Source organism: Arthrobacter sp. 05T444, assembly GCF_056395905.1.
This window is the reverse complement of the sequence record NZ_JBFTKK010000012.1, coordinates 1-113,012: the sequence shown is the minus strand read 5'-3', so window position 1 is coordinate 113,012 and position 113,012 is coordinate 1. Positions and strand designations below refer to the sequence as shown.

At 64.7% G+C, this 113,012-nt stretch carries 107 protein-coding genes, 1 tRNA gene and 1 pseudogene; 65 read left to right on the top strand and 44 right to left on the bottom strand.

The window, feature by feature from the left end; genetic code table 11:
* Positions 1-179 precede the first annotated feature (179 nt).
* Both AC1DD3_RS13280 and AC1DD3_RS13275 read left to right on the top strand, forming a co-directional pair.
* Complete coding sequence (locus AC1DD3_RS13280; protein ID WP_230119538.1) at positions 180-932, top strand: SDR family oxidoreductase; 753 nt, start codon at positions 180-182, stop codon at positions 930-932.
* A gap of 159 nt (positions 933-1,091) precedes the next feature.
* A complete protein-coding gene (locus AC1DD3_RS13275) occupies positions 1,092-1,937 on the top strand; it encodes a VOC family protein (protein ID WP_476877237.1) in 846 nt (281 codons plus the stop codon).
* A 30-nt stretch (positions 1,938-1,967) separates the two neighbouring features.
* Here AC1DD3_RS13275 and serB read toward each other — a convergent pair whose 3' ends face one another.
* The gene (gene serB / locus AC1DD3_RS13270) at positions 1,968-2,873 is read right to left on the bottom strand and encodes a phosphoserine phosphatase SerB (RefSeq protein ID WP_230119536.1); all 906 of its coding nucleotides are present in this window, start codon (positions 2,871-2,873) and stop codon (positions 1,968-1,970) included.
* A 121-nt stretch (positions 2,874-2,994) separates the two neighbouring features.
* On the opposite strand from serB, the gene AC1DD3_RS13265 reads away from it, so the two are divergent.
* From AC1DD3_RS13265 to AC1DD3_RS13255, 3 genes are read left to right on the top strand one after another with little or no spacing between them, the layout of a single operon-like run.
* On the top strand, positions 2,995-3,780 hold the full coding sequence (locus AC1DD3_RS13265) for an ABC transporter ATP-binding protein (protein WP_230119535.1): 786 nt from the start codon (positions 2,995-2,997) through the stop codon (positions 3,778-3,780).
* A gap of 18 nt (positions 3,781-3,798) precedes the next feature.
* Complete coding sequence (locus AC1DD3_RS13260; protein WP_230119534.1) at positions 3,799-4,584, top strand: sulfite exporter TauE/SafE family protein; 786 nt, start codon at positions 3,799-3,801, stop codon at positions 4,582-4,584.
* Between the two features lie 7 nt (positions 4,585-4,591).
* Positions 4,592-5,401: a TrmH family RNA methyltransferase gene (locus AC1DD3_RS13255; RefSeq protein WP_230119533.1), complete on the top strand. Its 810-nt coding sequence runs from the start codon at positions 4,592-4,594 to the stop codon at positions 5,399-5,401.
* A gap of 140 nt (positions 5,402-5,541) precedes the next feature.
* Here AC1DD3_RS13255 and AC1DD3_RS13250 read toward each other — a convergent pair whose 3' ends face one another.
* Positions 5,542-6,303 (bottom strand): VOC family protein, encoded by a 762-nt coding sequence (locus tag AC1DD3_RS13250; protein WP_476881848.1) that lies wholly within the window; start codon positions 6,301-6,303, stop codon positions 5,542-5,544.
* A 293-nt stretch (positions 6,304-6,596) separates the two neighbouring features.
* On the opposite strand from AC1DD3_RS13250, the gene AC1DD3_RS13245 reads away from it, so the two are divergent.
* Both AC1DD3_RS13245 and AC1DD3_RS13240 read left to right on the top strand, forming a co-directional pair.
* Positions 6,597-6,854 (top strand): type B 50S ribosomal protein L31, encoded by a 258-nt coding sequence (locus AC1DD3_RS13245; protein ID WP_028267311.1) that lies wholly within the window; start codon positions 6,597-6,599, stop codon positions 6,852-6,854.
* Between the two features lie 83 nt (positions 6,855-6,937).
* Complete coding sequence (locus tag AC1DD3_RS13240; protein ID WP_230119531.1) at positions 6,938-8,032, top strand: lipoate--protein ligase family protein; 1,095 nt, start codon at positions 6,938-6,940, stop codon at positions 8,030-8,032.
* Positions 8,033-8,082: 50 nt separating this feature from the next.
* Here the strand turns inward: AC1DD3_RS13240 and pepN are convergent, their stop codons facing one another.
* Both pepN and AC1DD3_RS13230 read right to left on the bottom strand, forming a co-directional pair.
* Positions 8,083-10,725 (bottom strand): aminopeptidase N, encoded by a 2,643-nt coding sequence (gene pepN / locus AC1DD3_RS13235; RefSeq protein ID WP_476881847.1) that lies wholly within the window; start codon positions 10,723-10,725, stop codon positions 8,083-8,085.
* A gap of 4 nt (positions 10,726-10,729) precedes the next feature.
* Positions 10,730-11,788, bottom strand: a complete 1,059-nt coding sequence (locus tag AC1DD3_RS13230) for a YeiH family protein (protein ID WP_476877250.1) — start codon at positions 11,786-11,788, stop codon at positions 10,730-10,732.
* A 160-nt stretch (positions 11,789-11,948) separates the two neighbouring features.
* Here AC1DD3_RS13230 and AC1DD3_RS13225 point away from each other — a divergent pair, with 160 nt between their 5' ends.
* The 3 genes from AC1DD3_RS13225 to AC1DD3_RS13215 all read left to right on the top strand — a co-directional run bounded on the left by AC1DD3_RS13225 (position 11,949) and on the right by AC1DD3_RS13215 (position 15,367).
* Positions 11,949-13,505 carry a circularly permuted type 2 ATP-grasp protein gene (locus AC1DD3_RS13225; RefSeq protein ID WP_230119529.1) on the top strand — a complete coding sequence of 519 codons (1,557 nt, stop codon included), beginning with the start codon at positions 11,949-11,951 and terminating at the stop codon, positions 13,503-13,505.
* Between the two features lie 87 nt (positions 13,506-13,592).
* A complete protein-coding gene (locus tag AC1DD3_RS13220) occupies positions 13,593-14,519 on the top strand; it encodes an alpha-E domain-containing protein (RefSeq protein ID WP_230119528.1) in 927 nt (308 codons plus the stop codon).
* A complete protein-coding gene (locus AC1DD3_RS13215) occupies positions 14,516-15,367 on the top strand; it encodes a transglutaminase family protein (RefSeq protein ID WP_230119527.1) in 852 nt (283 codons plus the stop codon). The genes AC1DD3_RS13220 and AC1DD3_RS13215 overlap by 4 nt, the downstream gene beginning before the upstream one ends.
* Positions 15,368-15,392: 25 nt before the next feature.
* Here AC1DD3_RS13215 and AC1DD3_RS13210 read toward each other — a convergent pair whose 3' ends face one another.
* The 4 genes from AC1DD3_RS13210 to glgC form a co-directional block, all read right to left on the bottom strand.
* A complete protein-coding gene (locus AC1DD3_RS13210; protein ID WP_230119526.1) occupies positions 15,393-15,875 on the bottom strand; it encodes a pyridoxamine 5'-phosphate oxidase family protein in 483 nt (160 codons plus the stop codon).
* Between the two features lie 116 nt (positions 15,876-15,991).
* Positions 15,992-16,453: a pyridoxamine 5'-phosphate oxidase family protein gene (locus AC1DD3_RS13205; protein WP_230119525.1), complete on the bottom strand. Its 462-nt coding sequence runs from the start codon at positions 16,451-16,453 to the stop codon at positions 15,992-15,994.
* 59 nt (positions 16,454-16,512) lie between these two features.
* Positions 16,513-17,964 carry an SDR family NAD(P)-dependent oxidoreductase gene (locus AC1DD3_RS13200; protein WP_230119524.1) on the bottom strand — a complete coding sequence of 484 codons (1,452 nt, stop codon included), beginning with the start codon at positions 17,962-17,964 and terminating at the stop codon, positions 16,513-16,515.
* Positions 17,965-18,046: 82 nt separating this feature from the next.
* Entirely contained in the window at positions 18,047-19,447 is a 1,401-nt protein-coding gene (gene glgC / locus AC1DD3_RS13195; protein WP_230119523.1) for a glucose-1-phosphate adenylyltransferase, read from the bottom strand.
* 100 nt (positions 19,448-19,547) lie between these two features.
* On the opposite strand from glgC, the gene glgA reads away from it, so the two are divergent.
* On the top strand, positions 19,548-20,744 hold the full coding sequence (gene glgA, locus AC1DD3_RS13190; protein ID WP_230119522.1) for a glycogen synthase: 1,197 nt from the start codon (positions 19,548-19,550) through the stop codon (positions 20,742-20,744).
* Between the two features lie 106 nt (positions 20,745-20,850).
* On the opposite strand, the gene AC1DD3_RS13185 is transcribed toward glgA, so the two are convergent.
* Positions 20,851-22,965, bottom strand: a complete 2,115-nt coding sequence (locus AC1DD3_RS13185; RefSeq protein WP_230119521.1) for an acyl-CoA dehydrogenase family protein — start codon at positions 22,963-22,965, stop codon at positions 20,851-20,853.
* Positions 22,966-23,013: 48 nt separating this feature from the next.
* Positions 23,014-23,694, bottom strand: coding sequence for a TetR/AcrR family transcriptional regulator (locus tag AC1DD3_RS13180; RefSeq protein WP_230119550.1), 681 nt, complete (start codon positions 23,692-23,694; stop codon positions 23,014-23,016).
* A gap of 68 nt (positions 23,695-23,762) precedes the next feature.
* Between AC1DD3_RS13180 and AC1DD3_RS13175 the strand changes: the two genes are divergently transcribed.
* The 3 genes from AC1DD3_RS13175 to AC1DD3_RS13165 are packed head-to-tail and all read left to right on the top strand — an operon-like array spanning position 23,763 to position 27,421.
* Positions 23,763-25,166, top strand: coding sequence for an acetyl-CoA C-acetyltransferase (locus AC1DD3_RS13175; RefSeq protein ID WP_230119520.1), 1,404 nt, complete (start codon positions 23,763-23,765; stop codon positions 25,164-25,166).
* 9 nt (positions 25,167-25,175) lie between these two features.
* Positions 25,176-26,513, top strand: a complete 1,338-nt coding sequence (locus AC1DD3_RS13170; protein ID WP_230119519.1) for a 3-oxoacyl-ACP reductase — start codon at positions 25,176-25,178, stop codon at positions 26,511-26,513.
* The gene (locus AC1DD3_RS13165) at positions 26,510-27,421 is read left to right on the top strand and encodes a MaoC family dehydratase (protein ID WP_230119518.1); all 912 of its coding nucleotides are present in this window, start codon (positions 26,510-26,512) and stop codon (positions 27,419-27,421) included. The genes AC1DD3_RS13170 and AC1DD3_RS13165 overlap by 4 nt, the downstream gene beginning before the upstream one ends.
* A 10-nt stretch (positions 27,422-27,431) precedes the next feature.
* On the opposite strand, the gene AC1DD3_RS13160 is transcribed toward AC1DD3_RS13165, so the two are convergent.
* From AC1DD3_RS13160 to AC1DD3_RS13145, 4 genes are all read right to left on the bottom strand, one after another.
* Positions 27,432-28,550 carry an FUSC family protein gene (locus AC1DD3_RS13160; RefSeq protein ID WP_230119517.1) on the bottom strand — a complete coding sequence of 373 codons (1,119 nt, stop codon included), beginning with the start codon at positions 28,548-28,550 and terminating at the stop codon, positions 27,432-27,434.
* Between the two features lie 89 nt (positions 28,551-28,639).
* A complete protein-coding gene (locus AC1DD3_RS13155; protein WP_230119516.1) occupies positions 28,640-29,701 on the bottom strand; it encodes a glutathione S-transferase family protein in 1,062 nt (353 codons plus the stop codon).
* Positions 29,702-29,710: 9 nt separating this feature from the next.
* Positions 29,711-30,475, bottom strand: a complete 765-nt coding sequence (locus AC1DD3_RS13150; RefSeq protein WP_230119515.1) for a M50 family metallopeptidase — start codon at positions 30,473-30,475, stop codon at positions 29,711-29,713.
* A 49-nt stretch (positions 30,476-30,524) separates the two neighbouring features.
* The gene (locus tag AC1DD3_RS13145) at positions 30,525-31,250 is read right to left on the bottom strand and encodes a polysaccharide deacetylase family protein (protein WP_230119514.1); all 726 of its coding nucleotides are present in this window, start codon (positions 31,248-31,250) and stop codon (positions 30,525-30,527) included.
* A 336-nt stretch (positions 31,251-31,586) separates the two neighbouring features.
* On the opposite strand from AC1DD3_RS13145, the gene AC1DD3_RS13140 reads away from it, so the two are divergent.
* Positions 31,587-32,051 (top strand): GatB/YqeY domain-containing protein, encoded by a 465-nt coding sequence (locus tag AC1DD3_RS13140; RefSeq protein WP_230119513.1) that lies wholly within the window; start codon positions 31,587-31,589, stop codon positions 32,049-32,051.
* Positions 32,052-32,151: 100 nt separating this feature from the next.
* Entirely contained in the window at positions 32,152-32,349 is a 198-nt protein-coding gene (locus tag AC1DD3_RS13135) for a hypothetical protein (protein ID WP_230119512.1), read from the top strand.
* A gap of 149 nt (positions 32,350-32,498) precedes the next feature.
* Here the strand turns inward: AC1DD3_RS13135 and AC1DD3_RS13130 are convergent, their stop codons facing one another.
* From AC1DD3_RS13130 to AC1DD3_RS13115, 4 genes are all read right to left on the bottom strand, one after another.
* Positions 32,499-33,338, bottom strand: coding sequence for a phosphatase PAP2 family protein (locus tag AC1DD3_RS13130; protein WP_230119511.1), 840 nt, complete (start codon positions 33,336-33,338; stop codon positions 32,499-32,501).
* A 161-nt stretch (positions 33,339-33,499) separates the two neighbouring features.
* Positions 33,500-35,848 carry a multicopper oxidase domain-containing protein gene (locus AC1DD3_RS13125; RefSeq protein WP_230119510.1) on the bottom strand — a complete coding sequence of 783 codons (2,349 nt, stop codon included), beginning with the start codon at positions 35,846-35,848 and terminating at the stop codon, positions 33,500-33,502.
* Positions 35,845-36,519 carry a hypothetical protein gene (locus tag AC1DD3_RS13120; RefSeq protein WP_230119509.1) on the bottom strand — a complete coding sequence of 225 codons (675 nt, stop codon included), beginning with the start codon at positions 36,517-36,519 and terminating at the stop codon, positions 35,845-35,847. The genes AC1DD3_RS13125 and AC1DD3_RS13120 overlap by 4 nt, the downstream gene beginning before the upstream one ends.
* Before the next feature lie 156 nt (positions 36,520-36,675).
* Positions 36,676-36,927 carry a hypothetical protein gene (locus tag AC1DD3_RS13115; protein ID WP_230119508.1) on the bottom strand — a complete coding sequence of 84 codons (252 nt, stop codon included), beginning with the start codon at positions 36,925-36,927 and terminating at the stop codon, positions 36,676-36,678.
* A gap of 495 nt (positions 36,928-37,422) precedes the next feature.
* On the opposite strand from AC1DD3_RS13115, the gene AC1DD3_RS13110 reads away from it, so the two are divergent.
* The gene (locus AC1DD3_RS13110; protein WP_230119507.1) at positions 37,423-37,884 is read left to right on the top strand and encodes an Hsp20/alpha crystallin family protein; all 462 of its coding nucleotides are present in this window, start codon (positions 37,423-37,425) and stop codon (positions 37,882-37,884) included.
* Between the two features lie 179 nt (positions 37,885-38,063).
* Here AC1DD3_RS13110 and AC1DD3_RS13105 read toward each other — a convergent pair whose 3' ends face one another.
* Entirely contained in the window at positions 38,064-40,226 is a 2,163-nt protein-coding gene (locus AC1DD3_RS13105) for a transglycosylase domain-containing protein (RefSeq protein WP_476881846.1), read from the bottom strand.
* A gap of 269 nt (positions 40,227-40,495) precedes the next feature.
* On the opposite strand from AC1DD3_RS13105, the gene AC1DD3_RS13100 reads away from it, so the two are divergent.
* Positions 40,496-42,673, top strand: coding sequence for a leucine-rich repeat domain-containing protein (locus AC1DD3_RS13100; protein ID WP_230119505.1), 2,178 nt, complete (start codon positions 40,496-40,498; stop codon positions 42,671-42,673).
* 87 nt (positions 42,674-42,760) lie between these two features.
* Here AC1DD3_RS13100 and AC1DD3_RS13095 read toward each other — a convergent pair whose 3' ends face one another.
* The 3 genes from AC1DD3_RS13095 to AC1DD3_RS13085 form a co-directional block, all read right to left on the bottom strand.
* The gene (locus AC1DD3_RS13095) at positions 42,761-44,023 is read right to left on the bottom strand and encodes an amidohydrolase (protein ID WP_230119504.1); all 1,263 of its coding nucleotides are present in this window, start codon (positions 44,021-44,023) and stop codon (positions 42,761-42,763) included.
* 113 nt (positions 44,024-44,136) lie between these two features.
* Positions 44,137-44,589: a DUF5956 family protein gene (locus AC1DD3_RS13090; protein ID WP_230119503.1), complete on the bottom strand. Its 453-nt coding sequence runs from the start codon at positions 44,587-44,589 to the stop codon at positions 44,137-44,139.
* Between the two features lie 323 nt (positions 44,590-44,912).
* Positions 44,913-44,995 (bottom strand) — tRNA-Leu (locus tag AC1DD3_RS13085).
* Positions 44,996-45,188: 193 nt separating this feature from the next.
* Here AC1DD3_RS13085 and AC1DD3_RS13080 point away from each other — a divergent pair.
* Positions 45,189-46,493, top strand: coding sequence for a M20/M25/M40 family metallo-hydrolase (locus tag AC1DD3_RS13080; protein ID WP_476881845.1), 1,305 nt, complete (start codon positions 45,189-45,191; stop codon positions 46,491-46,493).
* Positions 46,494-46,501: 8 nt separating this feature from the next.
* The gene (locus tag AC1DD3_RS13075) at positions 46,502-47,662 is read left to right on the top strand and encodes an acyl-CoA dehydrogenase family protein (protein ID WP_230121071.1); all 1,161 of its coding nucleotides are present in this window, start codon (positions 46,502-46,504) and stop codon (positions 47,660-47,662) included.
* Positions 47,663-47,711: 49 nt separating this feature from the next.
* On the opposite strand, the gene AC1DD3_RS13070 is transcribed toward AC1DD3_RS13075, so the two are convergent.
* The gene (locus AC1DD3_RS13070) at positions 47,712-47,945 is read right to left on the bottom strand and encodes a DUF5703 family protein (RefSeq protein WP_230121073.1); all 234 of its coding nucleotides are present in this window, start codon (positions 47,943-47,945) and stop codon (positions 47,712-47,714) included.
* A 39-nt stretch (positions 47,946-47,984) separates the two neighbouring features.
* Here AC1DD3_RS13070 and AC1DD3_RS13065 point away from each other — a divergent pair, with 39 nt between their 5' ends.
* Entirely contained in the window at positions 47,985-48,251 is a 267-nt protein-coding gene (locus AC1DD3_RS13065) for a hypothetical protein (protein WP_230121075.1), read from the top strand.
* Positions 48,252-48,311: 60 nt separating this feature from the next.
* Here AC1DD3_RS13065 and AC1DD3_RS13060 read toward each other — a convergent pair whose 3' ends face one another.
* Positions 48,312-49,250, bottom strand: coding sequence for an aldo/keto reductase (locus AC1DD3_RS13060; protein WP_230121077.1), 939 nt, complete (start codon positions 49,248-49,250; stop codon positions 48,312-48,314).
* 50 nt (positions 49,251-49,300) lie between these two features.
* Between AC1DD3_RS13060 and AC1DD3_RS13055 the strand changes: the two genes are divergently transcribed.
* The gene (locus AC1DD3_RS13055) at positions 49,301-50,134 is read left to right on the top strand and encodes an undecaprenyl-diphosphate phosphatase (protein WP_230121079.1); all 834 of its coding nucleotides are present in this window, start codon (positions 49,301-49,303) and stop codon (positions 50,132-50,134) included.
* Positions 50,135-50,149: 15 nt separating this feature from the next.
* Positions 50,150-51,427: a cysteine--1-D-myo-inosityl 2-amino-2-deoxy-alpha-D-glucopyranoside ligase gene (gene mshC, locus AC1DD3_RS13050; protein ID WP_230121081.1), complete on the top strand. Its 1,278-nt coding sequence runs from the start codon at positions 50,150-50,152 to the stop codon at positions 51,425-51,427.
* A gap of 23 nt (positions 51,428-51,450) precedes the next feature.
* On the opposite strand, the gene AC1DD3_RS13045 is transcribed toward mshC, so the two are convergent.
* Entirely contained in the window at positions 51,451-52,356 is a 906-nt protein-coding gene (locus AC1DD3_RS13045; RefSeq protein ID WP_230121082.1) for a PAC2 family protein, read from the bottom strand.
* A gap of 172 nt (positions 52,357-52,528) precedes the next feature.
* Here AC1DD3_RS13045 and AC1DD3_RS13040 point away from each other — a divergent pair, with 172 nt between their 5' ends.
* The 18 genes from AC1DD3_RS13040 (at position 52,529) to AC1DD3_RS12955 (ending at position 73,496) form a co-directional block, all read left to right on the top strand.
* Positions 52,529-53,257 carry an HAD family hydrolase gene (locus tag AC1DD3_RS13040; RefSeq protein ID WP_230121084.1) on the top strand — a complete coding sequence of 243 codons (729 nt, stop codon included), beginning with the start codon at positions 52,529-52,531 and terminating at the stop codon, positions 53,255-53,257.
* A gap of 13 nt (positions 53,258-53,270) precedes the next feature.
* The gene (locus AC1DD3_RS13035) at positions 53,271-54,461 is read left to right on the top strand and encodes a site-2 protease family protein (protein WP_230121086.1); all 1,191 of its coding nucleotides are present in this window, start codon (positions 53,271-53,273) and stop codon (positions 54,459-54,461) included.
* 101 nt (positions 54,462-54,562) lie between these two features.
* Complete coding sequence (locus tag AC1DD3_RS13030; protein WP_230121088.1) at positions 54,563-55,651, top strand: tRNA (adenine-N1)-methyltransferase; 1,089 nt, start codon at positions 54,563-54,565, stop codon at positions 55,649-55,651.
* 82 nt (positions 55,652-55,733) lie between these two features.
* Positions 55,734-57,485 (top strand): proteasome ATPase, encoded by a 1,752-nt coding sequence (gene arc / locus AC1DD3_RS13025; RefSeq protein ID WP_230121090.1) that lies wholly within the window; start codon positions 55,734-55,736, stop codon positions 57,483-57,485.
* A 50-nt stretch (positions 57,486-57,535) separates the two neighbouring features.
* A complete protein-coding gene (gene dop / locus AC1DD3_RS13020; RefSeq protein ID WP_230121130.1) occupies positions 57,536-59,155 on the top strand; it encodes a depupylase/deamidase Dop in 1,620 nt (539 codons plus the stop codon).
* Between the two features lie 85 nt (positions 59,156-59,240).
* A complete protein-coding gene (locus AC1DD3_RS13015) occupies positions 59,241-59,441 on the top strand; it encodes a ubiquitin-like protein Pup (RefSeq protein WP_215052505.1) in 201 nt (66 codons plus the stop codon).
* Between the two features lie 75 nt (positions 59,442-59,516).
* Positions 59,517-60,338, top strand: coding sequence for a proteasome subunit beta (gene prcB / locus AC1DD3_RS13010; protein ID WP_230121096.1), 822 nt, complete (start codon positions 59,517-59,519; stop codon positions 60,336-60,338).
* Between the two features lies 1 nt (position 60,339).
* Positions 60,340-61,047 carry a proteasome subunit alpha gene (gene prcA, locus AC1DD3_RS13005; RefSeq protein ID WP_230121105.1) on the top strand — a complete coding sequence of 236 codons (708 nt, stop codon included), beginning with the start codon at positions 60,340-60,342 and terminating at the stop codon, positions 61,045-61,047.
* A gap of 1 nt (position 61,048) precedes the next feature.
* Positions 61,049-62,413, top strand: coding sequence for a Pup--protein ligase (pafA, locus tag AC1DD3_RS13000; protein WP_230121112.1), 1,365 nt, complete (start codon positions 61,049-61,051; stop codon positions 62,411-62,413).
* Between the two features lie 113 nt (positions 62,414-62,526).
* Positions 62,527-63,456: an FKBP-type peptidyl-prolyl cis-trans isomerase gene (locus AC1DD3_RS12995; protein WP_230121113.1), complete on the top strand. Its 930-nt coding sequence runs from the start codon at positions 62,527-62,529 to the stop codon at positions 63,454-63,456.
* Positions 63,457-63,497: 41 nt separating this feature from the next.
* Complete coding sequence (locus AC1DD3_RS12990; protein WP_230121115.1) at positions 63,498-63,893, top strand: FKBP-type peptidyl-prolyl cis-trans isomerase; 396 nt, start codon at positions 63,498-63,500, stop codon at positions 63,891-63,893.
* 148 nt (positions 63,894-64,041) lie between these two features.
* Positions 64,042-66,024: a helix-turn-helix transcriptional regulator gene (locus tag AC1DD3_RS12985; protein ID WP_476881844.1), complete on the top strand. Its 1,983-nt coding sequence runs from the start codon at positions 64,042-64,044 to the stop codon at positions 66,022-66,024.
* A gap of 10 nt (positions 66,025-66,034) precedes the next feature.
* Positions 66,035-66,406, top strand: coding sequence for a hypothetical protein (locus AC1DD3_RS12980; protein ID WP_230121487.1), 372 nt, complete (start codon positions 66,035-66,037; stop codon positions 66,404-66,406).
* A gap of 32 nt (positions 66,407-66,438) precedes the next feature.
* The gene (tatA, locus tag AC1DD3_RS12975; RefSeq protein ID WP_230121488.1) at positions 66,439-66,717 is read left to right on the top strand and encodes a Sec-independent protein translocase subunit TatA; all 279 of its coding nucleotides are present in this window, start codon (positions 66,439-66,441) and stop codon (positions 66,715-66,717) included.
* A gap of 48 nt (positions 66,718-66,765) precedes the next feature.
* Entirely contained in the window at positions 66,766-67,560 is a 795-nt protein-coding gene (tatC, locus tag AC1DD3_RS12970) for a twin-arginine translocase subunit TatC (RefSeq protein WP_230121489.1), read from the top strand.
* Positions 67,561-67,584: 24 nt separating this feature from the next.
* The gene (locus tag AC1DD3_RS12965) at positions 67,585-70,488 is read left to right on the top strand and encodes a DEAD/DEAH box helicase (protein ID WP_230121490.1); all 2,904 of its coding nucleotides are present in this window, start codon (positions 67,585-67,587) and stop codon (positions 70,486-70,488) included.
* 52 nt (positions 70,489-70,540) lie between these two features.
* Entirely contained in the window at positions 70,541-72,205 is a 1,665-nt protein-coding gene (locus AC1DD3_RS12960; RefSeq protein ID WP_476881843.1) for an amidohydrolase, read from the top strand.
* Positions 72,206-72,749: 544 nt separating this feature from the next.
* Positions 72,750-73,496, top strand: a complete 747-nt coding sequence (locus tag AC1DD3_RS12955; RefSeq protein ID WP_230119394.1) for a polyprenol monophosphomannose synthase — start codon at positions 72,750-72,752, stop codon at positions 73,494-73,496.
* A gap of 103 nt (positions 73,497-73,599) precedes the next feature.
* On the opposite strand, the gene AC1DD3_RS12950 is transcribed toward AC1DD3_RS12955, so the two are convergent.
* The 4 genes from AC1DD3_RS12950 to AC1DD3_RS12935 form a co-directional block, all read right to left on the bottom strand.
* The gene (locus AC1DD3_RS12950; protein ID WP_003802221.1) at positions 73,600-73,947 is read right to left on the bottom strand and encodes an RNA polymerase-binding protein RbpA; all 348 of its coding nucleotides are present in this window, start codon (positions 73,945-73,947) and stop codon (positions 73,600-73,602) included.
* A 275-nt stretch (positions 73,948-74,222) separates the two neighbouring features.
* The gene (locus AC1DD3_RS12945) at positions 74,223-75,173 is read right to left on the bottom strand and encodes an SPFH domain-containing protein (RefSeq protein WP_230119395.1); all 951 of its coding nucleotides are present in this window, start codon (positions 75,171-75,173) and stop codon (positions 74,223-74,225) included.
* Positions 75,174-75,282: 109 nt separating this feature from the next.
* A complete protein-coding gene (locus AC1DD3_RS12940) occupies positions 75,283-75,744 on the bottom strand; it encodes an NfeD family protein (RefSeq protein ID WP_230119396.1) in 462 nt (153 codons plus the stop codon).
* Between the two features lie 122 nt (positions 75,745-75,866).
* Positions 75,867-76,760, bottom strand: coding sequence for a methyltransferase domain-containing protein (locus tag AC1DD3_RS12935; protein ID WP_230119397.1), 894 nt, complete (start codon positions 76,758-76,760; stop codon positions 75,867-75,869).
* A 108-nt stretch (positions 76,761-76,868) separates the two neighbouring features.
* Here AC1DD3_RS12935 and AC1DD3_RS12930 point away from each other — a divergent pair, with 108 nt between their 5' ends.
* Positions 76,869-78,962, top strand: a complete 2,094-nt coding sequence (locus AC1DD3_RS12930; RefSeq protein ID WP_476881842.1) for a S9 family peptidase — start codon at positions 76,869-76,871, stop codon at positions 78,960-78,962.
* An 11-nt stretch (positions 78,963-78,973) separates the two neighbouring features.
* On the opposite strand, the gene AC1DD3_RS12925 is transcribed toward AC1DD3_RS12930, so the two are convergent.
* Genes AC1DD3_RS12925 through AC1DD3_RS12905 form a run of 5 tightly spaced genes read right to left on the bottom strand, consistent with a single transcriptional unit; the run spans position 78,974 to position 83,773 of the window.
* Positions 78,974-79,678, bottom strand: coding sequence for a peptide deformylase (locus tag AC1DD3_RS12925; RefSeq protein WP_476881841.1), 705 nt, complete (start codon positions 79,676-79,678; stop codon positions 78,974-78,976).
* A 9-nt stretch (positions 79,679-79,687) separates the two neighbouring features.
* Entirely contained in the window at positions 79,688-80,752 is a 1,065-nt protein-coding gene (locus tag AC1DD3_RS12920; protein ID WP_476881840.1) for a hypothetical protein, read from the bottom strand.
* A gap of 7 nt (positions 80,753-80,759) precedes the next feature.
* Entirely contained in the window at positions 80,760-81,893 is a 1,134-nt protein-coding gene (locus AC1DD3_RS12915) for an FAD-dependent oxidoreductase (RefSeq protein ID WP_476881839.1), read from the bottom strand.
* On the bottom strand, positions 81,886-82,587 hold the full coding sequence (locus AC1DD3_RS12910) for a class I SAM-dependent methyltransferase (protein WP_230119402.1): 702 nt from the start codon (positions 82,585-82,587) through the stop codon (positions 81,886-81,888). Before AC1DD3_RS12910 ends, AC1DD3_RS12915 begins: the two co-directional genes overlap by 8 nt.
* Before the next feature lie 7 nt (positions 82,588-82,594).
* Entirely contained in the window at positions 82,595-83,773 is a 1,179-nt protein-coding gene (locus AC1DD3_RS12905; RefSeq protein WP_230119403.1) for a type III polyketide synthase, read from the bottom strand.
* Between the two features lie 164 nt (positions 83,774-83,937).
* On the opposite strand from AC1DD3_RS12905, the gene AC1DD3_RS12900 reads away from it, so the two are divergent.
* From AC1DD3_RS12900 to AC1DD3_RS12850, 11 genes are all read left to right on the top strand, one after another.
* Positions 83,938-84,096 (top strand): hypothetical protein, encoded by a 159-nt coding sequence (locus tag AC1DD3_RS12900; protein ID WP_230119404.1) that lies wholly within the window; start codon positions 83,938-83,940, stop codon positions 84,094-84,096.
* 127 nt (positions 84,097-84,223) lie between these two features.
* Complete coding sequence (locus tag AC1DD3_RS12895; RefSeq protein ID WP_230119446.1) at positions 84,224-86,617, top strand: ATP-binding cassette domain-containing protein; 2,394 nt, start codon at positions 84,224-84,226, stop codon at positions 86,615-86,617.
* A gap of 691 nt (positions 86,618-87,308) precedes the next feature.
* Positions 87,309-87,758 carry a hypothetical protein gene (locus AC1DD3_RS12890; RefSeq protein WP_230119405.1) on the top strand — a complete coding sequence of 150 codons (450 nt, stop codon included), beginning with the start codon at positions 87,309-87,311 and terminating at the stop codon, positions 87,756-87,758.
* A gap of 382 nt (positions 87,759-88,140) precedes the next feature.
* The gene (locus tag AC1DD3_RS12885; RefSeq protein ID WP_230119406.1) at positions 88,141-89,181 is read left to right on the top strand and encodes a LacI family DNA-binding transcriptional regulator; all 1,041 of its coding nucleotides are present in this window, start codon (positions 88,141-88,143) and stop codon (positions 89,179-89,181) included.
* A 53-nt stretch (positions 89,182-89,234) separates the two neighbouring features.
* Complete coding sequence (locus AC1DD3_RS12880; protein ID WP_230119407.1) at positions 89,235-90,911, top strand: ABC transporter substrate-binding protein; 1,677 nt, start codon at positions 89,235-89,237, stop codon at positions 90,909-90,911.
* A 137-nt stretch (positions 90,912-91,048) separates the two neighbouring features.
* Complete coding sequence (locus AC1DD3_RS12875; protein WP_230119408.1) at positions 91,049-92,026, top strand: ABC transporter permease; 978 nt, start codon at positions 91,049-91,051, stop codon at positions 92,024-92,026.
* Positions 92,027-92,039: 13 nt separating this feature from the next.
* A complete protein-coding gene (locus tag AC1DD3_RS12870; protein WP_230119409.1) occupies positions 92,040-92,978 on the top strand; it encodes an ABC transporter permease in 939 nt (312 codons plus the stop codon).
* A gap of 3 nt (positions 92,979-92,981) precedes the next feature.
* Positions 92,982-94,019 (top strand): ABC transporter ATP-binding protein, encoded by a 1,038-nt coding sequence (locus tag AC1DD3_RS12865; RefSeq protein WP_230119410.1) that lies wholly within the window; start codon positions 92,982-92,984, stop codon positions 94,017-94,019.
* Positions 94,016-94,966, top strand: a complete 951-nt coding sequence (locus tag AC1DD3_RS12860; protein WP_230119411.1) for an ABC transporter ATP-binding protein — start codon at positions 94,016-94,018, stop codon at positions 94,964-94,966. Before AC1DD3_RS12865 ends, AC1DD3_RS12860 begins: the two co-directional genes overlap by 4 nt.
* Positions 94,967-95,064: 98 nt before the next feature.
* A complete protein-coding gene (locus AC1DD3_RS12855; RefSeq protein ID WP_476881838.1) occupies positions 95,065-95,430 on the top strand; it encodes a hypothetical protein in 366 nt (121 codons plus the stop codon).
* Positions 95,402-96,907 carry a glycoside hydrolase family 32 protein gene (locus AC1DD3_RS12850; protein WP_230119412.1) on the top strand — a complete coding sequence of 502 codons (1,506 nt, stop codon included), beginning with the start codon at positions 95,402-95,404 and terminating at the stop codon, positions 96,905-96,907. Before AC1DD3_RS12855 ends, AC1DD3_RS12850 begins: the two co-directional genes overlap by 29 nt.
* A gap of 284 nt (positions 96,908-97,191) precedes the next feature.
* Here AC1DD3_RS12850 and AC1DD3_RS12845 read toward each other — a convergent pair.
* A pseudogene (locus tag AC1DD3_RS12845) lies at positions 97,192-97,323 on the bottom strand (histidine phosphatase family protein); the annotation flags it as partial.
* A gap of 307 nt (positions 97,324-97,630) precedes the next feature.
* On the bottom strand, positions 97,631-98,245 hold the full coding sequence (locus AC1DD3_RS12840) for a dihydrofolate reductase family protein (protein ID WP_230119413.1): 615 nt from the start codon (positions 98,243-98,245) through the stop codon (positions 97,631-97,633).
* 262 nt (positions 98,246-98,507) lie between these two features.
* Here AC1DD3_RS12840 and AC1DD3_RS12835 point away from each other — a divergent pair, with 262 nt between their 5' ends.
* Positions 98,508-98,723 (top strand): hypothetical protein, encoded by a 216-nt coding sequence (locus AC1DD3_RS12835; protein ID WP_230119414.1) that lies wholly within the window; start codon positions 98,508-98,510, stop codon positions 98,721-98,723.
* A gap of 377 nt (positions 98,724-99,100) precedes the next feature.
* On the opposite strand, the gene AC1DD3_RS12830 is transcribed toward AC1DD3_RS12835, so the two are convergent.
* Entirely contained in the window at positions 99,101-99,403 is a 303-nt protein-coding gene (locus tag AC1DD3_RS12830; protein ID WP_230119415.1) for a DUF4193 domain-containing protein, read from the bottom strand.
* A 361-nt stretch (positions 99,404-99,764) separates the two neighbouring features.
* On the opposite strand from AC1DD3_RS12830, the gene AC1DD3_RS12825 reads away from it, so the two are divergent.
* On the top strand, positions 99,765-99,905 hold the full coding sequence (locus AC1DD3_RS12825; protein ID WP_230119416.1) for an RNA polymerase sigma factor: 141 nt from the start codon (positions 99,765-99,767) through the stop codon (positions 99,903-99,905).
* A 106-nt stretch (positions 99,906-100,011) separates the two neighbouring features.
* Here AC1DD3_RS12825 and AC1DD3_RS12820 read toward each other — a convergent pair whose 3' ends face one another.
* Positions 100,012-100,470, bottom strand: coding sequence for a Clp protease N-terminal domain-containing protein (locus AC1DD3_RS12820; RefSeq protein WP_230119417.1), 459 nt, complete (start codon positions 100,468-100,470; stop codon positions 100,012-100,014).
* Between the two features lie 636 nt (positions 100,471-101,106).
* Here AC1DD3_RS12820 and AC1DD3_RS12815 point away from each other — a divergent pair.
* Entirely contained in the window at positions 101,107-101,316 is a 210-nt protein-coding gene (locus tag AC1DD3_RS12815) for a hypothetical protein (RefSeq protein ID WP_230119419.1), read from the top strand.
* 27 nt (positions 101,317-101,343) lie between these two features.
* Here AC1DD3_RS12815 and AC1DD3_RS12810 read toward each other — a convergent pair whose 3' ends face one another.
* Entirely contained in the window at positions 101,344-101,898 is a 555-nt protein-coding gene (locus AC1DD3_RS12810; protein ID WP_230119420.1) for an isochorismatase family protein, read from the bottom strand.
* 363 nt (positions 101,899-102,261) lie between these two features.
* Between AC1DD3_RS12810 and AC1DD3_RS12805 the strand changes: the two genes are divergently transcribed.
* Together AC1DD3_RS12805 and AC1DD3_RS12800 are read left to right on the top strand one after the other, a co-directional pair.
* Positions 102,262-102,771, top strand: coding sequence for a universal stress protein (locus tag AC1DD3_RS12805; RefSeq protein WP_476881837.1), 510 nt, complete (start codon positions 102,262-102,264; stop codon positions 102,769-102,771).
* A complete protein-coding gene (locus AC1DD3_RS12800) occupies positions 102,764-103,651 on the top strand; it encodes a universal stress protein (RefSeq protein WP_230119422.1) in 888 nt (295 codons plus the stop codon). The genes AC1DD3_RS12805 and AC1DD3_RS12800 overlap by 8 nt, the downstream gene beginning before the upstream one ends.
* A gap of 4 nt (positions 103,652-103,655) precedes the next feature.
* Here the strand turns inward: AC1DD3_RS12800 and AC1DD3_RS12795 are convergent, their stop codons facing one another.
* Positions 103,656-104,054: a VOC family protein gene (locus AC1DD3_RS12795; RefSeq protein ID WP_230119423.1), complete on the bottom strand. Its 399-nt coding sequence runs from the start codon at positions 104,052-104,054 to the stop codon at positions 103,656-103,658.
* A gap of 100 nt (positions 104,055-104,154) precedes the next feature.
* Here AC1DD3_RS12795 and AC1DD3_RS12790 point away from each other — a divergent pair, with 100 nt between their 5' ends.
* Positions 104,155-104,571 carry a DUF3054 domain-containing protein gene (locus AC1DD3_RS12790; RefSeq protein WP_230119424.1) on the top strand — a complete coding sequence of 139 codons (417 nt, stop codon included), beginning with the start codon at positions 104,155-104,157 and terminating at the stop codon, positions 104,569-104,571.
* Positions 104,572-104,642: 71 nt separating this feature from the next.
* Entirely contained in the window at positions 104,643-104,924 is a 282-nt protein-coding gene (locus AC1DD3_RS12785; protein ID WP_230119425.1) for an Lrp/AsnC family transcriptional regulator, read from the top strand.
* Between the two features lie 80 nt (positions 104,925-105,004).
* Here AC1DD3_RS12785 and trpD read toward each other — a convergent pair whose 3' ends face one another.
* Positions 105,005-106,063, bottom strand: a complete 1,059-nt coding sequence (trpD, locus tag AC1DD3_RS12780; RefSeq protein ID WP_230119426.1) for an anthranilate phosphoribosyltransferase — start codon at positions 106,061-106,063, stop codon at positions 105,005-105,007.
* A 148-nt stretch (positions 106,064-106,211) separates the two neighbouring features.
* On the opposite strand from trpD, the gene ctaE reads away from it, so the two are divergent.
* The 4 genes from ctaE to qcrB all read left to right on the top strand — a co-directional run bounded on the left by ctaE (position 106,212) and on the right by qcrB (position 110,546).
* Positions 106,212-106,850, top strand: a complete 639-nt coding sequence (gene ctaE / locus AC1DD3_RS12775; RefSeq protein WP_230119427.1) for an aa3-type cytochrome oxidase subunit III — start codon at positions 106,212-106,214, stop codon at positions 106,848-106,850.
* Positions 106,851-106,937: 87 nt separating this feature from the next.
* The gene (gene qcrC / locus AC1DD3_RS12770) at positions 106,938-107,726 is read left to right on the top strand and encodes a cytochrome bc1 complex diheme cytochrome c subunit (RefSeq protein ID WP_230119428.1); all 789 of its coding nucleotides are present in this window, start codon (positions 106,938-106,940) and stop codon (positions 107,724-107,726) included.
* 101 nt (positions 107,727-107,827) lie between these two features.
* On the top strand, positions 107,828-108,898 hold the full coding sequence (gene qcrA, locus AC1DD3_RS12765) for a cytochrome bc1 complex Rieske iron-sulfur subunit (protein WP_476881836.1): 1,071 nt from the start codon (positions 107,828-107,830) through the stop codon (positions 108,896-108,898).
* Positions 108,876-110,546, top strand: a complete 1,671-nt coding sequence (gene qcrB / locus AC1DD3_RS12760) for a cytochrome bc1 complex cytochrome b subunit (protein WP_230119430.1) — start codon at positions 108,876-108,878, stop codon at positions 110,544-110,546. Before qcrA ends, qcrB begins: the two co-directional genes overlap by 23 nt.
* A 146-nt stretch (positions 110,547-110,692) precedes the next feature.
* Here qcrB and AC1DD3_RS12755 read toward each other — a convergent pair whose 3' ends face one another.
* A complete protein-coding gene (locus AC1DD3_RS12755) occupies positions 110,693-111,484 on the bottom strand; it encodes a GntR family transcriptional regulator (protein WP_230119431.1) in 792 nt (263 codons plus the stop codon).
* Positions 111,485-111,647: 163 nt separating this feature from the next.
* Here AC1DD3_RS12755 and AC1DD3_RS12750 point away from each other — a divergent pair, with 163 nt between their 5' ends.
* Positions 111,648-111,950 (top strand): HPr family phosphocarrier protein, encoded by a 303-nt coding sequence (locus tag AC1DD3_RS12750; RefSeq protein ID WP_230119432.1) that lies wholly within the window; start codon positions 111,648-111,650, stop codon positions 111,948-111,950.
* A gap of 88 nt (positions 111,951-112,038) precedes the next feature.
* On the opposite strand, the gene AC1DD3_RS12745 is transcribed toward AC1DD3_RS12750, so the two are convergent.
* Together AC1DD3_RS12745 and AC1DD3_RS12740 are read right to left on the bottom strand one after the other, a co-directional pair.
* Complete coding sequence (locus AC1DD3_RS12745; protein ID WP_230119433.1) at positions 112,039-112,440, bottom strand: cytochrome c oxidase subunit 4; 402 nt, start codon at positions 112,438-112,440, stop codon at positions 112,039-112,041.
* Positions 112,437-113,012 (bottom strand): cbb3-type cytochrome c oxidase subunit I (locus AC1DD3_RS12740; protein ID WP_476881835.1); only part of this gene is annotated, 576 nt, incomplete at its 5' end. The genes AC1DD3_RS12745 and AC1DD3_RS12740, both read right to left, overlap by 4 nt.

Sequence of the window (113,012 nt, the reverse complement as noted above, 5' to 3'; positions counted from 1 at the left end):
TCACGCTGCGCCCCCACCCCGGGGACCAACGCCCTGCCGGCGGTGTCCAACAGAGCGTCGGCCGGACTACCTGCCCCGGGCTTCTTTGTGGAGGTCAAACAAAGGAATTGGGAGTGTGCGCTGGCATGATTGACTGCAGACCTACAGCAATTTAGACGTTTCGAACAAAGGGAGCTCGTATGGGCCTGCTGGACAACAAGACCGCCATCGTGACCGGATCCTCGCGGGGAATCGGTGCCGAAGTGGCCAAGAACCTCGCCGGCGAGGGTGCCGCCGTCGTCGTCAACTACCGGCAGAAGGCGCCGCGCGCCAACAAAGTCGTGGCCGGAATCGAAGCCGCGGGCGGCCGTGCGGTGGCAGTCGGTGCGGACCTGACCACCCAGGAAGGCGTGCAGGCACTCGCCAGTGCTGCCATGGAAAACTTCGGCTCGCTGGACGTTCTGGTGCTCAACGCATCGGGCGGCATGGAGTCGGGCATGGAAGAGGGTTACGCCCTCAAGCTGAACCGCGACGCTCAGGTCAACATGCTCAACGCCGCCGTTCCGCTCATGAAGGAGGGTTCGCGCGTGGTGTTCGTCACCAGCCACCAGGCCCACTTCATCAACTCAGTGGCCACCATGCCGGAGTACGAGCCGGTTGCCCGCAGCAAGCGCGCCGGCGAGGACGCGCTCCGTGAACTGCTGCCCAACCTGGCAGACAAGGGCATCTCACTGGTGGTCGTTTCCGGGGACATGATCGAAGGTACCGTGACGGCGACCCTGCTGGACCGCTCCAACCCGGGCGCCATCGAGGCCCGTCGCGCGGAAGCCGGCAAGCTGTACTCCGTCGAAGAGTTTGCTGAAGTGGTAGCGGGCATGGCAACTGCCGACGTCGAGTCCGGCCACACGGAATATGCCGGCGGCGCCGACTACTTCGGCAAGAGCGCCGAGTAGCGATTCCCGGTCTCCCTGGAGAGCCGGTTCTCCAGGCGACGGCACTAATCACGAAGAGCTCCGGGCAGTACGCCTGCCCGGAGCTCTCTTCTGTGACTGAGGCTCTTTCGGGGCGTCGAGGCGTTGTCCGAGGAGCCCGCGCGGCTTAGGGTCTTATGCATGGAACAGCAAGGAGAGGCGGCCCGCCGGAGCTACCCGTCGGGTGTCCCGTGCTGGGTGGACACCCAACAGCCTGATGTGGAGGCCGCCATGGTGTTCTACGGCGGACTCTTCGGGTGGGAGTTCGAGGACACGGCCCCGCCCCGTGCACCTGATAGGTACGTAATAGCCAGGCTCGACGGCCAGGAGGCTGCCGCGATCGGCGGACCCGGAACCGGCGCCCCCGCCTGGAACACGTACGTCTCCGTCGAGGACGCGGACGCCGCCGCGCGCCACCTGTTGTCTGTTGGCGCAACACTGAAATCGGCTCCTGCCGATGCGGGCTCAGGAAGCGTGCAGGCGGTGCTGGCCGACCCCGACGGCGCCGAGTTCCGTATCTGGCAGGCCCGGGAGCGGCCCGGTGCCCAGGCGGTCAACCGGCCTGGCGGGTGGAACTTCAGCGACCTCCACACAACAAACATCGAGGCAGCGGTCGCCTTCTACACCAAGGCTTTCGACTGGCAGTTCGACTCCCTCGATTTCGGAACGATGATCCGCTGCCCCGGGTACGGTGACCACCTCGAGGCCACTGTCGATCCCGACATCAGGGCTCGCCAGTCGGGGGACGCCGTCCCCCGCGGTTTCGAGGACGCCGTCGGCTGGCTTGTCTCCGCGGGCCCCGGCGAGCGGCCGCGGTGGCACGTGACGTTCACTGTCGCAGACCGGGACCGGACGGCCCACGATGCAGAGCGGCTGGGCGCCGACGTCCTGCGGCAGGAGGACACCGCATGGACGCGTACGGTCCTGATCCGGGATCCCGGAGGAGCGGTGTTCACGGCGAGCCAGTACGCGCCGCCGTCCGGCTGAATCGAGCCAGCCAACGAGCGTTTCTGCGGCTCAGACGCCGGCGATGTGCCGGACGGCGTCGAGATACGGCATGTTCACCGCGGCATCCGCCACGGCCCGGACAGCAGGCTTGGCGTTAAAAGCAACGCCGATTCCGGCTGCCCCGAGCATGTCCAGGTCGTTGGCGCCGTCGCCCACGGCGACAGTGTGCTCCATCGCGACGCCTTCCGCGGCGGCCCATTCGCGCAGGTACTTCTCCTTCGCGGCACGGTCAATCACGGCACCAAGCACTTTGCCGGTGAGGGCGCCGTCGACAATTTCCAGCTCGTTGGCGATCCAATAGTCCAAGCCAAGATCCTCGGCGATGGGGCGAAGTATCTGGTTGAAGCCGCCGGACACCACTGCCACCACATGGCCCGCGGCCTTGAACGCCGCCACCAGCTCCGCGGCGCCCTCGCTGAGTTTCACTTCAGCGCGCACGGAATCGACGACGGCGGCCGGCAGCCCGGCGAGCACGGCCACCCGGGCGTGGAGGCTTTGGGCGAAGTCCAGTTCCCCCCGCATGGCGGCTTCGGTGACCGCAGCTACTTCGTCACGTTTGCCGGCGTAGGCGGCCAGCAGTTCGATGACCTCCTGCTGGATGAGCGTGGAGTCCACGTCCATGATGAGGAACTTCCGCTCTGCCGTCCTCAGTTCCGCGGGCACGATGGCCGTATCCACGCCGTCACGGCCCGCCTGCTCCTTCGCCGCGGCCACGCGGTGCCGGAGGCCAGCGATGTCCGCCGCGGAGCCGGACGGCACCGCAAAGTTAACCGTGCAGACGTCATAGCGGCCGTTTTCGCTGCGGGAAGCCGCCTCAAAATCCGTGCCGGAGCCGGCCAGTAGGGACCTGAGATTTTCCGGTTCCGAGGGGGACAATTTCACGCCGTAGCTGACCGCAGTCACGTTCGAAGTCATGGCTGCAATCTTAGCGAGCGCATCCGTGGCCCCCGAATTCGTTTCGGCGGCTGCGGGTGCGGGTCAGGGAACAGCGTTCCAGTTATCAGTCGCACCCTGTTTTGTCCTAGTGTCTACTCCTATGAGTGATGTTCTTGAAATGGCCGCCGTCAGCGTTGTCCGCGGAGCCAAAACGCTCCTGAGCAAGGTGGACTGGCAGGTCCAGGAAGGCGAGCGCTGGGTGATCCTCGGACCCAACGGCGCCGGCAAGACCACTCTGCTGCAGATCGCAGCCGCCCGGCTTCACCCGACAAGCGGCATGGCCGGCATTCTCGAGGAGATCCTCGGCGCCGTTGACGTCTTCGAACTGCGGCCCCGCATCGGTCTGTCCTCAGCCGCGCTGGCCAACCAGATCCCGGAGCACGAGACGGTGCTCAACGTTGTGGTCACGGCCGCCTATGGCGTCACCGGACGCTGGCGCGAGGGATACGAGAAGGACGACGAACGCCGCGCCTTTGCCCTCCTGAATGAGTGGGGGATGGGGCCCTTGCTGAACCGTTCCTTCGCCTCGCTTTCCGAGGGCGAGCGCAAACGTGTCCAGATCGCACGCGCGCTCATGACCGACCCCGAACTGTTGCTGCTGGACGAGCCGGCCGCCGGACTGGACCTTGGCGGCCGCGAGGACCTGGTCCACCGCCTGAGCGAACTGGCCCGCGACGAGGACGCTCCCGTCATCGTGCTCGTTACGCACCACCTGGAGGAAGTCCCCCCGGGCTTCACCCACGCCATGCTCATGCGCGACGGCGGCGTCGTGGCTTCCGGTGCCGTCGAGGAGGTCCTCACCTCCGGCAACCTGAGCGAGACCTTCGGCCTGCCTCTGGATGTCGCGGTCAACGCCGGGCGTTACACCGCAACTGCCCGCCGCTGACGGGTCGGCCGGGGCAGCGTGGAGTTTTTCAGCGGCATCCTTGTGTTCTTTGCCGGCCTGTGGGCCGGCACCATCAACAGCGTGGTGGGCTCCGGCACCCTGGTCACCTTCCCGGTTCTGATTGCTTTGGGACTGGCGCCGGTGACGGCCTCCATGAGCAACGCCATGGGCCTCGTGGCCGGAGGCGCGGCCGGCGCGTGGGGCTACCGCCGTGAGCTCGAAGGACGCGGCCGGCAGCTGCTGAAGATGCTTCCGGCTTCTCTGCTCGGCGGCATAACCGGCGCGTGGCTCCTGCTCCATCTCCCCGAGAAAGTCTTCCACTATGCGGCGCCGGCCCTGATTGTGCTGGCCCTGCTGATGGTCGTGTTCCAGCCCCGGCTGCAGCGCTGGGTACGCAACAGGGAAGAGAATCCTGAGCATGCCCTCCGGGACAAGCACCACGGTGTCCTCCTTGTGGTGCTCGTCTATCTCGCCGGCGTCTACGGAGGTTACTTCGTTGCCGCACAGGGAATTCTGCTGGTCGGCATCCTTGGTGTCTTCATGACGGGGACGATCCAGAACGCCAACGCGATGAAGAACATCCTGGTGCTCGGGGTCAATCTGATCGCGGCCACGTCCTACATGCTCTTCGCCTTCGACCGGATCAACTGGACCGTGGTGGCAATCATCGCCGTGAGCTCGCTCATCGGCGGCCTGGTCGGCGCCAAGGTGGGCCGCAGGCTCTCGCCGCCTGTCCTGCGCGGCATCATCTTCGCCCTTGGGCTCGTCGCTCTTGGCTTCATGATCGCCAATCTGCTGAAATAATCGGCCGGTGACTTTCCACTATCTCGAAACCGCCGAAGACCCGCGCGTCTCGGATTACACCCAGCTGACGGACGTGCACCTGCGCAAGGTCCGTGAGCCGGCCGAGGGCATGTACATCGCGGAATCTTCCAGGGTGCTCCGTCGGGCACTTGCAGCGGGCCACCGGCCCCGGTCGTTCTTCCTCGCGGAAAAGTGGCTTCCGGACCTTGCGGACGTCTTCGAGCAGTATCCGGAGGTTCCGGCTTATGTGGGAAGCTCGGTGCTCCTCGAGGAGATCACCGGCTTCCACCTCCACCGGGGGGCCATGGCGGCCATGCACCGGCCCGCGCCGGTTCCGCTCCCCGAACTGCTCGCCGGTGCCCGCCGGGTGGCGGTGCTGGAAGACATCGTGGACCACACGAACGTCGGGGCCATCTTCCGTTCCGCGGCGGCACTGGACGTGGACGCCGTCCTCGTGTCTCCCCGCTGCGGGGACCCGCTGTACCGGCGCAGCGTCCGCGTGAGCATGGGTACGGTGTTCCAGGTGCCCTGGGCGAGGCTGCACAGCTGGCCACAGGACCTTGGCCTGCTCCGGGACCAGGGCTTCACGGTGGCGGCCATGGAACTCACACCGGACGCTGTGAATCTCGACGAGCTTGCTGCGCGCAACCCGGAAAGGCTTGCGCTGGTGCTGGGAACGGAGGGTGCCGGCATGAGCGCAGAGACGCTGGCCGCCGTCGACCTCGCCATAAAGATCCCCATGCGCACCGGAGTCGATTCGCTGAACGTGGCGGCCGCATCCGCCGTGGCCTTTTGGGAGCTGCGGCCCCGTAATTGATCGCCGGGCAGTCGAGCGCTGCAGCAGCTCCTGCACGTCGAACCTCGAGCTCATCGCGCCCACCCGGGTTGGTGCCGAGGGTCCCAAAACGTGCATGTGTCATGAGTCCATCCCTCGCGACGGCCCCATATACGGCACGCTCAGCTGGCGGCTGCGCTGACCGCGATGAAGCCGCCTTGAGGGTCGCCGATCACCGCGCTGCGAAATCCCGGGGTGTTTATTGGGGCCATCAAGATGGTGCCCCCAAGGGCGACAGCGTGCTGGGCGATGGCGTCCGCGTCGTGGACGGAGAAATTGACGCTCCAATGTGGCGGGACCGCGACGCCGTCCGTCGCCGTCACGACGGCCACGACTCGCTCTGAGCGTCGCCACAGCGAGAAGGCAGCGTCCGGCACCGACTCGAGCTCCCAATCGAACACAGCGCCGTAGAATGCCTGCGCTCGCTCGACGTCCGTCGTGTGCAGCGAGCTCATCGCCCACGAGTTCGGCTCGTTGGCTACCTCAGCGCCGTCCCTCTCGCCAGCCTGCCGCACGCAGAACGGGACGCCGGTGGCGTCGGCGAGGACAGCAATGCCGCCGTCCGAGCCGCCACCAAATGGTCCTGCCAGGCACGTGCCTCCCGCTCGTTCGGCACGTGCAAGGGTCTGGGCGACGTCGCTGACACGCACGTGGGTGTTCCACACCGGCGGGGATAACTGTGGCGCCTGGCCGATCCCGGCCACCAGCCGGCCGCGGAGGCGCGCGGCGAAGTAGTCGCCCTCGAGGCCGGTCGGCATTGGGGTGGGATCATCGAAACTCCAGCCGAAGAGCGGGCCGTAGAAGTCCATGGCGGCCCGGGGCTCCGGCTGGAACGTGTCGACCCAGCACGGCGCGCCGACTGAGTTGATTTCTCGCGTTGTCATTGAAGTGCCCATCTGTTCGTGGAAATCTTTTCGATGAGTTCGGCCAGGTACGGCGGTGTTGTTGTGTCCTGTTGCAGCGTATTGGAGCAACGTTGTGACTGCTAGCGGAACAGGGCTCCTGCTCGACTGAGTCCGTGTGCCGGCCCGGCCATCGGTTCGTCACTGCATCGCGGATCCGCTATGATTGATAGCTGGTTGCACTGCGTCTTTTGCTTGCCTTTGATGCAGACAGCGGCCATCCCATTCATACCTGGCAACTGGCAAAATCCAGTTGTGCGAACAAAGGTCCCATTATGAAGTCTGATATCCACCCGAAGTACGAAGCTGTTGTTTTCAACGACCTGGCTTCCGGCGTCAAGTTCCTGACCAAGTCCACCGTGTCTTCCAAGAAGACCATCGAGTGGGAAGACGGGAACACCTACCCGGTCATCGACGTCGAAATCTCCTCCGAGTCCCACCCGTTCTACACGGGCAAGCAGCGCATCATGGACTCTGCAGGCCGCGTCGAGCGCTTCAACGCTCGCTTCAAGGGCTTCGGCGGCAAGAAGTAACTTACTTCTCCCCAAGGTTCTTTGGAAAAGCCCGCACCGGGAACGGTGCGGGTTTTTTGCGTTTGTGGGGCAGGATGGAAGGCATGACTGCCACGCCATATTCTGCAAACGACGGCGGTGCCCCGCGCCTTCATGGCGAGTACAAGGTTCCGGGCGGCAAGCTCGTTGTGGTGGACCTCGACGTCGTCGACGGCACCTTTGCCGGCATCTCCCTCAGCGGCGATTTCTTCCTCGAACCCGACGAGGCCCTGCCCGACATCAACGCAGCGCTGGAGGGACTCCCGGAAAGCTCGACGGCGCCCGAGATCGCCGCCGCGGTGGAGGCAGCCCTGCCGCCGGGCGCCGTGATGTTCGGCTTCTCGGCGGATGCTGTGGCGGTCGCCGTCCGCCGGGCACTGTCCAAGGCCACCGCCTGGTCCGACCACCATTGGAACATCATTGCCCCCACGGTGTTGCCCACACACCTGAATGTGGCGCTGGACGAGGTCCTGACCGAGGAGGTCGGCGCCGGCCGGCGCAATCCCACGGTCCGCTTCTGGGACTGGGAGGAGCCGTCTGTGGTCATCGGCAGCTTCCAGTCCTTCCGCAACGAGCTTGACCCCGCCGGTGTGGCCAGGCACGGAATCACGGTGGTCCGCAGGATCAGCGGCGGGGGAGCGATGTTCATGGAGGCCGGCAACTGCATCACCTACTCGCTGTACCTGCCACAGACGCTCGTGGACGGCATCAGTTTCGCCGACTCGTACGCGTTCCTGGACGCGTGGGTGATGGCCGCCCTGAAGCAGCTCGGCATCGACGCCTTCTATGTGCCCCTGAACGACATCGCCACGGACCAGGGCAAGATCGGCGGGGCCGCCCAGAAGCGGCTCGCCAACGGCGGCATGCTGCACCACGTCACCATGAGCTATGACATCGACGCCGACAAAATGGTGGAAGTGCTGCGGATCGGCAAGGAGAAACTGTCAGACAAGGGAACCACCAGCGCCAAGAAGCGGGTGGATCCGCTGCGGCGCCAGACCGGATTGGCTCGCACAGACATCGTGGCCGCCATGATGGACGTGTTCGCCGGACGGTACGGAGCCACGCCGTCGGAGATTACTGCGCAGGAATTCGAGACGGCACGCGCGCGGGTTGCCGCGAAGTTCGGCACCGACGAGTGGCTGCACCGCGTGCCATAGGTATCCATCGAGTGCTCCATAACTGCCCTTCTGGGCGCTCAAAACGGCAGTTACGGAGCAACCGATGGTGTTTTCGAGGCGGACTGGGCGGTGAGCGCCCGGTGGAGGTGGCTTCGCTGCTCGATGATGATGCGGCGCAGCGCCCGGGGCGCGTCCCTGTGGTCAGCCAGCCAGGCGTCAGTCCGCACAATGACCGGATGTTCGTCGGGGGAGCCGGCACCTGGAAGAAGGTCACGGGACCCGGGGTAGAACCCGCGCACAATCCGGCTGGCGATCTCGATGCTCCGCTCCGCCCAGACCGCTTCCAGACAGCCGAAGTACGGCTCCACGAAGGGGTCCAGCAGGTCTGCCGGGCCGGTATTGAAGCCGGCGATGGTGGCGCTGAGCAGCTGGTTGGACAACCCTGTGCCGCGCACTGCGGCCTCCCACGCCGCTGCCTTGACCGCGGCCTCGGGCCGGGCTGCGAGCGCCGTGGCATGTCCGGCCCGTCCGGACGCCGTGGTGTCCCGTGCCAGCTCGGCGTCCAGCTCGGCAACGCTTGCCTGGCCGTGAGCGGCCAGGGCATGCCACAGACTCCAGCGGAGCTCGGCGTCCACGGCGAGTCCAGGCACCACGGTGGCGCCGTCAAGCAGGCTGCGGAGCACTGGCAGCTGGCTGCCGTCCGTGCGGCTGAGTGTGGCGAGCGTGCGTGCCCAGGCCAGCTGCTGGTCCGAGCCCGGCTCCGCTGCGCGAAGTTTCCCGGCTGCCGCGGCGGCAAACGCCGCCCGCAGGGCATCACGTTCGTCTGCGGGGACGTAGTGATCCAGCGCCGTTGAGGCATTTCCCAGAATGTTCAGGAGCACGCCGATTCCCGTTTCGGCCGGGGCAAATCTGCGGACGGCGTCCACGTACAGCGCCGCAGGTGTTTCACCGTCCCGGGCGGAGTTCCACAGCGCAGTCCAGCACAGGGCGCGGGCCATCGGATCGGCGATTCGGTCCAGCGATGCACGCACCGTGGCTTCGGAGACCGGATCCAGCCGGACTTTGGCGTAGCTCAGATCCTCGTCATTCACCAGCAGCAGGGCCGGCCGGGCCTTGCCGCCCAGTTCAGCCACCGGCTCCGAGGCCCCGGGCAGGTCCGTCTCAACCGAATCAGTGCGCACCAGCATGCCGGCGTCGTCGAAGTTGTACAGTCCGATCCGCAGGCGGTGCGGCCGCAGCTCGCTCCGGCCGGTGGCGGGGTCCATCGCTTCCTGCAGCAGGGTGACCTGCTCCATCGTGCCGTGGCCCGGTGCGTCGTCGGCAAGCTCCAGCTCGACCCGGAGCGTGGAGATGCCGGACGTCTGGAGCCACTGCCTGGCCCATACCGTCAGGTCCCTGCCCGACGCCTGGCTGAGTGCACCCAGAAGGTCAGCCAGTGTGGTGTTGCCGTACTCGTGGCTCCTGAAATACTGCCGGGAGCCGGCGATGAACGCGTCAAAACCGACATAGGCCACCAGCTGCTTCAGGACGGACGCGCCCTTGGCGTAGGTGATGCCGTCGAAGTTCTGCTTGGCCGCCTCAAGGTCGGGGATGTCCGCAACGATCGGGTGGGTGGTAGGCAACTGGTCCTGGACGTAGGCCCAGGCCTTGCGGTTGTTCGCGAAGTTCACCCAGGCCGTGTCCCATCCGGTGGTCCGGTCCACACCGAGTGTCCCCATGTAGTCCGCGAAGGACTCCTTCAGCCACAGGTCATCCCACCACTGCATGGTGACCAGGTCACCGAACCACATGTGGGCCATTTCGTGCAGCAGCGTGTTGGCGCGGCCCTGGTACTGCGAATCGGCGGCCCGGGAGGCGAAGACGTAGTTCTCCGTGAAGGTGACCAGGCCTGGGTTCTCCATGGCTCCCAGGTTGTATTCGGGCACAAATGCCTGATCGTACTTCCCCCACGGGTACGGGTAGTCGAACAGGCTGTTGAAGAACTCCAGTCCCTGCTTGGTGAGCTGGAACAGCTCGGCAGTGTCAAAGGATTCCGCCATGGAGGCCCGGCAGTAAAGTGCCAGCGGCACCTCAAGCCGCGTGCCGTCGTCGGAGGTTCTGCTCCACAGATCCTGCGCCTTGAAGTAGGGGCCTGCCAGAACGGTGGTGATGTAGGTGGACATCGGCAGTGTGGGAACGAAGTCCCAGCGGCTCGCTCCGGCGTCGTCCGCCAGCGGGAGCCGGGCCGCCTCGGCCCCGTTGGAGGCCACGTGCCATCCGGACGGGGCGGTGACGTGGAAGGTGAAGGAGGCCTTGAGGTCCGGCTGTTCAAAGTTTGCGAACACCCGGCGGGCATCGGCGGGCTCGTACTGGGTGTACAGGTAGCACTGGCCGTCCGCGGGATCGAAGAACCGGTGCATGCCCTCGCCGGACCGGCTGTAACGGGCGGTTCCTGTGACCGTCACCGTGTTCTCGGCCTGCAGTTCGTCCAGCCGGATCCGCGAACCGTCCACGATCCCGGCCGCCGGCAGTTCGGTGCCGTTGAGGACCACGCTCTGGACGTCGCCGATGAAATCCAGGAATGTCGATGTTCCCGGTTCGCGTGCCGAAAAGGTGATGGTGGTCCGGCTGGTGTAGCCGGCCGCGTCCTGATCGGGCGCGTTGCGGACGTCGAGGGAGACGTCGTAGCCGTGGGTGGTGATCAGTGCTGACCGTTCTGCCGCTTCATTGCGCTGGAGGTTCTCATTCGACACTCCGCTATTGAATCATGAGGAAAGCGGCGGCCAGGCCAAGGACCGCTATCAGCAGCCAGGCGGCCAGCGCCGCCATCACTGCCCGGAGCCCCGTGTGCAGCAGGGTGTGGATGCGCACCGCGGACCCGAGCCCGAAAAGCGCACCCCCGAGCAGGATGTCCTGCAGTGCGGCCGCCGCTTCAAGCCAGCCGGCAGAGACCCATCCGGTGGAGCGCAGCGCCACGAGCACCACGAACCCGACGACGAAGAGCGGAACCACGGGCGGCAGCCTCTCCGGGGTCACCAGGGGCAGCTCCGCGTTTGCGCCCGGCTGTACCTTCCCGGCGCGGTGTGTACGGCGGACCGAAACGATCCGCTGGTGCACTCCCGCTGCCGCCACCATGGGAGCCAGCAGGATGACCCGTGTCAGTTTGACGACGACGGCGATCGCCAGCGCCGCAGGACCTGCGGTCTGCGCCGTGGCCACCACCTGGCCGACGTCGTGGACCGAGGCGCCGGTCCACGCGCCGAAAATCTCGGGGCTGAGGCGCAGCGGATGGACCAACAGCGGCAGCACGCCGATGGCCAGCGTGCCGCAGAGCGTCACGAGAGCCACCGGCAGGACGGTGTCCGGGTGCCTGATCCGCCTCACCGCGGCCATGGCACCGATCGCCGAAGCGCCGCAGATGGAAAACCCCGTGGCGATCAAGAGGGAGGCTTCCCGCGGAAGCCTGAAGAGGCGGGAAATTCCGTACGTGCCGGCAAAGCTGGCCAGCACCACACCCGCAATCAGCAGCAGGGATGTCCAGCCGAGGCCCAGCACGTCTGCAATTCCCACCTTGAGTCCAAGCAGCACGATGCCGCCGCGCATCAGGTGCTTCCCGGCGAAGTCCAGTCCAGGCCGGGCCCGTCCTGCCGTCCACACCGCCGTGAACGGCAGGTTGGCCGCCAGCAGCCCAAGGACCACGGCCAGTGTCATCGCCGGAAGGGCCGGAACCGCGGCATGGACGGAGAAGGCAATGGCCAGTGCCACCACGGCCGTCAGCAGGCCGGGCAGATTCCGGGTAAGGTTCTGGTGCACCACCCTGCGCAGCTGCGGCGGCGGCGTCGTCGGGGATCGGAAGTCTGGCACGTCCCTACCATGCCGGACAGGGGCGGCAAAAGACCAACCGGGAGGACCCGCCAACACGCCAGGACGGGGTCCGGAAATGAATTCGCAACAAAAAGGTGGTTGGCTAATGACCATGTCTGACCTATTCCAGGATTACTCTGAGGCGGCCGGCCGCACGGGCGCCTATGACGAGATGTTTGCCCCCGGGCAGATGGCCCGCACGTCCTACGGGCAGGTCGCCGGCGCTCTCCGGGAGCTTTCCCTCGCGGACGTCACCGCCCGCGCAGACTCGATGGCGCGCACGTTCCTGGACCGCGGCGTGACCTTTGACTTCGCCGGCGAGGAACGCCCCTTCCCCCTGGACATCGTTCCGCGGGTGATCCCCGCCGACGAGTGGGACGTGCTGGAACGCGGCGTAGCCCAGCGGGTCCGGGCTCTTGAGGCCTTCCTCAATGACGTCTACGACAAAATGACGGTCGTGTCCGACGGCGTGATCCCCAGGCAGCTGGTCACCACGAGCGCGCACTTCCACCGCGCCGTCCACGGCTTCGAACCGGCCGGCGGCGTGCGCGTGCATATCTCCGGCATCGACGTGGTGCGCGATGCGGAAGGGACCTTCCGCGTTCTTGAGGACAACGTCCGCGTCCCCTCAGGGGTCAGCTACGTGCTGGAAAACAGGCGTGCGATGGCGAAGGGCCTCCCGGAGGCATTCGGCCAGCAGCTCATCCGTCCCGTGGAGGAGTACCCCCGCCGGCTGCTGTCCGCCCTGCGTAAGACGGCGCCTTCCGGCGTCGACGATCCCACCGTGGTGGTGCTGACCCCGGGTGTTTTCAACAGCGCGTACTTCGAGCACACCCTCCTCGCCGGGCTGATGGGCGTGGAGCTCGTGGAGGGCCGCGACCTCATCTGCCGCGGCAACCGCGTGTACATGCGCACCACCGCCGGTGAGCAGCGGGTGGACGTCATCTACAAGCGGATCGACGACGACTTCCTCGACCCGCTGCAGTTCCGCTCCGATTCCATGCTGGGCTGCCCGGGCCTGGTGAATGCCGCCCGCGCCGGCGGCGTGACCATCGCCAACGCCGTGGGCAACGGCGTGGCTGACGACAAACTGGTCTACAGCTACGTTCCGGACCTGATCCGCTACTACCTCGGCGAAGAACCCGTCATCGCCAACGTGGACACCTTCCGGCTGGAAGAAAAGGAAGCGCGCGAGCATGTCCTCGACCGGCTCCACGAACTGGTGGTCAAGCCGGTTGACGGTTCCGGCGGCAAGGGCCTCGTGATTGGCCCGGACGCGTCCAAGGAGGAACTGGAAGCCCTGCGCAAGCGCGTCATCGCTGATCCCCGCGGCTGGATTGCCCAGCCGGTTTTGCAGCTCTCGACGGTGCCCACGCTCAGTGGGGACAAGTTCGGGCCCCGCCACGTGGATCTCCGCCCCTTCGCCGTCAACGACGGCGACGACGTCTGGGTCCTTCCCGGCGGCCTCACCCGCGTTGCCCTGAAGGAGGGTTCCCTGATCGTGAACTCCAGCCAGGGCGGCGGGTCCAAGGACACCTGGGTGCTGGCAGATTCCCCGCAGGTCCCCGTGGAGAGGCTGCCGCGGCAGTCCATCACCGTCCGGGAACGGGTCTCCGTGTGGCCGGTCGAGAGCAACTGGCGCGACCGCCAGTCGGAGCAGCAGCAGTGAGGCGGCAGGCGCCGCTCATGCCGGCATCCACAGCCTTGTCATCAGACCGATTTCCCGCCACCACGCTCGCGCAGGAGGTAGCCGCACATGCTTAGCCGAATCGCCGAGTCCCTTTTTTGGATCGGCCGCTACGTTGAAAGGGCCGACGGAACGGCCCGCATCCTGGATGTCCACCTCGAACGGCTGAACCACCTGCCCACTGAGGAGCGGCGCAGCGTTGCCCGCGAACTGCTCGCGGTCATGGGAGCGCGCCCGCAGAGCGAGGAGTTCGGACTCGAGGAACTGCTGCACGCCCTCGCGTACGACAAGCACAGCGCCACATCCATCGCCGGGTCACTGGGCGCCGCACGTGAGAATGCCCGCCGTGCCCGTGAGACCGTGTCGTCCGGCCTGTGGGAAAGCCTTAACACCACGTACTACGGCCTCAACCAGCACCGCAAGGACGTGGTGGGCACCTACCGGTACTGCCACTGGGTGCTGGAACGGACCGCCATGGTCAGCGGCCTGGCGGACACCACCGTCAGCCACGATGACAGCTGGCTCTTCCTGGCCCTCGGACGCTCGCTTGAACGGGCCGACATGACGGCCCGCATGCTCTCCACCCGCGACGTCCTGTCCGCAGGCATGTCCTGGGTGAACATGCTGCGCTGCGCCGGTGCCTACGAGTCCTTCCTGCGCACGCGCCGTGCCGCCTTCGGAGACCAGCACGCGGCCGAGTTCCTCCTGCTGGACCGGCTCTTCCCGCGCTCGATTGTCTACGCACTGCGGGATGCCGACGAGTGCCTGGCGAAGCTGGATCCCTCGGCGCAGCGCGTCGGCTTCATCAACGACGCCCGCCGGATTGTCGGCCAGGCCCGCACCTTCCTCGAGTTCCACCGGACCGACGACCTCATGTCGGAGCTGCCGGAGCACATGGAGCGCGTGCAGAAGGCTGTTTCGCAGGCCTCGGACGCCATTTCCCGTAAGTACTTCAATCAGGCGGACGAACTGGCCTGGGTGGGAGAAGTTTCATGACCCGGCTGAGCATCATTCACAACACCGGCTACAAGTACAACAAGCGCGTCACCTTGTCCTACAACGAGGCCCGCATGACGCCGCTGACGGATCCGCAGCAAGTGGTGCTGGAGTCCTCGATGAAGGTCTCCCCGTCCCAGGCAGCGGTCAGCAGCTACCGCGACTATTGGGGCACCCGGGTCACCGCGTTCGACATGCAGATGCCGCACGAGTACCTTGAGGTCCTGTCCACAACCACCGTCGAAGTCCACAGGGTGGAACGCATTCCCTCGGAGGCGGACATCGTGGGCTGGGACGTCCTTTCCTCGCCGGAGGTCCTCAACCAGTTCAGCGACTGGGCACCCCAGTCCCAGCTGACCGGCCCGGGCGAGGAAGTGCTCGGCATCATCCCCGGCGTCGTGGCCGGAAAGAACCCGCATGAGGCCGCCTTGGCAGTCTTCGAATGGATGCGCGGCGAGATGACCTACATGAAGGGCACCACCGGCGTCACCACCAGCGCCGAGGAAGCCTGGACGCAAAGGCAGGGCGTATGCCAGGACCTCGCCCATCTGGCCATCGGAGCGCTGCGCAGCAGCGGCATCCCCGCCCGGTATGTCTCCGGGTACCTGCACCCGCGTTCGACGGCGGACATCGGCGAGTCCGTTGCCGGCCAGTCCCACGCGTGGCTGGAGTGGTGGGACGGCGAATGGCGCAGCTGGGACCCCACCAACCACAAACCGGCGGGAGATTTCCACGTCACCGTGGCCCGCGGCCGCGACTACCGCGACGTGCCGCCGCTCAAAGGCATCCTGTCCGGCGGCGGGGGATCCACGCTCAGCGTAAGCGTTGAGATCACCCGGCTGGCCTGACGGCCGGGTTTTCGGCCAGGGGATCCTACTCCGGGGAGGATTTTACGGCCCCGCTGAGCTGCGTCCACCAGGTGAGCGGCGGTGTCACCTTGAAACGCCGGCCGGTGATGGAGTCCGGAGTGATCCGGACGAAGTGGTCTTTCTGCCCGGCCTGCCACGGGAAAAGGTAGAGGGACGCCGAATCAAGGATTTCCTCGGTGTCCTTGAGGGCCGCGGCTTTGCCCTTGACCACCACGCTCCAGGCCATTCCGGAACCGGCATCTACGCCGTCGGCTTCCAGCGCTACGGGCGCGTCGCCCAGGGCGCCGCCAAGTTTGGTTCCCTCGGCAGTCCGGAACACCAGGGTGCCGTGGTCCACAGCGTAATTGAGCGGGAAGATGTCCGGATGGTCCTCCACCCAGACGGCCAGCCGGCCGACCGAAACCTGCCGGAGAAGCTCCCAGCACTGGCTTGATTCCAGGTGTTCCACGGATTCCCGGGACGCTGCGGCGGGCTGCACATTAGTCATGGACCAGAGCCTACGCCCGCTCCGACACGCTCGCCAGTGCGCCACCCGCGGCAGGGCCGCGCAGGCGTGAGCGGGCCCACCGCGTCGACTCTTGCGACTGCCGGAAGGGGCGGGGGCTACTCGAAGGACGCCCGGCGCTGGTCGCCAAGCCGGGTGTTCCAGACATCGGGGGCGTTTACCTTAAACCGCCGGCCGGTCAGGGCTTTCGGCGACAGCCGCACATAGTGTGATTTAGTTCCGGGCTCCCACGGCTCCAGGCCAAGGGCGTCCGCCGCAGCGCGCTCGGCGGGGTCGTCCACTGCCACGGTGCCGCCCCGCGCCACAACGCTCCAGGCCTCTTCGGTCTGGGCGTCGTAGCCGTCAATCTCGAAGGCGGCGGGCTCCTCTTCCATGGAACCCCAGAGCTTTGTCCCCCTGGCCGTGCGGAACACGATGCTTCGGCGCTCAATGACGAAGTTGACGGGGAAGATTTCCGGATGCCCGTCGATGATGAGGGCCAGCCTGCCGACGTTGGCTGAGGCCAGCAGCTCCCAGCAGTCGTCGAATGTGAGCTTACCGTCGTGCGGTGCACTGTTCATGGACACATCGTACGGCCACGGGCCGCGCACAGGGAGGTCATGACCCGGAGGACGGCCTCTTACCAGGGGCTCGGCTTGTAGTCCTTGAGGAAAACGCCGTATTGGTCTTCACCGTTCTCTCCCATGACGATGGGGTCGTAGACCCGTGCCGCCCCGTCCACAAGGTCCAGGGGTGCATGGAAGCCTTCGTCCATCAGCCGGACCTTGGTGTAATGCGGGCGCTCGTCGGTGATCCAGCCGGTGTCCACCGCCGTCATAAGGATGCCATCGTTGTCCAGCATCTCCTGGGCGCTGGTCCGGGTCATCATGTTCAGGGCGGCCTTGGCCATGTTCGTGTGGGGATGGCCCGGCCCCTTGTAGGCACGGGAGAACTGGCCCTCCATGGCGGAGACGTTCACGATGTATTTCCGGTGGGCTGTGGAGCGCTTCATGGCGTCCCGCAGCCTGCTGACGAGCAGGAAGGGCGCGGTGACGTTGCACAGCTGGACTTCCAGCATCTCCAGCGGGTCCACCTCGTCCACCACCTGGGTCCAGCTGTTGATGGTGGCGAGGTCGGGGACCAGTCCGCCGGCGTCGATGGCGGTGCCGGTCGCGATGCGTTCCAATGACGCAGAACCAGTAGAGAGTGCCAGCGAGGTGATGGCATCGCCGGCGAGCACGGGGTGCTCCGTGACGCTGCTGGCAAGGGCCAGGGGATGCTTGTCATGGGCATGGCCGAAGGTGACCAGCTCGGGACCTCCGTTGGCCGGCTCGAGGGCCGCCGGGAGCGGCTCGTCTTCCGCATCCACGAGGGGCTTGTACGCGTTGCCCGAGCGGCGCACGGTCTGCGCTGCGTTGTTGATGATGATGTCCAGAGGGCCCGCGGCGTTCAGCGAATCGGTCAGCGCCATGACTTGGGAGGGATCGCGCAGGTCGATGCCCACGATCCTCAGCCGGTGCAGCCAGTCCGCACTGTCCTCCATGGCAGCGAAACGGCGTGCGGCGTCCTTAGGAAAGCGGGTGGTGATGGTGGTGTGCGCCCCGTCGCGGAGCAGCCGGAGTGCAATGTACATGCCGATCTTGGCGCGGCCGCCCGTGAGCAGGGCCCGGCGTCCGGTGAGGTCCGTCCGGGCGTCGCGCTTGGTGTGGCTAAAAGCGGCGCATTCCGGGCAAAGCTGGTGGTAAAAGGCGTCCACCTGCGTGTAGTGCTGCTTGCAGATGTAGCAGGGCCGAGACCTGATCAGGTGGCCGGCCACCTTGCCGGTAGCGGAGGGGGCGAGCTTGTTGCCCCGTGTCTCGTCGTCGATCCGGTCAGGGGCGGCCGTGGCGGTTTGCGCCAGTACAGCGCGGTCGGCCTCGGCGATGAGGTCGCGCTTCGAGACCCGGCGGTGCCGCTTGACGGCCTTGAACATCTTCCCGGTGGCACGGCGCACCGAGACGTAGTCCGGGTGCTCCTCGTCATAGACGTGGATGGTGTGCAAAACCTTGAGGCAGGCCTGAATCTCTTCAGGCGTCAGATCGGAGGTGCTCATTGGTCTGATTTTACAGCCTGTTGAGCCTCAGGCCTGCCTCAAGGTTTCCGGGGGCGGTCGCTCGGCGCGGGGGGCCGGGCGCCTACCTCGACGGAGAGTTGGATCCCACAGCGGCGGCCTGGACCTGGCTTACCTGTTCCACGGAACTGTGCACTTCGGGGTAGTTCTCCGTGGCGGCCTTCACCGCGTTGGGAACCAGGTGCAGATTGGCCGCCGAAAGCTTCCGCTCGGCGTCGTCCGGTTCCGGTACGGCCTGCCCCTTGGAGAGCACGGTGATGCCTGAATCGGTGACCTTAAAACCGCGGGCCCGGTCGAGTTCCGGATCAAGGCCGATCGCGGCACCAGCGGGAACCTTGACATTCTTGTCGATGATGGCGCGGCGGACCACCGCACCCGCGCCGATCTGGACCTTGTCCATCAGGACCGAATCCACAACGCGGCTTGCCGTTCCGACGTAGACGTCGTTGGACAGGACCGAGCCTTCCACGATGCCGCCCGAGATGACCACGCCGCTGGCAACGATGGAGTCAAGGGCCGTTCCGACGGTGTTGTTGTCGCCGCGGACGAACTTGGCGGGCGGGGAGATGCTCTGCCGCGTGTAGATGGGCCATTCGGAGTTGTACAGGTTGAACACCGGCAGGGGAGAGATCAGGTCCATGTGGGCGTCGTAGAAGGAGTCGATGGTGCCGACGTCGCGCCAGTAGGTGCGGTCGCGTTCGGTGGATCCCGGGATGTCGTTGAGTGTGAAGTCGTACACCCCGGCCTCGCCCTGGTTCACGAAGTAGGGGATGATGTCGCCGCCCATGTCGTGCTTCGTGTCCAGGCGTTCGGCGTCGACGTGCAGGGCGTCCACCAGGGCGTCGGCGTCAAACACGTAGTTGCCCATGGAAGCCAGAAACTGGGTGGGGTCCGCGGCCAGCCCGGGGGTGGAGGACGGCTTCTCAACGAATGCCGCGATCTTCTGGGAGTCTTCGGGATCCACCTCGATCACGCCGAACTGGTCCGCCATGTGCAGCGGCTGGCGGACGGCGGCGACCGTTGCTTTCGCGCCACTGCGGACGTGCTGCTCCACCATCTGCGCGAAATCCATGCGGTACACGTGGTCGGCGCCAACGACGACCACAATATCCGGGTTGGCATCGCGGATCAGGTTCAGGGACTGGTAGATGGCGTTGGCGCTGCCAAGGAACCAGCTCTTGCCCACGCGCTGCTGCGCGGGAACCGACGCAACATAGTTGCCCAACTGGGTGGACATCCGCCAGGTTTCGGAGATGTGGCGGTCAAGGCTGTGGGACTTGTACTGCGTCAGGACCACGATCTGCAGATAGCGGGAATTCACGAGGTTGGACAGGGCAAAGTCGATCAGCCGGTAACTTCCCGCAAAGGGCACGCCGGGTTTGGCCCTGTCCGCCGTCAGCGGCATGAGGCGATTTCCCTCGCCGCCCGCGAGGACAATGGCCAGGACTTTCTTATTCAACGGCATGTGGTCGCTCCTGTACGCCTTCGTAACTTCCCCAACAGTCCGGCACGCCCGGACTCCTTCACACTAGAACAGTTCAACCGTAACGACTACCTTGGGTATCGTGCGAATAGACATTGTGACTAAAGAGTTCCCGCCGGAGATCTATGGTGGTGCGGGCGTCCACGTGGCCGAGCTGAGCCGGGTCCTGGCCAAGCACGTCGACCTGCAGGTGCGTGCCTTTGGCGCGCCCCGGGACGCCGACTACCACGGGGCGGCCGTGACCTCCTACTCCGTGCCGGAGGATCTCGGTTCCGCCAACGCCGCGGTCCAGACACTCGGCGTGGACCTGCGGATCGTGCCGGACATCGCGGGCGCCGACGTTGTGCATTCGCACACCTGGTACGCCAACATGGCGGGACACCTGGCCTCGTTGCTGCACGGCATCCCGCATGTGCTGAGCGCCCACAGCCTGGAGCCGCTGCGCCCGTGGAAGGCTGAGCAGCTTGGCGGCGGCTACGCGCTGTCCTCTTGGGTGGAGAAGACCGCCTATGAGGCCGCCGCGGCCATTATCGCGGTCTCCGAAGGCATGCGCCAGGACATCCTGCGCAGCTACCCCGAGGTGGACCCCGCCAAGGTCAAGGTGGTGCACAACGGCATCGACGTCAGCCTCTGGAACCGCGACGAGGACCACGACGCCGTCCGTGCGCTGGGCATCGACCCCGACCTTCCCAGCGTGGTGTTCGTTGGCCGCAACACGCGCCAGAAGGGTGTTCCCTACCTGCTGCGCGCTGCCGCGAAGCTCCCCGCCGATGTGCAGCTGGTGCTGTGCCTCGGGGCTGCCGACACGCCCGAACTCGCCGCGGAGACTGCACGCCTGATCGAGGAACTCCAGAGCCAGCGCAGCGGAGTGGTGCTCATTGAGCGGATGCTGCCCCGCAACGAGCTCATCCAGGTTCTCAGCCACGCCACCGCCTTCGCCTGCCCCTCCATCTACGAACCGCTCGGCATCGTGAACCTCGAGGCCATGGCCTGCGGCGCCGCCGTGGTGGCCAGTGCCACCGGCGGCATCCCCGAGGTGGTCCAGCACGGCGAAACCGGGCTCCTCGTGGATATTGAACAGGTCACCGACGGCACCGGCACCCCGCTGGATCCGGAAAAGTTCGTCAGCGAGTTTGCCGCCGCCCTTACAGAGGTTGTTTCTGACCCCGAGCGCGCCCGTGCCATGGGCGAGGCCGGCAGGCGCCGGGCCGAAGAGCACTTTTCCTGGGAATCCATCACTGAGACCACCCTCGACGTCTACCGTTCCGTCCTCAAATAGCCGGCACTCAAGCAGGACTGCCCAAATTCAGTAAAGCAAGGCAATAAAGCGCGACGGCGGCGCTCCCCTTGGGTGGGGAGCGGCGCCGTCGGGGATTTAACGCAGATTAGCCCTTCCGCGCCAGGAGCGACTTCTCCTCCACCGGGGCGTCACCGCTGGCGCGCTGCGCACGGTAGAAGTTCCGTGCCTCGTCCTGGCGGACCTTCTCCGCGCCGGTGGCGATCGCTGCACGGAGGTGGTCCGGGCCGTATCCGAAGGCATCCACAAGATCCAGCGCGTGGGGACGGATCTTGACCAGAAGCCTGTTGATGTAGTCGCCCACGGTCCGCGCGCGCTGCATCGAGAGCCGGCCGTTCATGAGATACCAGGACAGGTTCTTCTCGATCAGGGACAGCCCGAACAGATCCCGTAGCCACGTGAGGACAGCCCTTGTTCCAGGGTCCGCAACCTTGGGGAGAGCCTCGGTGAAAGCTTCCCACTGCAACAGTTCGGCGTGGGCCTGGGCCGCGTCGATCAGCTCGTCCTGGTGCTGGTTGAACACTGCAGCAGCCTGGTCCTGCGGCAGCTTGTTGGCGCCCTTGAGGGCAGCTGCGGCCTCGGCGACCATCGACTGCACCCGGTCTGTCAGGAGCGCCCGCTGGCTATCCTCATCGCGCAGGGCAATTGCTGCCTTCTGGGGAAGGCCGTTATCGGCGACGAACTGCGCCACTCCCCGGAGCCCGGTACGGTGGACGGCGGTTCCGGCCGCCTGGTTGACCACGTAGCGCGCGAGGACTCCGAACGTGACGCTGCGGAATTCCTTGGCGTAGTCAGCCAGCAGCCGCTTTGCCACAAGCTGGAGGAGGACCGTGTTGTCGCCCTCGAAAGTGACGTAGACGTCGAGGTCGGCGCGGAGCGACGCGAAGCGGTTTTCGATCAGGAAGCCGGCGCCGCCGCAGGCCTCGCGGCACTCCTGCAGGGTGTCGAGGGCGTGCCAGGTGCTGAGCGGCTTGAGGGCAGCGGCCAGCGTCTCGAGGTCCTGCCGGTCCTCATCAGTGTCGTGCGCGCCGGAGAATACGTCGTCGAACTTCTCCAGCAGCTGCTCGTGGGCGAACGCCGCAGCGTACGTGGTTGCCAGGCGTGTGAAGAGCCGCCGCTGGTGGCGCTGGTAGTCCAGGAGGACTTCCTCCTCGGTGGGGGAGGAAGCGTTGAACTGGCGGCGCTCGGTGGCGTAGGTAATGGCGGTCTTGAGTGCGAGCTTGGAGGCAGCCACCGCGGCACCGTCGAGGCTGACCCGGCCCTGGACCAGCGTGCCCAGCATGGTGAAGAAGCGCCGGCCGGGGCTGGCGATCGGGGAGCTGTAGTTCCCGGCAGCGTCCACATCGCCGTAGCGGTTAAGCAGGTTCGTGCGGGGGATCCGGACATTGCTGAAGTGCAGGCGCCCGTTGTCGATCCCGTTCAGGCCGCCCTTGACGCCGTCGTCCTCGCCGCCTATCCCGGGGAGGAATTCCTTCGTGTCGGGATCACGGAGATCGACGTAGAACGCATGGACCCCGTGGTTCACGCCGCGCGTGACCAGCTGGGCGAACACCACGGCGCCAAGGCCGTCGACGGCGGCGTTGCCGATATAGTCCTTCCAGGCTGCACGGAACGGTGTGTTGATGACGAATTCCTCCGTGCCGGCGTCGAAGGTGGCGGTGGTGGCGATGCTGGCGACATCCGAGCCGTGCCCTGTCTCCGTCATGGCGAAGCATCCCGGGATGTCGAGGTTCATGATGCCAGGCAGCCACTTCGTGTGGTGCTCACCTGTGCCCAGGTGCATCACGGCGGAACCGAAGAGGCCCCACTGCACGCCCGCCTTGATCTGCAGGGAGGGATCGGCCGTGACCAGTTCCTCGAAGCCAGCGATGTTTCCGCCGTGGTCATCGGAGCCACCGAGGGCTGTGGGGAAAGCGCGGTGGACGGCGTCGTTGTCCACGAGGTACCGAAGCTGGCCGAACGTGCGCTGCCGGTGTTCGGTGTGGGTGAGGCCTTCCGTCTTGTGCAGTTCCGGGCGGGCGGCCAGCTCGCGTGCCTGGCGTCGGACGTCTGCCCATTTGCCGAGCAGCTGCTCACCCAGTGCGGCGACGTCGACGGCGGGCGTCCCGCCGGGGATCAGGCCGTTGGCGCTCTGACCCGTAGCAATGCCTTCCGGCGCGGGTCGGGAGGGTGCGCCCGTGGGGCGGTCCGCTACTTCAGTCATGTCGATTCCTTCGTTGGTTCTGACAATTTGAGGGGTTGTTGAACGGGTTTATTGAACGTCGGTAAGTTCTGGTGCGATGCCCACACACAGCCACGCCGTAATCTGGCGGGCCATTGCGTCCTGGTCGGGCTTCTCGGGGGAGACCGGGCTGGCCAGCCACTGTTCGCCGGCATTGCGGACCAGCCCGATCGCGGCGTTGGGCCAGTATCCGATGACCGCTTCCTTGCCAGCGCCGAGATGCGCGCGCATGGGCCGGGCAATCATCTTGGCAATGGAATCAAAGAAGTGACCGAGGGCCCCGGCCGTGGCAATGGTGGTCTGGCCGCCGTCCTGTTCCGCGGCCGAGTGCCGGGTCACGAACGCGTACACGTTGGGACTCGTCTCGGCCATCTGCAGATAGGCAGAGACCATGGCGAAGAGGCCCTCGCGCGGCGTCTGGGCGCTCTGGGCCGCCTCGTGGATGCGCCGCTGCATCTGGCTCAATACCACTTCGCCCACTGCCTGCTGAAGGCCGGCCTTGTCTCCGAAGTACCTGTAGAAGACAGACTTTGATGTCCCGGCTGCGGCCGCGATGTCCTCCATGGACGCATCGCTTCCGAGGGTGTGAACAGCTCGTCGGGCGGACTTGATGAGCTCTCGCCTCCGCTCCTCACGGTGCGACTGCCAGCGGGAGGCGCGGCCGTCGACAGCGGCGGGTACGGGCTCGGGAAGTCGGCGGGGCCGGTTCATGTTCACGATACCCAGCGTATCAGGTACGCTGGGTATCGATAATTAGCGCGGATCAAAGGAGACAGAGCATGTCCGTCGATGGACAGTCAGTAACCGGACCAGAAGAAACCACCAACGTCCGGGCGGCAGGTTCGCCCCAGTCCCTTCGTGAGGCACAGTCCCTTCGTGAAGCACAGGCTCTCCGAAAGGCTGTGGTGGTCGGCGGCAACAGGATCCCGTTTGCACGGACCGGCGGGGCCTACACGAAGTCCTCCAACCAGGACATGCTCACCGCGGCGCTGGACGGACTGATTGCCCGCTTCGGGCTGCAGGACGAGCGGATCGGCGAAGTCGCCGCCGGTGCCGTGCTGAAGCACTCGCGTGATTTCAACCTGACCCGAGAGGCTGTCCTGGGCTCCGCCCTGTCGGCCGAAACTCCCGCCTACGACCTCCAGCAGGCCTGCGCCACCGGTCTGGAAACTGTGCTGGGCCTCGGCAACAAAATCAGGCTCGGGCAGATCCAGTCGGCCATCGCCGGCGGCGTCGACTCAGCGTCCGATGCCCCGATCGCAGTCAGTGAGGGCCTCCGCGAAGTCCTGCTGGACCTCAACCGTGCGAAGGCGCTGCCGCAGCGCCTGCAGATCCTCGCCCGCCTCCGGCCCAAGGACCTCGCCCCCGATGCGCCCAACACGGGCGAGCCCCGGACGGGCCTGTCCATGGGGGAGCACCAGGCCTTGACCACAGCCCAGTGGAAGATCACCCGCCAGGCCCAGGACGAGCTGGCCTACAACAGCCACCGCAACCTCGCAGCCGCTTATGAGGCCGGATTCTTCGATGACCTCCTCACGCCCTACCGCGGGCTCAGCAGGGATTCCAACCTCAGGGCAGACACCACCCTCGAGAAGCTTGCCTCCCTGAAGCCGGTCTTCGGCCGGAACCTGGGCTCGGAGGCCACGATGACGGCAGGCAACTCCACTCCGCTGACGGACGGCGCCTCCACTGTGCTGCTTGCCTCGGAAGAGTGGGCGGACCAGCACGGTCTGCCCAAGCTCGCCACAGTCCTTGACGGCGAGGCCGCCGCCGTGGACTTCGTGCACGGAAAGGACGGGCTGCTCATGGCTCCGGCCTTCGCTGTGCCTCGGCTGCTGGCGCGCAATGGCCTGACACTGGATGACATCGACTTCTTCGAAATCCACGAGGCTTTTGCCGGGACCGTGCTGAGCACGCTGGCTGCCTGGGAAGACGAGGAATTCGGGCGCACCCGGCTCGGGCTGGACGGAGCATTCGGCAAGGTGGACCGTGCCAGGCTCAACGTCAACGGATCATCACTGGCAGCGGGACACCCGTTTGCCGCGACTGGCGGCCGGATTGTTGCGTCACTCGCCAAGATGCTGCACGCCAAGGGGACGGTGGACGGGCGTCCGGCGCTCGGACTCATCTCTGTCTGCGCCGCCGGCGGCCAGGGCGTCGTGGCACTTCTGGAAGCACACTAGGGATATCTCATGACAGACACTTACACACGGCTGGTCAGCAAGGGGCTGGGCCGGGACGTCGCCAAGAAGCTCGGACTCCCGCAGCCTGCCGTGCTGCGGCGCTACGAGCCCGGCCAGCCCCTCATCAGCGGACCGGTCCTGGTCGAAGGTTCCAGCCCGGGGGCAGACGCGCTCGCGGCACAGCTCCTTGAGTGGGACCTGGACGTCCGCCGGCACGCCGTTCCCAAGGAAAGGCTGGGCGCGATCGTGCTGGTTCTGGACGATCTGGAGTCACCGGCCGACCTCGAACAGCCGGTTCTGACGGCCGCCCCGTCGCTGCGCGACCTGGCTCCGAACGGACGCGTGGTCACTGTTTCGCGCGCTTCCGACGGAGCCACACCCGCCGCCGCCGCAGTCCGGCAGGGCGTCGACGGGCTGCTGCGCTCACTGGCCAAGGAACTGCGCGCCGGCGCCACGGGCAACGGCATTGTCCTCGCCGAGGATGTCAGCGCCACGTCGCCTGCGGCGCTCGGAGCGCTCAGCTTCTTTCTCTCGGGCCGGTCCGCCTTTGTGGACGGCCAGTTCGTGCGGATCGGCTCAACAGCGGGAAGGCTGCCTGCCGACGCTGACAAACCGCTCGCCGGAAAAGTCGCCGTGGTTACCGGGGCCGCCCGCGGCATCGGCGCGGCCATTGCGCGGACGCTGCACCGTGACGGTGCCACGGTGGTGGTGGTCGATATTCCGACCGCAGGTGACCATCTGGCCGACGTTGCCAACGAAGTCCGGGGCACAGCGCTGCAGCTCGACGTCAGTCGGGACGATGCCGGCCAGCGGATCATTGACCATGCCGTCGGACGCCACGGGCACCTGGACATCGTGGTCCACAACGCGGGCATCACCCGGGATAAGCTGCTCGTCAACATGGATCACGGGCGCTGGAGCTCCGTGATCGGCGTGAACATTGCCGCCCAGCTGCGGATCAATGAGGAGCTGCTGGCTTCCGAGCATTTCCGCTCGGCTCCCAGGATCGTGTCAGTCGCGTCAACCAGCGGCATCGCCGGCAACCGGGGCCAAACCAACTACGCAGCCTCCAAGGGAGGCGTGATCGGCATGGTCCGCGCCACGGCGCCGCTGCTCGCGGAGCGTGGCGGCTCGATCAATGCCGTGGCCCCCGGGTTCATCGAAACGGAGATGACGGCCCGCATCCCGTTCGCCACACGCGAGGTTGCGAGGCGGCTCAATTCACTGCAGCAGGGCGGTCGTCCGGAGGACGTGGCCGAGGCCATTGCCTTTCTCGCCAGCGACGCCGCAGGAGGCATTTCCGGAGAGGTACTGAGGGTTTGCGGACAAAACCTGGTGGGTGCATGAACACCGGCCAGCCCATCATCCTAGGCGAGATGCCGTCCCTTTCGAAACTCTATGTGAACGCGGCTGCGGCGGCGGCCCGGCGACGGATCCTTGGCTCCCCAGCGGGTGCGGGGCTGCCTTCGGTGGGCCACGAAGTTCGGGGAGTGCAGGCCGACGTCGGAAACCTCACCGCCTATCAGCACCTGATCGGTGAAACCGCCAGCGACGTGCTGCCCGCCGGGTTCATTCACGCGCTGGCGTTCCCCGTGGCCATGAGCGTCATGAACCGCGACGACTTTCCACTGCCGCTGCTGGGAATGATCCATCTCCGTAATGTTGTTGAGCAGCGCAGCCCCGTTCGGTTTACCGAGCCGCTGGATATTACTGCCCGGGCGGAAGCACTCCGGGCGCACAGGTCTGGAACGCAGCTGGACCTAGTTGCCGAGGTCCGGGTGTCCGGCGGCGAGGCCGTGCGCTGGCGGGGCATTTCCACGTATCTGGCGAAGGGAGTATTCCTTCCCGGCATCGACAAAGCCTCCGCCTCCGTGCGGCCGGAGGACTTCAAAGCTCCGGATCCCACCGCCGTCTGGCAACTGGGCGTGGATGCAGGGCGGGCGTACGCCGCAGTGTCAGGGGATTTCAACCCCATCCACCTCAGCGTCCTGTCCGCCAAGGCCCTGGGCATGCGGCGGTCGATTGCGCACGGGATGTACCTGGCCTCGCGGGCTCTGGCTGATGTCGGTGCAGCCAAGGGCGATTCATTCCGCTGGGACGTCACGTTTGAAGCACCGGTATTCCTTCCGGCGCCGGTCGGCCTGGACATCAGCACCGTCCAGACGGATGGTGCGGCCTGGCTGCGATCGGACTACGTGGCCTGGAACCCGCGTTCGGGCCGGAAGCATTTCAGCGGTTCAGTGGCGGCGCTGTAGCTCGGGCTGCCTACTGGCCGTCCACGCGGGCGACCCGCAGTATCCGGTGCAGGCTCAGCAAAATGGATTCCGCGGCGCTGGGGGCGTCGGCGTCGACGTCGTCGGAGGCAATCCGCCTTTCCAGGGAACCGACCGCAGCGTGTGCGGCAGTTATCAGCTCTGCTTGCCGGCCGGCGTCGTCCTCCTCCGCTGAGCGGAGCACTTCCCCGACGGCGGCCAGGGCTTTGGCGAGGGGCTCGCTGTACGGCAGGGGGATGGTGAAGGGCATGTCCTTGTTCCAGATGACGTCGGCAAGCACCTCGGTCATGTCCTGGATATGGAACGTGACGCGCTCCAAGTCTCGGACGTTGCGGTAGTCAAGGTCCACGTCGCGCGGATGGAAACGGCGGCGCGGGTTGGCTTCCCTGCTCGCGTCCGCCTTTTGGACGGCGGCGCGGACTGATCGGGCGGACCTGGCAAGCTCTTCGGACCGCTGTGACCAGGCTTCGTGCTCCGGAGGCCATTTTTCGTGCATCGCCGCCCCCATGTCCGACAGCTGACGGGCCAGGGCAAGCCGCAACTCGGCCAGGCTCAGGGCGGCAGCATTGAAGTGGAGGGGCGGGAAAACGAGCAGGTTTACGGCGACGCCCACGGCAACGCCGACGCCCATTTGGAGCAGGTAGCCGAACGAAAAGTCGTCCGGGTTCCGTCCACCCACCAGCAGGACCAGGAGAGCCGCCGTCGGAATCCAGTCCCGGCCGGCCCCAAGGCGGGGGAGTCCGGCCAGCAGGACGCCAAATGCCATCACGACGCCAACGCTCAGCGGCGTGGCGCCCAGGCTGATCAGGACGAAAGCGAGTCCGATCCCGGCCGCCAGGCCGACGAGGGTCTGCAGTCCTTGTCGCATGGAACCGGCAACATTTTCATACATGGCCACCAGCGCGCCCAGCGGAGCGTAGTACGGGTAATGGGCCGCGGCGCCCGGCATCAGCGGTGCGATCAGAAATGCTATGCCGGCGGCCAGGCCCGCTTTGGCAGCCAGCTGCAACCGCGGTGCTGCCAGGGCCCGGGTCACGCTGGCTGACGTGAGCCGCCAAACTCTACGCGGAAGAGGCTCCTGGGCCGGGGTGTCCTGCTTTGTGGTGGTCATCGGGCCCCACACTAGGGTGGCGAACGGAGTGCGACAAGTGGACTAACCCCTCAGCGTCCTCGCCGGGGGCTGGGAGACGGCGGAATCTGTCAGCGGACTCCGTTCCCTGCGGCCACTTCTTCCCCTGCCCTGACGGGCCCTGGCGGAGTGCCCTCGCCGAAAGGACTTCCGCCCAGGGACTCCCGCCCGTGCGGAGTCAGCCACCCGGAAAGGTCCGGCCCCGCCGGGACGACGCCGGTGGGATTGATGTCCTCGTGGACGATGTAGTAGTGCTGCTTGATCTGCACGAAGTCGATGGTGTCGCCGAAGCCCGGAGTTTGGAACAGGTCCCTGGCGTATGCCCAGAGGACCGGCATCTCGCTGAGTTTGTTCCGGTTGCATTTGAAATGCCCGTGGTAGACGGCGTCGAACCTGACAAGTGTCGTGAAGAGCCGGACGTCGGCTTCGGTAATGTAATCGCCGACGAGATACCGCTGCGCTGCCAGCCGTTCGTCAAGCCAGTCGAGAGCGGTCCACAGGCGGCTGTAGGCGGCGTCGTACGCGTCTTGGGAGCCGGCGAAGCCACACCGGTACACGCCGTTGTTGACTTCGGTGAACACCCGCTTGTTGACGCGGTCGATTTCCTCGCGGAGAAGCTCCGGGTACAGCCGCGGCGCTCCGGGGCGGTGGAACTCGGTCCACTCGGTGGAGAAGTCCAGGGTGATCTGGGGATAGTTGTTTGTCACCACGGCTCCGCTCGCGATGTCCACCATCGCCGGAACCGTGATGCCGCGCGGGTAGTCCGGAAAACGCCGGAAGTAGGCCTCCTGCAGGCGTTCAATGCCGAGCACGGGGTCTGTCCCGCCCGGATCCAGGTCGAAGGTCCAGGACCGGGCGTCGTGGGTGGGGCCGGGCTGGCCAAGGGAGATGGCGTCTTCAAGGCCCAGCAGGCGGCGGACGATGACCGTCCGGTTTGCCCACGGGCAGGCGCGCGCGGCGATCAGCCGGTAGCGGCCCGGTTCCACAGGCCAGCCGGGTTCCCCATTGGGCCCGGCTGCGCCGGTTTTCGTGATCCGGTCCTCGATGTAGCTGGTGTCCCGGTTGAATTCTCCGCCCGTGACATACGCGCCCTTTGTGCTGTGTTCTTTGACGGTGCTGGACTCCTGGTTCATCACTCCAGACTATGTGGCCGCTGCAAGGATGTGCGACATCGGCTGCCAGGCCACCACCCACGATGCGGCCACGACCAGGGAGAAGAGGACTATCCAGACTCCTGACGGAATGGCGGTCGCCCGGTAAAGGATGTACGCGTCCGAGGTCGGCAGCTGATCCCGGCGGCGGAGGTGCACGTTGGTGAGTTTGGCCAGGTCCCGTACGGCGGCCACGAGCAGCGCGAGCCCCAGGATGATAGCCACATGCCCGGTGAAGGCGGCCGGCACAGCGAGAACGAGGGCGGCTGCGGCGAAGACCGCGGCGAGAAGAATGAACACGCCGGCTAGGTTGCGGATGAACATCAGGGACGCCAGCAGCACCAGCAACCCGGCGGACATCGCGGCCGGGCCCCAGCCGTTGAAGCCGGACCATACCAGCGCGGCGCCGGTGACGCCCGGGACGGGATAGCCCCAAAAGCCGGACCAGACGGCGGCGAAGCGCCCGCGCGTGTAGGAGGTGGTGGTGCCGGAATGATTCAGCCGCAGTTTGATCCCGCCCAGCCGCTGGCCGCTGGTGAGCGCCGCAAAGGCGTGCCCCAGTTCGTGGGTCACTGTTGCGAAAAGCCCGAAGTACCGCCAGGTGGCGCGCGGGACCGAAAGAACGCCGGCGACCAGGACGACGGCGAGCAGCTCGGTGACGCTCACCGCAGGAATGTCGGACCTCGCGAAGCCGGCGACAATGCGGTCCCACCATTGCTCGGGCATGGGCAGGGCTGGTGCAGCTAAGTGATCCATAGGGTTCAAGGCTACCGCCGGAAGCTGTGGCCGGCCGTTGGATGCTGGGTTAGACGAGATTGAGCCAGCCGGGCTTGAGGCCTGCGGCCTTCAGGACGGGCAGGGCGCGTGCGACTCCCGCCGCGGTACCGCCCTGCGCCTGGTTGGCGTGGGCAATAATGATGTCTCCGGGTTTGGCTGCGGCGACTTCGCCGTAGACGACCGGCGCCGGGTAGGTTGCACCGCCGTCGCCGTTGATGCTGAACGAGACGGGGATCAGTCCCAATCTCCTGACGATGGCAACCGAGACGTCGTCGAGGTAAGCGGTGCCGGGCCGGAAGTAGCGGGTGGGCGCGCCAGTAAGCCGGCGGAGCGCCTGCTGGTTCACCATGACCTCGTCGTAGACCTCAGCAGGGCTTGCGGTGCCCCTGATTCCGTAAGCGCTCCGGCCGGTCACTGACAGGGGGACATGTCTGGTGCCGTGATTCCCGATCTCGAACAGGGGATTACCCGCCAAGGACCTGGCGAGCTTCGGGTGGGCCTGGATCCAGCGGAAATTAAGAAAGAAGGTGGCACGTGTCCTCGTCCGGCGCAGGGTGTCGATGAGTTCCTGGTCCACGCCGTTTCCTCCGGGACCGCCGCAGCAGTCGAAAGTCAGCGCGATCCCGCGGCTGCCTGCGGAGAGTTTGTTGACGGTTCCGGGCGCTTCCAGGCCCCACTGCCGCGGAATGCGGCCTTTGAAGGCGGCGACGATGCTGTCCTTGCCGGGCGGGGTGGGTGCGTGCGTGCGCGTCATCTGGGGGACTGCGCCAGGAGTGCTGGAGGCGGGAATCCGCGGAGGTGGCGCTGTGTTAGTTCCGCTCCCGCCGCGCGGGTCGGCATCCGTGCACCCGCTAAGTGCCGCGGCAACCGTGGCGAAGGTAAAAAGCCGCCTGCTCATTACATGAGCCGGACGCTCTTCGCCTTGCCGTTCCATCCGTGCTTTCCTTCCGGTGCGGGTCCCCATGCCCCAAACCTTCACCACCCTAACGGGATTTTGTGTCATTGCCGGTGACGGCACGCGCGTCCTTAAAGGTGCACGATTGAATTACTAGCCGCCCACCACGAATCGCTACAGCACGATGAGGAAATCATGACCACACTGAAGGAACGCCTGCACGCTGACGTCATCGTCCACATGAAGGACCGCAACAAGGTCGCGCTCACCACCGTGAGAAACGTCTTGGGCGAGATCGAAACGCGGGAAAAGTCCGGCAAGACTCCGATCGAGCTGCAGGACGATCAGGTCATGGCCCTGCTGCAAAAGGAAGCCGCCAAGCGCCGGGATACTGCCCTCATCTACACCGAGGCGGGTGAAAATGACCGCGCCGCTGCGGAAATCGCAGAAGCCGAGGTCATCGAGACATATCTGCCGCAGCCACTGGGCGCAGACGAGGTGGAGGCAATAGTCGACGAGGCCATCGAAGCGTTGAAGGCCGACGGTGTTGAGCTGTCAATGCGACAGATGGGCGCCGTGATGAAGCCTGTAACCGCCAAGGTCGCCGGACGATTCGACGGCAAGGCGGTAAGTGAGATCGTCCGCGCGCGCCTGGCATAAGTGCAAGCATCAGGCCTAAGTACTGAGGCATCGACACAGGGTCGACTCGCCATCAGATTGGGAGGACGATGGAAGTACACCCACTGTAAGGAGGTCGGTGATGTGCTATTCATCGTGCGAGGGATGGCAGTACTACAAGAAGGATCACGCCCGGGAAGCTGAAGGGCGCCGGGAGACGAGCCCAGACGAGGCACCTGAGCCTCAGGTCCAGGCAGAGGAATCCAAGATGTGGGCCTATCTCGCCAAGCTGGAGCAAAGCGCGGTTGAGCAGCCTGACCGCGTCAGCGAAGGAGTCTAGGCACTGCAGTTCGGAGGGCCCCGCGGCGCGGGGCCCTCCGCTTTTGGGAGAGCAGGCGGCGTTTAACGCCCAAGTAGTGGTCCAGCGCCGCGATCACGCCGCCGGGGAAACGTGGTCATGTCCGACACGCCACGATTCCGCCACGAAGCCTACGGGACGGCGGCGGACGCGACATGCGACCGGTGTGTCCGGGCAGTCAGGTACAGGCGGTGGGCGGTAATTACCATCGCGAGCCACGCCGCCCCGAGAGACCACGCGGCCAACACGTCGGTCAGCCAGTGGTGTCCGAGGTAGACCCGGCTTAGCCCCATGGTTGCGGCGAAGAGTGCCGCGAGGATGACGGTCAGTGTCCGCACGCGCTGGGACCTCAGCCGGAGGACTATCAGGTAGGCGACGATGCCGGCGATGACGACCGAGTTCAGCGAATGGCCGCTTGGGAAGGATGCGGAGTACTCGTAGGGCGGGACGGCGTCGACCAGCGGTGGGCGGGTTCGGCCGATGAGCTGCTTGCCCGCGATGGTCATCAGCAGAGAACCGGCGCCGGCCGTAACGATGAGAATGACAGGGGTCCAGGATCGGCGCCGCAGAGCCAGTACAACCATGACAGTCAGCGCGAGAGCCGGCATGCCGACCGTGCCGCCGATGTCGGTGTATGCCGTGGCAAGGACGTCCACAACGGGGGAACGGACCGTCTTGGCGGTGTCAAGAACCGGATGGTCCAACCCCGCTACGCCGTCGGCCGCGACCACCGATTCGTACACCTGGGCGAAGACCGCAGATAGGGAAACGGCGATCATCGCCCCGACAATGAGTGTGACTATAAGCGCGGCGTGGGGACCAAGTAGGCGGCTGATCCGTTGAACCGCGCCGGCCAGGATCCGGCCGAAGCGGGTGTTCCACCGGGTGAGGTCCTGGTCGCCAACGAAACGGTCTTGGCGGACCTCCCCCTCCACGCCGCCGTTGAGAATTTCGTTGCCTTTCACCGTCATGATCGTTTCCTTAGGTCGCAGCCACCATCGTCAGTTAGTAAGCAACCTTATCGCTTAGCTCTCGTCGACGTAGAGCTTCGGCATGACAACGGAATCGGGCGTGCAGAATGCTCCCATGGAAGCATTGCGGATCCGGTCCGCAAGTCACAACGGCAAGCAGATCACGCGGCAGTCACCGCGACGGTTCTGGTTGCGAGCGTCTTGCCGGTGATCCAGTGCAGGAACTCGACGGAGATGGTGTACTTTCCGGCAGCGGGAGGGCGGAGCAGAAAGTCGATTTTCTCGGCTGCCCCGGATTTGATGATGTTGGTCAGTAGGGGTTGGCCTGCCGCTGAGGGGTGGACGGCCGGCCCGGTGGGGTTGGGGGTGTTCCAGAAGGGCCGGCCGTCATGGGCGATCAGTTCCGCGATCTTCACAGGGCGGCCCGCGGAGTCGGTAAACGTGGTGCGGGTGGGGAAGTAGTCCACGTTGATCATCCGCACCAGGGTGGGATGCTTGTTGCCTCGGACCACGTTGGCGCGCATGGCGGAGACAGCCCAGACGACGTCATCACCCACCGGCCTGTGGGCCACTGCCCCGCCAAGGAGGAAGAAGTGCCTGGGCTCGAAGCGGTTCAGGCCCACATCTTCGCCGGAGAGACCGGCGGCGTGGTTGAGCGTGTGCCACCGCGGATCGAGGGAGTAGGGCCCGATCACGGTCTCGGTGGCGATGTCATACAAGGGCCCGTTGACCGAATGGCGGCGGGTCCCGGCGGGCCAGGGGGACCTGGCGCTGGGCCGGGGATCGACGATGACCGCACCGAACATGCCCATCTGGACGTGCAGGGGCGTGTTGACGTGGCAGTGGTAGAAGTAGGTTCCTGAGGCCCCGCGGTTGGGGTTTCCGGGCACGCCCACGTCCGGCCGCCATTGGTAGGTGTAGTGACCGCTGACTTCGAAGGAGGTGTGGCCCACGCCGTCGTTGCGGGGGTCGGGTTCGATGCCGTGCCAGTGGATGGTGTGGACCCTTTTGCTGGGTTTGACCGTGCCGTGGAAGATCTGCCCCTCGGTCAGCCGAAGCGTCGAGCCTGGCAACTGCCGCCCCAATTTGTCGGCCTCAAAGCTCCACACTTCGTGCTCGGAGCCGTCGGGGAAGGTCATTTTCCGGTTGAAGAAGTCGAACTCCATGGCGACGTCCGGCGGCAGGGGATGTTCCGTTTCCGGGCTCCCCTCGTGGGGCTGGTTGGAGGCGAAGTCGACCTGGCTGCGGAACAGCTGGTGGGGGTCTGCGGCGGTGGGCGGCGTCCCTTGCGCCGGTGTGGGTGTCGCGGCCAGCACCCAGTCGGCAACCAGCCCGCCCGGGTAGAGCCCGCCGGCGGCAGTCTGGGACGGTTCCGCGTGGCAGTGCATCGGATATTTCCAGTCTCGGTCGCGTGCGTTCCAGACGGCGTCCACCACTTCCGGCGGGCGGCGGACGGGAAGCATTGCTTCCTTCCGCTCCAGCGGCTGGAGCTGGATGGTGTCCTCCCACTGCTGGAGGACGACGTCACCGACCGCGGTGACATGGCCGTTGGAGCGGGGGAAGTCGGTACCGTTGGCGCGCAGAGTCCAGACGTGGTTGCCGTGGTAGTGCAGCTGGTGGTCTGCGATTCCTGCGTTGACCATTCTCATCAGTTGCCCGGTGCGGATGGCGCCGGCAGCGGGGGAGGCGCTGAAATTCCGCACGTCGGTTTCGCGGGGAAACCCCGACGCGAGAGTGTCCTGATCGCGCCGTTCGTTCAGTTCCCTGTCCGTGCTGACCGCCAGCGCCTGGAACCCCGAATAGTCGTTGATGGTGAAGTACCGGGGAACGGCCGGAGTGGTGACCGGGTTGACGGTTTTTCCTTGTGAGGCAATCCGCGCCCAGTTCGAGTCGACGTCGTGGCAATACCACAGCCACTGCCGCTCGAACTCGGCCCCGCCGGGGGCGAGCCGCCAGGCGTTCCGCGGATCGATCACCACCAGTCCGCCGTAGAGGCCCAGGGTTCGTTCCACGGGTTCGTTGCCCGGGTCCGTGAACAGATAGGTTCCAGGTGCAGGTGCCGCAAACTGGAGCAGCTTCGTTGCCCCGGGGGCAACCGGTCCTGAGCTGACGTCCGCACTTGCCTTGCCGGCGCGGTGGAACCGGAGTTCGTGGGGCTGGGCGAGGTTGTTGTGCAGGAGGATCCGGATGGTGCTGCCCGTCTCTGCGATCAGGGTCCGGTCCGGGAAATAGCTGGCCCAGTACCCCCTCCGCGCCAGGTACGCTCCGCTGTTTGCCGTATCGGGCCGCAGCGGCTGCGGCCGGCCATGCGGCGGTATTGGGGCGCTCAGCGGATAGGTCCTGCTGGCCACAACCTGGCCGCCGGCGGTGAACACCCGAGGCGTCATGATCAGTGCGGGCTTCGGGTCCGTGACCGCGGTGCGCCGGTCCCCGAAGCCGCGGTGGTAGACCAGCGCCCCGTCCACCATCGGGATGAAGCCCTCGTTGATGTGGATGTCCAGGGTGCTCACGACCTGGCCCCGTTCACGGTCAGCGCTGGCAATGCAAGCTGCACGACTTGGTCCTTTTGCTCATCCGAAAACTCGAGTTCAAGGTCCGTGAGGTCGTTGGGTGCCAGGTAGCTGATCAGGACGCGCTCCTTGCTGTTTGCCCCGAGAACGCCCGGGGAATGGTCCGAATCCTGCGGAGTGATTGTTGTATCGGTAGGCAGCAGTCTGAGGCGCAGTTGCCCGGGGCTGAAGAGCACTGATTCCGGCCCAGTGTTATGCAGTTCGACGTCGAGGACGACCACATCGCCCCAGGTGAGGTTTATCGGCTGGGGCAATCCCTGGGTCCACGGCTGCCGGCTGCCGTGCCCATGGCCATCGACCTCAGCCGCAGCCCCGGCGGGCTGAAGCGGCTGGTCGCCCGTTCGCGGTGCCAGGCCGCTGAGCAGGGAGGCCGTCGCCGCAAGGCTCGGTGCGGTCCGGCCTTGGGCGTCCAAGCGGGAAAAGCGTCCGGCCCGCAGGACCGACACCGTCCCGAAGGCTGTGGCCGCGATGGTTTCGGCGCTCTGATCACTGCGCGCCACCAGGCCGTATGTTCCTCCGGCCACCAGCACCATCGCGCCGCCGCCGACCATCCAGCCAAACTGGCGCCGGCTCAATGCCCGGTCAAAATATGTCCTCGAACCAGTATCCATGACCGCCCCAATGCGTTCGTAGTATCCCCTCATCGTGGGGGTGGAAACCTACGAAAACCTTGGACTTCCGGTGGGACATCTCATGATGGGCGCGGCATACGGTTCGTTGCACAGGCTGGAGCGGGGGCAGAGCACCCGAGGGACGGCGCGAAGGGGTTACCGGCGTGCGAGTTCCCCGACGCCCTTCCCGTGCCCGTGCAGCTTTTGGACCGACTTCCTAAACACTGTGGATGCGCCTTTGAACAGCCAGAGCGTCGTGATCTTTAGGAGGACGGTTACGAGCTGGATGGCCCCGCCCACGAGCAGGAGCAGGGTGACGGTGATGACGGCGGGCAGGAACATGAAGGAAACTGCCGTCATTGTGCCGAGATATGCGAGGGCATAGCCGACGATGGTGGTCTGGTCCACTGGGATCCTCTGAACGTCCGGATCGGCTCCGGCGCCTGCTGCGGAGTCCCCTTGCAGCTGCGGGTGATGCGGGCCCGGTCGTCGTTGACAGGTGCGCGATACACGGGACTGATGCTCCGAATGGTTGCCTGTTCGCCTGTTGTTGCGAGGGTCTTTAAACGTGGCGCCGGCTGCTTGCGGTCATATGGTCCCGGGTGGTTAGCCGTGGAAAACTGCTGGTGATCCCGACTGCCCCCTTTTTCCGATCTTCGTCGCGGTGACGCTGCTGCACCTGCCGATGTGGATTTTTTATAGCATCGCCGGGACGCCTCCGCAAGAGTCTGCGGGAGCAGACTTTTCAGGGGAGGGGACTGCAAGGCGGCGCAGGGGGCCGGAGGCCTTCGCGATGCCCGGAAGGCTGTCCTTTGCCACGGCCAAGGCGTACCTTTTTCTCACCAACAACACCGGGCCCGGGCCGGGCGCCTACCCCTCCGGCCGGAAAATGAGGAGGACAAGATGGAGAACTTTCTCCGGCGGGGCGGACTCGAAGTTCCCGAGCCCCTGCGCCGGTTACTGCAAGGCGACGCTGATCTCTGGCTTCGGGTAGAGGAATTCCAGGAGGGAACCACGCTGGTCGTCAGAACCGATGCACCCGGAGTCGATCCGGAAGAAGACGTCGACATCACTGTCTCCGATGACACCCTGCACATTGACGTGCGGCGGGAGGAAAACAAAGACGATAAGGACAAGACGGGCTATCGCAGCGAAGTCCGCTACGGCGACCACTCCCGCAGCATCTCCTTGCCCCGCGGTGTGAGCCAGGACGGCATCCTCGCCACGTACACCGACGGGGTCATCGAAATCCGTATCCAGCTTCCTGAACAGTTCCCAACCCCGGGCCCGAAGGTGCACGTCTCCCGCCCCGGAAGCCAAGGCCCCCACCAGTCTCCGGAGGCACCGGAGAACTACGTCACCTGACCCGGAACGCTTCGTGCATAGGGTGCCCGAGCACTGGCGCCGCCGGTTGCCTGGACGCCCGCGGGGCCAGTGTCCCGGATCCGCCTATTTGGGAGATTTCCATTGACCGCCCTGACGTCGCATCGCCGCTGAGTGTCGCCCCGGACGTCATTCCCGTGCAGCACCCGCTCGGGGGTTTCCTAGGGTGCGGGTTTGCCGATGATGGACGCAGGCGGCTTGGGGAAGGCCGCCGCCGGGTACATTTTGGCCACTTTGAGCATGTAATTGGCCCATTGGGGTCCGGCGATCATGTACCCGTCGATGCGGCTGTAGAACTTTCCGTTGATGGTGAGGTTCCTGCCGGGCCGCTGCTGGCCTTCGAGGGTGTCGCCGAAGAAGGACGCTGTGGCGAGCCCGGTGGTGTAACCGACTACCCAGGTGGCGCCGTTGCTGTTGTTCGTTCCTGTCTTGGCCGCGACGGGGACCCGGCTTTGGACTTTGGGATTGATGTAGATGCCGGAACCCTTCCTGAGCACGTCCTGGAGTGCCGCATTCACGCCGCGGGCCACGTTCGGCTCTACGGCGTCACGGCAGCTGGGGGCCTGGGCCGGAAGTGCTTTTCCGGCGAGGTCCGCCACCCGGAGAATGGCGATGGGCTCGCAGTAGCGGCCGTCGGCGGCGAAGGTGGCAAAGGCATTGGCCATGTGCAGCGGTGCCACACCGGTGCCGCCCAGCACATTTCCGAGCTGGTGCATGTTGACCGTGGTGCCGTCCAGGCCGCTGTGGATGCCTACGGCTTTGACCATGTTCTGGATTCCGCAAATATCCAGTTGCGCCACTTCAGCAAATGTCGCGGTGTTGATGGAGTTGTAGAGGCCGTAGTTGGCCGGCATTTTGCGATAGTACCCCTCTGAGGCGTTTTGAAGATCGTCGGCGGCTTCCAGGCCGGCCCTTCGCTGCTTGGTGCTGTAGCCGCCTACGACCTTGCCGCAGGAAGACCGCCAGCGGAATCCCAGCGGGTACTCCCGCTTTGAGGCGTCCACCGTCTCCGTCATGGTCCTGCCTTCGTGCAGCCATTCGGCGAAGGTGAACGGCTTCATGGTGGATCCCGGCTGGAAGCCGCCTGCGCCGTTGAGGTCGTTGCCGTTGGCGTCCTTGGAATCCACGTTGAAGTTCAGCTGGGTATCGAACTTTCCGCGCTGGGGAAGGAACACCGTATTCTGCGCCATGGCGAGGATCTTGCCGGTTCCAGGCTGGACGGAGACCAGGGATGAGCCCCATTTGGCCGGATTGGCCCCGGCCGTCGAGTCCACCTGTGCCTGCGCGGCTGCCTGCAGCCTGCTGTCCAGCGTGGTGGTGATGGTCAGCCCGCCGCGGCGCATCTTCTGTTCGCGCGCTTCGGCGTCCGGGCCGAACGCCGGATTGTTGAGGATCAGATGGCTCACGTAATCGCAGAAGTACGGGGCCATGGCGGCGGCGGCACAACCCTGCCGGGACGGCCTGACCTTCAGGCCCACGCCGGAGGCTTTGGCGGCGTCATGCTGCTTCTTGGTGATCTTGTCCTGTTCCAGCATGGCGTCCAGGACCTGGTTGCGCCGCTGGATGGAGTTCTTCGGATTGGTCACGGGATCGTAGACGCTGGGGCTGTTGACCAGCCCGGCCAGCAGGGCCGCCTGGGGCAGGGTGAGTTTGCTGGCCGGAACGCTGAAGAAGTACTGGGCGGCCGCCTCAATGCCATACGCGTTGCGGTTAAAGAAGACGATGTTGAGGTAACCCTCGAGGATCTGGTCCTTCGTGTATTTCTTTTCCAGCGCGATGGCGAGCCGCATCTCGCGCAGCTTGTCTCCCATGTTCTTCTGCCCGCTGAGAATCACCTGGTCTTCGCGCCCGGCGGAAATTTTGGATTCGTTGGCCACGTTGGTGACGTACTGCTGGGTGAGGGTAGACGCCCCCTGCCGCTCCCCGCCTGTCAGATTGCTGGTCAGCGCCCGCAGCAGGCCCCGGGCATCCACACCGCTGTGCTCGTAGAAACGGCTGTCCTCGATCGCGATGATCGCATCCTTGACGTACGGGGACATGTTCTTCAGCGGGATCCGCACCCGGTTTTCCTCATAGAAGCTGGCGATCAGCTTTCCATCCGCGGTCACCATCCTGGTGGTTTGCGCCGGCGTTTGCACCGCCAGTTCGGTTGGGAGACCGTTGAAGAAGCTGATGGACCTGCTGACGGTGGTGCCCGCGAGGGCGATCTGCGGAACGAGGTAGCCCGCGACGAGGACACCGCAGATGCTGCTCAGGAGGACGAACCCGAGCATCCTTGCCAGGAACCTGCCCATTCGGGATGACAGGCGATTTCTTGCCATCATTGCAGCTCACACCCCGTCAGATGTGAGACAAGAATACGCGCCCTGAGTCGTCCGATCCAGCCACAATCCACCGCCGACCGGCGCGCAGAGAACTCGCTCCCCAGCCCAGTGCGATCCTCCACATTTCACCACTGCCATTCGCGCTGTCGTCGGTTGTAAGATCAGTCACCATCAACGGTGGCCGGAATACCGGAACAGGCCTGCCTCGTCGATTCCCGTTGGTGTAGGGCCTGTGATGGGGTGCGGCCTGCACGGAAGAGGGATTGGCCATGAGCACCAAACTGCCCCAAGTGCGCGTTCTGGCTTACAACGGTGAAGACATTGGCATGGGATTCAATAGCGACAGCGGTCTCGCCATTGGCACTGCGCTTGATTTTGACGAACCGGTGCGGCAGTCGGGGCAAGAGGCGAAGGCAACCGCGGAAATCATCACGACGCATGAGTCGCTGATGGAATCACTGGGCGTATCGGCGGAGGCAGAGGGGAGATATGGCTTTGCATCGGCAGGCCTGAAAGTCGACTTTTCGAAAAATACTTCATACAACTCTGTGTCAACGTTCGTTGTGGCAAAAATGGTCGTAAACAACCAAGTTGTGCGGGGACGGAACTTCCGCATTAAGGAGGACGCGCGTCGACTGCTAATGGCAGATTCGGACGCGTTTTCCACGGCCTACGGAGACTCCTTCGTCCGGGGTCAGTTCAGGGGCGGTGAATTTTTCGCGGTGCTCCGGATCACATCGTTGGATACGGCGGTTCAAACTGATCTTGCAGTGACCTTGCAGGCGGAAATCAACGGTGCCGTCGCTGCAGCTTCCTTCACGGGAAAATATGACACCTATAAGAGTGAAGCCCATTCACGGGTGGAACTCCATGTGGTGTTCTACCAGAAGGGCGGCGAGGGGGAGGAAGAAATAGGGACGACGACGAGCGTTGACGACGTTAAGGACCGCCTCAAGTCACTGCCGTCCGCTGTTGCAAGGCATCCCTTTCCGTATGAGATCGAAGTGGCGACCTACGACACGGTGCCGGTACCCGTCCCCCCGAAAATTTGGCAAGACGCCTTCGTAGTGGCGACGGCCGATGCAGATCGTCAGAGACTGAGTTATCTCCAGAAGTACAACGACTTCACGTTTGCGGCGGAACACCCGGAATTCTTCGAAGATCCTCCTCCTGCCACCGAAATCCGCGCGGCCACGCAGGCTTACGCGCGCGCTGTCGACGCCGTGACCCGCCACGCCATCCGGCTCTCAAGGGGCGAAATCGACCCGCCCCAACTCTTCGACCCGGCTGGGGTTGATCCGCCACTGCAGTTTCCGGCCGTCGAGTTGCGGCGGCGGATCGGTGGAGTAGAACGCAGTTACGCCGACTGGTACGAGAGGAGGGACCAGCCCGGCATTCTTTCCGACGACCGAAAGCTGGTCAATCAGGTTGCCTGGGCTGTACACGACCGCATCGACAATCTTGAAGGGATTGTGGATCCAGGCGGCGACCCGCTGAAGACAGAACACATGCGCGGTGAGGCGCTTGCACAAGCCGTGAACGGCATGGAGAAGTTCCGTATCGAGTGGTATCCCGACAACATGGGTATCACATCCATCGCACACCTTCCAGCGATGATCGCAAAGGACCGCCTCACCGAATTAGTGATCACAGGCGACCATAACGAGGGCGCGCTAACGAGTTTGCAAGGCATAGAGCAGCTGGAAAAGCTTGAGCTGCTCAATGTTGCGGGGAACCGGATCGGACAGGTACTCGACCCCGCGCGACTGGCGTTTCTGCGTGAGCTCGATGTTTCAAACAACGAGATCAGGGATGTGTCAGCTTTCGGGCACTATCCCAGCCTCGAGGTGCTCAGTATCGGGGGCAATCGGATCGCGGATATATCCCCGCTGGCAGCAGCGACCAAACTGAGGACCCTGCAACTAAGCGACGTTAAAATCACGCTCTGGTCGGACGATAAACCCGTTGAACATATGATGGCCAAGACTGAATTTGGGGTATGGAGTGTCGAGACGCACGACAATCCGTTGCAAGTAATTACCGGACTGGATGCAGTACCCGGCATCGCGAATCCCTTCTTGAACTTCGATCAGTTCAACGTCCGCTTCGGCGTCCTAAAGGACGGCCCGGACGCGCAGTTCCGCGGACGCGCCGAACGGATCGGCCTTTCCGAGAAATTCGCCGTCCACCTGGCCCGCGACGGCGAACGCCTCGAAGACGAGTGGCGTCTACTCAGTGTCAGCCGAGAACCCTCTGGTCCTCTGGCGGCGGAAGCATTCCAAGCAGTTCAAACATTCCCACTCGGAGCGAAACTAATTACCCTGATCAGCCCGGCCGCGAATTTCCTGATTTGGACGGCTGCACTTGAAGGAAACGCAGCGTCCACCCAGGCCAATGCCACGTTCCTGAAGGACTCCAGCTTCATCACGTGTGACGTGGAGCCATAGCCCTTGCATGGGACGTTCCTAGGCGAAACGTGTAAGGGCGTCGGAGAGCGGCGCGGACTACCGGCGTCCTCAGGGCGCCGGGGCCTATCAACGGTCGTCGGCGTCGAGCCACGCCAGGGCTGCTGTGACGAGCGCTTCGGTTCCGGTCCGCAGGGTTGGCTGGAGGACGGGCAGGAACATTGGCGAATGATTGGCCGGAATGTCTTCCTGGACCCGCCCGGCCAGCTCGGCGGCATGCCAGGCCTCCGGGTCCGTTCCGCCGATACCCCAGTAGGTGTAGGGGATGCGAGCGGCCCGGGGAATATCGCTGAAGTCTTCGCTGGCGGTCTGCAGGTCCAAGCCTCCGGCGCGGTCTCCAAAATAGTTGCTGAACGCCCCTGCGACGCGCGCGGTTGTTTCCTTGTCGTTGGCCGTAAGCGGGAACCTGTCGAAGATCTCGAACTCCGGTTCCTTCGGGCAACCGCTGGCTTGGCACTCGGCCTGGACGGTGCGGCGGATCGAGGCGAGAATGCGCTGCCGGACCGAATCGGTGTAGGTGCGAAGATTCAGTTCCAGGACCGCCTCGTCGGCAATGATGTTGCTTTTGGTGCCGGCCCGAAGGCTTCCGACTGTGAGGACGGCCGGTTCGGTCGGCGGGGTCTCCCGGGAAATGATCGGCTGGAGCCGGACGACGATCATGGCGGCCAGGACGACGGGGTCAACGGTGTTTTGCGGCATCGAGCCATGCCCGCCGCGGCCGTGGACCGTGATGCGGACGCTGTCCGCGCTGGACAGGACAGCCCCAGGCCGGGTGGCGACGCGGCCCGAGGGACCGGGCAGCACATGCTGGGCGAGGGCGACCTCCGGTGCCGGAATGCGGGCGAGAAGACCGTCGTCGATCATGGCCCGGGCGCCGTCGCCGGTTTCCTCGGCCGGCTGGAACAGCGCCACGAGCGTGCCTTTCCATAACTCCTGGTGCCCGGCGAACAACTGCGAGGCGCCCAGCAGGCATGCGACGTGGATATCGTGCCCGCAGGCGTGCATGACCGGCACCTGTTCTCCTGCCTGGTCCACCGCCGTGACAGTGCTCGCGTAGTCGGCGCCGGTCCCTTCCTTCAGGGGCAGCGCGTCCATGTCGGCGCGAAGCAGGACGGTAGGCCCACTCCCGTTGTGCAGCACTGCCGCAACTCCGGTTTTGCCGATCCCGGTCTCAACCTCGAAACCGTAAGAGGTCATGCAGCGCGCGACGTTTGCAGCGGTCCGGTGTTCCTGATGGGAGAGCTCCGGGTTCCGGTGGAGGTCTTGGTAGAAATCCTCCTGTTCGAGAAGGATTGAATCGTAGTGCTGCAGTATCTGCGCGGCCGCACCCATCTGGACTGTCCTTTCGTCCGGTTCCGGTGACCTGCCCGGTGCGGTCCCACGATACGCCGGCGGCTCCCGGGCTGAAAGAGCAGCTCTCGGCGCTGGGCGACAGTTGGCAGCTCTCACCCTCGGTACATCATTGCGAGGGCGTCCCTGGCCGGCCCCTTTAACTTCCACGGGTCCATCGCATCGTGCGGCAGCGCCGCCGTCGTGGCCGACCAAACAGCAGACCAGAACTCTTCTTCCGCGGAGCCTGTGTTCGGGGGGCGACGGATGAACCAGTCGTAGCCGCGGGGCCTCGGTGGCAGCCCGGCATCGGCCACATAAGCGTCGATGTCGTCGTCTATTGATTCCAGCTCAGCGTCTGTAAGCAACGACGGCGACCGGTGTTCGGTGCCGTCGGGGTAATGAGTGACGACCACTGTCTGACGGTCCCGGGGCGCAGCCGGAACTCGCACGAAGTTGCCCGGTCCTGCGGCCCAGACGACCAAGGCACCCCACCCGTTGTCGGTGGCGGGAATCCATCCCGCTGGCGCTTCGGAAAACTCCAAGGACTCCCACGGGTCGTTGCTCATGACCGCCATTCTCCACCGCTCCTGCGATTCTTGAAACGGAATCAGAGCCCGAACCCGAACGGAAAGGTATTGATTCTCGCGGCGGCCACCGTGTGCAAGGCCCTGGATCCCAGCCCCCCCAGATAGCTGGGGGACACACCGAGTCACAGTGCCGTCTTTGTTCACCCTTGAACAGGTGTGAGCTGCGGCCCAGCTCCCGATTGGCGCTGGTTAGAAGCGTCGTGTGCGCGCAAGCCGGGCCATACGCCCCGCAAACATGGTCCGTGTGGGTGGAGGCAACAAAAAAACCCCTGGAATCCTTGGATTCCAGGGGTTTTCCCTTGTGCGCGGAGGGGGACTTGAACCCCCACCCCCTTTCGAGGACTAGCACCTCAAGCTAGCGCGTCTGCCATTCCGCCACCCGCGCAGGTGGTAATTCGGAGGTTCCGACTCGCCTTTCGGCGTTTCGCTTCTCTCCGAAGCAGCGAGAAAAACTCTAACACGAACTTTGCGGAAAGATGGAATCGGGCCGAGTGGGTAGGCTGAACGTACGCGTGCCGGCGGCATAAACCCCGCCATTGCGCGCCGAAACCGCATTCGCTATGCAATAGGAGTGATCAATGTCTCACATCCGGCCCGAGGATGAAGTCGTCAACATCTGCCAGGAGCTCATCCGTATCGATACGTCCAACTTCGGGGACGGTTCCGGGCCGGGCGAACGCGCAGCAGCCGAGTACACGGCGGGGTTGATCTCGGAAGTGGGACTCGACGTCGAAATCTTCGAATCCGAGCCGGGCCGGGCCAACGTGGTCACCCGTCTGGCAGGGGAGGACCCGTCCGCAAGCGCCCTCGTGGTGCACGGTCACCTGGACGTCGTGCCGGCCCTGAAGGAGCAGTGGTCCGTGGATCCGTTCGGCGGCGAACTCAAGGACGGGCTGATTTGGGGCCGTGGCGCCGTGGACATGAAGGACATGGACGCGATGATCCTGTCCGTCATGCGGGACTTCGCGCGCACCGGGCGCAAGCCGAAACGGGACCTGATCTTCGCCTTCTTCGCGGACGAGGAGGCGGGCGGCACTTTCGGCGCGCGGCATGCCGTCGAAAAACGCCCCGAGCTTTTCGAGGGTGCAACGGAAGCGATCTCCGAGGTCGGCGGTTTCTCCGCAACCATCGGCGGGCAGCGCACCTACCTGCTGCAGACCGCTGAGAAAGGACTTTCCTGGCTGCGGCTGGTTGCCCACGGCCGCGCCGGCCACGGGTCCCAGATCAACACGGACAACGCCGTGACGCGGCTGGCCAGCGCCGTTTCGCGGATCGGTGAGCACAAGTGGCCGGTTGAACTGACGCCCACCACCAGGCAGTTCCTCGACGGCGTGACGGAACTCACCGGCGTCGAATTCGATCCTGACGATCCGGACAAGCTCCTCAAGGAGCTGGGAACCGTTGCCCGCTTCGTGGGAGCCACCCTGCAGAACACCACCAACCCCACCCAGCTCAGGGGCGGCTACAAGCACAACGTCATTCCCGAGTCCGCCGAGGCGCTGGTTGATTGCAGGACGCTTCCGGGCCAGGAGGAGCAGGTGTTGGAGATGGTCCGCGAATTGGCCGGATCCGGTGTGGAGGTCAGTTACGTGCACAACGATGTGTCGCTGGAGGTGCCGTTCTCCGGCAACCTTGTGGATTCCATGATCGACGCCCTGCACTCCGAAGACCCTGGCGCGAAGGTCCTGCCGTACACGCTCTCGGGCGGCACCGACAACAAGTCGCTTAGCCGGTTGGGGATCACTGGATATGGCTTCGCCCCGCTGCTGCTCCCGGACGACCTGGATTTTACGGGCATGTTCCACGGCGTGGACGAACGGGTCCCGGTGGATTCGCTCAAATTCGGCGCACGGGTCCTGAACACGCTGCTCACCAGCTACTGAGGATTCGCATGGGTCCCGAACAGCTGCTGCCGGACTCCCTGCTTGAACGGATCCGGGGGAGGGCGGCAGGCTATGACGAAAGGAATGAGTTCTTCTTCGAAGATCTCGAGGAACTCACTGCCGCCGGCTACCTGAAGGTTTTCGTTCCGGCTTCCGACGGCGGACCCGGGTTTGGTCTCGAAGCCGTCGCGGGCTGCCAGCGGCGGCTGGCGACGGCGGCCCCCGCCACCGCGCTGGCCGTGAACATGCATTTGGTCTGGACCGGAGTGGCCAGGGTCCTGGCGGACCGCGGTGACACCTCGCTGGACTTTGTGCTGAAGGAAGCTGCCGCCGGCGAGATTTTCGCCTTTGGAAACTCCGAAGCCGGCAACGACTCCGTCCTCTTTGACTCCCTCACGGAGGCGAAGCCGCTCACTGGCGGCAGCTATTCGTTCACGGGAACCAAGATCTTCACTAGCCTCTCGCCGGCCTGGACCCGGCTGGGAATCTTCGGCAAGGACACCTCTGCACGGAGCGGCGATGGCGAGCTGGTGCACGGATTCATTGACCGCACTGCCTCCGGTTATGAGATCCTCGACGACTGGAACACCTTGGGGATGCGCGCCAGCCAGTCCAATACGACCATATTGCGCGGTGCCACGGTGCCGGCAGACCGTATCTTCAGGAAGCTGCCGGTGGGGCCGAATGCGGATCCGCTGATCTTTGCCATTTTCGCGTGCTTTGAAACGCTCCTTGGCGCGGTGTACACAGGCATCGGCGAGCGGGCCCTGATCCTGGGCGTCGAGGCGGCCAGGCGCCGGACGTCGTTCAAGAATGGCGGCCGGAGCTACGCCCAGGACCCCGACATCCGGTGGAAGGTCGCTGAAGCAGCCATGGCAATGGACGCGCTCTATCCTCAACTTGCACAGGTGGCCAGGGACGTGGATCAGCTGGTGGATCACGGAAGCCAGTGGTTCCCGAAGCTCGTGGGGCTCAAGGTCCGCGCAACGGAGACCGCCCGGACGGTCGTGGATCTGGCGATCCGGGTCTCGGGCGGCTCAAGCTACTTCAGGGGAACGGAGCTCGAACGGCTCTACCGCGACGTCCTGGCCGGAATGTTCCATCCGTCGGACGACGAGTCGGCGCACAACACCGTTGCCAACGCCTGGCTGGGCCCGCTCGAGGAGTAGGGAGTTCGGGGCGCAGTGAAACTGCGCCCCGGCCGGGAGCGTGCCGGACCTAAACAGTCCTCTGAACCTGCGTGACGCGGCGGCGCAGCCAGAAGCGGCGGCCACCGCCCACATAGAGTCGGCTCCGCTCCAGTTCCCACTTGCCGTATTCGGAGTGTTCCACCAGACGCCGGCGCGCTTCGGGCAGTGAATCGTCAGGACTGAGCGTCAGTACCAGGTACTCGTACTGCCTCACGTAGTCCCGTTCCCGCAGGACCGAGCTGGTCAGAAAATGTTCCTTCATTGCTCTCCATTTTCGTCCTTTTCCCGCTAACGTGAAGTCATGAGCATCGATCCGCGTGTCGCGCTTCAGTCCCTGACCTCCGCCTTGGAAGAACATATGGTTGCAGCTTCAACGCGAAGGGGGGATGGCGACCCTGCGGTGGAAGCGGCATTTTTTGCAGTTGCTGATGCCTTTGAAGTCTACGAGGACGCGCTGTACGAGGCCTACAACGAAGTCACGCCGCTCCAGGTTTTCGACGACGAGGAAGACGAAGACGAAGACAGCGAAGTGGACGATGACGAGGATCTGGAGATCGTCGACGAGTGAATCGGTGGGGGAGGGGACCCCGGCCTCGCCGGACCAACTGATCAAGACGGAACTGCTGATCTAGACGGAACTGCTTGAGACGTCCTCGAGTGCGCGGGCAATTTCCGCCGGCAGGGGCGTTAACTGCGAATCCAGGATCTCTTTAAGCTGCACGGGCGTTCGGGGTCCCACGACCGCGGTGGCCACACCGTGCTGTGAAAGCAGCCAGCTCAACGCCACATCCAACGGGGACCGGCCCAGTCCGCGCGCCGCCATGGCAACCGCCTCGACAACCTGCGCCGCAGGCTGCTCCAAATAGGGTTCCACGTACGTGGCAAGGCGGGTTCCGGCAGCCCGCGAGTCGGCTGGAACATGCCCGCGATATTTGCCGGTGAGGACACCGCGGCCAAGGGGAGCCCACGCCATGAGTCCCAGCCCTGCATCCTCGACGGCTGGGATGATCTCCTCCTCGGGCTTGCGGCGGAGGAGCGAGTATTCCGACTGGCCGGCCACGAGCGGGAATCCGGCGACGGCAGCAGCCTTCGCTGTCTGCCAGCCGTTGTAGTTGGAGATCCCGGCGTAGCGTGCGCGTCCGCTGCGGACCGCAAACTCAAGGGCAGAGAGGGTCTCGTCCAGGGGAACATTGTGGTCCCACGCCTGGGCGAACCAGATGTCGACATAGTCGGTCCCCAGCCGGACGAGGCTCGCGTCCAGGGCGGACAGCATCGCGTTCCGCGAGGCGTCCACTTTCTGCCGTCCGTCCGACGCCGATAGTCCCGCTTTGGTGGAGATCACCACTTCCGTGCGGGAGACGACGTCGCCGAGCATTTCCCCCAGCATGGCCTCTGCCTGACCGTCGGCGTATGAAGCCGCCGTGTCCACCAACGTGCCGCCGCCGTCCACGAACGTCCGCAACAGTTCGGAAGCGTCCTGCTCATCAGTTTCACGGGACCATGACATGGTGCCGAGGGACAGGGCGGAGGCACGAAGCCCACTATTGCCGACGTAACGCTGCTGCATAGCAGCAAGCTTACGGGGAAACCACCGGTGTCATGACGTAGGGTCTTAGCGTGAACTGGTTTGAAGCGGCCCTGCTGGGTCTTGTGCAGGGACTGACCGAATTCCTCCCGATTTCATCGAGCGCCCACCTCAAAATTGTGGGCTCCTTTCTGCCAAATGCGGCGGACCCCGGCGCCGCCTTCACGGCGATCACACAGCTGGGTACCGAAACCGCCGTGATTGTCTACTTCTGGCGGGACATCGTCCGCATCGTCAAGGCCTGGTTCGGCTCGCTAAGGGGACGGGTCTCGCGCCAGGACCCCGACGCCCGAATGGGCTGGCTTGTGATCCTGGGCAGCCTGCCCATCATTGTCCTGGGCCTCCTGTTCCAGGACCAGATCGAATCAGTCCTTCGCAGCCTGTGGATCGTGGCCACCACACTGATCGTCTTCGGCCTGATCCTCGCCGTGGCAGACGCCATCGGCAAGCAGGACCGGGACCTGACCGGACTGACGTACCGGCACGGCATTCTCTATGGTCTCGCCCAGGCCATGGCCCTTATCCCGGGGGTGTCCCGCTCCGGAGGCACCATCACTGCGGGTCTCCTGATGGGTTACACCCGGGAAGCCGCCGCCAGATACTCATTCCTGTTGGCCATTCCGGCGGTCTTCGGCAGCGGCCTCTACCAGCTTTTCAAAGTCGTGGCCAAGGACGGGGTGAGCGGGCCGTTCGGTCTGCCCGAGACAGCCCTGGCCACGGTCATTGCCTTCGTTGTGGGATACGTCATCATCGGCTGGTTCCTGAAGTTCATTTCAACCCGCAGCTACCGGCTCTTTGTCTGGTACCGGATCTTCCTGGGCCTGGCCCTCTACCTGCTGCTCGGTTTCAATGTCATCAGCGCCTAGCACTAGGCTTGGGCTGTGAAGTCCTGGATATCCCGCCCCGTTCCTGAGCTGCCGGGCAAAATGCCTGCCCTCCGCCTGTTTGACACAGCCGCGGGCGGGTTCGTCACCCTCCAGGCCAACGGTGAGCAGTCAATGTACGTCTGCGGAATCACCCCGTATGACGCCACCCATATGGGGCACGCAGCCAGCTACGTCGCTTTTGACCTGCTGAACCGCGCCTGGCGGGACGGCGGGCAGCAGGTGTCCTACGTCCAGAACGTCACGGATGTGGACGACCCCCTGCTGGAACGCGCGGCCGCCACCGGCGTCGACTGGCGCGAGCTGGCGGCCAGCCAAATCGAGCTCTTCCAGACTGACATGGAAGCCCTCAACGTCCTGGCACCCGACCACTACGTGGGTGCTGTCGAAGCCATGCCGCTGATCGTCCCGGCCATCGAGCGGCTCCTGCACCTGGGCCTGGCCTACCGCGTCAAAAGCACACCCGGTGAGCCCGACGGGGACGTCTACTATGACGTCGAGGCCGCCGGCAAGCACGCCGTCGACGTCGGCGCCTGGACACTCGGAGCCGTCTCCGGCCTGCCTGAGTCTGAAATGCTTGAACTGTTCGCCGAACGCGGCGGAGATCCCGGGCGCGCCGGCAAACGCCAGGCGCTTGACCCGCTGCTATGGCGGGTGGCCCGTGACGGCGAGCCCAGCTGGGCCGGCGGCGAGCTTGGCCAAGGACGCCCCGGCTGGCATATCGAATGCACAGTCATTGCCCAGGAGTACCTGCCGGCACCCTTCACGGTGCAGGGCGGCGGCTCCGACCTCGTCTTCCCGCACCACGAAATGGGGGCAGGCCACGCCTATTCGCTCTCGGGCGTGCCCTTGGCGAAGCATTTTGCCCATGCCGGGATGGTGGGGCTGGACGGCGAAAAAATGAGCAAATCCAAGGGCAACCTTGTCCTGGTGTCCAAGATGCGGGCCGCGGGGGAGGAACCTGCCGCCATCCGGCTGGCCATCCTTGCCCACCACTACCGCTCAGACTGGTCCTGGACCGAGGATGGCTTCTCGGATGCCAAGGAACGGCTTGAACGCTGGCGCACAGCGCTGGCCGTGGCACCGGACGGCTCGGCCGCGACTCTTCTGGAGGAAATGCGTGCGGCACTGGCCGCCGACCTTGACGCTCCCACGGCGCTGGCCGCGGTCGACCGCTGGGCCGAACGGGCGCTGGCCGGCGGCGTGAACAGGTCCGCGGCCGACCGCGCCCTAGTGAGCGACGCCGTCGACGCGCTGCTCGGCATCGAACTGTAAAAATCTGCCCGTAGCGGCGGGCTTTACGGCTTGTCCTTGCCCCTCCTTTTCAGGTAGCGCTCGAACTCCCTGGCGATGGACTCACCGCTGGCCTCGGGAAGGTCGGCGGTGTCCTTGGCCTCTTCAAGCTGCCTCACGTAGGCGGCGATTTCCGGGTCGTCCGTTGCCAATTCGTTGACGCCGCGTTCCCAGGCGTCGGACTCCTCGGCCAGCTCGTGGGTGTCCAGCGGAACCTGCAGCAGTTCCTCGACGCGGTGCAGCAGGGCCAACTGCGCCTTGGGCGAGGGCGCCTGGGCCACGTAATGCGGTACGGCCGCCCACAGAGACACCGTGGGAATTCCCGCGAGCAATGCCACCTCGGACAGCACCCCCACGATGCCCACCGGCCCCTCGTACTGGGAGGCCTCCAGGTTCAGCCGTTCGCGCAAGGCAGCGTCGTCGGTCGAAGTACTGACCGGGATAGGACGGCTGTGCGGCACGTCCGCCAGCAGGGCACCCACCAGCACCACGTAGTCCACGTGGAGGGCCTCGGCGTGGACCAGCAGCTCGGCCGTGTAGGCACGCCACTTATAGGACGGCTCGGTTCCCTGGACGAAAATCACGTCAACATTGGTTTCGGGTGCACTGGCCTTGTAAATGCGCGTGGACGGCCACTTGATCTTGCGTTCCCCGGAGGCCGTTCGCCGTACTGTGGGCCTGGTGAACTGGAAGTCGTAATATTCGTCGGCGTCAATGGAACCGACCTTTTTCCCGGCCCACAGCTTGTTGAGATATCGCAATGCGTCGCTGGCCGCTTCCCCGGCGTCATTCCAGCCTTCGAAGGCGGCAAGCATCACTGTAATGCGCTGTCCCTCCGGAACTGGCTGCAGCAGCTGCTCCGGCTCGGGCGCTGTACCCGGTTCGGTGGTATCTCCGTCGAAGCTATTCATCCCTTCACCCTACTTCCAAGACTGTTCCCGATGCAGTGAATGAACCGCCCACATCCGGTCCGGACCGGGGAATAAGGCCGGCCGCCCTGCCACATTCCCGCAATATTCGCCGAGGGCGTAGGCGCCACCGCTTGGAAGGGCGCTGCCACATGGGGCCCGTAGACTGGAAGGCATGCGATCCTCAGCCGACCAGCCCCTGCTCAAAGCCGTTTTATGGGACATGGACGGCACCATAGTCGACACCGAACCGTATTGGATTGAGGCCGAGCACGAGCTCGTGGCTGCGCACGGCGGAAGGTGGTCCCACGAGCAGGCCATGCAGCTCGTGGGCCAATCCTTGGTATTTTCTGCCGGCGTTCTCCAGAAGGCCGGCGTCAGCCTCGAAATTCGGGAAATCATCGATACCCTGACCGCGCAGGTCATCAGCCGGGTGCGGCAGAATGTCCCGTGGCGCCCCGGAGCGCGTGAACTGCTCGACGAACTTTTCAGCGCGGGTGTGCGTTGTGCCCTTGTGACCATGTCAGAAGCGCCGCTTGCCCGGGAAATCGTGGCCAGCCTGCCACGGCCGTACTTCGAGTTCCTGGTCACCGGCGATACCGTCACTAAGGGCAAGCCGGACCCCGAGGCTTACCTCAAGGCCGTGGAACTGCTCAGGCAGGACGACTTGGAACTCACCGTGGACCATTGTGTGGCGTTGGAGGACTCAGCCCCGGGTGTAGCCGCCGCCCTCGCCTCCGGAGCGATGACCGTTGCCATTCCGCACATCGTGCCGCTGCCCGCCGATCCGCGCCGGGCCACGTGGGACTCGCTGGAAAACCGGGGAGTCACCGACCTCCAGGGCCTCGTCGCCCTCAGGCATGGATTGGCCAAGGCCGCATCAACGCTGGAAAGCGTCAATTAAAGGAGTAGCGCACGTGTCCGACCCCGCTTCAACCGGCCCCGCCCCGCAGGACAGCGGCAGCCGCCGCGAGGGCATACGCCTGGGCAAGATTGCGGGCATTCCCGTCATCCTTGCGTATTCGTGGTTCATCATCGCCGCCTTCACCGTCGTCGTATACGGCCCTGTGCTGCAGCACAACAACCCGGCTCTCGGCGCCGCGGCCTACTACGTCGCCTTCGCGTACGCGCTATTGCTCCTCATCTCGGTCCTGGTCCACGAACTGGCCCACGCCCTGACCGCAAAAATCTATGGCTGGCCCAGCGAGAAGATTGTCCTCAACCTCTGGGGCGGCCACACGCAGTTCGAAAGCTTCACGGCCACCCCCGGGCGGTCGGTTCTCGTGGCGCTTGCGGGTCCGGCCGCCAATTTTGTGCTTGCCGGGGCGGCCTGGCTGCTGATATCCACAGCCAACCTGGCCGGCGTAGCAGACATCCTGACCAACATCTTCTTCTGGGCCAACCTGGTGATCGGCATTTTCAACGTCCTGCCCGGCCTGCCACTCGACGGCGGCCGGCTTGTCGAGTCCGCTGTCTGGAAAGCCACCGGCAGCCACGCGAAGGGCACCATCGCCGCCGGGTGGGGCGGGCGCATCATTGTCATCGCCTTGGGAGTGTGGTTTCTTGCGCTTCCCGTTCTCCGCGGAGACACGCCGGACACCAGCAACCTGCTGATCACTGTCCTCGTCGGCGGATTCCTCTGGATGGGCGCGTCGGCATCCATCCAGCAGGGCCGCCTGCGCAGCCGCCTCCATTTGGTGAGCGCAGCGGCGCTGGCCGAACCCGCCGTCGGACTTCCGGAATCGGCAACCGTGGCGGACGTCCTGGACCTGACAGCGGGCGGCCGCAACGGCGTCGTGCTGTGTGCTCCCGACGGCAGGCCCAGCAGCCTCGTGGACTACGCTGCCCTGGCAGCCGTCCCGGCAGCGGTGGCCGCAACAACTCCAGCCACCGCAGTTGCCTACGCCCTCGGGGCGGGCGCGTACGTGCCGGAGTGGTCCAAGGGCCAGGAACTGATCCAGTACCTCTCACAGCTGGACGGCCATGACTACGCAGTTATTGACCACAACGGGCGCGTGACCGGCATCCTGCGGCAGTCCACCGTGGTGACGGCCGTTACAGGCAAGGCGCCCCGCGAAAACAGGCGCCCACAGGGCCAGAGCCGGTAGAGTTACGTGCCGGTCGTGAAATCGGCAGCCGAGCCACAGAGCAGCCTGCCCGGGCCGCCATGGAGCACGGCGACACAGCTTTACAGGAGCGAGGAATAGTCATGAGCAGCGAACTTGCCGCCAACGGGTCCAGCGCGGCCCCTTCCGCCACGGTACCCGGCACGGGGACGGAAACGGCGGCAGGTACGGCGGACCAGCCGGTCGGCGCTGCCCGGCGGCGGGGACCCTTCCGCGAGGGCGAGCGTGTGCAACTGACTGACGAGCGCGGCCGCATGAATACCATCAGCCTCGAATCCGGCGGAGCGTTCCACACGCACCGCGGCTTCCTCAACCACGACGACATCATCGGCCAGGTGGACGGATCGGTCGTCGTCAACAACGTGGGCCAGCAGTACCAGACCCTCCGGCCCCTCCTCTCCGACTTCGTCCTGTCCATGCCCCGCGGCGCGGCAGTGGTTTACCCGAAGGATGCCGGCCAGATTGTCACCATGGCGGACATCTTCCCCGGGGCGAGGGTGGTGGAAGCCGGCGTGGGATCCGGTGCGCTTTCCATCTCGCTCCTCCGTGCGGTGGGAGACCAGGGATACCTGCACTCGTTCGAACGCCGCGAGGAATTCGCTGCGATCGCCCGCGGCAACGTCGAGACCATTTTCGGCGGACAGCACCCGGCCTGGAAGATCTCGCTGGGCGACTTCCAGGAGGAAGTGGTCCGCAGCGAAGAACCCGGTTCCATCGACCGCGTGGTGCTGGACATGCTCGCTCCCTGGGAATGCCTCGATGCCGTGGCCACTGTCCTTGCGCCCGGCGGTGTCTGGATCAACTACGTCGCCACCGTCACCCAGCTCTCGCGGACGGCCGAGGCCATCCGCGCCGATGGCCGCTTCACCGAGCCGGACGCGTGGGAATCCATGGTCCGCGGCTGGCACCTTGAAGGCCTCGCCGTCCGCCCCGACCACCGGATGGTGGCCCACACCGGCTTCCTGCTGGTCACCCGGCGACTGGCCGACGGCGTCACCGGGATCTCCGTGAAGCGACGCCCGTCCAAGACCGACTTCAACGAGGACGATGTCAACGCCTGGACCCCCGGAGCTGTGGGGGAGCGCCTGGTCTCGGACAAGAAGCTGCGGCGGGCTGCACGCGACGCGATCGCGGGCACCAACGTCAAAGACGATCCGGAGATCACAAACTAGTCCGTATTTCGGATGTCTCCAGCAGTACTCGCCAACTTGGGGCTATGGTCTTAACAGAAGCGCAGGAAGGGGCTGATGCATCATGGAGACGCCGAACAATGACTCTGTACCTACGCCGGCCGAGCAGGCAGCGGCCAATGAGCTGTCTGTTGCAGACCGGCAGGTCAATATCCTTCGGGACAAGCTACGGCACATCGACCGTCAGCTGGCAGCTGCCACGCAGAACAACTCCAAGCTCGTGGCGATGCTGGAAACGGCCAAGTCCGAGATCCTTCGGCTGAAGAATGCCCTCGACCAGGAGGGCCAGCCGCCGTACAGCTTCGGCACCATCCTCCAGCTGAACCCGCGGCGCCAGCCGACGTCCGGCAGCAGCGGACAGGCCGCAACCGAGGAATCGGTGGACATCTTCAACGCCGGACGGAAGATGCGGGTGGGCGTCAGCCCGCTCGTCAACATGAACCAGCTTGCGGTGGGCCAGGAGGTCCTCCTTAACGAGGCGCTGCTCGTGGTGGCCGGCCTCGGGTACGAGCGCGCCGGCGAACTCGTGACGCTCAAGGAAATGCTGGGCCCGGACCGCGCCCTCGTCCTGGGCCGGGCAGACGAGGAACGCGTCATCCGGCTGGCCGGGCCGCTCCTCGCCGAGAAGCTGCGGGTGGGCGACGCCCTGTCCATCGATTCCCGGACCGGCTACGCCCTCGAAAAAGTCCCGCGGTCCGAGGTGGAGAACCTCGTCCTCGAGGAAGTCCCTGACATCACCTATGAGGACATCGGCGGCCTTGGCCCCCAGATCGAACAGATCCGGGACGCCATCGAGCTGCCGTTCCTGCATCCGGACCTTTACCGCGAGCACGGCCTGAAGGCGCCCAAGGGCATCCTGCTCTATGGCCCTCCCGGCTGCGGCAAGACCCTCATAGCCAAAGCCGTGGCCAACTCCCTGGCTGCCAGGGCGGCCGAGCGGTCCGGCAACATTGACCTGAAGAGCTACTTCCTTAACATCAAGGGACCGGAACTCCTCGACAAGTACGTCGGCGAAACCGAGCGCCACATCCGGCTGATCTTTTCCCGCGCCCGTGAAAAGGCCTCGGACGGCAGCCCTGTGGTGGTGTTCTTCGACGAGATGGACTCCCTGTTCCGGACACGCGGCACCGGTATCTCCTCGGACGTCGAGACCACCATCGTGCCGCAGCTGCTGAGCGAGATCGACGGTGTGGAGCGCCTGGACAACGTCATTGTCATCGGTGCCTCGAACCGGGAAGACATGATCGACCCCGCCATCCTTCGGCCGGGGCGCCTGGATGTGAAGGTCAAGATCCAGCGGCCTGACGCAGAAGCAGCGGCCGACATCTTCAACAAGTACATCACCACGGACCTGCCGTTCCATGAGGACGACCTCGCCGAGCATGACGGCGACGTCGAGGCGACCGTCGACGCCATGATCCAGCGCACCGTGGAAGCCATGTACTCCACCGAGAAGTCCAACGAGTACCTCGAGGTCACCTACGCCAACGGTGACACGGAGATGCTGTACTTCAAGGACTTTAACTCGGGAGCGGTGGTGCAGAACGTCGTTGACCGCGCCAAGAAGTATGCGATCAAGGACCTTCTGATGACGCAGCAGAAGGGCCTTCGGATCGATCACCTGCTGAGGGCAGTGGTCGACGAGTTCCGGGAGCATGAGGACATGCCGAATACCACCAACCCCGATGACTGGGCCCGCATCTCCGGTAAGAAGGGCGAACGCATCACCTACATCCGCACCATCGTCCAGGGCAAGGCGGGGCAGGAGCCAGGCAAGTCCATCGAGACCATGCCCAACACGGGCCAGTACCTGTGACGGCCGGTTCCGAGGCATCACCCGGGGGAGCCCTGCCCCCGGGCGGCGCCATGCGCGTGATGGGGTCGGAAACCGAATACGGCATCCATGCGCCCTCGGCACCCGGGGCAAACGCCACCATGATGTCCGCCCGGGTGGTGCAGGCCTATGCCCAGGTCACCCGGCTGCGCGCTGCAGGCGGCGCCGAGACCCGGTGGGACTACACGGATGAGGAGCCCCTTCACGACGCCCGCGGCTGGACGCTGGAACGGGGACAGGCCCACCCGAGCCAGCTGACGGACCAGCCCCCGGTGCTGGATGCGGAGGCCGTGGCCCTGGCCTACGGCCGGGACGAGCTGGACCTGGATGGTGAGGACGAATCCGGTTCCCTCCTGATGAACATGGTCCTTGGCAACGGTGCCCGGCTGTACGTGGACCATGCGCATCCGGAATATTCCAGCCCGGAAGTGACCAACCCGGCCGGCGCCGTGGCCTGGGACGCGGCTGGCGACCTCGTGGCGCTGTCCGCGGTCCGGCGGCTGGCCGGTGACCCTGAGCTCCCGCCAATCAATCTTTACAAGAACAACACCGACAACAAGTCCGTCTCTTATGGTTCCCACGAGAACTACCTCATGCCGCGCTCGGTCCCCTTCAGCGACATCGTGAAGGGACTGACGCCGTTCTTCGTGACACGCCAGATCATCTGCGGCTCCGGCCGGGTGGGGATCGGGCAGGACAGCTCCCGACCCGGCTACCAGATCAGCCAGCGTGCGGACTTCTTCGAGGCTGAGGTGGGCCTGGAAACCACCATCCGCCGCCCCATCATCAACACCCGTGACGAGCCGCACGCAACTGCCGACAAGTACCGCCGTCTCCACGTGATCATTGGCGACGCTAACCTCAGCCAGGCCTCCAACTACCTCAAGTTCGGAACCACGGCCATGGTCCTGAGCCTCATCGAGGCCGGACTGGCCCCGCGGATTGAAGTCCACGAACCCGTCGCTGCGCTGCAGACCGTCAGCCACGACACATCCCTGACAGCGAAAATCAGGCTCGTGGACGGGCGGCGTGTCACGGCGCTGGACCTCCAATGGATGTACCACGAGGCCGCCGCCAAGCTCGCCCAGGACACCGGCGTGGCAGATGCGGTGGATGGCGACGGACATACCCATGCCGTGCTGGACCAGTGGGCCGCCACGCTGACCCAGCTGGATAGTGACCGCTCCGCCGCGGCCAACTCCGTCGAGTGGCTGGCCAAGCTGTCCATCCTCGAGGGTTACCGGCAACGGGACGGCCTCGACTGGGACGATGCCCGCCTCGGCCTGGTGGACTTGCAGTGGGCGGATATCCGGCCCGAAAAGGGCCTGTACTACCGCCTGCTGGCGCGGGAGCGCATGCAGCGAATAGTTAACGACGCCGACATCGCCGCCGCGGTGACCGAACCGCCGTCGGACACGAGGGCATACTTCCGCGGACGCTGCGTCAGCAGCTTCAGCAGGGACGTGGTGGGCGCCAGCTGGGATTCGGTCATCTTCGATGTTCCCGGTTACGGAAGGCTCCAGCGCGTCCCGACGAGGGAGCCGCTTCGCGGCACAAAGGCCCTGACGGGAGCCTTGTTTGCCCGGCACCGCGAGGCCGGACCGTTCCTTGCAGAACTGCTTGGATCGGCACCTGCTCCGCCGCCGGCATAAACCCCCCGAAGAGCCGCTTCGCGTGGCAATATGGGCATACAGGATGTCCCGCCGGAGATGGCGGGACTGCGAGAAGGAGATGAACATGGCAGGGCAGGAGCAGCAGCAGCCGCAGCCACGCGACAGCGAGGTCGAGGAAGAGGTCCCCGTGCCGCCCGCACCGGCGGAGGGACAGGCATCCGCATCCACGCAGGGTGTTGACGACCTCCTGGACGAAATCGACGGCGTACTGGAATCCAACGCCGAGGAGTTCGTCCGGGCATTCGTGCAAAAGGGCGGACAGTAACCCGGCAGCGCCCCAACCCGCACCGGGCACGGAAGCCTGAGGTACCGCTGAATTACACGTTGAAGGAGTGCACCAGTGCAGGAGACAACAGCCAACAAGGTAGCCGCAAACGCGACGTCGTCGTTCACTGAGCATCTCCAACGCGACCGTCCGGAACTGCTTCCTTACAACAGGCCGTTCCTGGTCAGCGAGACCGCCGGCCAGCCGCTGCAGGTGCCACATGCCACCACAATCGTCGCCATGACGTACGCCGGCGGCGTCGTCATGGCCGGTGACCGCCGTGCGACCATGGGCAACATCATTGCCAGCCGCCACATAGAAAAGGTCTTCCCGGCGGACCAGTATTCAGTGCTCGGCATCGCCGGGACGGCGGGCATCGCCATCGACCTCACGCGGCTGTTTCAGGTTGAGCTGGAACACTACGAAAAGATTGAGGGGACGCTGCTGAGCCTGGACGGCAAAGCCAACAGGCTCGGTGCGATGATCCGCGGAAATCTGGCGATGGCCATGCAGGGACTCGCGGTAGTCCCGTTATTTGCCGGCTTCGACACCGCGGCCCAGATGGGCCGGTTGTTCTCCTATGACGTCACGGGCGGCCGGTACGAGGAACAGGAGCACCATGCCGTCGGTTCCGGGTCCATGTTCGCCCGCGGTGCACTTAAAAAACTCTGGCGACCCAACCTCGCCGAGGACGAAGCAGTCTCCGTTGCCATCGAGTCCCTCTATGACGCAGCCGACGACGATTCCGCCACGGGCGGCCCGGACCCTGTCCGGCAGCTCTGGCCGGTGGTATACACGGTCAACCGTGCCGGAGCCCGGCGCGTTGCCGAGCGCGAACTCGCCGCCGTCGCCGGCACTATCATCGAGGCCCGGGCAGCTGCCCGGCGGGAGGCCTGACATGACCCAGCAGTTCTATGTATCGCCCGAGCAGCTGATGAAGGACCGTGCGGACTTCGCACGGAAAGGCATCGCCCGGGGCCGGTCCGTGGTGGTCGTGAGCTGCGAGGACGGCATTGCCCTTGTGGCTGAGAACCCCTCTCCCTCGCTCCACAAGATCGGCGAGATCTACGACAAAATCGCCTTCGCCGCAGTGGGCAAATACAACGAGTTTGAAAGCCTCCGGCAGGCCGGAGTGCGCTACGCGGATGTCCGCGGCTATTCCTATGACCGCGAGGACGTCACCGCGCGGGGGCTGGCCAGTGTCTACGCACAGAGCCTGGGCGCTGTCTTCACGGCTGAGCAGAAGCCCTTTGAGGTGGAACTTGCCGTTGCCGAGGTCGGGGCGTCCCAGGACCGGGACCATCTGTACCGGCTCACCTTTGACGGCTCGATCGCGGATGAGCAGGGCTTCATCGTGATGGGCGGCCAGGCCGATAAAGTCTCCGGGGCTGTCGAGACGGGGTGGCAGCGCGACCTTTCCTTCGCCGCCGCGATCCGGCTCGCCGTCCAGGGGCTTGTCACGGACAACGAGTCACCCGACCTTCCGGCCAAGGCACTGGAAGTTGCGTTACTGGACAGGGGGTCGGAAAGCAGCAGGGGGACCCGGCGGGCGTTCCGGAGGCTGTCCGACGCCGACGTCATGGAACTGCTGGCTGAGGAGAGCTGAGATGGACAAGAGGATCTTCGGTATTGAGACCGAATTCGGCATTTCGTATTCGAGCCCCGACTCCCGCCCGCTGGCCCCGGAGGAAGTGGCACGGTACCTGTTCCGCAAGGTCGTGAGCTGGGGACGGTCATCCAACGTCTTCCTGACCAATGGTTCGCGCCTCTACCTGGACGTGGGATCGCACCCGGAATACGCCACCGCCGAATGCGACGACCTCGCACAGCTGATCGCCCACGACCGTGCCGGGGAACTCATTCTTGATGACCTCGTGGACGAAGCCCAGTCCAGGCTCGCCGCGGAAGGCTTCAACGGGACGGTCTACCTCTTCAAGAACAACACCGACTCCGCAGGCAACTCCTACGGCAGCCACGAGAACTACCTGATTCCCCGCCGGGGTGAATTCACTCGCCTCGCGGAAATCCTCATCCCGTTCCTCGTCACCCGCCAGCTCATTGCCGGGGCCGGGAAGATCCTCAAGACGCCGCACGGCGCGACCTACGCCTTCTCCCAGCGCGCCGATCACATCTGGGAGGGTGTTTCCTCCGCCACCACGAGGTCCCGGCCGATCATCAACACCCGCGACGAACCGCATGCGGACGCCGAGTTCTACCGCAGGCTCCACGTCATAGTCGGCGACTCCAACATGTCGGAAACCACGGCGCTGCTCAAGGTCGGCACGGTCGACCTCATCCTGAGGATGATCGAAGCCGGCGTCATCATGCGTGACATGCGGATGGAAAATCCGATCCGCAGCATCCGCGAAATTTCCCATGACTTGAGCGGCCGCGCCCTGGTCCGGCTCGCCAACGGGCGCCAGCTCACTGCGCTGGAAATCCAGCAGGAGTACCTGAACAAGGTCACGGCCTTCGTTCAGGAACACGGCGCGCACAACCCGCACGTCCCGCGGATCCTGGACCTGTGGGGGAGGACCCTGCAGGCCATTGAAAGCGGCGACACGAGCACCATCGACACCGAAATCGACTGGGCCATCAAGAAGAAGCTCATGGACGGTTACCGGAACCGCCACGGCCTGGGACTTGATGCCCCGCGCATCGCGCAGCTGGACCTTACCTATCACGACATTTCGCGCACCCGCGGCCTCTACTATCTCCTCCAGGCACGCGGGGCGGTCCGGCGGGTCACCGAGGACACGGCCATCAAGGACGCGGTGGATGCACCGCCGCAAACGACGAGGGCAAAGCTGCGCGGCGACTTCGTCCGCCGGGCGCAGGAGCTGGGACGCGACTACACGGTGGACTGGGTGCATCTGAAGCTCAACGACCGCGCCCACCAGACCATCCTGTGCAAGGATCCGTTCCGCAGCGTTGATGAGCGCGTGGATGCCCTCCTGGACTCCATGGGCTGATACCCAGCTTCAGGCGTTACTCTGGAAAGAGGCTGTTTTTCGGCCCCGACTGCTTTGCCGCTGGCACTCCGCGCCCGGCTCAGCATCCATCTTGCCCCGACGAAAGTTCTTACGTGCGCCGACTACTAGCAATTCTCATTCCCGGACTGCTTCTGCTGACCGCCTGCGGCGGCGGACAGCCTGCAGCCCCGGAACCGACCAGCCAGTCCGCGGGTGAGACCGCCAAGCTGGACTCCCTCAAGCTGACGGAAAACGGAGACAAGAAAGCTCCGAAGGTCGAATTCACCAAGCCCCTCGATGTCACCGAGCCCACCGTCAAGGTCGTCACCGAAGGCAGCGGGGAGCGGGTCAAGGCCAATCAGATCGCTGAGGTCTCCGTCCTGGCGCTGAACGGCAAAGACGGATCCACCCTGGATGACACTTTCGCCAAGGAACCGCAGGCCATCGAGCTGAGCGACGACTTCAAGACCAAGAGCCCCATCATTTACAACGCTTTTGTGGGCGCGAAGATCGGTTCCCACCTTGCCTTGGCCGCTCCGGCACAGGCCGCCTCACAGGGCGCCGCGGCCCAGCCGTCTCAGCTCCTCATCATCAAGGTGCTGTCGGCCAAGGACGCGCCCAAGGTGCTGGACAAGCCCGAGGGCGACACCGTTACTCCGCCGGCAGGCCTGCCGGCCGTCACGGAAAAGGACGGCGTGCCCGAGCTCAACGTCAAGGGCGTCGCCGCACCCAAGAAGCTCATCGCCCAGGACCTGATCAAGGGCAAGGGTGCCGAGGTTAAGGCCACGGACACGCTGACCGTGAACTACGTGGGCGTTGCACTGGCGAGCGGCAAGAAGTTTGATTCGAGCTTCGACCGCAAGGAGAAGGCCTCCTTCCCGTTGAGCAATGTCATCAAGGGCTGGACCCAGGGACTTGCCGGCAAGACCGTGGGCTCCCGCGTTCTGCTCGTCATCCCGAAGGATCTCGCCTACGGCGACGCGGGCCAGGGCGATGCCAAGGGCGACCTCGTGTTCGTCGTTGACATCCTCGGCGTCAAATAAGTCCTCCACAGCAGTTCCCCTACCAAGCAGAAGGAGCAACCATGTCATTTGGTCAGCGAGACCTCGACCGCCAGAAGCCGGAAATTGATTTCCCTGAAGGCCCGGTTCCCACCGATCTGGTCATCACGGACCTCATCGAGGGTGACGGTCCTCAGGCGAAGGCCGGGGACACCGTCTCCACCCACTACGTCGGTGTGGCCTGGTCCACCGGTGAAGAGTTCGACGCATCGTGGGGCCGGGGCGCGCCCCTGGACTTCCGCGTGGGCGTCGGCCAGGTCATTCAGGGCTGGGACCAGGGCCTTCTCGGCATGAAGGTCGGCGGCCGCCGCCGGCTCGAGATCCCCTCGGAGCTCGCTTACGGCTCGCGCGGTGCCGGCGGAGCCATCGGCCCGAACGAGGCCCTGATCTTCGTTGTGGACCTCGTGGGCGTCCGCTAACCCAGCAGCTGTTCTTGCACCACCCCGGCGTCTCCATCAGATGCCGGGATGGTGCGCAGCCGAAGGCGCGGTAACAATCGGAAGCAAATTCCGAATCGTTGCCGCGCTTTCGCTTTTTTCCCGGGACAGCTTTAGTAACCTAGCGAGAGTGTCCGCCATACGTACTGAACGCCTGCTGAACCTCCTGATCGCCCTCCTGAACTCCAAGTACGGGCTGCGCCGCAGCGAGCTGCGGGAGACGATCTACCACGTCGGAGCGGCCACCGACGCAGCCTTTGGCCGGATGTTCGAGCGGGACAAGAACGACCTGCGGGACTTCGGGTTCGACGTCGAAACGGTCACGGACCACGGCTGGAGCTCGGACGATCCCGCCACCACGCGGTACCGCATCGGCAAGGAGTCGAACCGGTTGCCTGACGTGAAACTCACGCCCGACGAATGGACGGTTCTTCTGCTGGCCTCCCAGCTCTGGGAGCAGGCAGCCCTCGGCCCTGCCGCCACGAATGCCATGCGCAAGCTCCAAGCGTCGGGTGGCCTGGCAGACGTCGAGCTGCCTGCCGGCGTGCAGCCCCGCATCAAGCCCGCAGGCCAGGCGTTCGAGGACCTGATTGCCGCGATGCACACCCAGCACGCCGTCCGGTTCCGCTACCTCGCCGGCAGCACCGGCAGGGAGGAAGAGCGGGTGGTCGAGCCCTGGGGGCTCGGCAGCCGGTTCGGCCAGTGGTACCTCGTGGGCTTTGACCGGGTCCGTGGCGCGCAGCGGTACTTCCGGCTCTCGCGATTCACCTCGGCGGTGTCGGTGCTGGCGAAGGAGACCTTTACGCCTCCGGCCGGCTTCAACGTCCGCGCCGAACTTGATAGCCTCCCGGAACTGCCGCTCCAGTCCGCCGTCGTGGATGTCCGCGAAGACCGCCTGCTGGGGCTGCGGAAGCGGGCCGCCGCCGTCGGCCCGCCAGAAGGAACGCCCAACGGCGGGTGGGACCGGCTGGCGGTTCCCTACCGTGACGCTGAACTGCTGGGTGAGGAACTGGCCTCCTACGGCCCCAACGCCAAGGTCGTGGCACCCGAAGAGCTCGCCGCCGCAGTGCAGCGTCGCCTGGCAGGCGCCGCCGCGTTCCTTGCGGCACCCCTGCCGTCCTACACATTCTCCGACGCGGGCCCCGGAAAGCGCGCCCGCAAACGCACCTCCGAAGACCAGCTGGCGCGCATGCTCCAACTGGTGCCGTTCCTCGTGCACAACCAGGGACTCCATATCCAGGACGTGGCGGACAAGTTCGGCATTACCCGCAAGGAACTCGAAAGCGATCTGCTGATCCTCATCTGCTCTGGACTTCCGCAGGGATATCCCGACGAGCTGCTCGACATCCAATGGGAGGACGACCACGTCTTCATCACCCAGTCGCTGGAACTGAACCGGCCGGTCCGCTTCACGGTGGACGAGGCCTGCGCCCTGCTGACGGGGCTCGAGACCCTCAACGGCTTGCCCGAGCTCGCCGAAGGGAGTGCCCTGGAGTCTGTCACCCTCAAACTCATGGCGGCGGCGGGGGAGGAGGGGCTCAGGGCGGGTGCGTTGTCCGGGCCGGAAGTGGGCCCCGCCAATTCCGCCAACCTGGAGATGATCCGCAGCGCCATTGCCTCTGGTTCACAGCTGCACCTCGTCTACCTTTCGGCGCAGAAGGATTCCCTTTCGGAGCGGGACGTCGACCCCCTGCGGCTCTACTCCATGGACAACACCTGGTACTTCGAAGCGTACTGCCATTCGGCGGCCGGCCTGAGGAACTTCCGGCTGGACCGCATCGAAGAGCTCAAGCCGAACGGAAAGCCGGTCTCCTCCCCGGTCAGGCCCGACGGCGGGTTCCCGGCGAAGCTCTTCACCCCTAACGACGACGACACCCTTGTGACGGTGCAGCTCACCGGCCACGGTGCCGGCCTTGCGGACGACTACTACGCCGAACGCACCGCCCCGCTGCCCGATGGCGGGCTGGTCGCGGAAATAAGGTTCGGAAGCACGTCCTGGCTGCCCATGTTCGTGGCACAGCACGGCGGGACAGTGCGGATTCTCGAACCGGCTGCGCTGGCGGGGGCGGCCCGGGACTGGATCGAGGCGGCCCTGGCCCGGTACGCCAGCTAGACTACTCAGCATGCCTTGGTGGTCATGGATCCTGATCTGGATTGCGCTGATAGCGCTTTCCCTGCTGTTCTACGTGCTCATGGGCATCCGGCTATGGCGGAAGTTCATGGCCACCCTGACGGAACTGGGTGCCGCCGGAGACAAACTCGGGCATCTGCCTGACCCCGGTGCTGTTCCTGGCCCGGCAACAGATCCGCCCGCGGATCCAGCGGCAGCGACACAAACAGTGCCGGGAACCGCAGTCTTTGCCTCACCGCACCAGATGCGCCATGATTACCACGCATCCAAGTCATCCCGTGTGGAAGCCCGGCGGCAGCGCCGGATCCGTCGCAAGGCCGACCGGGGGCAGCCCCAGGCCTTGCACGACATCGAATTCAGATAAACGTAGGATGTAGTTAGAGGAAAGGACTTCCAGTGGGACGACTCTTTGATGGCCCTTGGCCCATCGTAATCATCATCATCGTGGCTCTGCTTCTTTTTGCCGCGCCCAAGCTTCCGGCCATGGCACGCAGCCTCGGCCAGTCCATGCGGATCATCAAGTCCGAGGTCAAGGAAATGAAGAACGACGGCAAGCCGGAAAACCCGGACGGCACCGGTCCGGTTGAGGGTCGAGTGGTGAACCACCCGCAGTCCCGGACGACGAACGGCGAGCCGACTGACGGTACAGACGTTCCGCCGTCGAACCGCGCTTGACCTGAAGTGGCAGTGACGAGGGGCCGCAAAGCCAACCCTGAGGGCCGCATGGCTCTCATGGACCACCTGAATGAGCTTAAGAACAGGCTCATCAAATCGGCGATCGGGCTGGTGATTGGCGGCATTGGCGGCTGGATCCTTTACGATCCGGTGCTGAGCGCGCTCAAGGAACCCGTGGACCGGATTGCCGAGCATACCGGCGGCACGTCGTCGGTGAATTTCTCGAGCATCGCGTCTCCCTTCGACTTTAAACTTCAGCTGTCTCTGCTGATCGGTGCGGTCATTTCGAGCCCGATCTGGATCTACCAGCTGTGGGCCTTCATCACGCCCGGGCTGACGTCAAAGGAGCGGCGGTACACGCTCGGCTACATGGCAGCTGCCGTCCCGCTGTTCCTGGCCGGCGTCTGGGTGGGCTGGATGGTGACGCCACAGGTTGTGCGTGCGCTGACCCAATTCACCCCGTCCGGTTTTTCCAACCTCATCGACGCGCGAGACTACGTTGATTTCGTCACGCGCATGGTGCTGTTCCTGGGCCTCGCCTTCCTGGTTCCCGTGGTGCTGGTCGGCGTGAACATGGCGGGCATCATCCGCGGCCAAACGATCCTCAAAGCCTGGCGCATCACGGTCTTCCTCGTTTTCGTCCTGGCCGCCGTGGCAGCCCCGGGAGCCGATGCCCTGTCCATGTTCCTGCTGGCCGGGCCGCTCCTCCTGCTCTTCTTCGCCGCCATCGGCCTCTGCATCCTCAATGACCGCCGCCGCGACCGCCGCGCCGCCAAGCAGGCAGCTGAGACCGAGGCCACTGCCGATATAGCGACTCCGGGCAGCGAGCTGAGGAATCTCTAGCTCCGTCCCGGCTAGGCTTGAAGCATGTCCACCACCACCGGGTCCCCGTCGCCGTCCGAACGCTACCGGGCCAGCGCCGAACGGACCGCGGAATCCAAAACCTATCTGGGGTCTTTCGCCGGAACCCTGGACTTTGAGCTGGACGACTTCCAGCGGCAGGCCTGCCGGTCACTCCAGGAGGGACGCGGCGTCCTGGTGGCTGCGCCTACCGGCGCCGGCAAGACCATCGTGGGTGAGTTCGCGATCTACCTGGCCCTGCAGCGCGGGCTGAAGGCCTTCTACACCACCCCGATCAAGGCGCTGAGCAACCAGAAGTACGCCGAGCTCGCGGAAAAATACGGTGCGGACAGCGTCGGACTGCTGACCGGAGACACCAGCATCAACGGCGAAGCCCCGGTGGTGGTGATGACCACCGAGGTCCTGCGGAACATGCTGTACGCCGACTCCGATTCGCTGGATGACCTAGGTTTTGTCGTCATGGACGAGGTCCACTACCTTGCGGACCGCTTCCGGGGCGCCGTGTGGGAGGAGGTCATCATCCACCTGCCCAGCGAAGTCCAGGTGGCCTCGCTCAGCGCCACGGTTTCCAACGCCGAGGAATTCGGTGCATGGCTGGACACCGTCAGGGGGGACACCGACGTCATCGTGTCCGAGCACCGGCCGGTTCCGCTCTGGCAGCACGTGATGGTGGGCAAGGAGATTGTGGATCTGTTCGCCGGAGAAACCACTTTCGACGAAATCGCCCCCGAGGGGGAACCGGCGGCCGCCTCGGCGCTGCCGGAAGCGCCCAGTCGCGACGACGCCGGTCAACGCGGTTTCGAAGTCAACCCTGAACTGTTGTCCATGGCCCGGTCGGAAAGCCAGCTGAACTTCCAGGGCCGGTTCGGGCACGGCGGCCGCAGCCAGCGCAGGCAGCACAGGCAGCGCGCTGACGACCGGTCCCAGCAGGCAGCTCCCCGCACTGCCGTCCGGAAGGCCAGCCGGCCACAGGTAATTGCCAGCCTGGACCGGCAGGACCTGCTCCCCGCCATAACTTTCATCTTCTCCCGGGCAGGCTGCGACGCGGCGGTGTCCCAGTGCGTTGCGGCCGGATTGTGGCTCACCACGGAGCGGGAACAGCGCATCATTGCCCAGCGCGTCGACGAAGCCGGTCAGGACATCCCGTCCGACGACCTTGAGGTGCTGGGCTTTTGGAGCTGGAGGGACGGGCTGCTCAGGGGTATTGCGGCCCACCACGCCGGCATGCTGCCCACGTTCAAGGAAGTCGTCGAGAAACTCTTTGCCGATGGACTCGTCAAAGCTGTCTTCGCCACGGAAACACTGGCCCTCGGCGTCAACATGCCTGCCCGGTCCGTGGTCCTGGAGAAACTGGACAAGTTCAACGGCGAAGCGCACGTGGACATCACGGCAGGGGAGTACACCCAGCTCACCGGCCGGGCAGGCCGGCGCGGCATCGACGTCGAAGGCCACGCCGTGGTGCTGTGGCAGCCCGGCACCGACCCGGCGGCAGTTGCGGGCCTCGCGTCCCGGCGGACCTACCCGCTGAACTCCAGCTTCAGGCCCACCTACAACATGAGCATCAACCTCCTTGCCCAGTTTGGCCGGCCCCGGGCCAGGGAGATTCTTGAGTCCTCGTTCGCCCAGTTCCAGGCTGACCGGTCTGTGGTGGGCCTGGCCAAGCAGGTGAGAAGCCGGGAGGAATCGCTGGCCGGCTACGCCAAGTCCATGACCTGCCACCTGGGAGACTTCACCGAATATGCCCGGCTGAGGCGCGAATTGTCCGACGCCGAGAACTTCGCCTCGCGCGGCAAGTCCCGGGCCCGGAAGTCGCTCAACGAAGATTCGCTCAGCCGCCTCCTGCCGGGCGATGTGGTGAATGTTCCGGCCGGCCGCGCCCCCGGCTACGCCGTGGTACTGAGCTCCGACCACAGCTCGCGCGAACCCCGGCCGGCCGTGCTCACCATGGAGAATCAGTTGCGCAGAATCGGCATCGATGACCTCGAGGGCCCGATTTCCCCGCTGACCCGGATCAGGATTCCAAAGTCCTTCAACGCGAAGGTCCCCAAGTCCCGGCGCGACCTGGCCTCGTCCGTCCGCAATGCTCTGCGTGAAAACCGCCCCCCGGCGCTCGGCAGCCCCCGCAACAACGACTTTGGGCTGGGGGCCGGGCTTCCGAACCAGGAAAAAAAGATCGCCGAACTTCGGCGTGCCCTGCGGTCACACCCTTGCCACGGCTGCAGCGAACGCGAGGACCACGCCCGGTGGTCCGAACGGTGGTGGAAACTGCGCAAGGAAACGGACGGGCTAATCCGCCAGATCCAGGGCCGCACCAACACGATCGCCAAGACCTTCGACCGCGTCTGTGACGTCCTGTCCGCTTACGGGTACCTCGAAACACCAGAGCCGGGAAAGCACCAAATCAGCGCTGACGGCCAGCGCCTCCGCAGGATCTATGGCGAGAAGGACCTGCTGATTTCACAGGCACTGCGCCAGGGTGCCTTCGATGATCTCGACGCCGTGGAGGTCGCCGCACTTGCCAGCGTGCTGGTGTACCAGGCGAAGCGGGAAGACCGCGGCCTGCGTCCGCGCATGCCCAGCGTTTCGCTGGAAACAGCGGTCGACGTCGTGGTCCGCGAATGGTCGGCATTGGAGGACGTGGAGGAGCAGAACAAGCTGCCCCTGACCGGTGAGCCCGAGCTTGGGCTGGTCTGGCCCATGTACAAGTGGGCCCGCGGGCGGCACCTTCAGGAAGTCCTCAGCGGCACTGACCTGGCCGCCGGCGATTTCGTGCGCTGGGTCAAGCAGGTGATTGACCTGCTCGACCAGCTGGCCAAGATCCCCGGGCTGGATCCGCGGCTTGCCAGGCTGTGCAGCGAAGCCATCAAGATCGTCCGGCGCGGGGTCGTGGCTTACTCCACGGTGGCCTGACCCGCACCTCATCCTGCGACACCAGAACAAGCAGCAAGGAGTTCCATCCCTCATGACCGACGCAACCACCAGCGGCAAGGCCAGTCCCGGCCCGTCACGAGTGACGCTGTACCGCAACGGCTCCGTCTACACGGCGGCCGATCCGTTCGCCACCGCCATGCTCGTGGACGGTGACACTGTCGCGTGGGTGGGTTCGGAACAGGCAGCTACGTCGATTGCTGACAGTTCGATGGACGTCATTGACCTCCGCGGCGCGCTTTTGGCACCCGGATTCGTCGATTCCCATGCGCATCTGACGGAAACCGGCATGGCCCTCGATTCGCTGCAGCTGGGCGGTGTCCGTTCCGCACGGGAGCTCCTCGACGCTGTTGCGGGGGCAGCCACGGCCGGCCCCGTCCTGGGTCACGGCTGGGATGAGTCGCTGTGGGAAGATCCCGCCCTCCCTGGCCCGGACGAGCTGGAACGAGCCGCTGCGGGCCGGCCGGTCTTCCTGTCCCGCGTCGATGCGCATTCGGCGCTTGTCTCGCCGGCCCTGGCAGCCACGGCACGGCTCGACGAACTCGACGGCTTCGCCGCCAGCGGTCATGTCAAGCGGCAGGCACACGCCGCGGCCCGGCAAGCGGCCCGGAGTCTTCCCGCTGCGGCCCTTCGGGGACATCAGCGGCGTGCATTGAAAGAGGCTGCCGCGAACGGCTATGTCGCACTGGCGGAGATGGGCGCCCCGCACATCGGAAGCGTGCTGGACCTGCAGCTTGCAGCCGGGTGGAATATTGCCGCTGAATCCGACACGGCAATGCCGGAGGTTCTGCCGTATTGGGGGCAGCTGGTCTCATCGAAGGCGGAAGCCGAGGCGCTGCTGGCTGAGCTCGGGGTTCCGGTCCGCGGGCTGGCAGGCGACCTGAACATCGATGGGTCAATCGGCTCTCGCACCGCCTCCCTCCGGGAGCCGTATGCGGATGCACCGGGGGAAAGAGGAACGGCGTACCTCTCCACGGATGAGGCGGCTGCCCATCTGGCGGCCTGTTCCGTTCTGGGGATCCAGGGCGGGTTCCATGTGATCGGCGACGCCGGCCTCGATGCCGCCCTGGACGCGCTGGAGCAGGCCGCCGCGGAGGTAGGAGAACAGCGAATCCGCGCGGCGGGACACCGATTTGAACACGTCGAAATGGCTGACGCGGAGGCAATCGCGAGGCTCGGCAAGTACGCGGTCACAGTGAGCGTCCAGCCCGCCTTCGACGCTGCCTGGGGCGGTCCGGGCAAGCTCTATGAGCAGCGCCTTGGGGCCAGAAGGCGGCATATGAACCCGTTCGCGTCCTTCTACTCGGCCGGCGTCCCTGTCTGTTTCGGCAGCGACAGCCCCGTCACCCCGCTGCGGCCCTGGGCCACGGTGAGAGCTTGCCTGGAGCACAACAACCCTGCCGAGCGGATCTCGGCCCGGGCAGCTTTCCTTGGCCACACACGCGCCGGCTGGCGGGCAGCCAGGCACGCCAATCCGATGGCGGGACAGTTAGTGCCAGGCGCACCTGCCACTTTTGCGGTCTGGGATGTCGAGGAGCTCATGGTCCAGGTCGCCGACGGCAGGGTCCAGTCCTGGAGCACCGATCCGCGTGCCCGCACACCCTTGCTTCCGGCCCTCGACACCGGTTCCGATCCGCGCTGCCTCCAGACCGTCCGGGACGGACTGGAACTGCACTCCTCGGCGGGCTTCCGCGGCTGAGGGCTGCAGCGGCGGACGGCACTGCAACAAAGCGCCACGGAGCCGTGAATTTGCGGAGGATTGCCCGCAGTGAAACCGGCCCTGACCTGCGGCTATACATTAAGGGGCAGGTCAGGTGCCGGTTGACAGGGCATCGGCAGTCCGTAGCATTGAGGGTCAACGGACGGATGCATTTGGAGCGGTGTCTGTCTGGCCACCAGCGAGACAAATCGGACGCGCAAGCCACCGGGCGACACGCGGCGGTGGCACCCCGTGGGCGGGTCCATAACGCATCAGAAAACAGTTCCCTTACCGGCAACCGCGTAAACCGGAACTGGCCCGAGGCGTGTGTGGACCTGCCCGTGGCATGTCCGGCACAGGGCGGGCATGGCTGGGCACACTCAGAATAGTTGCAGCGGAGTCCCGGCTGAGGACAAGGTGTGCAGAGAGCGGCGGAAAGACGGTCTGCGTATCGCCCGTATAATGGAGAGTTGCGCTTTGCGAGTCGGCGGCCCCGCCACACTCCACGCGTGCTGACCGCTCCCATCCAGGAAAGGCCTCCCCTGTGCGTGTCCTCACCATCATTCCCACCTACAACGAGCTGGAGTCGCTCCCAATCACACTGGGACGCCTGCGTGCGGCGGTGCCGGCAGCCGACGTCCTCGTTGTGGACGACAACAGCCCGGACGGCACCGGACAGCTGGCGGACGGTATCGCTGCCGAAGACAACCAGGTCCACGTCCTGCACCGCAAGGGCAAGGAAGGGCTGGGCGCAGCCTACATTGCCGGGTTCAAGTGGGGTCTCGAGGCCGGCTATGACGTCCTGGTCGAAATGGACGCCGACGGATCGCACCAGCCGGAGCAGCTGCCCCTGCTGCTGGACGCTGTGGAACAGGGTGCCGACCTCGCGATGGGCTCCCGCTGGGTACGCGGAGGAAGCGTCGTTAACTGGCCGCTGTACCGGCAGGCGATATCCCGCATCGGCAGCACCTATTCCCGGATCATGCTGGGAGTCAAGATCAGGGACGTGACGGGCGGCTACCGCGCCTTCCGACGCACCACCCTGGAGAAGCTGAACCTGGACCAGATCGAGTCTGTGGGCTACGGCTTCCAGGTGGACCTGGCGTGGCGCGTCGCCAAAATGGGCCTGAAAATCGTCGAGTGCCCCATCACGTTCGTGGAGCGTGAACTGGGCGCCTCGAAGATGAGCGGAAACATCGTGGTCGAAGCCATGATCAATGTGACGAAGTGGGGCCTGACGGCCCGCTGGAACAAACTGACGGGAAGGCGGCCGGCGTCCAGCCGGGCATAGCCGCTCCGCCCGGCTGAACCGGCTCAGCTTTCGCCGGCAACACAAAAGGCCGGATCCGCTGCATGTGCGCAGCGGATCCGGCCTTTTGGCGCTTCACTGGGGGCTAGGCTGAGCGCCTTTCGCCCCGCCGTTCACGCAGAATGGTGAGGCGGTCTTCGAGGATCTGCTCAAGTTCGGGAAGCGACCGGCGCTCCAGCAGCATGTCCCAGTGTGTGCGGACAGCCTTTTCATTGCTGGTGTCCGGGCGTTCGCCATCAACGAGCAGCGCTTCTTTGCCGGTTTTGGAAACCCAGACAGGGGGGATCTCGGCTTCGGAGGAGAAGGTTACAAAGACCTGCTCGCCGTCCTCGCACCGGTACTCAACCCGCTGACGCGGAGCCGGCTCCACGCCGGATTCGGTCTCCATGCTTTGGGCGCCAAGACGCATGCCCCGCAGGCTGCGATCGCTCATGATTTCTCCCTCTGGTCGGTTCGCGGAGCGGGCTCCGCGCTAGCCGGAGGTTTCAAAGCTGCCTCCGGACTACGTTGTGCTCTACGTAGCATCATTAATTGAAACGCTCTGCCAAGCAATGTTGTTCCGAACGGAGTGAACCGACCGGACAAATATCCCATTATACGGATTTGCTGCCTCTCCAGCAACGCGGAGGCGGCTCCAAGGGCCTGCCCCCTCTACGCCATGGAAGAGGGAGGCCCGCCCGGCGGCGTGCCTCCCTCGTATTCCGCAATCTAGGATGCAGGCTGTTTGTCGGCGTCGTCACCCGCGCCGAACAGGTCGCCGGAGCGCGGGTCGGGATTGGTGCCGCCCAGCGCGTTGCCGATTCCCTTGAGGGCTTCGCCCACCTCGCTGGGGATGATCCACAGCTTGTTGGAAGAACCTTCGGCGAGTTTGGGAAGCGTCTGCAGGTACTGGTAGGCGAGGAGCTTTTGGTCCGGATTGCCCTTGTGGATGGCATCAAACACCTTTTGGATCGCCTGGGCTTCACCGTCGGCGCGGAGGATGGCCGCCTTGGCGTCACCCTCCGCTTTGAGGATGGCCGCCTGCCGCTGGCCTTCCGCCGTCAGGATGGCCGACTGCTTGGTGCCCTCGGCCGTCAAGATCGCGGCACGGCGGTCACGTTCAGCCCGCATCTGCTTCTCCATCGAATCCTGGATGGAGTGGGGCGGATCGATCGCCTTCAGCTCCACCCGGGAAACCCGGATGCCCCAGCGGCCCGTGGCCTCGTCCAGCACACCGCGGAGCTGGCCGTTGATCTGGTCGCGGGACGTCAGCGCCTCTTCGAGGTTCAGGCCGCCCACCACATTCCGGAGCGTCGTGGTGGTCAGCTGCTCCACAGCCTGGATGTAGTTCGCGATTTCGTACGTTGCAGCGCGGGGGTCCGTCACCTGGAAGTAGACCACGGTGTCGATGGACACCACCAGGTTGTCCTCCGTGATCACGGGCTGGGGCGGGAACGAAACCACCTGCTCGCGAAGATCCAGCAGCGGCAGCAACCGGTCAACGAACGGGATCAGGATGGTCAGGCCAGGGTTCAGGGTCCGCTGGTACTTTCCCAGACGTTCAACAACACCGGCCCGGGCCTGTGGCACGATCCGCACTGAACGAACCAGCACGATGACGACAAAGACGATCAGGACCAGCATCACGATCGTGACGGCGAATCCTCCTGGACTATCCATACTTCTCCTTCATTCCCCAATTTTTCAGTGAAGCTGTACGTTGACGGCTCAGCCGCCATATCTGCTGCCGCCTGCTTGGAAACAGCAGAAATCTTGATGTGTCCGGCGGTTACTGGATGGCGGTTTCCGACTGTGGTGCCACGACCGCCGTCGCGCCTTCAATGGCGGCAACGATCACGCGCTGGCCTTCCGCCAGCACACCGGAGTCGGAGCGTGCACTCCAAATATCGCCGCCGATCTTGACCAGGCCCCCGGTGGAGGACACGGCCTCCATGACAAGCGCCGTCTCGCCGATCAGGCGGTCAATGTTCGTGCGCTGTTCAGCGGGTCCTTTGTGAAGGTGCTTGAGCGTGACCGGCCGGACGAAGGCGATCATCAGCAGGGACACTACGCAGAAGACTACGATTTGAAGCCACAGGTCAGCCCCGGTGAAATCGGCCACAAGCGCGGCCAGGGCGCCTCCGCCAAGCATGATGAAAAACAAATCAAGGGTCAGCATCTCCACGGCTGCGAACGCGAGAAATACCGTGAGCCAGAGTGCCCACCAGTTTTCGCCTAGCCATTCGAACATTCGGTTCCCCCTTGATCCCGGGGGCTGCGGGGCAGACCCTCAGTAACTTTCTTCCATCCTAGATCGAACCGGCAACGCCGGGCAGGTGACCGGCGAGCCCGCGCCAGAACGTGGCCAAGCCGTTATTTATCGGCCGCCCCCGCGGGGAGAAAGACACTGATCCGGAACTTACAGCTGACACCGGTCAGAGCTGGGAAGCGGGCCAGCCGGGCCGCCAATTCGCCGCGGTCGGTGTGGTGGCCGGCAGGGCCCATGAGGGCCAGGTTGGCAACGTCAGCCGGGGAGAGCTCAAGATTTAGGTCGAGGTCCTGCGCGGACAGCAGTTCAAAATGGGCCGCGAGAGCGTCGGCCAGCCGTTCATCCTTTCCAGGCTCTATCCCGAGCATTCCCGTCTGGCTGGCGATTTCGCCGAGGTGCCCACGCCGGGGCGTCACCACAACCAGCCGGCCGGAGGGCTTGAGTACGCGGGAGAATTCAGCGGCGTTGCGCGGCGCAAACACCACCGTCACGACGTCGACGGCGGCGTCCGCCACCGGAAACGGCTGCCACACGTCGCTCACCAGGTTTACGGCCTCGGGGTTGAGCCGTGCCGCGCGCCGGAGCGCGAACTTTGAGATGTCCAGTCCGACGGCGGCAATAGGCACCGCTGTGCCCACGCGGTCGAGTACCGCCCGCAGGTAGTGGCCGGTTCCGGTGCCGGAATCAAGGACTGTTGGTTCCGGGCCGCGCAGGGCAGGTACGGCCGCGGCAGCCACCGAATCTGCAAGCGGCCGATAATGTCCGGCGTCGAGAAAGGCGGTGCGGGCGGCCACCATGTCAGCAGTGTCCGCCTCGAATGCAGTTCCCTTGCCGACCAGCAGGTTGAAGTAGCCCTGCCTGGCGGCGTCGAAGCTGTGGCCGGCTTGGCAGGTGAGGGCACGGGCGAGGGAGGCCGTGCCTCCATCCGCCCCGGCCGGGACGGGAGCGAGGCCGGCGCGGCAGACAGGACACAGCAGGGCAGGCAGGCGGGATGGCATGGGGACAATCCTAGGGCTGTTGACCGGGTGCGCCAGAAGGTAAAGCCGTGGGGAAAGGGAACCGTGAGGTGTTTCACACGCCTCGGCCGAGACGCTAGGCTCACGTGGGTGAAGCCTGAACACCTGCCGCTGCTCAAGTCCGTCTCCGCCCCTGCCGCCCACCCTGACGGCTCACGCGCCGTTGTGTCGGTCACCCGCCCCGACTTCGATGCCGACGCTTACGTGGGCCAACTGTGGAACGTCCCCCAGGATCCCGAAAAACCGGCGCGCCGAATAACACGCGGCTTCCGGGACACCGCTCCGGCCTTTTCCCCTGACGGCCGGGTCCTAGCCTTCCTGCGGGCCACCCCCGGCGGCAAGCCGCAGCTGCACGTGGTGGAAGCCGCCGGGGGAGAGCCCCAGCTCCTGACGGACAGGCACCTCGGGGTCTCCTCCTACGCCTGGTCACCGGACTCGCAGCGCATAGTCTTTGGCTCAAGGGAGCCTGACGACGGCCGCTATGGCACCATCGAGGGCGTCAGCGCAGGCGGTGAAGATGCCCGCCTCATCACCGGCTTCAAGTACAGGATGAACGGCGTTGGCTACACGGGCGACAAGCCGTTGCAGCTCTTCATTCTGGATGTTCCGGAACTTGGCGGGGAGCCCGAAATTAGGCCCGCGGGCCGCGCGCTCAGGGACGGTGCGCGCACCGCTGTGGACCGGCCCGGGCAGTCCGCCGGCAACGCAGGAGCGGCCATCGGCCTTCCGGACGCGAGGCAACTCACGACGGCGGCAACGGACCACACCGGTGAATCCTTCAGCAGCGACGGATCATCGGTCTACTTTGTGGCCGAACTGCACGAGGCGAGCGATCAGGACCTGGTCAGCGGCATCTACCGCCTTCCCGCCGGCGGCGGTGATCCGGTGCCGGTCAAGGCCCCAAACGTTGGGCCCCAGACCGTTCTTGACGTCCGCGAGTCGCAGGACGGGAAGTGGCTGTTTTTCACCGCCCAGGACCTTGGCGGCTCCAGCCGGGACTTCGTCGCAAAGAACACCGTTCTCCACGTCATGCCCGCGGCGGGCGGAGAAGCCCGGGCGCTCAGTGACGCCGAAAACATGGACGTTGCCGCCCCTGGTGCTCGGATCGAGCTCCGCGGCAGCGACGCTGCCCTGGCCCTGAACAACGCCCAAGGCACGGTGGAACTGCTTGAGTTCAGCGCCACGGGTAGCCATGCCCTGCTGGTCCACGGCGACAGGGTGGTCACCGGCGCCGGCGCCGCCGGCGCGTCACTGTTCATCAGCTTCACGGACTCCGCCACGGAAGGCGACGTCGCCTTCCTCGGCAACGGCCAGCTGCGGCTACTGACGGATTTCTCGGCCGCCCTGCGGACGGAGGCCGGCATCATCGAGCCCCGGGAGCTGGTCTTCCCGTCGCCGGATGGGTACGAAGTCCACGGCTGGGTGCTGATGCCGCCGGGCAAGGGCCCGCACCCGGTGCTGCTCAACATCCACGGCGGTCCGTTCGCGCAATACACCGTGGCTCTCTTTGACGAAGCGCAGGTCTACGCGGAGGCCGGCTACGCGGTGGTGATGTGCAACCCGCGCGGTTCGGCAGGCTACGGGCAAGCGCACGGCAGGGCCATCAAGGAGCGGATGGGCACTGTGGACATGCAGGACGTTCTCGCCTTCCTGGAGGGTACCCTGGACAAATTCTCCGCGCTGGACGCCAAGGCCCTCGGGATCATGGGAGGTTCCTACGGCGGATATCTCACCGCATGGACCATCAGCCAGGACCACCGCTTCAAGGCCGCGATCGTGGAGCGGGGTTTCCTGGATCCGGTCAGCTTCGCCGGCTCATCCGATATCGGCTGGTTCTTCGGCGGCGAATACACCGGGGAATCACCCGAGCAGGTGGCGGCCCAAAGCCCCATGGCCACGATCGCCGGCGTCCGGACGCCCACCCTGGTCATCCACAGCGAGGACGATCTCCGTTGCCCGGTGGAACAGGGCCAGCGGTATTTCACTGCGTTGAAGCAGCAAGGCGTGGAATCGGCGTTCCTGGTATTCCCCGGCGAAGACCATGAACTGTCCCGGTCCGGCACGCCTCATCACCGCCGTCAGCGCTTTGAGCACATCCTGGCGTGGTGGGCACGGTACCTGCCAACGGAGTCCAACCGTGGTGCGGAAGGCCAAGAGGCGCGAAACGAGGAAGCCGCGGACTAGCGGGTGGGGGACTAGGGGCCGTCCGGGTGGCCCGCACTTGGGAGCCCGGGTATTGAGGAACCCTGCAGAAATCCAAGCTCCTGGCGGGACTTCCCAATGCCCGGTTCGGCCCAGCGCGCCGCGTACTCACTGTTGGTACTGAGCGAGCGGAGCTGGGCCCTGTCGATATACAGCGTTCCGTGGAGGTGGTCAGTCTCGTGCTGGACGATCCTCGCCTGCCAGCCGCTGAAGTCCCGGCTCATCGGATCTCCTGCCGGCGTCAGGTAGTCCAGCCGGACACTTTCCGGCCGTTCCACCACGGCCTGCAGCCCGGAAAGGGACAGGCAGCCTTCGAAAAAGGCAGCAGTCCGGTCTCCCAGCGGCTGGTAGGCCGGGTTGAGGACGGCGAAGAACTCAAGCGGTATCCGGCCCCTCGCTGCCGCCATGTCGTCATCGACCTCAAACCGGTCTTCGAGAACGGCAAGCTGAAGCGGAATCCCCAGCTGGGGCGCCGCCAGGCCCACACCGGGTGCCGCGTGCATGACCTTCCTCATCACCTCAACCAGCTGATCAAGTTCGGCCGCGCTTAACTGCCCCTCGAACGGAGCGGAGCGTTGCCTCAGGACAGGATGTCCTGCCTGGACTATGGGCGGCAGCGTTTCCAGCGCGAGCAGTTCCTGCACGGTCTCCCGGATGCGGTCAGGGGTGTAGGAGGTTGGCGGAGATGCTTGGTTCATGGGGAAAGCCTAATGGGGCGCGCAGGCCGCCGTGACGAAGTCGTAGATCTTGCCCCTCAAGGCGGTCCCGGCGGCGACTTTCACGAGGCCTGTGCGGGCACCCACGGCAACGCGGAGCGGAACGAGCGTGCCCACCTTGTCCTCGGCAACCGCGTGCGGATCGCAGCGGGCGGGACGGACTCCCAGGTCCAAATTGACGGCCGGGCCGCCGGCTTTCACCATGATGTCCCGGGGCCAGGGTCTGGCGGGATCCTCGGCCAACAGCGTTGTGGTCTCAATGCGCTCGATGACCAGGCTCGTGGCGGCCCCGCCGCGGCCGGGGGCCGGTGCGCCCTCTGCCGGAGAACCGGGAGCCGGCCCGCTGGCGGTTCCGGAGGACTTCGGAACGCCGGGCCGGATGAACAGATGAAGCGCGGCACGCTCGCCGTCGGCGGACACAGTGAGTTCCGGTCCGAGGACGATCCCGGCGACGGCACGTACCTCACTGGCCAGGCACTGCTCCGAATTGTTGCGGGCCAGCACGCCGAAGGGGTCTGTGGCAGGAACGTTCCGCTGTGCGGGGCCCGGCGCAGAGCCGGGCACCAGCGTGACGGTCACGACCGGCAGCGGAATGTCGACCCCAGGGCTTTTGCTGCCATCCGGAGCGGGGCCGGGGCTGCAGCTGGCAGGCGTCAACTTCGCAGGCAGACTCTTGCCCTGGCCGGGCGGGAGGTCGACTCCGTCCGGGGAGCCGTGCCAGTCAATCCCCGCTGCGAACAACGGGCTGGCGACGCCCGCTGACTGCACCGTCACAGTGTCCTTGCCGTTGTTGGTCAACTGGATCTCGATGATTTGGTTCCCGTAGTTGTCACGGAACTGATTCACCATCGCGGTGAGCGGCGCAGCAGCGGAGGAACCCGCGACTGGGCTCGGTTGCCCGTCGGGCTCAACAGGTTGCGGGGTGCACGCGCCGGCACCGAGCAGCGCAGCAATGGCGAGAACACAGCCGCCTGCGGCACTTACCGAGTGGGAAGTCCGGGACATGGGAGCCATGCGGGCGCTCCCCGCCAAGTGGAATTTGTATTGCACGGTCATGGGTCTCTCATTGCATGGTGAACCGTCTGGCCACGTGGGCGTTCAGCGCCGGCGCCGCTCCTATCCGCGCGATCGCGGCGTTCCGCATCCGCAGCAGTCCGTCCGGGAGCGGCCTGCCCAGCGCCATGTTCACCTCGGCCTGGCGTTTCGCCCCTGCGGCGGCCCGGCGCCTCGACGCGTCGAACCGGCGAAGGTCCGCCCCGGATGGCCGGCTGTGCAAGGCGGCCAGGATGACCGGCGCCAGGGATTCCGCGTCCAGCCAGCCAAGGTTCATGCCCTGGCCGCCGATGGGGCTGATCTCGTGGGCGGCATCTCCGATAAGGGCTGTCCTCCCGGCCACCATGCGCGCCGCCAGGCGGGAACGGACGCCGAAGCTGCTGAGCATGCTGTTGCTGCCGGCGTCCAGGGCAATACCGGTTCTGTCGCCCACGAGGCCGGCCAGCAGATGAGGGTCGGGACGGTCCGGCGGCCGGGAAAGCCTGACAACCCAGCGGCGGACTCCGCCCGGCAGCGGAAAGGATTCGACGATCCCGCCGGCCTCGAGAAACAGGGCAGCGTCCTCCCCGTACGGGCTCGAGTCAGGGAAGTCGCCCATTAGATAGTGGTCCGGGTATCGCCGCTCCGCAGCGGGCACGCCCAGCAGCCGCCGCACTGTGGAATTTGCGCCGTCCGCCCCCACCGCCAGCGAGGCGGAGAACCTCCGCCGGGTGCCGGCGACCGTGGCGTCGGCAGTGACCCTGCCGCCGTCGTCGTGCATGTCCGTCACCTGCGCTCCGCGAACCAGGGCACCGCCGTCCAGTTCCAGGAGCCGGGCCTCGAGGACGGCCTCAGTGACCGGCTGCGGGACGGCCAGGACGAACGGGTAGCGCTCCGACACCGGCGCGAACGGCATGTGCGCGATTTCCTGGCCCAGCCATACGGCGCGTCCACGGCGGATGGGGATCCCCCGGGCGATCAGCGGAGAGGCTGCGCCGATGCGGTCCAGGGCGGACAGGGCCGGGGGATGGATGCCGATGGCCCGTGTATGCGGGTTCCGCCCGGTCCGCTTTTCAAGGATGCGGACGGCCACTCCATGCTGCAGCAGCAGCGCGCCGAGATAGAGGCCCACCGGGCCGCCGCCAACGATCAGGACATCAGTCACGGCCGGCATCCCGCATGTAGGTGAGCAGGCAGTGGAAAGGGGAGTGGGGCTCCGCTGACCACCCAAAAGGCACGACGGCGGCAAGTTCCGTCACGGTGTAGCTGCGCCTGATGGAGGTCAGGCCGTCGCGGCGGATGTACGAGCCGGCCAGTGGCAGCGCGCCCGCCGCAAACAAAGCGTAGGCCAGGGCGCTGCGCCGGAGATCGTTGTGGAGCACGATGCGCCGGGACAGCACCGCGGAATCGCTGAGCAGGTTCTGCAGTTCGGCCGGGGTGAGGTGGTGCAGCACGTGGTTGGAAATGACGATGTCGTAGGCCCTGCCCTCCGCGACGAGCTCGGCACTCGTGGCCTGGCGGAACTGAACCCCCCGCACGGGTTCCCGGCTCGCTGCAAACCGGTAGGCGCGGGCGTCGGGATCTATGCCCGTGATGTTGAGCTGAATCCCGTCCCTGGCCGCCCACTTGGCCAGCATCAGCGCCAGGTCCCCGCCGCCGCAACCGATGTCCAGCAGGGTGGACGGTGCGGCGGGCGTGAGGAGCGGCCGGAGCCTGCTGCGGTACAGGAGGTGCCAGCCCGAGACGGCGCGGTTGACGAGTGCAAACTGGCTGTACGTGCGGTTAAGGCGTTCCGGATCGCAGTCCGGCCGGTCCATGTCCTCGATGGCCTCGGCGTCGCGCGCGCCCAGTAGTCCCATGGCGCGGTCAGGCCAGGGAGGATTCGGCCTCGTCCGCCAGCCGTGGGTCTTGGAGCGGTTGGTTTATCTTCGTGAAAAGTCCGGTTTCGACCGTCAGCCCGGGTCCGAAGGCCATGGAGCAGATGCGTTCGTCGCCTTCCTGCGCCGGAAGATCGAGGATGTGCCTGAGGACGAAGAGCACTGTGGCGCTGCTCATGTTGCCGAAGTTCCGGAGGGTCTCACGGGCCGGGACCAGTTGCTCGTCGGTGAGGTCCAGCCGGGACTGCACCTTGTCCAGGATGCTGCGTCCACCCGGATGGATGGCCCAGTGGGTGATGTCCCGGTAGGGGAGTCCGGTGAGCGAACTTTCGCGGGCCAGCAGCGGTTCCAGGGCGCCCACAATGTGGTCGTCGATGATGTGCGGAACGTAGTTGCCGAGGACCATTTCAAAGCCCTCATCACCGATGTTCCAGGCCATTGAGTCTTCACCTACCGGCGTGAGGACAGTTTCGAAGTGGTCCAGCTGCAGCAGCGGCGTTGATTCGGGTACTTCGCGCGCTGTGACGACGGCGGCTGCCGCGCCGTCCGCAAAGAGAGCTGAGCCCATGATGGCGTCCGGATCGTTGGAGGTGCGGACGTGGAGCGAGCAGAGTTCGGCGCAGACGACGAGGACGACCGCCTCCGGGTCCGCCTCGCAGAAGGACTTCGCGGCCCGGAGCGCCGGGAACGCGGCATAGCAGCCCATAAACCCGAGGTGGTAGCGCTGCACTGCAGGATTGAGACCGAGCGCACGGACGATCTTGTAGTCCGGGCCCGGGTTGAAGAACCCCGTGCACGAAACAGTGATGAGATGAGTTATGTCAACTGGATCGATCCCGGCGCAGCTGGAGACGGCAGCAGAGGCGGCCTCGATGAAGATTTTCGTGGCCTCCCTCGCGAACAGGTCGTTGCGGGCCTTCGTGCTGGGGCTCCGGAGCAGTCCCGTGGCGGGATCGAAAAACTGCGGGTTCTCCGCCTGCGAATCCATGGTCAGTTCCTGGACGGCCGTGTAGCGGGTATCGATGGCGGCTGAGTCGAAGCAGGTGGAAACCAGCCGTGAGCCGAGCCGTGTGAGGCCGGGCTGGGCAGCAAACACGTCGCGTGCTTCCGTCTGGATGAGCAATGTGGGCGGAACAGCTGTTTCGAGTGCTCTCACGTAGACCGTCATTCGTTCATTCTTAGTGAGAGCACGCCTTAAGACAATGGATGGGCCGGCTGGCCGTCGTGCGTCATGGATCAGATGTCCAGACCGGTCAGGAATCGAGAAGCGACGGTCACGTGCCGCGGCTAGACTGAGCCAGATAATCCCGATGCGCGACTTCAGGAGTGACCATGACCGGCTCTTCCACCCAGGGAATCAAGACGGTGCTGCATCCCGTTTCCGACCTGGCGGCTGCCAAAGCGGTGTACTCCGCCCTGCTCGGCGTACCGCCGCAGACCGATGAGTCCTACTACGTCGGGAACGTCCTGGGGCTGCTTCAGGACCGATAAGTGCCGGGCCCCGGAGGGGTGACGCGCCCACGATGGTGAACCGGGCGTACCGCTCGAGGCTGGTTAGATGGAGCCAGTGGACGCCGACGGAGACCGCGAAGGCGGCCCGCTAACAGATGGAGACACGATGATCACGGCCACCCAGACGGACACGCAGTCGCCAGCGCAGCCGATTGCCGACACCCACGACCTGATCCGCGTGCAGGGCGCACGCGAGAACAACCTCAAGGACGTCAGCATCGAGATTCCCAAGCGACGGCTGACGGTGTTTACCGGTGTCTCCGGCTCGGGCAAGAGTTCACTGGTGTTCAGCACCATCGCCGCGGAGTCGCAGCGGATGATCAATGAGACCTACAGCGCGTTCGTGCAGGGCTTCATGCCGAACCTGGCCCGGCCTGACGTCGACCTGCTCGAAGGCCTGACGACGGCGATCATCGTGGACCAGGAGCGGATGGGTGCGAACCCGCGCTCGACGGTGGGCACCGCCACCGACGCCAATGCGATGCTGCGTATTCTCTTCAGCCGGCTCGGGCAGCCGCACGTCGGGCCGCCCACGGCGTTTTCCTTCAACGTCCCGACGCGCAAAGCGAGCGGGGTGATGAGCACCGAGAAAGCCGGTGGCCGGGTCGAGAAGAGTGTGGTGCAGGGTGCCGTGTACCTGGGCGGCATGTGTTCACGCTGCGAGGGCATGGGCTCGGTCTCTGACTTTGACCTCACGGCGCTGTACGACGACAGCAAATCGCTCGCCGGGGGTGCCCTAACGATCCCCGGCTACAGCATGGACGGCTGGTACGGCCGCATCTTCAGCGGGGCCGGCTTCAACATGGACAAGCCCATCGCGAAGTTCACCAAAAAGGAAATGCACGACCTGCTCTACAAGGAGCCGACCAAGATCAAGGTCGAGGGCATCAACCTGACGTACGAGGGGCTGATCCCCAAGATCCAGAAGTCGATGCTCTCCAAGGACGTCGAAGCAATGCAGCCCCACGTCCGGGCCTTCGTGGAGCGCGCCATCACGTTTCAGACCTGCCCCGAGTGCGACGGCACGCGGCTCAGCCCGGAGGCCAGGTCCTCGAAGATCCAGGGCAAGAACATCGCCGAGCTGTGTGAGATGCAGATCAGCGACCTGGCCGCGTGGGTCCGCGGGCTCAACGAGCCTTCGGTCGCGCCGCTCCTCAAAGGCTTGCAGCACCTGCTCGACTCGTTCGCGGAAATCGGGCTGGGTTACCTCTCGCTGGACCGGCCGGCGGGCACGCTGTCCGGGGGAGAGGCCCAGCGCACCAAGATGATCCGACATCTGGGCTCGTCCCTCACGGACATCACCTATGTCTTTGACGAACCGACGATCGGCCTGCACCCGCACGACATCGAGCGGATGAACCAGCTGCTGCTGCAGCTGCGCGACAAGGGCAACACCGTGCTCGTCGTTGAACACAAGCCCGAGACCATCGCCATCGCCGACCACGTGGTCGACCTCGGCCCCGGGGCGGGCACGGCAGGTGGCAGCGTGTGCTTCGAGGGCACCGTCGAGGGCCTGCGCGGGAGCGACACCATCACCGGTCGCCACCTCGACGATCGGGCAAGGCTCAAGGAGTCGGTGCGGACGTTGTCCGGCGCGCTTGAGGTCCGCGGGGCGTCGGCACACAACCTCCGGGGCGTCGACGTCGACATCCCGCTGGGCATGCTCTGTGTGCTCACGGGCGTCGCCGGCTCCGGCAAGAGCTCGCTGATCCAAGGCTCGGTCGCCGGCCGCGACGGTGTCGTGGTGATCGACCAGGGCGCGATCAAGGGTTCGCGTCGGAGCAACCCGGCCACGTACACGGGGCTGCTCGAACCAATCCGCAAGGCGTTCGCCAAGACCAACGGCGTGAAACCCGCACTGTTCAGCTCTAACTCTGAAGGCGCCTGTCCCACATGCAACGGGGCGGGAGTTATCTTCACCGAGCTGGGCGTCATGGCCACCGTCGAATCCACCTGCGAGGACTGCGAGGGCAAGCGGTTCCAGGCGCCGGTGCTGGAGTACACGCTAGGCGGCCGCAACATCGCCGAGGTGCTGGCGATGTCGATGACCGAGGCGGCGGCGTTCTTCGGGGCCGGGGAGGCACGTACTCCGGCCGCCCACAAGATTCTCGACCGGCTCGTGGACGTCGGGCTCGGGTACCTTACCCTTGGCCAGCCGCTCACGACGCTTTCCGGCGGCGAGCGGCAGCGGGTCAAGCTGGCAACCCAAATGGCTGAAAAGGGCGACATCTACGTGCTCGACGAACCGACCACCGGCCTCCACCTCGCCGACGTCGAGAACCTGCTCGGCCTGCTCGACCGGCTCGTCGACTCCGGCAAGTCGGTCATCGTCATCGAGCACCACCAGGCGGTCATGGCGCACGCCGACTGGATCATTGACCTCGGTCCGGGAGCCGGCCACGACGGCGGCCGGATCGTCTTTGAGGGCACACCGGCCGACCTCGTCGCCGCCCGTTCCACCCTGACGGGCGAGCACCTCGCGGCCTACGTCGGCGCGTGAGATACGGGAGATCCACCCGACCCTTGTTGGTTCAGGGTTGGGCCTGGGCCCCGAGGTACTGGCGAAGCCCGGGAATGGCGAAGCCGACGTTGCCGTGGCCGGCTGATTCGATCAGACGGCTGCAATGAGCCGGTTGCGGCACTTGGACACCACGTTGGGCTTGGACTGGATGACGCCATATCAGGTTCGCGCTCAACTCCGGTACAGCCGACGTCGGCAGGTTGGTCACCGGCTGAAGCTAGAGTCGCGCCATCAACGCGTACACGACGCGTGCAACGACGCGACTTGATACTGCGCCGATCAGCCCCTTCCGGCTGATTATAGAAACGCCGATAATCTACATTATGTCAACCTACGGTTCAGAAGGGGCCCGTGGTGCGATGGTCTGGAAGTGCCCGCCGGGGCGGGCCGGCGAAACAGCGAGACCCGCATTGCCTACCCGTGCGATCCCCACTCCTGACGAGGCGCAGACTGAAACCGCACGGGAAACGCATCAATCTTGACTAAGGACGGTTGAAGATCCGAGGAAGGCTCCGGTGCAACTTCACTAGTGCAAAAGTACGGTTTACCTCCGCCAGGATGGAGATAAGCTTCGGGCATGTCAACTCTTGGGGGTAAATGTTGGATCCGCGGTATCGCGATGTTACTGGTTTTAGCCAGTTCTGGAGTGGCTTTATGTTCCTGTGAATACATGAACGAGGAGGCGGCTCCGGCTACCGCACACCCCGGCACCTCCCGGCCAGCACCCCCTCCCCTGCCAAAGGCCGACCCCGACCTCGCCGCCGTCCGGGCAAGAAACCAGGCGCAACTGGAAATCCGCCTGGGCCCTAGACCTGATGGTGTCGTTTTGGGCGGCTCAGGCGGACTGGGCGGCGACGGGTACCGCGCCTCGGTCATTGGCATACCCAAGGGAAGCTACAAGGTAACCGCTGCATGCCTCGGCGTACTCAAGGCATCCCTCACCATCTCGCAGCCCGATCGCCGAGGAGGAACGGGGCACGAGCTGGCCCTCGATTGCGGAAAGGCAAATAGCGTGAATCTGGAGCTTGACGTAGGGCCGGTATCGGCACATGCCTTTCGCATGACCACTGAACCGGGCAGCGCTGCTGTCGCCGGTTTCTGGATGGTCCCCGCCGCCTGACCTGAGTCAGGCCGCGCTACCCGCCGCCCTCACAGTGAGTACCGATAGCGAAGATTACGCCAACCTGAAGTGCTCCGATTGCAGAATCTGCAAGACATGACCTGCTGCCCTCGGCGGCGCCGCATGAACAAGTACGGTAGCTGGACCATGGCGACCACTTCATGCGCCCCAGGGCCGGTATGTCCCCTTCCTGCGCTGTGATCTGCCATGCACTCAGGCGGCTGCTTATTACAGTGGTCCCTCACATGCTCCTTGACACCCCAACCCAACGCGGGATATGTTCTATCTCACACCCACTAACGCGCGTTAGTAACGCGCATCAGTGGATCCAGCTAGACTCTCATCCAAAGTTCAGCCCTAGTTACTAGACATCGGACGGTCAATGAAGACGAACTCACGGCAGGCCAAAGTGACGATGCAGGATGTCGCGGACCATGTCGGGGTCTCCCGGACGACTGTTTCCTTTGTCCTGAATGGTGGAACGGGAAACGGGATTCCACAAGAAACCCGTGACCGCGTCCACCGGGCCGTGACCGAACTGGGCTACCGCCCGAACGCGGGAGCACGAGCGTTGGCGTCCAAGCAGACCAGGCTGTACGGGCTTATTACGGAAATCGTGACCGCGCCTTTTGCCGCCAACATCGTCCGGGGCGCCCAGGAACAGGCCGCGCGGGAGGGTAAGACCCTTCTCATCGCCAGTACTGACTGCAGCATTGACGCCGACCGGCAGGCCATCGAGACGATGCTCGAGCACCGTGTCGAGGGTCTGATCTATGCAACAAGCTGGCATAGGGGTGTGCGGTTGCCTGCTGTTGCGGACGAGGTGCCGACGGTCCTGGTTCACTGTTTTGACGAGGCGGCCAAACTCCATTCCGTCATTCCTGACGAGGCTCAGGGTGGCTACGCCGCCACGATGAGGCTCATCGGGGCCGGACACGACCGGATCGGGCTCATCAACCTTGATCCGGTCATTCCAGCAGCCATCGGCCGCCGGTCCGGTTACATCCGCGCCCTTGAACAGGCAGGTATAGGTCTGGATGAGAAGTTGATCATTAACGAGGACGGCGAGGCAGATCAGGGCTACCGCGCGGCGTCCTCCCTCCTTGACAGCGCTTTGCCGCCTACCGCGATCTTCTGCGCCACTGACCGTATGGCCATGGGCGCTTACGACGCCATCAAAGAACGAGGGCTTCGTATCGGGGACGATATCTCCGTGGTTGGCTTCGACAACCAGGAAATTATCGCCAACTACCTGCGACCGAGCCTGACGACCGTCGCACTGCCGTTCCGGCAAATGGGCGCAACCGGCGTCGCGCTGCTGGCAAAACTGGCAGCGAACCGCGATCTGGCCCCGCTCCAACACGTTATCGAATGCCCTCTGGTGGAGCGTACATCCGCGCGCCTGCCGGTCCCGGCGTCCTGACGTCCACCATCCGCTAACCCCATCTCCATTTCACTGACGAATCGAGTTCCCTCATGCCCAAAATCCATCCCAAAAGGTCGCTGTCGGTTGTTGCAGCCACACTGGCGATCGGCGCGCTGGCTCTGACCGGCTGCAGCGCCGGAAACACATCTGGAGGCGCAGCAAAAGGTGGAGGCTCCTCCAACGGGCTCCTGACAATCCCCCGGGAGGACACCGCAACGTTCACCAGCAACTTCAACCCGTTCTCCCCGAACGCGCTTCCGATGACGCAGCAGTCGGTCTTTGAGCCCCTGCTGATCGTCAACCCTGTCAAGGGCGAACCCGTACCCTGGCTCGGGGCATCGTGGAAAGCAGACAAAGACGGCAAGGGAGTGACATTCACCCTCCGCGACGGGGTTAAGTGGTCAGACGGACAGCCTCTGACCGCCGACGACGTTGTGTACACCTTTGAACTCCAGAAAAAGATCCAAGGCGGATTCGACTACCTGGCCAAGGTCTCCGCCGTCGACGCACACACCGTCCGCTTCGATTTCAATAAGCCCTACGCACCCGGACTTTACGAAGTCGGCCAGCAGGTCATCGCCCCGAAGCATGTCTGGTCCAAGATCGCGGACCCGGCAAAGGCCACCAACGACAACCCGGTGGGCACCGGCCCCTACACACAGGTCTCCCATTTCCAGACACAGTCATTCGAACTTGATAAGAACCCCAATTACTGGCAGCCGGAAAAGCAGCAGCTTACCGGGATCAGGATGCTGGCATTCGCCGGCAACTCCGGGGCCAACCTCGCCCTGCAGAACGGCGACGTGGACTGGAGCGACCAGTTCATCCCCAACGTGCAGAAAACCTTCATCGACAAGGACCAGGCGCACCGCCACTTCTGGTACCCCACCACCGGGGGCACGATCAACTGGCAGCTGAACACCACCAAGGCTCCCTTTAACGATCCAGTCGTACGCAAAGCACTCAGCATGGCCGTGGACCGCGATCAGGTCGCCAGCCTGGGCATGTCAGGCTACACCCACCCGGCCGACTGCACCGGCCTCAGCGACGCCTACAACAGCTGGCGCGACCAGAGCATCGTCGAGAAGTGCGACTGGACGAAGCTGAACGCGGACAAAGCCAACCAGATGCTCGATGCCGCCGGCTACAAAAAGGGAACCGACGGTATCCGCACCCTCAAGGACGGCAAGCCGTTCCAGTTCAAGTTCTCTGTCGGCTCGGCATCTTCGGACTGGCTCTCCGTCGGTCAGATCATCTCCAAGAACATGGAAAAACTCGGTGTGAAGGTCGAGGTCAACTCCCCTGACTGGTCCCAGGTCGTCTCCGGGTACACTGACGGATCCTTCGACAGCGGCATCGTCTGGAGCAACTCCGCCGCGACGCCCTTCGAGTTCTACCGCGGCGTAATGTCACAGAAGGTTGTTGTGCCGGTCGGCAAAAAAGCCAACGAAAACTACCACCGGTTCGGCGACGCGGAAGCGACCGCAACGCTCGACAAGCTGGCGGCAACGGCAGACCCGGCAGCGCAGAAGACCCTCATTGACTCCCTGGAGGCACGCTTCAATGACGTGGCCCCGGTGATCCCGCTGTTTTCCGGTCCGGCGTGGGGCGCCTACACCGACCAGCGATTCACGGGCTGGCCCAGCAACGATAACCCGTATGCAACTCTTTCGGCCCGCTCGGCCACCACAGTGCTGGTTCTGACCTCACTCAAGCCGGCCCAGTAGGCATCACGTGGCTGTTCGGGGCCACCGGCTCCGAACAGCCACCAAAGCCGCTGCACACACGCACCGCACCGTTACCACCTGCCGGACCCGGACCGATCCCCGGGCGGCGCAACAATCATCAAGAAAGAAGCGGAATCATGGTATTCCTCCTCCGCCGCCTGGGGTTCTACGTAATCGCCTTCTGGGCCTGCATCACCCTTAATTTCTTCCTCCCGCGGCTGATGCCCGGGGACCCCGTCAGCAGAATGTTCTCCCAAGTCCAGTCTCAGATGCGCCCGGACCAGGTGGATGCGCTCCGCCGGCTCTTCGGTCTGGACGACCGGCCCCTCTGGGAACAGTACCTCGCCTACATCGGCAACATCTTCCGTGGGGACATGGGCATCTCGCTGTCCCGGTTCCCCTCCCCCGTTTCGGAGGTGATCGGCTCACAGATCGGATGGACCCTCCTGCTCGGCGGCACCTCCCTGGTTATTGCCGTCATTCTGGGCAATTTCCTCGGCGTCCTGGCAGCATGGCGGCGCGGAAAGTTCCTGGATTCCGTCTTTCCTCCGCTGCTGATTTTCGTCGGATCATTTCCCTACTTTTGGCTGGCCATGGCCGCTCTATATCTGTTTGGGATAACCCTGGGCTGGCTGCCTCTGAGCCATGCCTTCTCCACGGGGCTCAGCGCCTCGTTCTCCTTCGAATACATCGGCGACGTAGCCGCTCACCTCATCCTCCCGGCCCTGACCATTGTCCTGGTCTCCATCGGCGGCTGGATGCTGGGGATGCGCAACACGATGATCGCCACCACCGCTGAGGACTACATCACGATGGCTCGGGCCAAGGGACTCCGTCCGGCACGGATCATGTTCCAGTACGCGGCGCGCAACGCCATGCTGCCCTCAGTGACGTCGTTCGGCATGTCCCTTGGCTTCGTCGTCGGCGGCGCTCTCCTCACCGAAACCGTGTTCGCGTACCCGGGCATCGGCTACCAGCTCCTGACCTCCGTCCAGGCGCTGGACTACCCGCTGACCCAAGGCATCTTCCTGACCATCACCGCCGCCGTGCTGGCAGCTAACTTCCTGGTCGACATCATTTACGTACGGCTGGACCCCCGGGTCCGGGTCAGCTAGAAACAGGTCCCCCATGTCACTTACAAACTCAACACCTACCGCGACCACCACGGCCGGCAACCCCACCGTTCAAGTACCGGAACCTCCGGTCCCCGGACGACTTGCCCACGGAGGGTTCGTCCACGGCATCCTCACGAACAAGAAGGCCCTCTTCGGGCTGGCCGTCCTGGTCGTATTTGCCCTCCTGGCACTGCTGGCACCCCTCCTGGCCCCGGGAAACCCCTCCGACTTCGGCCCCGAAGCATCCCTGGCGCCATCCGCGGCCCACCTGCTCGGAACCACCTCCAAAGGCCAGGACGTGCTCGCTTTGACCCTGTGGGGATCGCGAAGCTCACTGACGGTCGGATTCATCGTGGGCATAGCGGCGACCTTCATCGGCTGCCTCGTCGGCATCGCCTCCGCGTACTTCGGCAAGGCCATCGACGAACTACTCTCGCTGCTGACCAACATTTTCCTGCTCATCCCCGGACTTCCACTCCTGGTGGTCCTCGCCGCCTTCCTGCCGCCGGGCCCCGCCACTGTCGTCATCGTCCTGGTCATCACCGGCTGGGCCGGCAGCGCTCGTGTGCTCCGCTCCCAGGCACTGTCTCTGCGCAGCAAGGACTTCGTCGCCGCGGCCGTGGTGACCGGTGAGAAAGCCTGGCGCATCATGTTCCGGGAAATCCTGCCCAACATGGCCTCCATCGTCATGAGCACCCTGCTCGGCTGCGTCATTTACGGCATCGGCGCCCAGGCAGGCCTGGAGTTCCTGGGGCTCGGCGATACCGGCTCGGTCAGCTGGGGAACCAACCTCTATTGGGCAAACAACGACGGCGCCCTGATGACCGGCGACTGGTGGGTGCTCCTGCCCTCGGGCGTAGCCATCGCCGTCGTCGCATTTGCCCTGGCCCTGATCAACTACGCCGTTGATGAAATCACCAACCCCCGCCTGCGCGTGGAAAAGAAAGGCTGACAGATGGAAACCCTAACTGAACAGGACCGGGGAAACATCGGCCGGACCGCCGCCGCTCCCGTGCTGAGCGTGAAAAACCTGCAGGTCCAATACACGGCAGAAATCGGAAACGTTACCGCCGTCGATGGTGTCAGCTTCGACATCGGCGCAGGAGAAGTGTTCGGCCTCGCCGGTGAATCAGGCTGCGGCAAGTCCACCATCGCAAACGCGGTCATGCGGCTCCTGCAGACCCCGGCAAAAATCACAGGCGGCTCCATCGAGCTCAACGGAAAGAATCTCCTGGACCTGGGCGAAGAAGAACTGCGACGCACCCGCTGGCGCGACGTGGCGATGGTCTTCCAAAGCGCGATGAACTCCCTGAACCCCGTCATGACCATCGGAGATCAGATCGTCGACGTCTTCACCACGCATGAAAGGATGCCCAAGAAAGCCGCCCGCGAACGTGCCGCGGAGCTGCTGAAACTTGTCGACATCAGCCCCGACCGCCTCAAGTCCTACCCGCACCAGCTCTCCGGCGGAATGCGCCAGCGGGCAGTGATCGCGATCGCGCTGGCGCTCAAACCCTCCCTTCTCATCATGGACGAACCCACCACGGCCCTGGACGTGGTGGTTCAGCAGGACATCATGCACCAGATCAAAGAACTTCAGCAGCGGCTGGGGTTTTCCATTCTGTTCATCACCCACGACATCTCACTCATGGTCGAGCTCTCCCACCGCATGGCCGTGATGTATGCGGGAAAGCTGGTCGAGGTCGCTCCCTCCAAGGACATGCTGGAGAACCCGCTTCACCCCTACACCAACGCCCTCATGGGAGCGTTTCCGCCGCTGACCGGCCCGAGAGTTGAGTTGACAGGCATCCCGGACGCCCCGCCGAACATGGCCCACCCTCCCACCGGCTGCCGCTTCCACCCCCGGTGCCCGCTCGCTGTCGACGCGTGCCGCACCGTCGCGCCACCGCTCCTTCCAAAAGCCGAAAACCACGACGCAGCGTGCCTACTCCTACCCGAATACGTCGTCCCCCGCGAAAGGTCACGCCGATGAGCCCCGCACACAGCACCTCATCCCGCCCCGAAAGGGCGACCGAGCCCTTGGTCCAGGTACGCAACCTGAGCAAGGACTATCATCTGGGAAGCTTTCCCTTCCGTTCGACCGTACGCGCGGTAAACGACGTCTCCTTTGACATCAACCACGGCGAGATTGTGGCACTTGTCGGGGAATCCGGCAGCGGAAAAAGCACCATCGCCCGCATTCTCGCCCGCCTTGAGCAGCCCACCGGCGGCCAACTCATCATCGACGGACAAGACATCTTTGCCACCGAACGGCGCAAGGCATCAATGAAATACCGGAGCAAGGTCCAGATGGTCTTCCAGGACCCCTTCGGATCCCTCAACCCGGCACACCGCATCGAGCACTTCCTGACACGTCCGCTACAGCTTCACGGAGAAAACGACAGCCCGAAGGCCCTCAAACTCAAATTGCGTGAACTCATGGCAACGGTCGGCCTGGGCGAGCAGATGCTGGACCGCTACCCCCACCAGCTGTCCGGCGGACAACGGCAGCGTGTCGCCATCGCCAGAGCCCTGGCCGTGGAACCGGAAATCATACTGGCCGACGAACCCACCTCAATGCTCGACGTCTCGGTCCGCATCGGAATTCTCAATCTGATGCGCAAACTCCGCGATGAACGGGGCGTGTCCATGCTCTACATCACCCACGACCTCGCATCCGCACGCTACATCGCGGACACAACCCTGGTGATGTGCGCCGGGGATCTGGTCGAGGGCGGTGAGAGCATCGAGCTGATGGCCGCCCCCCATCACCCGTACACACAGTTGCTGCTCTCCGCCGTCCCCGACGCCCGCAGGACCCAGACCGTCCGCCCGCCGAAGAGGGATGCCACGGAACGGAACGCCAACCGGGGAAGCGGCGAACGTGTCACCCTCAGCGAATCCCATTGGGCGCTCAAAGTGCCAGAATCTGCCGCCTGACCGCCCCCAGCCCGCCACCGACCGGCCGCTTTCTCCGCGCAACCAAGACCCAAACAGCTTCGCTGCAGGCTGCCCGAAACCCAGGAAAGAATCCCATGATGAAACCCGCTGCCGCACTCTCCGGCGCACCCGAGGTGATCGTTGTCGGTGAAGCACTCATCGACGCGGTCCACACAGGGGAAGGCGTTACCGAACACCCCGGGGGCTCACCGGCCAATGTGGCCTACGGACCCGCCCGTCTGGATGTTTCGAGCGGGTTCCTGACCTCAACGCGACACGGAAATCAGCGTCCCCTCCGCGTCCGAAGTGCGGGCAAGCCTGGTCAGCTGACCACTAACCACGACTCGGGCCCCAGCACCGCCGCAAACCTGCCGATCACCGCACGATCCAGGCCCTTTCCTTGCCTCATCCCGAACCTGAAACGAGACACCTCCCATGACGGCCGTGACCACCACACACCCTGAAACCTTCCGGCCCGCCCTGCATTACACGGCCCGAAACACCTGGCTCAATGATCCCAACGGGCTGATCCACCATCAAGGCGTGTACCACCTCTACTATCAAAACAATCCCTTCGGAAACACCTGGGGAAACATGTCCTGGGGCCACGCGACCTCGGAAAACCTCTCCGCCTGGACCGAACAGCCTGTCGCGATTGCCTGCGACGAGCAGGAGGACATCTTCTCCGGCAGCATAGTATTCGACAGCCAAAACAGCAGCGGGTTCGGCACCGCAACGGCGCCCCCGCTGGTAGCCGTCTACACCAGCGCCTACAAGAATGCCTCGCCGTTGCACGGCGTCCAGGCGCAGTCACTGGCCTACAGTTTGGACGGCGGCTTCACGTGGGAAAAATACGCGGGCAATCCCGTGCTCACCCGTAACTCGGCCAACTTCCGTGACCCAAAAGTTTTCCGCTACGACGGCGGGGCCGTCTCCTACTGGGTGATGGCGGCCGTCGAAGCCGAAGACTACAAAGTAGTCCTCTACAAGTCCGAGGACCTGAAAACCTGGGAACACCTCAGCGATTTCGGCCCCGCCAACGCCACCGGCGGCATCTGGGAATGTCCGGACCTCTTTGCCCTGCCGGTCGACGGCAATCCACAGGAGCTGAAATGGGTTCTGACGGTGAATCTGAACCCCGGTGGCCCGAACGGCGGTTCAGCCGGGCAGTACTTCACAGGAGACTTCGACGGCGTCACATTCACCTCCGACTCCACCATCACCAGCGGGGCGCAAGACCCCGACCGCCTTCAGGAGTACCACTGGCTGGACTGGGGACGGGACTATTACGCCGCCGTCTCCTTCAGCGACGCCCCCGACGGCAGGCGTATCATGATCGGCTGGATGAACAACTGGGACTATGCCAATCAGATCCCGACGTCACCCTGGCGCAGTCCCATGTCTCTGCCCCGGGAACTCTCCCTGGCCACCGTTGGCGGCCGCACCAGATTAGTCCAGAATGTCGTCGAGGAAGCCGTCTGCCGCGGTGAGGTGCCGGCAGTTCAGTCCGGCCCCATCCATTTGGCCGGGGAAACACGCCCGATCCCCGCCGCCACGGGCACGGTTCAGCTCATCGAAGCCGACTTTACGACCGGGACGGCCGAGGAATTCGGCCTCATCGTTCGTGGGAGCGGCACGGAAGGAACCCGAATCGGCATCAACCCCGCCCAGGGCCGCCTCATCCTTGACCGGACCGCCTCGGGTGACACGGGCTTCCATGATGGATTCCCTTCCGTCGACACCGCGCCCATCAACGCCTTGGACGGCCGATACAGGCTGAAGATCTACGTCGACCACTGCTCTGTTGAGGTCTTCGCCCAACACGGCGAGCTGGTGCTCACCGACCTGATCTTCCCGGACAAAACAAGCACCGGAGTCTCCATCTACGCCCACGGCGGCTCGGCAACACTCGAGAGCCTGACGATCACGCCCTTGATATAGACCCGGCCTGCCGCAGATGGATGACTAGCCGGCCCGAGAATTCACGGTGCCCAGGATTGGAGAAGATCACGGCGATGCCGCGGGTGCCGGAGTAGCTGTACAGGTCGCGCCACCGGCATACGTTTCCTGCCACATCGAGAACAACACTCACGCGCACCGCCACCAGTCGCCCCTGACCTGAACGAGTCCAGTCCCGGTATTGCGTTCCAGTTACGGCGCACCTCAACCGGACGCCAGGTCGGCCAACCAAAGCTGCTCAGAGTAGGGTCTGATTTCTACTTTGCCGCGTTGGACGCCTGGCCGCGGCCGATGCCGTTGAGCGGAATATCGCTGGATCCCTGCAGCCGGCGCTGCGCATTCCTGTCAGTCTGGCCATGGCGGATGAGGGCGAACGTCGTAAGGGTCATGCGGTTCATTCTCGCCTAACAGCCGGCAGGCTCCGGAAACTGCTGTTACGCGAAAGGGCCGATTCGCATCAAACACGGCGTTCTCGCATGAACGACCGTTCCCCAGAGCCAGTCCGCTGAATGGTAACGCCCGATCAGGAGACCTGCGGCTTGGCTTGCCCGCAGATTATGGTCTGCTCGTTCTGCCAACTGCATGCTGCCCGTCTCACCGGTTCGAGGACGGGCGGTAGACGCCTTTGCTATGCGCATAAGCATGCAACAGGCCATGGCTTAGCGGATGCCGAGGGCGCGACACCTGCCCGAGGGCTGGGCGCCGCTACCCTTGGCTGATGTCGATGCCCGTGATCGGCGCGCCCGCGCGCTCGTATGCGAGCGAGATCGCGCCTTTGGGGAACGCCCGCGGCGGCTGCGCGACGCGGAATGCCGCCGGCACGCCGGTGCCGTCGGCGAACAGCCGCTTACCCGATCCGAAAGTGAGGGGGTAGAGGAAGAGGTTCAGCCGGTCGACGAGGTCGGCCTCGAGCAGCGACCCTGCGAGGCCTCCGCTGCCGATGACGTGGATGTCGTCGAACCGGTCTTTCAGCGCGGCCACCTCCGCGACATCCGACAGCGCTGTGGTTCCGTCCCATGCCGGGTCGGTCAGGGAGCGCGACACGACGAACTTTGGCAAGGCGTTGAACGTCACCGCGATCGGGTCGTCGTTGCCCCGGGTGGGCCAGAACGCCGCGAAGATGTCGTAGGTTTTGCGTCCGAGCAACAGTGCGTCCATGCGGTTGATGCCGGCGACGATCGCCTCGCCGGTCTCGTCGTCGGAATACGCTGCCTGCCAGCCACCGAACTCGAAGCCGCCCTCGCGGTCCTCGTCGGGGCCGCCCGGCGCCTGGTACACGCCGTCGAGGGTGATGAACAGATCGACTGAGAGGATTCCCATGGTGCGCTCCTTCGCGTGAACGGCGACCAGATGCCGCCTCTGCCTGTGCGTCGATCGGGATAGCCCGGAATCGATATCACTGCGTGCCACATTAGCGACGAGCGGACGGCAGGTCGAGAGATGGACGCGGGCGGAGACGCTGAGCAGTCGAAAGCGCGGGGGCACGGAATCCGAACCGTGCGTAGCTATGCCAACAGAAGGGGCGGACACGCCTTCTGTTCATCACAGCTACACTGAACAAAACAAGGCACAGTATGAAAGCATGGCGGACTCAATGATCGAAAAGCTGCACCTCACTCCGGAAGACGAGTTCCCGGAGGATCTGGGCAAGGTCCTGGACCACGAACTACAGGTCCTGGACAGTCAGGTCCAACGCCAGCTCGACCACGAAGTCGTGGTTGACGGCGAACCAGACCCTGAAACGGAATTCCGCCACTACGAACTGGACGAAGAATTCAACGACCGCGACAAGCGCTGACGGCACCGGCTCCCGGTGGACCTCGACTGCGCAAAAGCCCAGGTTGCCGCCGGGGCCATGTGACTTCCAAAAGCGTCCAGAGCCTGTATGACGTGACGAAGCGCGCCAACTTGCTCATGGCTGTATGACCTCGGACCTCGATATGACCCAGGCCCGGATCGGGCCCGTCACGCTGGAAGAACTCCGGACCTGCGCATGGTCTCACCATCTGCCTGCCAGGAAGAGTCTGAGACGAAGCCCAGCCCGAAAATGGAGTCGTTCAGCCAGGAACTCGACTCTTTAGCGACTTTTTTGCACAGGAGCAAAGAGCTCTACGGCCGGCGGTTGGGATATCACATTTACCGCACCGAGAGCTAAGGTCGCGCAAACGACCGCCTTTACCCTTCGCACTCGATGCAGTATGAGTGGCCGTTGCTCTCGCGCGCGAGTTGGGACCGGTGCCGGACCAGGAAACAGGAATAGCAGGTGAACTCGTCCGCGGCCTGAGGAATGACCTGAACGATGAGCTCCTCGGCGACAATCTCTCCGCCCGGGGTCAGGCCCTCGTCCAGTGCATCGGCTTCATCCAGTTCGCTGACGACGCTGCGGGCATCCGGGGCATTCGCGGACTGCAATGCCTCCAGAGAACGGTCCTGAGATTCCTTGACGTCGGAACGGACTTCGTCGTAATCGGTTGCCACTTAAGTGATTCTCATTTCTGACGTTTTCTATGACGTACTTGTCTGACGAGACTGCAACGTATACCACTGCGCCATTGTTCCCGTATCCGGAGGCCCGGATGGATGGAAACGGACGAGGCAGGCCGGCACTTAGTGCACCGATTGATTCGACAAAGAATATGCCGCGTCGCCAGTAGTAAGTTCGACGGCGCCCGATCTCGACGTGGCGCTCGAGATCGCCGCCGAGGGGTCGAACGCCTGCAACCGTAGGGTCGAGGTGCGGTCGTTCCTGTGAGCGTGGTCGACGTCAGGGAGGCGATCACCCAGGCCCACCGCGACCACGCCCGAGATCGCGCGGGCCTTCCTCGCGCAGGAGAGCACCATGGGGGGCAGCGGATCACCCGCGCGAAGGCCAGGATCCGCCGAGGCGATCCGGCTCACCCGCCTGATCCGCGCCCTCATGCCGGAGGACGGCGAAGTGGCCGGGCTGCTGGCCGTGATGCTCCACCGAGGCCCGCCTTGATTCGATTGCAGAATAGGACACGGAGGCCTCTCCCCGTGCCATGTGTGGCCAGTCGCCTTCGGCGTGCTTGCCTACAATGATCGACGGCACGGAAACCAGCTCGGGATCAGGAGGAAAGGACCCTGCGCCGGACCTCGGCCTTGTCGACGCCCAACTCGCTAAGGAGCGCGGCCGCAGGATCATGTTCTTCGCGGTCCAGAAGTGCCAGCAGAAGATTCGCAGTGGTGATCTGTCGTGACTTCTGCTCGATGGCGTACCGAAGCATGCCCTCCATAACCGACCGCGCACCCGAGCTGAAAGGTGGCTTCTTTCCTCGGCCAGGCGTAATTGCCCGCTCAAAGCCCCGGGCGTCTATTCCGATTGACGCGAGTGCTGCTTGGTCAAGCTTTAAAGCCGCGGCCCTTGCGTCATCGAGAGTAACCCCAAGAATGCCGGCCGGGCCGGAGAACTGAAGCGCTCCCAGCACCAGGTGTTCCGTGCCCAGTCGCTTGTCGCCGCTGGAACGGGCTTCCTCCATTGCAAAGCCAACGATCTGGCGGGCTTCGTCGGCAAACCGTTCAAACATGGTTCATCTCACTCTCGGTATTTGGCGTGTACTGACTGCCGCGAGACGCCCAAGGCGTCACCGATTTGCTCCCAGGTCCACCCCTGTTGTCGGGCAACTCTTACCTGAACGGCTTCGACCTGTTCTGCCAAGCGACGAAGGGCGCCGACGGCGCGTAGTCCGACGACCGGGTCCACTGAATGAATATGAGCGGACAGTTGATCAGCATTCATGCTGTCAGTCTGAATTGACAAGCGTCAGTTGTCAACTCAGACTGACAAGCGCTCGCCGATCTTCCTAACCGCAGCCGATGGTCGGCTCGCCGAGACTCGTGCCGGTTCCTTCCAAGCGCAGGCATTCTCATGCCACGTGGTCACCGCGTTTTCTCAGGAGTGGGCAGCCCTGACCTGCTTCCCCGGTGGGGTCAATTCTGGTTCCGGGCAGCCGGGGGCCTTTTCGGCGACTACCGGGACTGGCCAAGCATGGAGGAGTGGGGCCAGTCCATCGCTCGGGACCTTCACGGTCTGCATCATCGCCACAGATCTGAAGGACCCACCGGCTCCCGGCCCCATGTCATCTGACTTCGCCAACTCCCAGCGCCCGCATTCGCCCTACCAACCGGGCGGCCGCCTTCTGCAGCGATGGATGGTCCGTTCGATGTTTCACCAGCGGCTGGTGAATCTTCTGCTGAGCACCTGCCGGGCTCACCGGCGCCTGTTTACTTCGCCGGGCGGCCAGCTGCGCGAGCTGTTCCAGATCGGTGTGGTGCGGGGCAACATCCCTCTGGGAATCAGCGTGCTTTCCTACTCAGGCCAGCTGAACACCGCCGTTGTCGCCGCCGCGGATGCCATCGCCGACAGCGTATAGTCTCGGGTCCACGGCTGCGAAGTCGGTTCAAGGGCTGAACGTCACATCCTGCGTCTCAGTGACGCCGGCGGTGCGGCCGGGCGCCGTCTGATACTTCCAGTAAAGATTCGTGTGTGCGATGACCTGGTCCGGCGGCGGAGCGCCCCAGGCGCTCTGGTCCTCCGTAGTGTGCGCGTCACCGACCAGCGTCACGTCATAGCCACGCACGAGGGCGCCGTGGATCGTGGACCGGATGCATTCATCCGTCTGCGCACCGGCCACGACCAGGCGGCCGACCCCAGCCTTGGACAACACTTCCTCCAGGTCGGTGTCCTCGAAGGAGTCGCTGAACGTCTTGTGCACCAACGGTTCCGAATCCCGGCGAACCAGTTCAGGAACGCACTCCCAGGCATCACTCCCCTTCGCCAGGTGCTGGTCCGAATGCTGGAGCCACACGATCGTGACGCCCTCCTGGCGGGCCTTGTCTATGAGCGTGCCGATGTTGGCGACTACCGCGTCGCGCTGGTGGGCCTCGGCCACAACGCCCACCTGGACGTCGAGGACCATCAGCGCGGTGTTTGGGCGATCTGACAGCGTTGTCATGGCGATCTCCTGTAGTCGGGCGGCTCCTGCCACGCGAATTATGCTAGGCCGGTCCGCCGCGGATCGCTACTGCTCCCCCGTTTCATGCGCGGCCAACACATCGGAACCAGCTGTCCCGTAAGGTCATGAATTACAGCGCCGCCTGTGGCGAGCGTTACACAAACGAACACTCAGCCGAGAGGAACAGGATGACTCACGCCGAGAACGAGATCACCATCAACCGACCCGCACATGAGGTCTACTCCCTCCTCGCTCGAGTCTGAGGTTGCCCAGCTCCAGAAGCTGATAGAAGTGATCGAAGCGACCTGATGTTTTTTTCTGCCGGTCTGTGCCCACGCCGCGAAGGTGTGTAGCCTCGGCATTATGAACCCGCCGGAGGGCCAGCCTAAAGCCGCAATTGTCGTCGGGGTCGACGGGAGTCCTTCATCCATCCTGGCTTTGCGCTGGGCATCCGCTCTCGCACCCTTGCTCTCGGCCAGGATCGTCGCCGTGGCCGCCTGGCAGTTCCACATTGCCTTCGGAACCTTTGAGCCGATTGTCTGGGAGCCGGATGAGGAAGCGCGGAAGGTCTGTGCGCAGACTGTTACCGAGGCGCTGGGCTCAAAGGCCGCCGTCGATGTTGAAGTGGTGATCAGGCAGGGACCCGCCGCCAAGGTGCTCGTGGAGGAAAGCAGTCGTGCGCAACTGCTCATCCTGGGCAGCCGCGGCCACGGCGGATTTGAAGGCCTCCTGCTCGGCGCCGTCAGCGCCACGGTGGCCGAACACGCAAAGTGCTCGGTGCTGATTGCGCATGGCACGGAACTGCCGCCGGGATTGTTGGCTCAGCCGGCTCCGGCGTCCGGCCCCATCCCTCCAGGGCAAGACGATGCCTAGCACTCAGAGCATCGTGGTCGGCTACGACGGATCCGTTGAAGCAGGCCGGGCCGTGCGCTGGGCTGCACACCAGGCTGACCTGCGCCACTGTGAGCTTCATCTCGTGCATTGTTCCCTGTGGCCACTCCTGACGCATGACCTTGGTCCGGTCGAAGGCATCCCAGACAGCGGGCTGCAGCACTATTCGGAGGCTGTCCTTGCTGAGGGCCTCGATCATGCAACATCTGCCGCCCCGCAGGTGAAGATCCGTACCAGCCTGCTCTACGGCTGGCCCGCGGAGCACCTGCGAAGGGCGGCGGCGGGGGCCACAATGCTGGTGATCGGTAGCCGGGGCATCGGCGGGTTCATGGGACTTCTCGTGGGCTCCGTCAGCCTGGAACTGGCTGCCACTTCAAACTGCCCGGTCGCGGTAATCCGGCCTGAGGACAACCCCGGGGGTCCTGTGGTCGTCGGGGTGGAGCATCCCGGCAACACGGGGGCCCTGGCGGATGCCTGCGCTCTGGCTTCCGCCGCCGGCGTTGGGCTGGTGCTGGTTCATGTGCGCAGAATCCACTTCAGCGTCGGGAAGCCAGGTGGCGCCGCAGGTGAAAGCCTGAGTACATCCAGGGCGTTGCTCGATTCAGCTATTCAGACGGCGCAGGCCCTAGCTCCCGGCTTGGACGTCAGTGACGAACTCGTACAGGACTCGTCCGTTCCGCGCGGTCTGCTCAAAACGGCCACGGATGCGAGCGTTCTGGTGGTGGGAAGCAAGGGCCACGGTCTCATCAGAGGAACCATCGGATCCACAGCGCACGCCGTTCTCCACCACGCCAGGTGTCCGGTGTTTGTTTCGCGGCACGCCGCTGAAGAGCCAAAGGAGGGGCCTGCGCCGCCGCCGTAGACCCCTACCGGGCTTCTCCCTTGCCGGCCGCCCCGCTGCCTGGCAACTGGCTGACAAGTCCCAATGTGTTGCCTTCGCTGTCCCTGATGAAGGCCATCCATTCGTCGGTTCCCGCCGGGCCAAGCCTTGAGTCCCCGTGGCTGAAGATCACCTGCGGAGCAGCAACCACTTCCACTCCCCTGGCCTCCAGTTCGGGCATGAGTGCCCTGATATCGGGGACCTCCAGATAGATCAACGACGGCGGCGCGCCCCTCTCGAGCAGAAGCCGGACGCCACCGAGGTCGAAGAAGAGCAGGCCCGGCGGATCAAAGACCGCCTGCGGCGCGGTGCCGAGCAACACCGAGTAGAACGCAGCCGCCCGGTCAAGGTCCTCGGCGCGCTGCGCGACCTGGATGAGCCTCATTGATCCTCCATATGTAGGTGTTACGCGTTCCTGTCCGCAATCGTCACCGATCGAACCGGCCGGGGCAACACGTTTCCGCGGAACGGCTAGGCTCAAAGGCATGCGTTCCAAAGAAGACCTGACCAAGACCGGGCACTCCGCCCCCGCCGTCATCGCATTCGCGGCAACCGCGGACGCGCTGCTGATCATCACCTTCGCCGCAATCGGCCGCGACGCACACGCACGGGGTGACGTGCTAGCAGGCGCTTTGCTTACAGCATGGCCGTTCCTCGCCGGCGCGGCACTCGCCTGGCTCCTCCTGCGGCTCTGGCACGGCCCGCTGGCACTGTGGCCGGCCGGCGTTGCCGTCTGGCTCGGAACGGTGGGCGTCGGCATGGCATTGCGGGCCCTCACCGGGCAGACAGTGGTGCTGCCGTTCGTCATCGTGGCGCTTATCAGCCTCGCAGTTCTCCTCCTTGGCTACCGCCTGCTCGTCGCCGGATTTCTGCGGTGGCAGAGATCACGGAGGCAAGGCTGATGTACTAGGCTGGCAGCACAGCACGCACCCGCCGGGCACCGCCACGGCACAACAATCCGGAAGGGCTACCAGTGATCACCGCCTTCGTCCTGATCAAGACAGACGCCTCGCGAATACCCGAAACGGCCGAGGAGATTTCTGCCATCCCGGGCATCAGCGAGGTCTACTCCGTCACTGGAGAGTGGGATCTCATCGCCGTTGCCCGCGTATCACAGCACGATGAGCTTGCGGACGTCATTGCGGACAAGCTGTCCAAGGTGCCGGCCGTGGTGCACACCACCACCCATATTGCCTTCCGGGCGTATTCCCAGCACGACCTCGACGCCGCCTTTGCGCTGGGCTTCGAGGAGTAGCCGCTCACCCCGCCAGGACCTACGTGATTAAGAAGCAGTGGCCGGCACAACGGTGCCGGCCACTTCTTTGCTTCTATTTCCTACGCCTGCGTCAGGCTGACCCATTTGTCGAGGACTGCTGCGGCGGATCCTGAATCGATGGACTCGGCGGCGCGGTGCAGGGCCCGGCGCATGCGCTCGGTCAAAGTCCCCTCGGCTTCCAGGTCATAGGCCACCAGGCCGGCGGCGGCATTGAGCAGTACGGCGTCGCGCGCGGGACCGGCTGCACCGGCCAGCACCTGGCGGACGACGGCGGCATTTGCCTGGGCGTCTCCGCCGCGCAGTTCCTCAACAGTCGCCTGACGGATGCCGAGCTCCGCCGGCGAAAAAAGCTGCTCGGTGACCTCGCCGCCGCGGATTTCCCAGACAGTTGACGGACCGGTTGTGGTCAGCTCGTCCAGGCCGTCGCTTCCCCGGAAGACGAGCCCCCGGCTGCCGCGCTTGGCCAGTACCCCGGCCACCAGCGGCGCCATCCGCGCGTTGGCAACTCCAACGGCAGAGGCCTGCACCCGCGCCGGGTTCGTCAGCGGTCCGAGGAAGTTGAACGCCGTCGGGATGGCAAGTTCCCGGCGCGGAACGGCGGTGTGGCGGAACGACGGATGGAAAACTTGGGCAAAGCAGAAAGTGATTCCAGCCTCTTCAGCGTTGCGTGCCACATCCGCGATGGGCAGGTCCAGCCGGACACCAAGGGCTTCCAGCACATCAGCCGAACCCGACGACGACGATGCCGCGCGGTTGCCGTGCTTGACCACTTTCGCCCCGGCTCCGGCGCAGACAAGCGCAGCCATGGTGGAGATGTTCACAGTGTTCAGCTGGTCGCCGCCCGTGCCTACGATGTCGAGCTTCTCGCCCGAGATGGCAATGGGGTTCGCATGGGCGACCATGGCCTCCACCAGGCCGGCAATCTCATCTACCGTCTCCCCTTTGGCACGCAGTGCCACCAGGAATCCGGCGATCTGTGCAGGCGTCGCCTCACCCGACATGATGGTGTCCATGGCCCAGGCCGTGTTGTCCGCAGTCAGGTCGTTGCCGTCCATCAGTGCGGAAATGAGCCGCGGCCAGGTGTTACCTGCCGCCTGTGCCGATACCTGTGAAGTCACCTCCTGATGCTATCGAGGTGCAGGTTCCAAAAACCAATGTGAACCCCTCCGGGAACTTTTCCGCGCGATTTCGCGTCTTTGTAGAAAAAGTCCCCCGAAAAGGCGGTTTGCGTTGGGCAGGACGGAGTTTTACAGACATAATGTCTATGTGACATCTGCGACCCATGCCCCCAGTACCCCGGCGCACCCCACGCTGAACCGCCCCAATATGGTTTCTGTCGGAACCGTAGTTTGGCTGTCCAGCGAGTTGATGTTCTTCGCCGGTCTCTTCGCCATGTACTTCACACTCCGGTCAACTTCCGGACAGATGTGGGCTGAAGAGACGGCCAAGCTCAACTTCCCCTTTGCGCTTGTTAACACGATCGTCCTCGTGGCAAGTTCCTTTACCTGCCAGATGGGCGTCTTCGCCGCAGAACGGCTCCAGCCGCGACGCAGCGGCGGTCCGCTGCAGTTCACCCACTGGGGCATGAACGAGTGGTTCACCCTGACGTTCCTCATGGGCTCGTTCTTCGTGGCCGGCCAGTCGACGGAATACGCGATGCTCGTTTCGGAGCACGTGACCCTTTCGACCAACGCTTACGGTTCGGCCTTCTACATGACCACCGGCTTCCACGGCATGCACGTCATCGGCGGCCTGATCGCCTTCCTCCTCATCATTGGCCGATCCTTCGCCGCGAAGAAGTTTGGTCACTTTGAGGCGACGTCGGCGATTGTCACCTCGTACTACTGGCACTTTGTGGACGTCGTCTGGATTGGCCTCTTCCTGGTCATCTATGTCCTCAAGTAGCCAGGACATGGCTCTTCTTCCACAAGAGACAGAATTTCAAGAAGCGGCTCCTGGAGCCGACGCACGATCGAATAAAGGAACCACCACGTGAAGGCACTCTCGCAGAAGCGACGTCACCCACTGGCAGCCATTGCGCTGTTGTTGATGGGGCTCCTCCTCACTGGTGGGCTGTACGCCGTTGCCACCACCGTCAACCAGGCAAAAGCCAGCACCGCCGAGTTCAGCGCCAGTGATGCGGAGCAAGGCGGAAAGCTCTTCGCCGCCAACTGCGCCACCTGCCATGGCATGGGTGCCAGCGGATCGCAGGCCGGCCCGTCCCTGGTAGGCGTCGGCGCTGCTGCCGTTGACTTCCAGGTAGGCACCGGCCGCATGCCCATGCAGATGAATGGTCCCCAGGCCTACAAGAAGCCCGGCCAGTTCAACGAACAGCAGACCCACCAGCTCGCGGCATACGTCGCCTCACTGGGCCCCGGCCCCTCCATCCCCGAAGCCGGCGTCCTCGACGAGAAGGGTGACGCCGCCAAGGGCGGCGAGCTGTTCCGCACGAACTGTGCGATGTGCCACAACGCTGCTGCAGCAGGCGGCGCCCTGACCCGCGGCAAGTTCGCTCCGGCCCTCGCCGATGTTTCGGGCAAGCACATCTACGAAGCAATGGTCACCGGACCGCAGAACATGCCGGTCTTCAATGACGCGAACATCTCCCCGGAGGGCAAGCGGGACGTCATTACGTTCCTCAAGCAGATCGAGGCCAACGGCTCGCCCGGCGGCGCCGACCTTGGTGCCCTCGGTCCTGTATCGGAAGGCCTGTTCGTCTGGATCGCCGGCCTCGGCGTCATCATCGCCTTCACCATCTGGCTGACGTCCCGCTCGTCCTAGCACGCGCAGATCACAACAAGAATGTCCTGCTGACCGTTCAGCAGGTTTGAAATTGAACATTAACTCGGCATTGCCGAGACGAGAGAAGGATGAGGCGAATCATGGGCAACCATAGTGACGGCAGTCCGAACCACTCGGGCACCTTAGCTACGGCTGGTCAGAATGAGGTGGAGAAATTCCAGGATCCTGGAATTCCCCCGCACCGTTTGCGCCTGGCTGACACGGACCCGAAGGCCGCAAAGCGAGCAGAACGGCAGGTTGCCGTTCTCTTCGGCGCATCGGTCGTAGGCACCGTGATCTTCCTGGTGGCGTACTTCGCTATCGATCTGGGCGATGACTCCTCGATTGCTACCATCAGGCTGCAGAATGCACTGCTCGGCGTAGGTACAGCCTTTGCCATGCTCGGCATCGGCACCGGCATTGTCCACTGGGCCAAGGCCCTCATGCCGGACCACGAAGTCTCCGAGGAACGTCATGCGATCCGCACCGAAGACGACCGCCAGGCCGCGGTGCGCATTGTTGACGACATCGTGGAGGAGACGGGCATCAAGCGCCGTCCCCTGATCCGGAACACCCTGCTCGGCGCCGTTGCTCTCGCACCGCTGCCTGCGCTTGCCGTGTTCGGTGATCTTGGCCCGCGGCCCGATGACAAGCTGTCGCACACGATGTGGGCCCCGCAGGAAGGCAAGCTCAAGCGCCTCACCCGCGACCCCGACGGCACGCCCATCAAGGCGTCGGACGTCACCATCGGATCCGCCTTCCACGTCATCCCGGAAGGCCTGAATGAGCTCCACGAGGGCAAGCTGAACGAGAAGGCCAAGGCCGTCGTCCTGCTCATGCGTCTCGATCCCGCGGCCCTCAACCCTTCTGCGGGCCGCGAGAACTGGGGCTACAACGGCATCGTCGCCTACTCAAAGATCTGCACCCACGTTGGTTGCCCCGTTGCCCTCTATGAGCAGCAGACGCACCACCTGCTGTGCCCGTGCCACCAGTCAACCTTCGACCTGACCCAGGAATGCAAGGTTATCTTTGGCCCGGCCAGCCGTCCTCTCCCCCAGCTGCCCATCGCGGTTGATGACGAGGGCTACCTGGTCGCTACGAGCGACTTCAACGAACCTGTAGGACCAAGTTACTGGGAGCGTGATGAGCATGAGCGCAGCATCAAGAGCTGAAGCCCCCGCCTACGTAGCCACCACCAAGACCGGGCGGTTTACTGATTTTGTCGACGAACGCGTCGGCGGCTCGGGGATTCTCCGTGAGTTTGGCCGCAAGGTCTTCCCGGACCACTGGTCGTTCATGTTCGGCGAAGTGGCGCTGTACTCCTTCGTCATCCTGCTCTTGTCCGGAACGTTCCTGACATTCTTCTTTGACCCCTCCATGGCGGAGACCCATTACGCCGGTTCTTACACTCCGCTGAAGAACGTCGAAATGTCTGTCGCCTACAGTTCGTCGCTGGATATCTCGTTCGACGTCCGCGGCGGCCTCTTCATGCGCCAGGTCCACCACTGGGCGGCGCTGCTGTTCGTGGCCTCCGTGGCCGTGCACATGCTCCGCGTGTTTTTCACGGGTGCCTTCCGCAAGCCCCGTGAAATGAACTGGGTGGTGGGCGGCGTCCTGCTGATCCTGGCCATGGCTGCAGGCTTCACCGGTTACTCGCTTCCCGATGACCTGCTGTCCGGTAACGGCCTGCGGATCATCGACGGCGTCATCAAGTCCATCCCGGTTATCGGCACGTACACCTCCTTCTTCCTTTTCGGCGGCGAGTTCCCCGGAACTGCCATCATCAGCCGCCTGTACACGCTCCACATCCTGCTGGTGCCTGCGCTCATCCTCTTGATGATCGTCCTCCACCTGTTCATGGTGGTTGTGCACAAGCACACCCAGTACCCCGGCCCGGGACGCAACGACCACAACGTTGTCGGCTACCCCCTCGGCCCGGTTTACGCGGCGAAGGCCGGCGGTTTCTTCTTCATCGTCTTCGGTGTGATTGCGCTCATGGCCGGGTTCTTCACCATCAACCCGATCTGGAACTACGGACCCTACGATCCCTCACCCGTGTCCGCAGGCACCCAGCCTGACTGGTACATCGGCTTCGTTGACGGTGCCCTGCGTCTCATGCCTGGTGTCATCGGAAACTTCCATTTCGAGTACATCATCTTCGGCCACGTGCTGACCTTGAACGTCCTGTTGCCTGCGCTTGTTCCGGCAGGCATCATCTTCACCGTGCTGTTCACCTACCCGTGGATCGAGCGCTGGATCACCAAGGACAACCGGGAGCACCACGTGCTGGACCGTCCCCGGAACGCTCCCACGCGCACCGCGATCGGTGTAGCGGGCTTCACCTGGTACTGCGTCATGTGGGCTGCCGCCGGATCGGACCTCATCGCCACGCACTTCCACGTCGCGCTGAACGACGTCACGTACTGGCTGCGGGCGCTGTTCTTCGTCGGCCCGTTCATCGCATTCGCAGTGACGAAGCGTGTCGCCTTGGCGCTGCAGCGCAAGGACCGGGAAATCGCCCTGCACGGGCGTGAAACCGGACGTATTGTGCGCCTGCCGCACGGTGAGTTCATCGAAGTCCACGCTCCTCTCGACGAGTACAAGCGGTTCAAGCTGGTCGGCTTCGAGTCTCTGGCACCGCTCCCCGCGCAGCCTAACGAGCACGGCGTCGTTGACCGCAAGGAAAAGCGCCGCGCGAAGCTTTCGCAGTGGTTCTTCGAGGACCGGGTTGTCCCGGCCACACCGGCTGAGCTGGAAGCCGGCCATGGCCACCACGAGGCCGTCGAAGCAGGCGAGAGCCAGAAGACACTCAGCCACTAGGAGCAATCCCTGCGGTTGGCAGTGAAAGGCCCGGTCCCTTGGGACCGGGCCTTTCTGCATCTGGTGCGGTCGGCGGCAGGGTTGGCGGTGCTGCGTCCGTCCCCTTCCGGCGGGCCTTGCCGGGCGGCCCTGCAAGGGCGGCGTGACTATTGCTGGCGGTACCCAGACGCGTAGTTGCGCGTGGGCCTTACTCCGGGACGCTGCAGCGGCACCCAGAGCTTGTATCTGTCGGCGCGGTAAAAGGACACGGAATAGTCCACCATGGCACGGGCAACGAACGCGTGCCGCTGGATTTTCAGCAGCGGTGACCCGATTTCGACGTTCAGCAGCCGTGCGGTGGACGGCGAGGCGGCGGTGGCCTCGATCATGTCCTCGCCCCACTCCATTACCAGCCCGAACTGTTCGCTCAGAACGTTGTACAGCGAGGTGGGTGGTTCGCCGTCCAGGAGACCGGGCACGCGGTGGGCCGGGATGAAGTTCTCGTCCACGCTCATCGGCTCGTTATCGGCCAGCAGAAGCCGCCGGAAGCGCACCAGGGGCGTGCCTTCCTCCAGCTGGAGTTCGCGCGCGAGGAAGGCACTGGCGGCAATCTGCTCAAAGCTGAGCACCTTGGCGGCCGGCACCATGCCGCGGCGCTGCATTTCCTCGCTGTACGAGGTGAGCTTGACCTGGAGGTCGAGTTTAGGTTTGCGCACGAAGGTACCCAGTCCCACGACGCGCTCAATGACTTCCTCGCCCACAAGCGCATCAATGGCCTGCCGGACGGTCATCCGGGCAAGCCCGAAACGTTCGGCCAGGTCGCGCTCCGACGGGAGGCCGGAGCCTGGCGGGCAGGACGTGGCAATGTACGTCCTGAGGATCTCCCTCAGCTGGACGTAGATAGGGACGCCGCTTTTTCTGTCGATCTCACCGGCGATGCCGGAGGCATTAGCGGCCATGACCGCCGCTCCTAGGATGCATGTTCACATCTCAAGGTTAAGCCCATCCGCCGTCAGGTCTAGACCAGCCACCACCAGCGCTGCCCGGAGCCCTGCCGTACGGATATTCTTAAGGACGAACGTAGAAGACGACGGCGTCATCCGTCCGAATAGAGGAGTCCTGTTGCCAGTTCGTAAGGCAATCGTTTCAGCAGCCATTGGCCTGCATGCCCGCCCTGCCGCGGTATTTGTCCGGGCCGTGACGGAGACCGGTTTGCCGGTGACCATCCGGAAAGACGGCATTGCCGCCGTGGATGCCCGCTCGCTGCTGGAGGTCATGACAGCTGACTTTGACTGTGGCTGCGAAGTGGAACTGGGAGTGACTGAATCCGCGCTGCCAGCAGGCCGCAGCCTCATCGACGCCGAAGACGCCCTCACAGGACTTGCCAGGCTGATTGAGTCGCAGCAGGCCGCTGAGCTCTTGTAGGGCCAAAATGAAAACGAACGACGGCGGGCCCCACCGAGTGGTGGGGCCCGCCGTCGTTAATGGGCTTCTTTACAGCCCGTTACAGAACCTAGTGCGCGTGGTCGCCGCGGCTGTACTCGTAGACCCAGCCGACAAGGGCCACGAGGGCCATGCCGGCCGCGATGAAGACCATCCAGAATCCTACGGCCAGGCCCAGGAAGCCCGTTGCACAGGACAGGCCGAGCACGAGCGGCCACCAGCTCCAGGGGCTGAAGTGCCCCTGCTCGCCGGCGCCCTCGTGGATCTCGGCATCGCTGCGGTCCTCGGGGCGCATGCCAACACGCTTGCCCGTGAATCCTAGGTAGGCGCCGATCATGCCGGCAAGGCCACCCACAAGGAGAATGCCCAGGATGCCTACCCACTCAGACCAGTTGGTGAGGAAACCGTAAATCAGGGACACCGGTACGAAGAAGAAGACTCCGGCTCCAAAAATCCAAGATTCGATCTTCACTGCGCGGTGTCCTTCTGGTCGGCGTTACCGAGCACAGCTGCTGCCGGTGCCGGTGACTCAATGGTGTGTGACTGGGAGAGCTCAGGGTGGTGCAGGTCCAGTGCCGGACGCTCCGAGCGGATGCGCGGCAGGGACGTGAAGTTGTGCCGCGGCGGCGGGCAGGACGTGGCCCACTCCAGTGATGCGCCGAAGCCCCACGGGTCATCGACCATGACTTTTTCGTTGCTGCGGGCGGTGATGTAGACGTTCCAGAAGAACGGGATCAGCGACGCACCGAGCACGAACGAGGAAATGGTGGAGAACTGGTTCATCCAGGTGAAGTTGTCCTGCGGCATGTAGTCCGCGTAGCGCCGGGGCATGCCTTCGACGCCGAGCCAGTGCTGGATCAGGAACGTGCCGTGGAAGCCGAGGAACAGCATCCAGAAGTGGATCTTGCCGAGCCGTTCGTTGAGCATCTTCCCTGTCCACTTCGGCCACCAGAAGTAGAAGCCGGCGAACATCGCGAACACCACGGTGCCGAACACCACGTAGTGGAAGTGCGCCACCACAAAGTAGGAGTCCGAGACGTGGAA

What these genes read in the sequence shown, in the direction of transcription:
- AC1DD3_RS12755 (WP_230119431.1), bottom strand. Translation starts at nt 111,484, where the DNA reads ATGGCCGCTAATGCCTCCGGCATCGCCGGTGAGATCGACAGAAAAAGC.
- AC1DD3_RS13030 (WP_230121088.1), top strand. Translation starts at nt 54,563, where the DNA reads ATGAGCAGCGAACTTGCCGCCAACGGGTCCAGCGCGGCCCCTTCCGCC.
- AC1DD3_RS12925 (WP_476881841.1), bottom strand. Translation starts at nt 79,678, where the DNA reads ATGAACCAAGCATCTCCGCCAACCTCCTACACCCCTGACCGCATCCGG.
- AC1DD3_RS13175 (WP_230119520.1), top strand. Translation starts at nt 23,763, where the DNA reads ATGTCCGTCGATGGACAGTCAGTAACCGGACCAGAAGAAACCACCAAC.
- AC1DD3_RS13155 (WP_230119516.1), bottom strand. Translation starts at nt 29,701, where the DNA reads ATGAACCAGGAGTCCAGCACCGTCAAAGAACACAGCACAAAGGGCGCG.
- AC1DD3_RS12810 (WP_230119420.1), bottom strand. Translation starts at nt 101,898, where the DNA reads ATGACAACGCTGTCAGATCGCCCAAACACCGCGCTGATGGTCCTCGAC.
- AC1DD3_RS13160 (WP_230119517.1), bottom strand. Translation starts at nt 28,550, where the DNA reads ATGACCACCACAAAGCAGGACACCCCGGCCCAGGAGCCTCTTCCGCGT.
- AC1DD3_RS13075 (WP_230121071.1), top strand. Translation starts at nt 46,502, where the DNA reads ATGGGTCCCGAACAGCTGCTGCCGGACTCCCTGCTTGAACGGATCCGG.
- AC1DD3_RS13225 (WP_230119529.1), top strand. Translation starts at nt 11,949, where the DNA reads ATGTCTGACCTATTCCAGGATTACTCTGAGGCGGCCGGCCGCACGGGC.
- AC1DD3_RS12795 (WP_230119423.1), bottom strand. Translation starts at nt 104,054, where the DNA reads ATGAGGCTCATCCAGGTCGCGCAGCGCGCCGAGGACCTTGACCGGGCG.
- qcrB (WP_230119430.1), top strand. Translation starts at nt 108,876, where the DNA reads ATGAGCGCAGCATCAAGAGCTGAAGCCCCCGCCTACGTAGCCACCACC.
- AC1DD3_RS13060 (WP_230121077.1), bottom strand. Translation starts at nt 49,250, where the DNA reads ATGCAGCAGCGTTACGTCGGCAATAGTGGGCTTCGTGCCTCCGCCCTG.
- AC1DD3_RS13180 (WP_230119550.1), bottom strand. Translation starts at nt 23,694, where the DNA reads ATGAACCGGCCCCGCCGACTTCCCGAGCCCGTACCCGCCGCTGTCGAC.
- AC1DD3_RS12900 (WP_230119404.1), top strand. Translation starts at nt 83,938, where the DNA reads ATGACCGGCTCTTCCACCCAGGGAATCAAGACGGTGCTGCATCCCGTT.
- AC1DD3_RS13215 (WP_230119527.1), top strand. Translation starts at nt 14,516, where the DNA reads ATGACCCGGCTGAGCATCATTCACAACACCGGCTACAAGTACAACAAG.
- AC1DD3_RS13070 (WP_230121073.1), bottom strand. Translation starts at nt 47,945, where the DNA reads ATGAAGGAACATTTTCTGACCAGCTCGGTCCTGCGGGAACGGGACTAC.
- AC1DD3_RS13100 (WP_230119505.1), top strand. Translation starts at nt 40,496, where the DNA reads ATGAGCACCAAACTGCCCCAAGTGCGCGTTCTGGCTTACAACGGTGAA.
- AC1DD3_RS13205 (WP_230119525.1), bottom strand. Translation starts at nt 16,453, where the DNA reads ATGAACAGTGCACCGCACGACGGTAAGCTCACATTCGACGACTGCTGG.
- AC1DD3_RS13265 (WP_230119535.1), top strand. Translation starts at nt 2,995, where the DNA reads ATGAGTGATGTTCTTGAAATGGCCGCCGTCAGCGTTGTCCGCGGAGCC.
- AC1DD3_RS12880 (WP_230119407.1), top strand. Translation starts at nt 89,235, where the DNA reads ATGCCCAAAATCCATCCCAAAAGGTCGCTGTCGGTTGTTGCAGCCACA.
- AC1DD3_RS12865 (WP_230119410.1), top strand. Translation starts at nt 92,982, where the DNA reads ATGGAAACCCTAACTGAACAGGACCGGGGAAACATCGGCCGGACCGCC.
- AC1DD3_RS13210 (WP_230119526.1), bottom strand. Translation starts at nt 15,875, where the DNA reads ATGACTAATGTGCAGCCCGCCGCAGCGTCCCGGGAATCCGTGGAACAC.
- serB (WP_230119536.1), bottom strand. Translation starts at nt 2,873, where the DNA reads ATGACTTCGAACGTGACTGCGGTCAGCTACGGCGTGAAATTGTCCCCC.
- AC1DD3_RS12940 (WP_230119396.1), bottom strand. Translation starts at nt 75,744, where the DNA reads ATGTTCGAATGGCTAGGCGAAAACTGGTGGGCACTCTGGCTCACGGTA.
- AC1DD3_RS12825 (WP_230119416.1), top strand. Translation starts at nt 99,765, where the DNA reads ATGGGGGGCAGCGGATCACCCGCGCGAAGGCCAGGATCCGCCGAGGCG.
- AC1DD3_RS13240 (WP_230119531.1), top strand. Translation starts at nt 6,938, where the DNA reads ATGACTGCCACGCCATATTCTGCAAACGACGGCGGTGCCCCGCGCCTT.
- AC1DD3_RS12980 (WP_230121487.1), top strand. Translation starts at nt 66,035, where the DNA reads ATGCCTTGGTGGTCATGGATCCTGATCTGGATTGCGCTGATAGCGCTT.
- AC1DD3_RS12920 (WP_476881840.1), bottom strand. Translation starts at nt 80,752, where the DNA reads ATGACCGTGCAATACAAATTCCACTTGGCGGGGAGCGCCCGCATGGCT.
- AC1DD3_RS13120 (WP_230119509.1), bottom strand. Translation starts at nt 36,519, where the DNA reads ATGGATACTGGTTCGAGGACATATTTTGACCGGGCATTGAGCCGGCGC.
- AC1DD3_RS12805 (WP_476881837.1), top strand. Translation starts at nt 102,262, where the DNA reads ATGAACCCGCCGGAGGGCCAGCCTAAAGCCGCAATTGTCGTCGGGGTC.
- AC1DD3_RS12860 (WP_230119411.1), top strand. Translation starts at nt 94,016, where the DNA reads ATGAGCCCCGCACACAGCACCTCATCCCGCCCCGAAAGGGCGACCGAG.
- pafA (WP_230121112.1), top strand. Translation starts at nt 61,049, where the DNA reads ATGGACAAGAGGATCTTCGGTATTGAGACCGAATTCGGCATTTCGTAT.
- AC1DD3_RS12850 (WP_230119412.1), top strand. Translation starts at nt 95,402, where the DNA reads ATGACGGCCGTGACCACCACACACCCTGAAACCTTCCGGCCCGCCCTG.
- AC1DD3_RS12910 (WP_230119402.1), bottom strand. Translation starts at nt 82,587, where the DNA reads ATGGGACTACTGGGCGCGCGCGACGCCGAGGCCATCGAGGACATGGAC.
- AC1DD3_RS13170 (WP_230119519.1), top strand. Translation starts at nt 25,176, where the DNA reads ATGACAGACACTTACACACGGCTGGTCAGCAAGGGGCTGGGCCGGGAC.
- prcA (WP_230121105.1), top strand. Translation starts at nt 60,340, where the DNA reads ATGACCCAGCAGTTCTATGTATCGCCCGAGCAGCTGATGAAGGACCGT.
- AC1DD3_RS12855 (WP_476881838.1), top strand. Translation starts at nt 95,065, where the DNA reads ATGAAACCCGCTGCCGCACTCTCCGGCGCACCCGAGGTGATCGTTGTC.
- AC1DD3_RS12895 (WP_230119446.1), top strand. Translation starts at nt 84,224, where the DNA reads ATGATCACGGCCACCCAGACGGACACGCAGTCGCCAGCGCAGCCGATT.
- AC1DD3_RS13150 (WP_230119515.1), bottom strand. Translation starts at nt 30,475, where the DNA reads ATGGATCACTTAGCTGCACCAGCCCTGCCCATGCCCGAGCAATGGTGG.
- AC1DD3_RS13165 (WP_230119518.1), top strand. Translation starts at nt 26,510, where the DNA reads ATGAACACCGGCCAGCCCATCATCCTAGGCGAGATGCCGTCCCTTTCG.
- AC1DD3_RS13105 (WP_476881846.1), bottom strand. Translation starts at nt 40,226, where the DNA reads ATGATGGCAAGAAATCGCCTGTCATCCCGAATGGGCAGGTTCCTGGCA.
- AC1DD3_RS13130 (WP_230119511.1), bottom strand. Translation starts at nt 33,338, where the DNA reads ATGACGGTGAAAGGCAACGAAATTCTCAACGGCGGCGTGGAGGGGGAG.
- AC1DD3_RS13065 (WP_230121075.1), top strand. Translation starts at nt 47,985, where the DNA reads ATGAGCATCGATCCGCGTGTCGCGCTTCAGTCCCTGACCTCCGCCTTG.
- AC1DD3_RS12905 (WP_230119403.1), bottom strand. Translation starts at nt 83,773, where the DNA reads ATGACGGTCTACGTGAGAGCACTCGAAACAGCTGTTCCGCCCACATTG.
- AC1DD3_RS12790 (WP_230119424.1), top strand. Translation starts at nt 104,155, where the DNA reads ATGCGTTCCAAAGAAGACCTGACCAAGACCGGGCACTCCGCCCCCGCC.
- AC1DD3_RS12935 (WP_230119397.1), bottom strand. Translation starts at nt 76,760, where the DNA reads ATGCCATCCCGCCTGCCTGCCCTGCTGTGTCCTGTCTGCCGCGCCGGC.
- AC1DD3_RS12800 (WP_230119422.1), top strand. Translation starts at nt 102,764, where the DNA reads ATGCCTAGCACTCAGAGCATCGTGGTCGGCTACGACGGATCCGTTGAA.
- AC1DD3_RS12950 (WP_003802221.1), bottom strand. Translation starts at nt 73,947, where the DNA reads ATGAGCGATCGCAGCCTGCGGGGCATGCGTCTTGGCGCCCAAAGCATG.
- AC1DD3_RS13220 (WP_230119528.1), top strand. Translation starts at nt 13,593, where the DNA reads ATGCTTAGCCGAATCGCCGAGTCCCTTTTTTGGATCGGCCGCTACGTT.
- AC1DD3_RS13090 (WP_230119503.1), bottom strand. Translation starts at nt 44,589, where the DNA reads ATGAGCAACGACCCGTGGGAGTCCTTGGAGTTTTCCGAAGCGCCAGCG.
- AC1DD3_RS12870 (WP_230119409.1), top strand. Translation starts at nt 92,040, where the DNA reads ATGTCACTTACAAACTCAACACCTACCGCGACCACCACGGCCGGCAAC.
- AC1DD3_RS13040 (WP_230121084.1), top strand. Translation starts at nt 52,529, where the DNA reads ATGCGATCCTCAGCCGACCAGCCCCTGCTCAAAGCCGTTTTATGGGAC.
- AC1DD3_RS12835 (WP_230119414.1), top strand. Translation starts at nt 98,508, where the DNA reads ATGGCGGACTCAATGATCGAAAAGCTGCACCTCACTCCGGAAGACGAG.
- arc (WP_230121090.1), top strand. Translation starts at nt 55,734, where the DNA reads ATGGAGACGCCGAACAATGACTCTGTACCTACGCCGGCCGAGCAGGCA.
- AC1DD3_RS13185 (WP_230119521.1), bottom strand. Translation starts at nt 22,965, where the DNA reads ATGACTGAAGTAGCGGACCGCCCCACGGGCGCACCCTCCCGACCCGCG.
- AC1DD3_RS13110 (WP_230119507.1), top strand. Translation starts at nt 37,423, where the DNA reads ATGGAGAACTTTCTCCGGCGGGGCGGACTCGAAGTTCCCGAGCCCCTG.
- AC1DD3_RS13080 (WP_476881845.1), top strand. Translation starts at nt 45,189, where the DNA reads ATGTCTCACATCCGGCCCGAGGATGAAGTCGTCAACATCTGCCAGGAG.
- AC1DD3_RS13250 (WP_476881848.1), bottom strand. Translation starts at nt 6,303, where the DNA reads ATGACAACGCGAGAAATCAACTCAGTCGGCGCGCCGTGCTGGGTCGAC.
- AC1DD3_RS12945 (WP_230119395.1), bottom strand. Translation starts at nt 75,173, where the DNA reads ATGGATAGTCCAGGAGGATTCGCCGTCACGATCGTGATGCTGGTCCTG.
- glgC (WP_230119523.1), bottom strand. Translation starts at nt 19,447, where the DNA reads ATGCCGTTGAATAAGAAAGTCCTGGCCATTGTCCTCGCGGGCGGCGAG.
- AC1DD3_RS12875 (WP_230119408.1), top strand. Translation starts at nt 91,049, where the DNA reads ATGGTATTCCTCCTCCGCCGCCTGGGGTTCTACGTAATCGCCTTCTGG.
- AC1DD3_RS12990 (WP_230121115.1), top strand. Translation starts at nt 63,498, where the DNA reads ATGTCATTTGGTCAGCGAGACCTCGACCGCCAGAAGCCGGAAATTGAT.
- AC1DD3_RS13015 (WP_215052505.1), top strand. Translation starts at nt 59,241, where the DNA reads ATGGCAGGGCAGGAGCAGCAGCAGCCGCAGCCACGCGACAGCGAGGTC.
- AC1DD3_RS12815 (WP_230119419.1), top strand. Translation starts at nt 101,107, where the DNA reads ATGTTTCACCAGCGGCTGGTGAATCTTCTGCTGAGCACCTGCCGGGCT.
- AC1DD3_RS13280 (WP_230119538.1), top strand. Translation starts at nt 180, where the DNA reads ATGGGCCTGCTGGACAACAAGACCGCCATCGTGACCGGATCCTCGCGG.
- AC1DD3_RS12840 (WP_230119413.1), bottom strand. Translation starts at nt 98,245, where the DNA reads ATGGGAATCCTCTCAGTCGATCTGTTCATCACCCTCGACGGCGTGTAC.
- tatC (WP_230121489.1), top strand. Translation starts at nt 66,766, where the DNA reads ATGGCTCTCATGGACCACCTGAATGAGCTTAAGAACAGGCTCATCAAA.
- AC1DD3_RS12965 (WP_230121490.1), top strand. Translation starts at nt 67,585, where the DNA reads ATGTCCACCACCACCGGGTCCCCGTCGCCGTCCGAACGCTACCGGGCC.
- AC1DD3_RS13095 (WP_230119504.1), bottom strand. Translation starts at nt 44,023, where the DNA reads ATGGGTGCGGCCGCGCAGATACTGCAGCACTACGATTCAATCCTTCTC.
- AC1DD3_RS12885 (WP_230119406.1), top strand. Translation starts at nt 88,141, where the DNA reads ATGAAGACGAACTCACGGCAGGCCAAAGTGACGATGCAGGATGTCGCG.
- AC1DD3_RS13140 (WP_230119513.1), top strand. Translation starts at nt 31,587, where the DNA reads ATGACCACACTGAAGGAACGCCTGCACGCTGACGTCATCGTCCACATG.
- AC1DD3_RS12890 (WP_230119405.1), top strand. Translation starts at nt 87,309, where the DNA reads ATGAACGAGGAGGCGGCTCCGGCTACCGCACACCCCGGCACCTCCCGG.
- AC1DD3_RS12960 (WP_476881843.1), top strand. Translation starts at nt 70,541, where the DNA reads ATGACCGACGCAACCACCAGCGGCAAGGCCAGTCCCGGCCCGTCACGA.
- AC1DD3_RS13245 (WP_028267311.1), top strand. Translation starts at nt 6,597, where the DNA reads ATGAAGTCTGATATCCACCCGAAGTACGAAGCTGTTGTTTTCAACGAC.
- AC1DD3_RS13045 (WP_230121082.1), bottom strand. Translation starts at nt 52,356, where the DNA reads ATGAATAGCTTCGACGGAGATACCACCGAACCGGGTACAGCGCCCGAG.
- AC1DD3_RS13135 (WP_230119512.1), top strand. Translation starts at nt 32,152, where the DNA reads ATGTGCTATTCATCGTGCGAGGGATGGCAGTACTACAAGAAGGATCAC.
- AC1DD3_RS13275 (WP_476877237.1), top strand. Translation starts at nt 1,092, where the DNA reads ATGGAACAGCAAGGAGAGGCGGCCCGCCGGAGCTACCCGTCGGGTGTC.
- AC1DD3_RS13145 (WP_230119514.1), bottom strand. Translation starts at nt 31,250, where the DNA reads ATGACGCGCACGCACGCACCCACCCCGCCCGGCAAGGACAGCATCGTC.
- AC1DD3_RS12820 (WP_230119417.1), bottom strand. Translation starts at nt 100,470, where the DNA reads ATGTTTGAACGGTTTGCCGACGAAGCCCGCCAGATCGTTGGCTTTGCA.
- AC1DD3_RS13200 (WP_230119524.1), bottom strand. Translation starts at nt 17,964, where the DNA reads ATGAGCACCTCCGATCTGACGCCTGAAGAGATTCAGGCCTGCCTCAAG.
- qcrA (WP_476881836.1), top strand. Translation starts at nt 107,828, where the DNA reads ATGGGCAACCATAGTGACGGCAGTCCGAACCACTCGGGCACCTTAGCT.
- dop (WP_230121130.1), top strand. Translation starts at nt 57,536, where the DNA reads ATGCGCGTGATGGGGTCGGAAACCGAATACGGCATCCATGCGCCCTCG.